This is a genomic window from Variovorax sp. 22077, from assembly GCF_052044195.1.
GTDB classification, from domain to species: Bacteria; Pseudomonadota; Gammaproteobacteria; order Burkholderiales; family Burkholderiaceae_C; genus Variovorax; species Variovorax atrisoli.
Genome location: NZ_JBQEQC010000004.1, coordinates 1 through 110,094, shown reverse-complemented (window position 1 = coordinate 110,094; position 110,094 = coordinate 1). Strand labels below are relative to the sequence as shown.

Below are 110,094 nucleotides of genomic sequence, written 5' to 3'. Positions count from 1 at the left end.
TCGCCGGCCTCATGTCGGACCTCTCGCGCCATGACACCGATCCGGTCTGGCAGCTGGCGGGCATCGGCGCTTCGCCGCACGGTCCGTGGCCCACGCCGGAGCTGCGAGCTCTGTTTCCCAATCCGAGGCAGCGACAGGCGCGCAAGCAAGCGAGCGCCCCGCGAGCCGAAGAACGCAAGAACGCGCCCAAGAGCTGGATCGACCCGGCGCTCGAATGGCTGGCCGTCGCGCTGTCCGCGGGCGCGGCGCTGGGCACCTTTGCGTTCACCCGCTCGATCTGGCCGACCCTGATCGTGTTTCTCTGCGTGGCCGTGGCGCTGGGCTTCGGCGTGGCCAGGCTGCGCGGGCCGAGGTCATGACGAAGGCAAGGGAAACTATCGGGGCCGGCCATGGTCCCAGGCAGCACAAGGAATCCGTCCCACCATGCGCACACTCGCCGCGAGCGCCTTCTTCTGCCTCGTCTCCCTGCTGCATTCCCCGGCCGCATCGGCCCAGTCGCTGAGCTGCGGCGGCACGCTCTCCGGCGTGGGCGACTCCAAGGTCTCGGTGATCCAGAAATGCGGCGAGCCGATGTCCAAGGAATTCGTCTGCGTGCCGCGTCCGCAGGTCGCCTGGGTGCTTTCTCCCTATCCCGGCGGCCCGGCGCAGCAGGTGGTGACGCAGCAGTGCGTGCCGATGGAAGACTGGGTCTACTACCGCGGCCAGGGCAACTTCCTCGGCATCGTGAGGTTCTACAACGGCGCGATCGAGTCGGTGCGCGATGGCGAGAAGATGCGCTAGCGGCCGGGCTGTATCGCTGCAGCATGCCGATCAGGGCGGCAGCACCAGCGGCCCGCAGTTCTCTTCGGTGACGAACACCGACACCAGCCTGGCGTGCTTCACCGGATCGGGGTTCTCCGCGAACAGATGCAGCGTGCCGGGCGGCTCGAAGAAGGTCTCGCCCGTCCTGTAGTCGCCCGGCGGTCCGCCTGCCAGCTGCGAGCGCACCGTGCCTTCGAGGATGATCGCCGTCACCGAGCCCGGGTGCCGGTGTGCCGGCGAATAGGCCATCGGCGGAAAGTCGACGATGGCGGTTGTCACCGATTTGCCCGGCACGTGGGGCAGCGCTTCGCATGAGATCACCTTCACCGAGGTGCGGGGTCGCGCCGCGGCTGCGGAGCCTTCCGGTGCAGGCGCCGACGAGAACATCGGGCGGCTCAACGTGCTGCAGACGTCGTCGATGAGCTGCGCCGTCGATTGCTTGCTCGCATGCGGCAGCAAGGCCCAACCCATCGACGCGAACGCCAGCACGGCAAAGCCGATGCCCATGGCGCGATGCATTGGAAGCGGCACCGCGTTCAAGGCGTTGCTCCCCGTTGCGCATCTGCCTGCCAGCCCAGCATCCGCTTCGCCTTCTCGCTGCTGACTTCGACGCCGTCCTCGGCGATATTGAAGATGCCGCCAGGCGAGCGCTGCAGTGCAAGCAAGGCGGCGCGCGCGGCGTCCTTCACATGCAACGGACTCGATCCCTTGGGCGTCGGCGTCGACGTGTTCGGCCCGTAGAGCTGCCCGTAGCGCAGCACGGTGGCCGTCATGCCCCGCGCGTCCATCACGCTCTGCTCCAGCGCGGCCACGCCATCGACGCTGACGCGGCGCGCGCCTTCGGCCTGCAGGTCGAGCGGCCGGTCTTCGGTGAAGGGCTTCGGCCCCGGCGCATAGGCCCAGGCGATGCTCTGCGCCACCAGCCGCTTCGCGCCCGCCGCCTGCGTCGCGGCCACGAGGTTGCGAGTGCCCTCGGTGCGCACCCGCGCATTGAGCACGGCGGCTTGCGCCATGCGCGCCGGATCGAGGTCCCTGGGCAGGTCGGTGAGCTGGTGGATCACGCCCCAGGGTGCGATGCGCACCAGCGCGTCGTGCAGGGCCGCCGCATCGAACACGTCGACGACGACCGGGTGCACGCCCATCGCCTCCAGCGCGGCGGCACGGTCCGCGCGGCGCGTGGTGCCGTGCACCTCAAAGCCGGCCTCGACCAGCATCGGAACCAGCGCCACGCCCACCGCGCCGGTGGCGCCTGCCAGAAACACCTTCTCGCTCATTGCATTCGTCCTTCCAGGCTGTCATGTTCACGGGAATGAGCTTAGGTCTACGATGCCCCATCCAAAAGAGCCAAGAATCGCAGGAATGACCAGGCCATGACGCCGCAGCCCCAAGCACCGAAGGACGCACCCGGACTCGACCGGGCGAAGAAGACGCCGCTCTTCCGCCAGGTCTACGAACGCTATCGCAGCGCCATCGAGCAAGGTGCGCTGCGCCCCGGCGACCGGGTCGCCTCGGCGCGCAGCCTGGCGGCCGAGCTCGGCGTGGCACGCGGCACCATCGAGGCCGCCTACGGGCAGCTGATCGGCGAAGGCTATTTCTCCTCTCGCGGACAGGCGGGCACGGTGGTATCGCCCTCGTTGCCGCCGCATCGGCCGGCAAGGCGGGAACCGCAGCGCCGCAACGACAGGCCGGTGCCCGACGCGCTCAAGCAGCCGGGCGAGCCGCCCCTCATGCAACTGGGCATCCCGGCGCTCGATGCGTTTCCGCGCAAGCTCTGGTCGCGGCTGGCCGCCCGCCGCGCGCGGGCCATGAGCGGTGCCGAGATGTTCTATGGCGACCCTTGCGGCTACCCGCCGCTGCGCGAGGCGATCGCGGCCTACCTGCGGGTGTCGCGCGGCGTCCCGTGCCATGCCTCGCAGGTGCTGGTGACGGGCGGCTACCGCGCATCGCTCGCGCTCGCCGCACGCACGCTGCTGAAGAGCGGCGATCGCGTCTGGGTGGAGGATCCCGGTTTTCCGCCGACGCAGGAGGTGCTGCGCGCCGCCGGCCATCGCGCGGTGCCGGTGCCGGTGGACGAAGAAGGCCTCGTCGTCGAGCGCGGCCTGCGCAAGGCGCCCCGGGCGCGCATGGCCGTGGTCACGCCCTCGCACCAGGCGCCGCTGGGCGTGTCGATGACGCTCGCGCGGCGGCTTCAGCTGCTCGACTGGGCCTCGAAAGCCGGCGCCTGGATCGTCGAGGACGACTACGACGGCGAATACCGCTATGCCGGCGCGCCGCTGCCCGCGCTCAAGAGCCTGGACAGCCACGACCGCGTGCTGTACGCCGGCAGCTTCTCGAAGGTGCTCTTCCCGGGGCTGGCGCTGGGCTATCTCGTGGTTCCCGAATCGCTGTGCGCGCGCTTCGCGGAAGCGGCATGCGCCTGGTCGAACGGCGGCCCGCAGAGCACGCAGGCGGTGGTGGCCGACTTCATGCGCGAGGGCCACTTCCCGCGTCACCTGAAGAAGATGCGCCTGCTCTACGCGCGCCGCCGCGCGATGCTCGTGGCAGCGCTGCAGAAGACCTTCGGCGACGCGGTGCACATCGACCTGCGCAACGGCGGCATGCACCTGATCGCGCGTTTCGACGGGCGCACCGAAGACGATGCGACGCTGGCCCAGCGCGCGCAACTGGCGGGGCTCAACTGCCAGCCGCTGTCAGCACGGGGCATCTCGCGGCCTGGCTCGCAGGGGCTGCTGATGGGCTTCACCAACATCGCCACCGCCGCCGAGGCCGGACGGCTCGCGGCGAGACTGCGCTCGGCGCTGGACTGAGTGGTCCGGCTCGCCGCGCATTCCGCGGCGGCCGCTGCCCGCAAACCCCCGCTAAGATGCGCGGCGACACAGAAAGAAGCACAAGCACCAACCGAAGGCAGGGAGGCCTCCGCGTGAAGCGCATTCGCTCAGAGAAATTGATCCGCATGAAGCCCGGCGTGGCAGGCGCCGCCGGCTTCAGCACCGTGGAACTGTTCGTCCTGCCGGAAGACGCCGGCCATGTGGTGCACGTGAGCACCAGCCGCGACGGACTGCAGTGGAGGGAAACGGTCTTCACCCCCTCGCCGCTGCCCTTCGAGGCAGCCAGCATTGCCTTCGAGCATGCCGTCGCGTCGCAGATCGCCCAGGGCTACGTCATCGAAGGCTCCGCCGCTCCGGTTGCCACCGCAATCCCGCCCACCTCCGCCATTGCCCACCCCGGGGACGCCGTGCTGCTGGCGGCCATCCGCCCCGACGCATGGCGCCTACTGCCACCGGTGCGCCGCAGCCGCGTGGTGTGGCGCATCGGCGAGCGCCGGCTCGCGGCCGCGGTGCCGCAACTCATCGACCACATCGAGACCGGCGAGCCGATGCTCGACTACTGCATCGCCTGGGCCATCGGCCGCTGCGGCGACGTGGGCGCCTTCGAGGCGATGCGCGAGCTGTCGCAGCGCGGGCGCACGCCGGTGGTCACGCGCGCCGCCCGCTGGGCCGCGCTCGCGCTCTGGCCCGAGGAGCAGCGCGCGGCCGAGGCGGCGCGCATCGTCGACGACTGGCCCGCGCCGCTGCGCCGTGCCTGGGCCGCGATGGGCGAAGCGCCGGTCGCCGTAGCCATGCCGATGCTGCGGCAGCATCTGGCCGACCCTGCGCTCTGGAACGGATTGAAGTACGCGGCCTGGGTCGAGCAGCTCTTCGACCTGTCGCTGCTCGAAGGCCGCCGCGACGACGGGCTTGCGCACGCCGCATTGCTGGAGATCGCGCCGACGCTGCAGCTCGCGGCCGGCAGCTTCCGCGCATGGCGGCGCCTGTACAAGGGCGCGGAGTTCGCGGGCGACTATGCCCTGCTCGGCGTGCTGCACCAGCGCCTGGAAACGCAGCGCGCGGCCTACCGCACCGGGGGGCGCTGGGCGCAGGTCAACGGCCGCTACGTGGAGATCGCCAAGGAAGTCGCGCGGCCCGACAGCCGCCTCGCCTACAGCCAGCGCACGCGCGACTACCTGCGCCGCCGCACCTGGCGCAACCTTCGCAGGCTCGCGCTCGCCGGGGCGGCCGACGAAGCCGACTGGCTGCGGCTCGCCATGGGCGTGCTGCTGGCGGCCGACGACACCGAGGCCGGCACCGCCGGCCAGCAGCGCGAATCGCGCTGGACGCCCGAGCCCCGCAGCTGGCACACCGGCCCCTACAGCCGCTGGCTGGTGCTGATGCAGCTGCTGCATCGCCACGACCCTGAATGGGAGGCGCAGCGCGGCGGCCTGCAATGGCGCCGCAGCACGCCGCCGCCCGCGCAGCGCCTGAACCGCACCGAAGCCTGGCCCGAACGCTGGGACCGCCATCCGCAGGCGCTGCTGCAGCTGATGCAACAGGGCCGGTGCGCGGCGGTACATGCCTTCGCCGCACGCGCGCTGCAGGACAACAAACCCTTCTGCGAAGCGCTCGATGCGCAGACCGTCCGGGGCCTGCTGGGCAGCACCTGGGAAGACACGGCCCGCTTCGCGCTGGGCATCGCGCGCCAGCGCATCGCAGCGGGCGAAGCTCCCCTGCCCTGGCTGCCGGCGCTGCTGGGCTCGCCGCTGGCCGAGGCACGCACGCTCGCGCTCGAATACATCGGGCAGGACCCGGGCCTCTACAGCCAGCAGGTCGACCTGCTGCTGGCGCTGCTGACCTCGCCTCATGCCGAAGTGCGCCGCGCCTCGCGCCTGCTGCTGCAGGCCGCCGCGCCGAACCTCTCGACGCTCGACGCGCTGGCTTCCGAGCTGCTTTCGTGGCTGTCGGCCTGCGACGCCGCGCAGCCCCAGCTCGACGCGATCTGCGAGAACCTGCAGTGGGCGCTGCAGGGCCTGCTGCGCACGGCGGCGGCCAAGGCGCCGCTCGAGCGGCTGCTGGCGCTCTTCGAGCATGCGAGCCCCGACGTCGTGCGCACCGCCGCAGAGTGGCTGCTGCTGCATCCGGCCTCGGTGCAGGGCCTGCCGGTGAGCGTGCTCACGCGGCTGCTGCAGTCCGACGACGAGCGGCTGCGCGGCGCCGGCGTGAGGCTCTTCACCTCGCTGCCCGACGAGTCGCTGGTCACCCAGCCCGAACTGTTTGCCGCCTTCTGCAGCAGCCCGATGCCGGCGGTGCGCGCCGCGGTCGCGCCGCGCCTGGCGCAGCTGCTGCCCGCGCACCCGGCCTTCGCCGCCGCGCTGATGCCGCTGCTGCGCGACGAACTGTTCCGCGCCGAATCCGCGGAGGGCATATTCGATTCGCTGCTGCAGTGGCTGTGCGGCCCGCTGGCCGAGCACACGCGCCGCGGCGAGCCCGCCGTCACCCTTCGCCTGCTCGAAGCGCGCAGCAAGGGCGCGCAGCGTCTTGGCGCCTGGCTGCTGCCGCAGCAGGAACCGCTCGACTTCAGCGTGCTGCAGACCGCAAGCCTCGGCCTGGTCGACACCGCCGCCGCGCGCCAGTGGGCCACCGAGCAGCTGGCCGCCAGACCGGAGCGCACGCTCGCCGAGCTCGGCGACGCGCTTCGCATCTTCGACAGCCGCTGGGACGACGCGCGCGACTGGGCGCGCCGGTGGTTCGGCTCCCAGGGCGAATCCAGCCTCTGGACGCCCGCGCTGCTCGTGCGCCTGTGCGACCACAAGGACGCGGGCGCCCAGCGCCTGGGCCGCGAGCTGCTCACCACGCATTTCGACGTGACCGACGTCACCACCTACATGCTGCAGCTGAGCCAGCATCCCTCGCCGGGCATGCAGCTCTTCGTGACCAACTGGCTGGCCTCGGCCGCGAGCCGCAACGCCGACGTGCTCGCCCGGCTTGAGCCCTACTTCCTCAGCGTGCTCTCGCAGGCCAACCGGGGACGGCTGGCCAAGTCGCGCGTGATGGAGTTCCTGGCCGCACAGGCGGTGCACTCGGAAGACATCGCACGCATCGTCGCGCGCGTGTTCGCGCGGCAGGCCGTCACCGGCGCGATCACCGAGCGCGCGCAATACGTGGCGGGGCTGCGCAGCATCCAGGAAGCCTTCCCCCTGCTGGACAACCCCCTGCAGACTATGACGGTGCGCAGCATCGCGCCGCGCCGCGCGCCGCTGCCGCCTTCTTCCGCAGCCCGGACCGGAGGGCCCGCCGCATGAGATTCCAGTACCGATATTTCGGCCATTCCGGCGTGCAGCACACGGCCGACAGCACCGCGCTGCAATTCGCGCCCGACACGCTGCGCGCGCCGGTGCACTTCGTCGCCGACATCAACCGCCACCTGCCGTTCCGCGAAGGCATGTCGGCGCTGCACGACGTGGTGGTGGGCGACCTGCGCTTCAAGCCGCGCGACAAGAGCGCGTACCTCGAATGGCTGGCCGGGCAGGAAAGCGAGCTGCTCGCGCAGTTCATGGCGCGCAGCGACGAGCTGAAGGCGCAGATGGAGCCCCTCTCCAAGGAACTGGCCGATCTGCGCAAGCGCAAGCAGGCGGTGCTGCAGCCCTTCATGAGTGCGCAGAAGCGCTACTTCGACCACATCTACAAGGTCAACCGCGAGGCGTGGTTCGTGCTCGACCCCGTCATCACGGTGCACCCCGACCGCGTGTTCTTCGAGTGCTTCAGCCAGGACGAGTCGAGCTACGGCATGTTCTCGTGCAGCCACGACGTCTTCGACCGGGTGAGCGACCATGCCTGCGGCACCACCAACGTCGACTACTCCGAGTCGCTGTACGACGAGTTCCAGAAGATCCGTGACTACAAGAAGACGCGGCTGGCCATCGACCCGGGCGGCTTCCAGGTCCGGAGCGACAACGACCCGGCCTTCCACGAACCCAAGATCGACGTGCCCGACAGCTGGGTGCGCGGCTTCCTGCAGGTCAGCAGCGCGATGCTGCTGCCCGCGCACCGGCTGCAGCTGCATCCGATGGACATCCACAACATCTGCCTGGTGCTGCGCCGGCGCAAGGAGCGCGTGGGGCCGCGCTCGCTGCGCTTCGTGCTGCGGCCGGGGCAGCCGGTGCGCATCGTGTTCGAGCCCTGGGGCCACGAGCTGGTGTGCCCGCGCTCGACCCACACCGCCGCCGCCGACATCGACATCCGCGTGTGGGGCCGGCGCCGTCTGCTGCAGCTCGAACGGCTGGTGCCGGTGGCGCAGGGCTTCACCGTGCACCTGCTGGGTACCGGCATGCCGAGCTTCTGGGTCGCACAGATGCCCGACATGGAATTCACCCTCGGTCTTTCGGGCTGGACCGCCAACGACTGGTCGCGCAACGGCCACTTCGAGCTGCTGCAGCCGCGCCAGACGGTCGACCAGGACAGCCTGCTGCGCGTGTTCTCGGCGCTCGGCGAGCGCTGGCGCGCCACCACCGCCGAGCTGGCTGCGGCCACAGGGCTGTCGACGCTCACCGTCGATGCGGCGCTCGGCGGCTACGTGCAGGCAGGCCGCGTGGTTTACGACATCGCGCACGGCGTGTGGCGGCTGCGCGAGCTCAGCCGCGAACCGCTGCCCATGGACAAGCTGCGCTATGCCAGCCCCGAGGAAGAAGCCGCAGCCGAACTGGTGCGCGCGCGTCGCATCGTCAATGTGAAGACGCAGGCGCGCGCCGACGGCGGCGTCTCGATCAGCGGCAAGGCCAAGGGTTCGAACGGCCAGCGCGAGTACTTCACGAGCCTGCAGCTCGACGCCGACCAGCGCGTGGCCTCGGGCGAATGCCAATGCAGCCACTTCGTGCGCCATCGCATGACCCGGGGGCCGTGCGAGCACATGCTCGCGCTGCGCCTCTCGGCCACGCCGTCCATCGCGGCGAACACGACGACGACAACAACAACGACAGACCCGGAAAGGAGCACCGCCCACATCGGCTGATACACTGCTTTTTGCGAACGGAGCGGGAAGGCTCTTGCAATCCGGTCGGCGTATCGCCGCCCTCGCACACAGCACTTCCCAAGCGTCACTGGACGTCTCTTCACTGTGCCGTATGGCCATGGTGACGCGACAACAGTGCGGCTTCCTCGAAGCTCATCGGCGTCACCATGGCCATACGGCGTCGAGTGGAGCCCTCCAGTCCCGAGGCTCTTCGACGAGATTCCCGCTTCGTTCGCAATCTTTCCCTTCTCCAAGCAGTGCATCGGCCGGTGGCGCAGCGCCATGACCATGCAGTCTCCCGCCTCTTCTTCATCTTCCGTGCCCGACTCGGCGCTCACCCGCGAGCAGCTGTACGAGCGCATCCGCAAGAGTTCCAAGCAGGAAGTCGTCCTCGAGGAAATGCAGCGCCTGGGCTTCTGGCCGCGCGACGCGGCGCAGCCGACGGTCGAGGAGCAGCTGATCCGCCGCGAGGGCGAGCTGCAGACCGCGCTCTCGAAGCTCGGCAGCGAACTGCGCGGCATCGAGGACCGCGACCGGGCCCTGAAGATCATGCGCAAGGAGCGCATGGCCCGCGCCCGCGAGCGCCGCGAGGAAACCCGCCAGCGCCTCGTCCAGGGCCGCCATGCGCGCGCCCTGGCCTGGCACGAGCGGCGCAAGCGCGAGCTGCTGTACGTGGGCGACGGCGTCTCCGGTGGCCTGAACGACGCGCACAGCGACAGCCAGGCGCTGGCGCGCAACGCCCTGCCCGCGCTGGACCATGCGGGCGACCTGGCGCAGGCCATGGGCGTCGGCCTGGGTGAGCTGCGCTTCCTGGCATGGCACCGAGAGGTGTCGAGCGTGAGCCACTACCAGCGCTTCACCATGCCCAAGAAGAGCGGCGGCGAGCGCCACATCTCCGCGCCCATGCCGCGACTGAAGCGCGCGCAGTACTGGGTGCTGGACAACATCCTCGCGAAGATGCCGGTGCACGAGGCGGCGCACGGCTTCATGCCGGGCCGCTCGATCCTCACCAACGCGGCGCCGCACGTGGGCCGCGACGTGGTCGTCAACCTCGACCTGAAGGACTTCTTTCCCTCCATCGGCATGCGGCGCGTGCGCGGCGTGTTCCGCCAGCTGGGCTATTCGTCGCAGGTCGCGAGCCTGCTGGCGCTGCTGTGCACCGAGGCGCCGACCGACGAGGTGCAGCTCGACGGCAGCCGCTACTTCGTCGCGCGTGGCGAGCGCGTGCTGCCCCAGGGTGCGCCCACCAGCCCGATGATCACCAACCTGCTGTGCCGACGGCTCGACGCACGGCTGGCCGCGAGCGCGGCGAAGCTGGGTTTCCGCTACACGCGCTATGCCGACGACCTGACCTTCTCCGCCGGCCCCGAGCACAGCCGCGACACGGCCAAGCTGCTGTGGCGCGTGAAGCAGATCGTGGCGAGCGAGGGCCTCACGCTGCACCCCGACAAGCAGCAGGTGATGCGCAGGCACCGCCAGCAGCACGTGACGGGCATCGTGGTCAACGACAAGCTCTCGGTCGACCGCGACACGCTGCGGCGCTTCCGCACGGTGCTGCACCAGGCCGAGCGCCACGGCCCGCAGGGCCTGCAGTGGAACGGCAACAGCGACGTGATCGGCGCGCTGCGCGGCTATGCCAACTTCATCGCGATGGCCGACGCGGCGCGCGCCGAGCCCTACGTGCAGCGCGTGCGCGCACTGGCGGCGAAGCACGAAGGCGGCGCCAAGCCAGCGACTGCGGCATCGCAGCGCAAGCTCGGCGCGGGCGAGTTCCGCAAGCAGTCCGCAGCGGGCAAGGCGCCATGGCCAGCCTGGTGGCAGCCGGCCGAGGCACCCGCGCCGGTGCTGGAGAAGACCGCCGAGCAACTGGCAGAGGAAAAGAAGGCGCAACGCGAGGCGGCGCGGCCCCAGCCAGCCGTGTCCGCGCCTGCAGCGGTGCGCCCTGCCACAGCGGCACCGCGGCCGTCGGGGCAGGCCCCCGCGCAGCCGCCAACGCCAGCGCCGGCGCCCGCCTCCGCCTTCCGGCTCCGCTGGGGCATCAGCGTGCTGATGCAGGCCGTCTACGTCTTCAGCGTCTTCACCACAAGCGCCAGTCCGCTGATCTGGCTGATGACGGGCGCCGTCACCATCAGCAACATCGTGCAGCGCAAGTCGGGCTGGCTGCGCTTCATCGTGGCGGTCTTCATCTCGTCGGCGCTGGCCTCCCTGGTCCACAGCATGAAGAACTGAGGGCATGCTCAGGGCCGGCGGGCCGAACGGACCCGCCGGCTCTCGTGTGCCGCCCGCACCACGTTGCACCACGCAGAATCACGCGGCACTTCACAGCAGGCGACCGGCCCGCTACAGTGGCCGCTTCGACAACCACCCGCGAAAAGGAGGCACGAGATGGAAGACGCCGTAATTCACGCCCCCACCATCGTGCGGTTTGTCGTGCACCCCACCCGCTGATCGATTGCTGACGCACCTCCCGCGCAGCACGTGCCCCTGACGGGCACGCCCGGTTCGGCACCCGCGGCCTTCTCGCCGCCGCGACAAACAGCCCCGATTCAAACGCCGCCGCCGGCACGCATGTGCCGGCGGCGCCCCGTTCCCTTTCGAATCAAGGCACACCATGTCCGAAGCCAACGCCGCGTATTCGCGGCCCGTTGCAACAACCGTATTCTTCGATCCCCAACGCGCTTCCGAGGCTGAGTGGCGTGATGCCCTCGCCTACTGGCGCCAGCGCAGCGCCGAGGACTTTCCCGACGAACCGTTGGCGAGCGACGCCGAGACCCGGCACGGCGTGCTGCAAAGCGCGCCGCTGTACGTCATCCACCGGGTGCTGGCCCTCGACGAGCACGGCAGGCCCGTCGGAAGCCTCAACATGGGCATCCGCCGCGCGGGAACGCCCGACTATGAATCCTTCGCGCCCTTCGTCGATGTCTGGGGCGGCGTGCTGCGCTCGCATCAGCGCCGCGGCGTGGCCAGCACGCTGCTCGGCGCGCTGCTCGCGTTCATGGCAACACAGGGCAAGACCACGGCGACGGTCAAGGCGCACCTGCCCGAGGGCCACGCTTTCCTGCGCGCCATCGGAGCGCAGGAGAGGCACCGCAGCATCGAGAACCGCGCAACCTTCGCCGGCCTCGACTGGCAGGCTCTCTCCCGCTGGGAGGCCGAGGGCTTCGCGCCCGCCCACGGTCTGCGCGCCGAGATCCATGTCGGGCGCGTGCCCGTCGAGCGGCTCGCGGAACTGCTGCCCGCGCTGTCGACATTGCTGAACGACGCGCCCACCAGCGCACTGGAGCGAGCGCCCATGCGCTATGAAATGGCGGAGTACCTCGCGTGGTACGCCGAGATCGACCGCCGCGGCGGCGAACACTATCTCGTGCTGCTGCTCGATGGCGACGAGGTCGTCGCGGTGTGCGACGCCAGCTGGAACCAGCTGTTCCCCGACCGCATGTTCCAGCGGCTCACGGCCGTGGCCCGCCACTGGCGCGGCAAGGGCCTGGCCAAGGGCGTCAAGGCCGCGATGCTGCGGCTGGTGCACTCGCGCCACCCGGAGCTGACGCTGATCTCCACCAGCAACGCGGAGGTCAACGCGCCGATGCTCGCCATCAACCGTCAGCTGGGCTTTGTCGTGCACCGGCAGGAAGGCCTCTATCAGTTCGGCACAGACAGCCTGCGGGCCTACCTCGCCACCCGTTCCATGATCTCCCGGGAGTCTCGCGCATGAAGGCACCGCAAAGACTGCAGGCCCTGATCGACGAAGGCCTGATCGACACCGTGGTGCGCCAGCTCATGAGCGGCAAGGAAGCCATGGTCTACGTCGTGCGCTGCGGCGACGAGACGCGCTGCGCCAAGGTCTACAAGGAGGCCGACAAGCGCAGCTTCCGGCAGGCCGTCGACTACACCGAGAACCGCCGCGTCAAGAACAGCCGCGAGGCGCGCGCCATGGCCAAGGGCACGCGCTTCGGCCGCAAGGTGACCGAGGCCATCTGGCAAAGCGCCGAGGTCGATGCGCTCTACCGGCTTGCCGCCGCCGGCGTGCGCGTGCCGACGCCGCACAACTTCCTGGAGGGCGTGCTGCTGATGGACCTGGTGACCGACGCCAATGGCGACGCCGCGCCCCGCCTGAACGATGTGATGTTCTCGCCGGAAGACGCCATGCGCCACCACGCCAGCCTGCTGCGCGAGGTGATGCGCATGCTGTGCGCGGGCATCGTGCACGGCGACCTCTCGGAGTTCAACGTGCTGCTGGCCGAGGACGGCCCGGTCGTCATCGACCTGCCGCAGGCGGTCGATGCCGCGGGCAACAACCACGCCCGGCGCATGCTGTTGCGCGACGTCGAGAACCTGCGCAATTTCTTCGGCCAGTTCGCGCCCGTGCTGCTGGACACGCACTACGGCGAGGAGATCTGGCACCTCTACGAGCGCGGCCAGCTGCGCCCCGAGACCGAACTCACCGGCAGCTTCGTTCAGGAAACCGGCCCGGTCGACCTGCGCCACGTGATGCGCGAGGTGGACGACGCGCGCGAGGAAGAGGCCGCGCGGCGGCTGCGCCTGCGCACGCCGCGACAATAGGCAGACCAACGCCCGCCCGCCGCCTGCCAGATCGATGACCTCCTCCGTCCTGCCGAACCCCGCCCCGCGCCAACTCCTGTCTTCCACCGTCCGCCGGGTCGCCAAGGCCGCGGCCTTCGTCGCGCTGAGCTTCGGCCCGGCCGCGCATGCCGCCGGCACGGCCATCCGGCTGGAGGACGACCGGGGCACCACGGTCGATCTGCAGGCGCCGGCCAGGCGCATCGTGTCGCTGATGCCTTCGCTGACCGAGACCGTCTGCGCGCTCGACGCCTGCGACCGGCTGGTGGGCATCGACCGCCACGCCAACTGGCCGGCCTCGGTGAAGGGGCTGCCGCAGGTGGGGGGCATCGACGACGCGAACGTGGAGCGCATCGTCGCGCTCAAGCCCGACCTGGTGCTGCTGCGTCCGCGCAGCCGCGCCGCCGAGCCGCTGGAGCGCCTGGGCCTGAAGGTGCTCGCGCTCGACGCCAAGACCCATGCCGACATGCGCCGCGTGATGGAGACCGTGGCCCGTGCCACCGGCCGCCCCGGCGCGGGCGAGGCCTACTGGCGCAAGCTCGACGCCGGGCTGGACGCGGCCCGTGCCCGCGTGCCGGCCGGCTGGCAGGGCAGGCGCGTGTACTTCGAGGTGCATGGGGGCATGGCCGCGGCCAGCGAGAGCTCCTTCATCGGTGAGACGCTGGCCCGCCTCGGGCTCGGCAACGCGGTACCCGGCACGCTCGGCCCCTTCCCCAAGATGAGCCCCGAGTTCGTGGTGCGCGCCAATCCCGACGTGCTGATGGTGTCGGCCCTCGGCGAGGTCTCGGCCATGGCCGCGCGGCCGGGCTGGTCCGCCATGTCGGCGATCCAGCGCGGGCGGGTGTGCAGCTTCGCCTCTGCGCGCTTCGACCTCATGATGCGGCCCGGCCCCCGCCTCGACGAAGCAGCCGACGCGATCGTGAGCTGCCTGGCGTCCCTCGGCGACGCGAAGCCCTGAACAGACACAGACACAGACAAGCAGATCGATGACGCGGTACCCGCCTGTCATCCGCCGGATCGGAATGGCGTTGACACTCCACCGGCCCGACAACGCCAACAGCAACACGCCCCACGGCAGCCACTCTTCTCCCTCATGAAGCACCACAAGCGAACCTCGTCCACGCCCTTCGTCCGCGTAGGCCCCAGCGGCGTGCACGGCCTCGGCGCCTTCGCCACGCGCGACCTGCCGGCCGAATCATTTCTCGGCCTCTACGAGGGCCGCCGCTATACGAAGGCCGAGATCGCCACCAAGGTCTGGGACGACCAGCTCACCTACCTCTTCACGCTGTCGAACGACATGACGATCGACGGCGCCAAGGGCGGCAACGCCACCCGCCACCTGAACCATTCGTGCGAACCCAACTGCGAGGCGGTCGAGGAGTACGACGAAGGCGGCGAGCTGGTGCTGAAGTTCCAGACGCTGGTGGCGGTGGATGCGGGCGACGAGCTGTTCATCGACTATTCACTGACCGCCGACGACGGCTCGCCAGCGTCGAAGTACCCCTGCCATTGCGGGGCGCCGAGCTGCCGGGGCACCATGCTGGCCCCGCCTGAAGACGAAGCCGACGAGCAGGCCGCGCAACCCGCTCAGGCGCTGTCCGCCGGGACGTAGCGCGCATCCCAGCTGTCGGCCAGCCGCCTCGCGCGGTGCAGCGGCAGGCGCGCCGCCTCGAAATCGACCACGCACACCTCGTCGGCCGACTCCGGCCGCTGCGGGCTTTCGCTGCTGCGGCCATCCGTGAGCAGCCACAGCCAGCGCCGGCGCGTGCCGCCGCTCTTCGCGAGCAGCTGGTCGGCGCGCCGCACGCCCAGCGCGAGGGGCGTGCCGCCGCCGGCCGCGATCGGCGCGATCCAGTCGTCGTTCCAGGCACTCGCGCGCCGTGGCGGCAGGCGCAGCTCGACGATCTCGCCCGCGAAGCACAGCAGCGCAACGTGGTCCCGGCGCTGGTAGGCTTCCTGCATCAGCGCCAGCAGCAGTCCCTTGGCGCGGGCCAGGTTGCCGTCGTCGCGCATCGAGGCCGAGCAGTCGAGCAGGAAGCAATGCAGCACGCCGCTGCGCGCTTCCCGCGGGCGATGGCGCAGATGCTCCGCGCGCAGACGGTCGGCGCCGCGCGCGGCGAAGGTGCGCGGCCAGTCGAAGGCCGCGCCCTGCCTGGCGGCACCGTGCCATGCGTCCCTTTGCGGGCCCTGCCTCCGGTCGCCCTGGCGCGATGCGCCAGCGGGCGGTGCGGCGTCCCGGAGGCTCAGGCTTTTTTTGGTGCGGCCTGTTGTTGTTGCTGCCGCAACGAAGGGATCAACGGGCGCAGCGGCTTCACGCGGTCGATGCCGACCGGTTCGGGCGGCATAGCGCCCCAGTCGCCGTCGTCCGCGCTGCCTGCGCTGCTTTCCCCGTCCGCGTCGCCGGCGGCCTTGCTGCCGACATCGGGCGGCGCAGTCCGGGCAGCGGCAGTTTCGGCCTCGGGCTTGCGCCGATGCAGCAGCACGGACTCGGCCACGCGCTGCACGTGCTGGCCGGTGATGGCCGTAGCACCTTCCCATGCCGCAAGGGCGCGGGCCGAACGCAGCATGACCAGGTCGGCGCGCAGCCCGTCGACGGCGGCGGCGATGCACATGGCGCTCACCGCCTCGTGCACCGCGTCGGTGTATGGCAGCGCCGACGCGTCGGCCACGAGCGCACGTGCGCGGACCAGCGACGAAGACAGCTCGGCCTGCGCCTGCGCATGCCGGTCGCGAAAGCCCTGCGGATCGGCATCGAAGGCCAGCCGCGCGCGGACGATGGCCTGCCGCTCGGACGGGTCGTCGATGTTGTGCAGCTGAACGCACAGGCCGAAGCGGTCGAGCAGTTGGGGGCGCAGCGTGCCCTCCTCCGGATTCATCGTGCCCACGAGCACGAAGCGAGCTGCATGGCGATGCGAGATGCCGTCGCGCTCGACCACGTTGACGCCGCTGGCGGCGGCGTCGAGCAGCGAATCGATCAGCGCGTCGGGCAGCAGGTTGATCTCGTCCACGTAGAGCACGCCGCCGTGTGCGCGCGCCAGCAGGCCGGGTGCGAAGCGAAGCTCATGGCCCGCCATCGCGCGGCCGAGGTCGAGCGTGCCGACGAGGCTTTCCAGGCTCGCGCCCAGCGGCAGGGTGACGAAGGGTGCGTCGGGCAGCAGCTCGGCGAGCGCGCGTGCCGCGGTGGTCTTGGCAGTGCCGCGCGGTCCTTCGATCAGCACGCCGCCCAGGCCCGGATCGACGGCGGCCAGCAGCAGGGCCTGCCGAAGGTGCTGCTGCCCGGCTATGGCGGCAAAGGGAAAGGGCGCCGGCATGGCAGCGGCGGCAGTGGTCGTCATCGGAGGCTTCCTTCCATCCGCTGCTCATGGTCGAGCAGCAGGTTCTCGAGCCGGGCGCGGTAGTCGCCGGGCGATTGCCAGAGGCCGCGCTGCATGGCTTCGAGCAGGCGGCCGAGCATGTCCTGCAGCGCGCGCGGGTTGTGCTGGTTCACGAAGTCGCGGGTGGCCTCGTCGAGCACGTAGGCGTCGGCCACCATCGCGTACTGGTGGTCGCCGACCACGCGCGCTGTTGCGTCGAAGCCGAAGAGGTAGTCGACCGTCGCGGCCATCTCGAAGGCGCCCTTGTAGCCGTGGCGCTTCACGCCGTCGATCCACTTCGGGTTGACCACGCGGGAGCGCACGACGCGGCCGATCTCTTCCTTCAGCGTGCGAACGCGCGGCGCCTGGGGGTTGCCGTGGTCGCCGTGGTACATGGCGGGCTGGCGGCCGCTCAGGTGGCGCACGGCGGCGGCCATGCCGCCCTGGAACTGGTAGTAGTCGTTGGAGTCGAGCAGGTCGTGCTCGCGGCTGTCCTGGTTCTGCATGACGACGGTCATCGCGCGCAGCCGGCGCTTCAGCGCGTCGGCCGCCGGCACGCCGTCGCTGCCCTGGCCGTAGGCATGGGCGCTGCCGCCGACGTAGGCCTTCGACAGGTCGTCGTCGCTTTGCCAGTCGCCGCGGTCGAAGAGCGGCTGCAGGCCGCTGCCGTAGCTGCCGGGCGCCGAGCCGAACACGCGCCAGCCGGCCTGCGTGCGTGCGAGCTCGGGCGCCATGCCCCGGGCCTGCAGCGCGGCGGTCTCGCGAAGGATGCGCGCGCGGATCGGGTTGCGCTCCTCGTCCTCGTCTTCCTGCGCCGCCACGGCCTGCACTGCCGCGTCGAACATCTGAACGGCATTCGGGAAGGCGTCGCGGAAGAAGCCCGAGATGCGCAGAGTGACGTCGATGCGTGGACGCCCGAGCCCGACCGTGGGCAGCACCTCGAAATCGACCACCCGCTGGCTGCCCGGCGCCCACTTCGGCCGCACGCCGATCAGCGCGAAGGCCTGCGCCAGATCGTCTCCGCCGGTGCGCATGGTGGCCGTGCCCCAGACCGACAGGCCCAGGGCCGCCGGGTAGTCGCCGTGCTCCTGCATGTGCCGCTCGACCAGCTGCGCGGCCGACTTCAGGCCCAGCATCCAGGCCGTGGGCGTGGGAATGGCGCGGGTGTCGACCGCGTAGAAGTTGCGGCCGGTGGGCAGCACGTCGGGCCGGCCGCGCGAGGGAGAGCCGCTCGGGCCCGGCGGCACGAAGCGGCCCTGCAGGGCGCGCAAGAGCTGGCGCAGCTCCTGCGCACCGCAGGCGTCGAGCGCGGGCGCGAGGCTGCGGTCGATGCGGCTCATCACGGCGGCGGTGCGCGGCAGTTCCGGCGGACATGCGCCCTCTTCCATCAGCTGCTGCGCGAGCAGCTCCAGCCGCTCGCGCGTGTCACCCTGGTGGCGCCATGCTTCGCTGCTCACCGACTGCAGCAGCGCGGGCCGCGCGCCCTGCCAAGGCCGGGCCGCGTCGATGTCGAGCGGATCGAAGGCGTCGTCGGGCAGCAGGTCTTGCGAGAGCGCACCGAGCAGCCCGGCGTTGGCGCCCGCGCCGTCGGCCGCCGGATAGCGCGCCAGCGCCAGCAGCGTGTCGCGCCGCAGCCTCCCGCTCGGCGAAGCGCCGAACACGTGCAGCCCGTCGCGTATCTGCGTTTCCTTCAGCTCGCAGAGGTAGGCGTCGACGCGCGCGAGCACGGCGTCGTCTTCCTCCTGCGCGTCGGGCAAGCCCAGTTCCTCGACCAGATGCTGCGCGCGCACGGCTGCGAGGATCTGCGCGCGCAGCACCTTCGCACGGCGCGCGTCGACCAGCAGCGCGTCGTAGTACTCGTCGACCTGACGCTCCAGGTCCTGCATCGGGCCGTGGTTCTCCGCGCGCGTGAGCGGCGGCATGAGGTGGTCGACGATGACCGCCTGCGTGCGCCGCTTGGCCTGTGCGCCCTCGCCCGGGTCGTTGACGATGAAGGGATACACGTTGGGCATCGGCCCGAGGATCGCGTCGGGCCAGCAGGCCTGCGACAGCGCGATGCTCTTGCCGGGCAGCCATTCGAGGTTGCCGTGCTTGCCCACGTGCACCACCGCGTCGATGGCGAAGGCCTCGCGCAGCCAGAAGTAGAAGGCCAGGTAGCTGTGCGGCGGCACCAGCTCGGCGTCGTGGTAGCTCGCGTAGTCGGCGGCGCCCGGGCTGCCGAGCGCCCGTGCGGGCTGGATGCCGACGAACACACGGCCCAGCCGCAGGCCGGCGATCATGAAACGGCCGTTGCGCAGCATCGGGTCTTGTTCGGGCGGTCCCCATCGCGCGTCGATGGCCGCGGCCATGCCGTCCGGCAGGCGTGACAGGCATGCCCGGTAGTCCGCCAGCGCGAAGCTCTGCCACGCGGGCCGCGAAGCCCACTGCGACGGGTCGTTGGCGATGCCTTCCTGCAGCCTGCGCATCAGCGCGTCGCCATCGGCGGGCATCGCGCCGGGATCGCCCAGCGCATAGCCGTCGGCTGCCATGGCGTGCAGGATCGCCATCACCGAGGCCGGTGTGTCCAGCCCCACGCCGCTGCCGATGCGGCCTTCGCTGCCCGGATAGTTGGCGAGGATCAGCGCGATGCGCTTGCCTTCCGCACGCAGGCTGCGCAGCCTGCACCAGCGTCGAGCCAGCTCGGCCACGAAGGCGACGCGGTCGGGCTCGGGCTGGTAGTTGACCACCTCGGTCTGCGTGAGCTCGCAGCGGTGCGACAGGCCCTTGAAGCTCACGGCGCGCGTGACGATGCGGCCGTCCATCTCGGGCAGGGCGATCTGCATTGCGATGTCGCGCGGGCGCAGGCCCTGGCTGTCGGCCAGCCAGTCTTCCCTGTTGCCGCCGCTCACGATCACCTGCAGCACGGGGGCGTCGCCAGCCAGCTCGACCTCGTCGCTTTGCCCGCCCGGCCCGCCCTGTCCCAGGGCCGCGAAGGCCGTGGTGTTGAGCACCAGCTGCACGTCGTGCTCCGCACACAGCGCGCGCAGCGTGGAAAGGCACAGCGGATCCTTCAGCGAATCGAGCGCGACGGGCAGCGGATTCAGTCCCTGCGCTGTCAAGGCCGCGGCAAGCGCATCGAAGGCCGCCGTGTTGCCCGACAGCAGGTGCGAGCGATAGAACACCAGCGCCACCACCGGCGCGCCCGCGTGCCAGCCGGCTCGCAGGTCATCGATGCCGGCCACGGTATGCGAAGCGGCCGCGCCGCCCGGCACGTGCAGCGCCACCTGCGGCAGGCTGCGCGGCGGCAACGGGGGCTCGCCATGGCCCAGGCCGTGGAAGGCCACCGCGCGCAGGAACTGCATCGCATTGCCCGCCCCGCCGCTGCGCATGTACTGCCAGAGCTGGCGGCTCACCGCGCGCGACAGCGTGCCGCGCGCGAGCAGGTCTTCGTCTTCCTGCAGGTCGCCCGAGAACATCGCGAGCCGCTGGCCCTTGCGCTTCGCCAGCTTCTCGAGCTGCTGCAGCCCGTAGGCCCAGGCCGATTCGGCGCCCAGGTGGTCGACCACCACCACGCGCGCATGCTGCAGCACCTCGTCGACGTAGAGGTCGAGCGAGGCCGGCTGGCGCAGGTACATGAGATTGGCCAGCCTGAGCGACGGATAGCCGGGGTCGGTGGCCGCCAGCGCGGTACGCGCGGCGGCGAGCAGCGCGAGCGTGGTGTCGGCCGAGCTGAGCACCACGATGTCGCCCGGCGTCTGGTCGAGGCGCGTGACGACGCTGTCGTCCTCGACGAAGCGTCCGGGCTGGGTGCTCAGCAGGTGCATGCGCTGGGGGCGTCAGGCCGTGGCGGTGGCGCTAGCCTCTTCGAGCACCTTGCGCAGCGCGCCTTCGTCCAGGTCTTCGCCGATGAACACGAGCCGCGTGCGCTGTGCCTCGCCATCGCGCCAGCGGCGGTCGAAGTGGTGGTCGAAGCGGCGGCCCACGCCCTGCACCAGCAGGCGCATCGGCTTGCCCGGCACGGCGACGAAGCCCTTCACGCGGTAGATGGTGTGCTGCTCGACCAGCCTGCCGAGCGCGGCCAGCAGGCCATCGCGCCCGACGGGCGGCAACTCGATCACGAGCGAATCGAACTCGTCGTGGTCGTGGTCTTCCTCGTGGTCGTGGTGGCTCTCGCGCAGGTGGATGGTGTCCTCGGCCGCGCGGCCCTGGCCCAGCAGCAGCGCGAGCGGCAGCCGGCCTTCGCTGGCGGCGACGATCTTCACCTCGGGCGGCAGTTCCTCGCGCACCAGCGCCTCGACCTTGGCGCGCGCCGCGTCGTCCATCAGGTCGGTCTTGTTGAGAACCACGAGGTCGGCGGCCGAGAGCTGGTCTTCGAACAACTCGTGCAGCGGCGATTCGTGGTCGAGGTTGGGGTCGGCGCGGCGGGCTTCATCGACCGCCTGCGGGTTCTCGGCGAACTGGCCCGAGGCGGCGGCCGGCCCGTCGACCACGGTGACGACCGAATCGACGGTGAAGATGTTGGCGATGTCCGGCCACTGGAAGGCCTGCACCAGCGGCTTGGGCAGCGCGAGGCCCGAGGTCTCGATGAGCACCGCGTCGAGCTCGCCGCGCCGCTCTGCCAGCTGCAGCATCACCGGCAGGAACTCCTCCTGCACCGTGCAGCAGACGCAGCCGTTGGCCAGCTCGTAGAGCGCGCCTTCACGCTCGTTGCCTTCGTCGTCGCAGCCGATGCCGCAGCCGCGCAGGATCTCGCCGTCGATGCCGAGCTCGCCGAACTCGTTGACGATCACCGCGATGCGGCGGCCTTCGGCATTGCCGAGGATGTGGCGCAGCAGCGTGGTCTTGCCGCTGCCGAGGAAGCCCGTGACGATGGTGACGGGGATCTTGGCGTTGCTTGGGGTCATGGGTGGATTCTTTCAGGGGCTCGCGAGCGGGGCGCGCCAGCAAGGCGAAAGTGGCGCCGGATGATTCCGGCGCCACCGATGGAAACGGACAGCCTCCCCGAGGCCGGCCCCGGGGAAGCGACGAAGGGAAGCGCTCAGACGCCGCCGTACAGGCGGCGCTCGACGAAGACGGAACCCTGCAGCCGGCGCCACGCCTTGGCGGCAGCCAGCACGCCCAGGTCGACCAGCGGCTCGACCAGCACGACCGTCATGTAGGCCGCGCCGAAGCTGGCGATCTGGCCCATGTTCTCGATGCCGGTACCGCGTCCGTACAGCGCCCAGAAGCCGACCCACACCACGATGCCGCCCTGGTAGGCCACCGAGAGCTTGAAAGCCTCGCGGTAGCCGATGTCCAGGTAGGCCAGCTTCTCGGGGATGATGCGGCGCGCCAGCGCGGAAGTGGCAAACAGCGGCACCAGCAGCGTGGTGACGTTCATGCCGTATTGCGGGATGTCCTGCGGCTCGAAGAACAGGCCCTGGATCAGCAGGCCGCCCGCCAGGCCGATGGCGGCGGGCGCGAGGCCGAAGACCAGCAGCAGCGTGGTGCCCAGGATCAGGTGCACCTCCGACACGCCCACAGGGTGGTGCGGAAACACCTCGAAGAAGCAGAACACCAGCGCCACGGCGATGGCGGAGCGCAGCACCAGTGCGGCGGGCCCGTCCTTCATGAGCGTCTGGAACGCGACCTTGCCGGTGTAGGCAAGCGCGGCGGCTGCCGTCGCGTAGCTGAGGAATATCTTGGATCCGTCGACTAGACCTGGTTCGATGTGCATCGAGCACCTCCTGAAATGCACCGCGGTGCGAAAGTTGATTGTTGGTGGATGGGCAGGCTCGCGCAAGCCCCGATCATGAACGCCGCAGCGCAGGCTGCGCGCCCGGCTCGGCCGCCGGCTTCGGTTTTCGCCGCAGCCTCCGCCAGCCGATGACGACGCCGCTGGCCGAAGCCACAGCGCCGACGATGGAAAGCAGCCACATCACGAGATCCCAGGCCGGCCGGTACTGGATGAGCCAGGGGAAGTCGAGGCTGTGCGCCGCGTTGAAGAGCCAGCGGCGCAGGCGCGAGCTGGCGTCGCTGCTGCCGGCCACCTGGCCGCTGGAAGGATCGATGTAGATCCAGCTGCGCGCCGGGTCGTCGAACTGCAGGCGCCACACGGGCACGACGCGCTCGCGGTGGTGGCCGTACCAGTGGAAGTCCTCGCGGGTCTGGAGCACCGCTTCGGTGATGTTCGAGCCGGGGCGCAGTCGGGCGGCGGCGCGCAGGATGTCGTCCTTCGCGACGGTGGCCGGTTCGCCGGTGACTGCATCGATCACGCGCACCCGCGCCTTCGCGTCGCGCAGCTGCAGCAGCGGCCTGCCGTCGAACCACAGCGGCGCGGCCTCGCGCGGCGCATCGGCACCCTCGCCTGCCGGCAGCGATGCCGGCGGCCACGGGAACGGCGACCTGCCGGCACCCGTGTAGCTCGCCATCGCCGCCGCATCGCCCGTTCCACGCTGGAACCAGCCATTGGGATTCATCGACAGCCAGCCGCTGACGATCCAGGTCAGCACGAAGAAGCCGCCGACCAGCCCTGCGATGTGGTGCCAGGCCATCCAGCCGCTGTAGGGCGTGACCGTCCCGTTGCGGAAGCGCCGCCGCAGGCGCACCCGGAGGATGCCGATGACGATGCCCGTCACCGCCGAGACGATGCAGGCCGCCGACAGCCACACCACCACGTCGTGCCACAGGGGCGGGTCCGCGCGCAGCGGCGTGAAGTAGATCCAGTGGGGCACCGAGCCCAGCCAGTTCCAGAAGCGTTCGGAGCGCGTGGTGTCGCGCACCACTTCGCCGTTGACCTGCGACACGTAGAGCTCGGTGTCCGCGGCGTCGCCGACTTCGATGCGGTGCAGCGGACGCAGCGGGTTCAGGCCCTGCGGCACGGTCCACTGGTCACGCTCCAGGGTCTCGGCCCAGCGGGCGCCGGCATGGCCGGAGAAATCGCGCGCGATGGCTTCGGCCTGCGCGGCATCGACGGGACCCGGTACGCGGCCGTCGCGGGCCGAGACCGTATGCCGGCCGCCGCGCGCATCGACGATGCGCCAGACGGGGCCGGCGACGGTGCCGCCCTGCATCTCCAGCACCATGCGCCTCGGCGGCTGCGCGTTCGCCTCCTTGGGCAGTGCTTCGAGCGCGGCCGAGGGCGACACCATCCCCCGGTCGAAACGCAGCGGCGAGAGCCCCGCGAGCCGTTCCTCGTCCGTGAGGTTCGGGTACCCCACATACATCATCACCACGCCCGAGACGAACCACATGACGAACAGCAGGCAGCCGCCGATGCCCAGCCACCGGTGCGTCCAGTAGAGCCAGTGCCGGATGCGCGGCCAGGCGCGGCGCCATGCGGAGGTCATGCGTTCCAGACTCCCGGGTCTCTCAGAAGCTGACCAGCGCCGACAGCTCGAAGGAGCGCGGGCGCCCCAGCAGCCACTGGTTGCCGCCGTTCGAGAACGACACCGGATAGCGCCGATCAGCCAGGTTGTAGGCGCGCAGCGCGAGCCTGAGCGAGGGGCTCGCCCGCCAGCTCACGCCCGCATCGGCGACCGTGTACGAGCCGATCTTTCGCGAGTTGGCCGCATCGACCTGGCGCGGGCCCACGTAGCGCAGGCCGACGTCGGCCTCCCACTGCGGCAGGAAGCGCCAGGTGAGCCAGAGTTTGGCGGCCTCCTCGGGTACGCCGGTGGGCGTGTTGCCCGCGCGCGAGACCAGCTTGCCGCCGACCAGTTCGTTGAAGTCGTCGTAGCGCGCGCGCAGCTTGGTGGCATTCGCCTCCAGCCGCAGCGTGGAGCTCAGCGCCAGGTCGAGCGTGGCCTCGATGCCTTCGGAAGACTGCTTGCCGACCTGCTGGGTGACGGTCGGATCGATGGCGTCGCGCGACAGCAGCTTGTTCTTGTCGATGCGGTAGGCGGCCACGGTCCAGGCGCCTCGGTTGTCAGCGAGCTGGCGCTTGTAGCCGACCTCGAACTGCCTGCCCGTGCTGAGGTCGAAGGCCGCCTGCGAAGCCGAAGTGGTCACCAGCGAGCCCAGGGGATCGGCCGCGCGCGCCACCTGCGCATAAAACGACTGCGAGGCGTCCGGTGCGTAGACCACGCCGAGCCGGCCGGTGGCGTACTCGAAGGTCTTGCCGAAGCTGTTGGCGGCGCTCTGCAGGTCGGTGCGTGCGACCTTCGCGTGGTCCCAGCGCAGGCTGCCCACCACCGACCACTGCTCGTCGAAGGCCAGCCTGTCCTCCGCGAAGAAGGCGTAGGTGCTGGTCTTCGTCCTGTAGCGCGGCGTGTAGGCCACGGGCGACGCGTAGTAGCCGGGGCTGAAGACGAAGGGATCGACCACCGATCGGCCGCCGTAGGGCGAGTCGTTGGTGTGAGTGAAGTCGATGCGGTTCACGTCGAAACCCACGAGCACCTGGTTGGCGAGGCCGAACGGCCGGTGCCTGAAGGTGGCGTCGGTCCGATTGCCGATCTGCTCCTGGTCGTGGCCGATCTCCAGGTAGTCGCCGCGCGTCACGCGCCGGGTGGCGGGGCTGTAGGTGTAGGTCTCGCTGTTGCGCCAGTGGCGTTTGCTCTCCAGCCGGTAGAGCTGGTTGCGCACCGTCACGGCGTCGCTGGGCGTCCACAGGGTGTCGAGGCGGGTCCACTTGTCGCGGTACTTGATCTCGGCGTCGTCCACGTCGTAGTTCTGGTGCAGCGTCTGGCTGCTGAGGCGTCCGTCGATCAGCGGCACGCCGTAGTAGCGCTGCGGCGACTGGCGGCCCTCGTCGTGCGAGAGCGTGAACTGCAGCTGCGGCGACACGTCCAGCCGCACCGCGGCGCTCACGGCGAGGCTCTCGGCCTCGCCGCGCTGCATGAAGCCGTCGGTGTTGCGCTGGCTGATGTCGAAGCGGTACGAAAGCCTGTCGTCGATCGCCCCGCCGCTGCCGAAGGCCACCTGCCGCGTGGCGTCGGAGCCCAGCGTGACCAGCGCCTCATTGCGGATCGGGCCGCGCGTGGGCTTCCTGGGCACCACGTTGATCGCGCCGCCGATGGCGCCTTCGCCGTACATCACCGAGGCCGCGCCGCGCAGCACCTCGATGCGGTCGGCCGACCAGGTGTCGAAGGGAAAGGTGACGGTGCCCGCGCCCGCGTAGAGGCGCGTGCCGTCGAAGAGCTGCATCACCGAACCGTGACCGAGGAAGCCGCGCGCCACCAGCGCGGTGCCGCCGTTGCCGGGACCGGGCGAGCCGGTGATGCCGGTGGCGCGGGTGACGGCGTCGACCACCGAGACGTCGCCGCGCGCACGGATGGTGTCGCCCGTCAGCACCTCGACGCTGGCCGGCGTTTCGAGCGGCGTGAGGCCGAGACGGCTGCCGGTCTGCGTGGGCTCGTCGATGGCCATGGGCGTATGGCGCTGGGCATCCACCTGAATCGCCCTGAGCGTCTGGCCGTCGGAGGCCTGCGCGAAGACTGCCGCGCACGGTCCCAGGGCGAGGCCCCAACCCAGCGAAATGCCGGAAAGGCTCGAAAGACCCGAAAAGCGCGGCCGGTATCGCAGCCGCTTCGGCGACGCGCCCCTGCGATCGCGCTTCGGCGATGCATGACTCATGAAATCTCTCCTCCGGCCTGCGTCCCCGCAGGCTCCTGACCGATGAAGGGCGCGGCGGAAGAGGCGAAGGGGCTGCGGCGGCCCGCGGCGGGCGCGGTAGGCGGCTGGCCCGGACACGCACTCCCGCAGCGTCCGAAGGCGGTTGCGAAGGCCGGTATCCGGGCTTGCGGAGCGCCGCGGCGTGATCTGTGAGAGTCACGCCGCGGCGGAAACCCTCGCCTTCCCACGCCGAAGCGCAGTGGCTGCCCGTGCCGATCGATGAGGCACGAGCCCGAGGGGTTCCAGATCCGCTGACCGTTGCGGGGGCAGCGCAGGAATCGCCGCGCCGGCCGATCTCCGTGGAGAACGACGATGCGGGTTCACCTGCTTCCCGTTTAACCCCGCCGCCATGGATGGCATGTCGTGCGGGGCACCTTCGAACCGTGGTGGTCCGGCCGGGCAGTCGATGAGGCTGCCGCCACCGGAACGGCGGGATTATAGGTAGGGGCCTCCCGTGAGCCCCGCGGGCTCAGGGTGCGGGCCTGCCGTCGGGCCCGAAGAGCCGCCGCATCATCGCCACGCCCGCGACCAGCGCATTCGAGTAGGTGGCATAGGGTTCGTGCGCGGCTTCCAGCGGCACGTAGACGTGGGTGGTATCGCCCGGAGCCCCGTCCACCGCCTCCATCAGCACCCAATAGAACTCGCCCGTCTCCAGCTCGTGGACGGTGAGTGCGATGTTCCTGGACGAAGGCATGGAAATGAGGATGACGTTGCTTGCTGGCTGCGCCATGAATTGAACAGGCAAGGCAGGCGCGCGGTTGACAGTGCTTTCGGGGTTCTCCTACAGAGCGCCCTGAGAGGGCGGCCTAGCGTCGGACCGATGATCCACACAAGATTCAGGAGGCAGCATGAAGCACTTCACTCTTGAACCGGGCATGCTCTCGAGCATCGGCGGCGCCTTCTATCCCACCGGCTATTCGATGGTGATGTTCCCCGACGCCAGGGACGCCGAGCGCATCGGCCGCGGCCTGATCGAAAAAGGCATGAGCGGCGACGACATCTATCTGCTGCCGGCTGAGACCGTGCTGCGCGAGATCGTGCCCACGGTGACGACCGCCGACGACCCACTGCCCTCCGCCGGCACCGATGCGGCCACCGTGCGTGCCTATGCCAAGCTCGCGAAGGAAGGCCACGCCGCCCTGCTCGTCAGGACCGAGGACGGCGCCGCGGCCGAGCAGATGATGGAGGTGGTGCGCACCGTGCCCTACTCCATCGCCCAGCGCTATCGCACGCTGGTGATCGAGGACCTCTGAAGCTCCGGGGCCGCAAGCCCGGGCGTTCGGGCTTTCGCCGGTCATGCCGGCACGGCCATCGACACCGCGCGCTGGACCACGTCCCTCGCCATCGCCTGGGCGAGTTCATGCTCGCCGAGGAACACGGTGGCCGAGGTTTCCTGCGTGAGCAGGCGAGCCTCCTGCTCGTTGTGGCTGCGGATGACGGTCTGGATCGCCGGGTTGAGCGTGTGCGCCGTTTCCATCATCTGGCGCACGTTCATCGCGTCCGGCGTGGCGACGACCAGCACGCGCGCACGGGCGATATGTGCCTGGATCAGCACCGCCGGGTCGGCCGCATCGCCCCACACGGCGGGCGTGCCGGCCTCGCGCAGCTTCTCGACCAGCTCGCGGTTCTGCTCCGCCACCACGTAGGGGATGTCGTTGGCGTCGAGCTCGGCCGCGATGCGGCGCCCGACCCGGCCGTAGCCCACCAGCACCACCTGCCGCGATAGGTACTTGGCCTCGGTGGTCATCGGCAGTTCGGCCAGCGGGTCTTCTCGCATCTCCAGACCGCGCGCGAACGAGGAATGCGCATGCAGCCATTTCTGCATCGGCGCGATCAGGCTGAACCAGAGCGGATTGGTGGCGATGGAAATCAGCGCCCCGGCCAGCACCAGGCTCTGTCCTTCCGCCGGCAGCAGGCCGAGCGACACGCCCAGGCCGGCCAGGATGAAAGAGAACTCGCCGATCTGCGCCAGGCTGGCGCTCACCGTGAGCGCCGTGCCCAGCGGGTAGCGGAACACCAGCACCAGTGCGCAGGCCGCCAGCGACTTGCCCAGCACGATCACCAGCACCACGGCGAGCACCTGCAGCGGCCGGTCGAGCAGCACAGAGGGGTCGAACAGCATGCCGACCGACACGAAGAACAGCACCGCGAAGGCGTCGCGCAGCGGCAATGACTCCTGCGCCGCACGATGGGCGAACTGCGACTCGCGCATGACCATGCCCGCGAAGAAGGCACCCAGCGCGAACGACACACCGAAGAGCGCCGCCGACGCATAGGCGATGCTCACGGCCGCCGCCACCACGCACAGCGTGAACAGCTCGCGCGAGCCGGTGCGCGTGACCTGCCAGAGGATCCACGGGAACACCCGGCGCCCCACCACCAGCATCAGCGCCACGAAGCCGCCCACCTGCAGCATCGTGAGGCCCAGCGTCTGCCACAGCGGGTCGGCATTGCCGGTTCCGCCTGCAGCGCCCTGCACGCCCAGCGTGCCCGCCAGCGGCGGCAGGAGCACCAGCACCAGCACCATCGCGAGGTCTTCCACCACGAGCCAGCCGACCGCGATGCGCCCGGTGAACGAATCGAGGATGCCCAGGCTTTCGAGCGCGCGCAGCAGCACGACCGTGCTCGCCACCGACAGCGCCAGCCCGAACACCAGCGCGGCACCGGGGCTCCAGCCCCACCACATCGCCAGCCCCCCGCCCAGCAGCGTCGCCACCGCGATCTGCGCGAGCGCGCCGGGCAGCGCGATCTTGCGCACCGCCAGCAGGTCGTCGAGGGAGAAATGAAGGCCCACGCCGAACATCAGCAGCATCACGCCGATCTCGGCGAGCTGGGCCGCGATGCCCGCGTCGGCCACGAAGCCCGGGGTGAAGGGGCCGATGATCACGCCCGCCAGCAGGTAGCCGACCAAGGCCGGCAATCGCAGCCGCGCCGCCAGGAATCCAAGCATGAGCGCCAGCCCCAGGCCGGCGGCGATCGTGTTGATGAGGGAGACGCTGTGGGGCATCGTTGCATTTTGCAGGAACGATGCCCGGCCTTTTGGTTCGTCAGGCCATCCGCGGTGCCGCCTCAGCCGGCCATCTTGCCGCTGCGCTCGGCATCGAGCGCCTCGGGCTCCTGCGCCTCCACCCAGGTCTCGTTGTTGAGTCCGGCCTGCAGCCGGGCCTCGTCGAGCTCGTTGGTCCACTTGGCGACCACGATGGTGGCGACGCCGTTGCCGATCAGGTTGGTCAGCGCACGGGCCTCGGACATGAATCGGTCGATGCCGAGGATGAGCGCCAGCCCCGCCACAGGCACATGGCCCACGGCCGACAGCGTCGCCGCCAGCACGATGAAACCGCTGCCCGTGACGCCCGCCGCGCCCTTCGAGGTCAGCAGCAGCACCGCCAGCAGCGTGATCTCCTGCGTGAGCGTCATCGGCGTGTTGGTGGCCTGCGCGATGAACACCGCCGCCATCGTCAGGTAGATGGAGGTGCCGTCGAGGTTGAAGGAATAGCCGGTCGGAATGACGAGGCCCACGCAGGTCTTGTTGGCGCCCAGGTTCTCCATCTTCTCCATCATGCGCGGCAGCACCGACTCGCTCGACGAGGTGCCCAGCACGATCAGCAGCTCTTCCTTGATGTACTTGATGAACTTCCAGATGCTGAACCCATGGAAGCGCGCGATGAGCCCGAGCACCACGAAGATGAACAGCAGGCAGGTCAGGTAGAAGGTGCCCATCAGCTTGCCCAGCGAGAACAGGCTGCCCAGCCCGTACTTGCCGATGGTGAAGGCCATCGCGCCGAAGGCGCCGATGGGCGCCAGCTTCATGATGTAGTTGACGATGCCGAAGAGCACGTGCGAGCCCTTCTCGATCACGTCGAACACCAGCGTGCCGCGCCCCCCGAAACGGTGCAGCGCGAAGCCGAACAGCACCGCGATGAGCAGCACCTGCAGGATCTCGCCCTTGGCGAAGGCATCCACGATGGTGTTCGGGATGATGTTCATGATGAAGTCGACCGTGCCGGTCATCTTGCCCGGGCCGGTATAGGCCGCGATGCCCTTGGTGTCGAGCGTGGCCGGGTCGACGTTCATGCCAGCGCCGGGCTTGAGCACGTTCACGAGCACCAGGCCCACGACGAGCGCGATGCTGCTGACGATCTCGAAATACAGCAGCGCGAGGCCGCCGGTCTTGCCGACCTTCTTCATGTCCTCCATGCCGGCGATGCCCACCACCACCGTGCAGAAGATGATTGGCGCGATGATCATCTTGATCAGCTTGATGAAGCCGTCGCCCAGCGGCTTCATCGCCTCGCCCGCGGCCGGATAGAAGTGGCCGAGCAGCACGCCGATGATCACGGCGGTGATCACCTGCACGTAGAGCGAGCGGTACAGCGGGAGCTTTCTGGCGGATGTGCTTGTTGTGCTTTCCATGTTTGCCTCCGGGGGTTGAAAACTGTAGGACGCGCATCCGCGGTTTTCTATCCGTGGAACCCGCATCGTCGAAATGAAAAGACCCGCCGAAGCGGGTCTTGTCGATCAGGTGTAAGTCAGCATGCTTAATGCATGTGCAGGCCGCCGTTGACGGAGAAGTCGGCCCCCGTGCTGTAGCCGCCTTCGTCGGTGGCCAGCCACGAGATGATCGAGGCGATCTCGCTGGGTTCGCCCAGGCGCTTGACCGGGATGGTCGCCACGATCTTGTCGAGCACTTCCTGGCGGATGGCCTTGACCATGTCGGTGCCGATGTAGCCCGGGCTCACGGTGTTGACCGTCACGCCCTTGCTGGCGAGCTCCTGGGCCAGCGCCATGGTGAAGCCGTGCATGCCGGCCTTGGCCGCCGAGTAGTTGGTCTGGCCGGCCTGGCCCTTGGCGCCGTTGACCGAGCTGATGTTGATGATTCGGCCCCAGCCCTTTTCAACCATGTCGCCCACCACCTGCTTGGTGACGTTGAACATGCTGTTGAGGTTGGTCTCGATCACCGCGCTCCAGTCCTCGGGGGTCATCTTGAGGAACATGCGGTCCCGGGTGATGCCGGCATTGTTGACCAGCACGTCGATGGGGCCGTGCGCAGCCTTGGCGGCGGAGAAGGCTTCGACGGTGGATTGCCAGTCGCCGACATTGCCGACCGACGCATGGAACTCGAAGCCTGCGGCTTTCTGTTCGGCCAGCCATTTGGCGTAGTCGCGCGTGGGGCCGCAACCTGCGACCACGGTGAACCCGTCCTTGTACAGACGCTGGCAGATGGCTGTTCCGATGCCACCCATGCCTCCAGTGACATATGCAACTTTCTTGCTCATGAGATTTCCTTTGTGTAATGGCAAAAGCCTGAACGGCCGCCTTCACTCTAGCGAGTTTCAAGCCATGGCCCCTCTCAGGAAAACACTGAGCCAGGCTTGCAACCAGCTGTCACGAAGATTGTCACGAAGCGGCCTCCGTGCTCAGCCTCTATCCTCTCATCCGTGCGTGTCCGCACGAGCCAATCACCCAAGGAGTTCCAAAGTATGAATTTCGGGATCATCGTCTTCCCCGACGTCGAGGAACTCGACTTCGTCGGCCCCTGGGAAATGCTCACCATGTGGAGCAAGCTGGCCGGCGGTCCCGAGCATTGCCTGATCGTGGCCGAGAAGCGCGAGCCGGTGGTCTGCGCCAAGGGCCTGTCCATCAACCCCCACGTCTCCTTCGCCGACTGCCCCCAGCTCGACTGCCTGCTCGTCCCCGGCGGCATGGGCACGCGCCGCGAGGTCGACAACGTCGTCATGACCCGTTTCCTCGCCGACCAGGCGCCCGGATGCACCACGCTGATGTCCGTATGCACCGGCGCCTTCGTGCTGCACGCGGCCGGCCTGCTCTCGGGCAAGACCGCCACCACCCACTGGGGATCGCTCGACCGCCTGCGCGCGCTGAGCGACGTGAAGGTGGTGGAGCAGCGCTTCGTGCAGGACGGCAACGTCTGGACCTCGGCCGGGGTATCGGCCGGTACCGACCTGATGCTGGCCTACATCGCCCACACCGCGGGCGAGGAAGCCGCCGCCAAGGTACAGCTGCAGTCCGAGTACTACCCCGCGGACACCATCTACGGAAGCACCGCCAGCCACGAGCGCGCGCCGGCCTATGTGAAGCGGCCCGGTCCCCGCTTCCAGGCCCGATGAACGCGCCCTCCTTGCCCGAGCCGCTCCCGGTACTCGCTGCACGGGTGGGCGAAGCGCTGCGCGCGCGCGGGCAGACCGTGGCGGTGGTCGAGTCCTCGGCAGGCGGACTGGTGTCTGCCGCCCTGCTCGCCATCGCGGGCGCCTCGGCCTACTTCAAGGGCGGTGCGGTCGTCTATTCGAGGCGCGCGGGCCGCGCGCTGCTGAACCTGACCGCCGAAGACATGGCCGGCCTGCGCGGCGAGACCGAGCCCTACGCCCGGCTCGTCGCGGGCCGGGTGCGCGACACCCACCACTCGACCTGGGGCATCGCCGAAAGCGGAGCGGCCGGCCCCTCGCCCAGCCCTTACGGCGACGTGCCCGGGCGGGTATGCCTGGCGATCGTCGGCCCCGTCACCGTGAGTCGCACCGTCGAGACCGGCAATGCCGACCGCCCCGCGAACATGGACCTGTTCGCGCGGCACCTGCTCGCGCTGTTCGACGAAACACTGCGCGCCCGGTCGGTCGATTGAAGAACCTCAGTCCGCCTGCACGCCCGCCGCGCGGATCACCTTGCCCCACTTGGCCACCTCCGCAGCGAGGTGCGAGCGAAGGCTCTCGGGCGTCTGCTTCTCCACCGGCACGATCTCCGAGCTGAGTTCGGCCAGGCGGTTCTTCACCATGTCGTCCTGCAGCCCGGCGCGCAGGGCTGCGTTGAGCTTCTCGATCACCGCGGGCGGCGTGCCCTTGGGCGCATAGATGCCGTGCCACACGCGCACGTCGAAGCCCTTGAGGCCCTGCTCGTCCAGCGTCGGGATGTTCGGCAGGCTCGACAGCCGCTGCGGCGTGGTCACGCCGAACACCTTCACCCGGTTGCCGTCCTTGATGACGGGCGCGGTCTGCGTGGTCTGGTCGCACAGCAGGTCGACCTGCCCGCCCATCAGGTCGTTGAGCGCCGGCCCCGCCCCCTTGTAGGGCACGGTGGTCAGCTGCACACCGATCTGGTTCATGAACAGCAGCCCGCACAGCTGCGACACCGCGCCCACGCCCGCGTTGGCCAGCGTCACCTTGTCCTTGTTGGCCTTCACGTAGGCCAGCAGCTCCTGGTAGTTGCTGGCCGGGAAGTCCTTGCGCGACAGCAGCGTCATCGGCACGTCGAGCACCTGGCCGACGTACTCGAAGTCCTTGAGCGGGTCGTAGTTGAGCTTCTTGTAGAGCGCGGGCGCGGTGGCCATGCCCATGTGGTGGATCAGGATGGTGTAGCCGTTGGGCGCCGCCTTCGCCACCCGCGCGGGTGCGATGGTGCCGCCCGCGCCCACGGTGTTCTCCACGATGACAGGCTGGCCCAGCGACTTGCCCATGGGAATGGCCAGCATGCGCGCCACCACGTCGGTCGGTCCGCCGGCCGAGTACGGCACGACCATCGTCACCGGCTTGTCGGGCCATGCCGCCTGCGCCGAAGCCGGCGCCTGGAAGGCGAGCAGGCAGGCGCCTGCGGAGGCGGCGATCAGGGTCTTCAGTTTCCAGTTTCTGGTTGCTTTCACTTTCTTGTCTCCTTTGGTTGTTCTCTGGTCCGTTCGTCAGGTGTGTTCGTCAGGTGTGTTCGAGTGCGAGCAGGCGCTCGGCCAGCCGCACCACTGGGGCATCGACCATGCGCCCGTCGAGGCTGACGACGCCGCCGCCGGCCTCGCGGATGGCCGCGACCACGCGGCGGGCCCATGCCAGTTCCTGCGCCGAGGGGCCGAGCGCCGCATGCACCGGCGCGACCTGGTCGGGGTGGATGCACAGCTTGGCGCCGAAGCCGCCGCGCCGCGCGCGCGCGGTGTTCGCTGCCAGCCGGGGGGCGTCGCGCCAGTCGGGGGTCACGCCGTCGATGGGCGCGGCAAGGCCGGCGCGGCGCGAGGCCAGCAGCAGTGCGAGGCGCACGGGCACCAGTTCGGCCTCGTCGGCATCGCAGGCCAGGCCCAGGTCGGCCTGGAAATCGAGGTTGCCGAAGGCCAGGCGCAGCACCTGCGGGCCGGCGGCGAGTTCGTCGACCGCGGCGAGGCCGGCGGCCGATTCGATCAGCGGCACCAGCACGGCCAAGGGGCCTGCCGCCGTCGCCAGCCGCGACAGGTCGACCGCCCGTTCCGCCTTCGGCAGCACGATGCCGGCGATCAGCCCCTGGGCGGCGAGCGCTCCGACCTGCGCGCAGTCGTCGTCATGCCACGGCGTGCCGGCGGCGTTGATGCGCACCAGCAGCCGTCGCCGCTCTTCGGCGGGCAGCGCGGCGAACGCGGCACCCAGTTGCTCGCGCGCTTGAACCTTGCGCTCGGGCGCGACGGCGTCTTCGAGGTCGACGATCACGCCGCCCGCCCCGGTGGCCAGCGCGCGCGCATGGCGCTCGGGCCGGTCGGCGGGCACGAAGAGAAAGGCGCGTGCCAGCGAAAGCGGCGGCGCGCTCACACCGCGCCCGCCTCGCGCAGCGCCGCGATGTCCGCCTCGCTGCGCCCGAGGCTGCGCAGGATGGCGTCGGTGTGCTCGCCTACCGCCGGGATCGGGTCCATGCGGTAGTCGAAGGCGCTCTGGCGCCCTGCCGGCAGCAGGGCCGGTATGTCGCCCGCCGGCGAGCCCACCTGACGCCAGCGCTCGCGCGCCTGCAATTGGGGATGGGCCCACAGGCCGGCCATGTCGTTCATGCGGGCGTTGGCGATCTGCGCGGTGTCGAGCCGCTCAAGCACCTGCGCCGTCGTCAGCGCGCCGAAGGTCTCGAGGATGATGGCGCGCAGCATCTCGCGGTTCTCGTTGCGCCGCGCGTTGCTGTCGAAACGCGGGTCGGTGGCCAGCGCTGTCTGCAGCAGCACCTTCTCGCAGAAGGTGCGCCATTCGCGCTCGTTCTGCAGGCCAAGCATCACGGTGCCGCCGTCACCCGCGGGGAAAGGACCGTAGGGATAGATGGTCGCGTGCGAGGCGGCGCTGCGCGGCGGCGGTGGCGCGCCGTCGTAGGCGTAGTACATCGGGTAGCCCATCCACTCGGCCAGCGCCTCGAGCATCGACACGTCGATGTGCGAGCCCCTGCCCGTCTTTCCGCGCTGGAGCAGCGCCGCCAGGATGCCGGTGTACGCATACATGCCGGCCGCGATGTCGGCGATGGAGTTGCCCGACTTGCAGGGCTCCTCGGGCGTGCCCGTCACCGAGAGAAAGCCGGCCTCGCTCTGGATCAGCAGGTCGTAGGCCTTCTTGTCGCGGTACGGGCCGTCCTCGCCGTAGCCCGAGATGTCGCAGACGATGAGCCTCGGGTGCTTTTCGTGCAGGGCCTGCGCGCCCAGCCCCATGCGCGCGGCGGCGCCGGGTGCGAGGTTCTGCACCAGCACGTCGGCATCGGACAGCAGTTCCTGCAGCACCGCCAGCGCGGCGGGCTGCTTGAGGTCGAGCGTGAGGCTTTCCTTCGAGCGGTTCACCCACACGAAGTGCGAGGCCTCGCCAGCCACGCGGGCGTCGTAGGCGCGCGCGAAGTCGCCCGCTCCGGGGCGCTCCACCTTGATGACGCGCGCACCGAGGTCGGCGAGCTGCCGCGTGCAGAACGGCGCGGCGATGGCGTGCTCGAGCGAGATGACGGTGATGCCGTCCAGGGGTCTTGTCATGTGTTCTTCCCTCCCCGCTCAGGCCAGCACGGCCGTGGCCTGCATGGTGAGCCAGCCGTCGGCGTCCTCGCCCCACAGATCGAACGTCTTTCCATCGGCGCCCGGCTTGCCGTGCACGCGGAACGGCGCGATGTCGAAGGTCGGGCGCACCGCCCGGAACTCGAAGCGCGCGAGCTGCGCGCCCGGCACGTTGCGGCGCAGCAGGTCGACCAGCAGCGTCGCGATCAGCGGGCCGTGCACGATCAGGCCCGGATAGCCCTCGACCTGCGTGACGTAGCGGCGGTCGTAGTGGATGCGGTGGCCGTTGAAGGTGAGTGCCGAGTAGCGGAAGAGCAGCACGTCGTCGGGCACGATGTCGCGGCTGAAGGCGGCGTCCTTCGGGGCGGGCGTGGGTGGCGGGCCGGCCTCGCCCGGCTGGGCGGCGGCGCGGTAGACGATGTCGTGCTCCTCGGTGAGCGCAAGGCCGCGTTCGTTGCGCACCTCGTGGCGCACCAGCACGAACACGAGTTCGCCGGTGCGGCCCGACTTGTGCGTGACCGAGACGATGCGCGAGGTGCGCTCCGCCTTGTCGCCCACCTGCAGCGGATTGCCCGGCTCCCATGCGAGCCGCCCGCCCGCCCACATGCGGCGCGGCAGCGGCACCGGCGGCAGGAAGCCGCCGCGCCTGGCGTGACCGTCCTCGCCGATCTCCGACTGGCGGTGGTGCGGCAGGAAGTAGAGCCAGTGCCACAGCTCGGGCAGGCGGGTGCCGGCCTGCGGCGGCAGGTCGTCGCGGTCGAGCGTGGCGGCGAGCGCGCGCACCGGCGCGGCGGTGATGTCGTCGGCCAGCGTTTCGCTGCGGCCCTGCCAGGCCTGCAGCCTGGCCAGCGCCTCGCTGTCGATGATGGGAGATGGAGTCTGTGTGTCGTTGCTCATGGGTCTCTTCGTCGTTCAGTCGACCGCGGCGCCGGAGGCCTTGACGATCCGCGCCCACTTGGCGAGATCGTCGTGCAGCAGCGCCGCGAACTGTTCGGGGGTGGTCGGCGCGGCGATCTCCACGCCCTGCTGGTCGAGCTTGTCGCGCAGGTCCTTCGAGGCCAGCGCCTTGCGCGTGGCGTCCTGCAGCGTGGCGAGCACGTCGGGCGGCACGCCCGCGGGGGCGAACAGGCCGATCCACAGCGTGCCGTTGTAGCCGGGCACGGCCTCGGCGATAGCGGGCACGTCGGGCAGCACGGGCGAGCGCTTCTCGCCGCTGACGGCCAGCGCGCGCAGCTTGCCGGCCTTGATGTGCGGCAGCGCCGAAGGCAGGCTCGCGAACACGATCGGCAGCTGCCCGCCCAGCACGTCGTTGAGAGCGGGCGCCACGCCCTTGTAGGGCACGTGCTGCATCGAGATGCCGGCCATGCTGTTGAGCATTTCGCCGAGCAGGTGGTTGAGCGTGCCGTTGCCGGCCGAGGCGTACTGGTAGTTCGCGCCCTTCGCCCGCGCGAGCTTCAGGAACTCGGCGAAGTTCTTCGCCGGGAACGAGGGGTTGACCAGCAGCACGTTGGGCACCGAGCCGATGAGCCCCACGGGCTTGAAGTCGCGCTCGGGGTCGAAGCCCGGATTCCTGTAGAGCGCCGGGTTGATCGCCTGGCTGCTGCTGATGGTCATGAGCAGCGTGTAGCCGTCCTTCGGGCCCTTGGCGACGAGCTGCGTGCCGATGTTGCCGCCCGCGCCGGGGCGGTTGTCGACCACCACGCTGGCGTTGTTCATCACCTCGCCGAGCTTCTGGCCGACGAGCCGGCCGACGATGTCGTTGGTGCCGCCAGCGGCCTGGGGCACGACGAGCGTGACGGGGCGGGAGGGGTATGCGTCCGCATTCGCCGGGCCGGACTGGACCAGAGCGGCCGCGGCGGTCAGTGCGACCAGGGCCAATGCGCGCAATCTTGTGCCGGCAGCAGGGCGACGGACTTTCAATCCGCTGGCCACCGGCAGGTTTCGTTGGTGTCGTGTTGTCTCCATGGCCCGAATGGTCGGGCGCCCCACCCTCGCGCGCAATCTGCGATTTCGGAACCCAGCTTTCTGCAATGCCGAAGGCTGGCGGCATGCTGGCGCCTACCATCGCTGCATGCTCTTCGACCTTACCGACCTGCGCCTCTTCGTCGCCACGGCCGAACTCGGCAACCTCACGCGGGCCGCAGAGCGCCAGCACCTGTCGCTCGCGGCGGCAAGCGCGCGCATCAAGGCGCTCGAAACTCAGGCCGGGCTGCAGCTGCTGCAGCGCGAGGCCCGAGGCGTGCGGCTGCTTCCGCCGGGCGAAGCCTTCCTGCACCACGCGCGCCTCGTGCTGCACCAGACGGAGCAACTGCGCGCCGACCTGCTGGAGTACGGCGGAGGGCTGCGCGGCCACCTGCGCGTCTTTGCCAACACCACCGCGGTGACCGACTTCCTGCCCGAGATACTGCCGGGCTTCCTGGCGCACAACCCGCGCATCAACGTCGACCTTCAGGAAAAACCGAATGCTCAGATCCCGCGCGGCGTGCTCGACGGCCGCGCCGACATCGGCATCGTCGCCGGCCGCGTCGACACGCTGGGGCTGGAGGCCATCCACTTCAGCACCGACCGGCTGGTGCTCGCCACCTCGCGCAAGCACCGCTTCGCGAAGCGCAAGAAGATTTCCTTCGCCGAGACGCTGGACGAAGACGCGATCGGCATGCAGCAAGGCAGCACGCTGCAGACCTTTCTCTCGCAGATCACCGACAACCTGGGCAAGCGGCAGAAGTTGCGCATCCAGCTCGGCAGCTTCGACGCCATGTGCCGGATGATCGGCAACGGCGTGGGCATCGGCGTCGTGCCCGAGTCGGCCGCCCGGCGCAACCAGGAAAGCATGCAGCTCGCGCTGATAGACCTCGACGACGCCTGGTGCGTGCGGGAGCGCTACCTGCTCGTGCGCGACCGCGCAGCGCTGCCGATCTACGCACAGGCGCTGGTCGACACGCTATGCCGCCACTACGCCGAACAGCAGGCCTCTTCGCCAACCTGACTGCTGCCAGCACACAAAAACAGCAACTTGCACGCGATTGCTGAACAACTCGCCCCCGTCCCCATTTTCTGTGGGCAACTTTGGGGGTAACTCATGAGGAGCCTTGTAAAACGAATGCAAGTCGTTGTTTTACAAGGGTATTCCTTAGTTTGCTCAATTTTTGGGCGGTGTACAACTCTGGCCGCCAAAACCGCCTCGTCCAGGCCTGAAACAGCCTTTCGACTCCATTTTTCACGGTTTCCGGTGAGCGAAAAACGCCATCGGATCAGCCACTTGCGGCGGGAATGTGGAAAAGCCGGCTTCTTCCCCATTTTCAGTGCACAACTTTGGGGATAACTGATGAGGAGCGTTGTAAAAGCAACGTAAGTTGTTGTTTTACAAAGGGAATAGTTAATCTGCTCAAATTTTGGGCGGTGAACAAGCCGCTCCGCGGGACCCTTCCGCAGGCCTTGCCCGATCAGTAAGGCGGCGCCTTGCGCGCCCGCTGTGCGCGCGCCGCCTCGGTCCACCAGGCCAAGTCGTCGGCGAAGCGGCCGAAGGAGCGCTGCATCGATTCGCCCGCCGGGCCCGTGGGCTTGCCCGCCGCATCCAGCGTCTGCGAAATCGGTCCGACGGCCAGGGTGCTCGACACAACGACCATGCCCATCTCCGACAGGATCGAATGCCACACAGTGCCCGAGCGCACGCCGGAGAAGCGCCCCGCCGAATAGCTCGCGATGGCTGCGGGGCGCCAGAACCACTCCTCCAGGAAGTGGTCGGTGAGGTTCTTCAGGCCGGGCTGCGGGCCCCAGTTGTATTCGCCGGTGACGAAGACGAAGGCGTCGGCCGTGCGGATCTTCCCGGCCAGCGCCTCCATCGCGGCGGGAGCGCTGCCCTTCGGATATTCCTTGTACATGCGGTCGAGCATGGGCAGGTCGACCGCCTTCGCGTCCACCAACTCGGCGTCATCTCCGCGTTCGCGCAGGCCGGCGACGATGAAGTCGGCCAGGCGCACGCCCATGCGGTCGGAGCGGTAGGAGCCGTAGAACACCAGGATCTTGTCGCTCATCGTCGTTGCTCCGGCTGTGTGGATGGTGAGGGGCCGCGTCGTGCTCAGGTCGGCGCCTGCAGCTTGTCCTGCGTGCGGGTGTCGAAGTCGGACGCGTCGTGGCGCTCGTGAAGCTGGCTCGTGGGCTGGCCCCAGGTGCGGTTGACCATGCGGCCGCGCTGCACGGCCGGCCGTTTCGCGATCTCGTCGGCCCAGCGCACCACATTCCTGTATTCGCTCACCTGCAGGAACTCGCCCGCTTCGTAGAGCTGCCCCTTGGCCAGCGCACCGTACCAGGGCCAGACCGCGATGTCGGCAATGGTGTATTCGTCGCCCGCGAGATAGCGGCTTTCGGCCAGGCGGCGGTCGAGCACGTCGAGCTGGCGCTTGGTTTCCATCGCGAAGCGGTCGATGGCGTACTCGATCTTCGTGGGCGCGTAGGCATAGAAATGCCCGAATCCGCCGCCCAGGTAGGGCGCGCTGCCCATCTGCCAGAACAGCCACGACAGGCACTCGGCCCGCTCTGCCCGTTCCGTCGGCAGGAAGGCGTTGCCGAACTTCTCGGCCAGGTACTGCAGGATCGCGCCCGACTCGAACACGCGGATCGGCTTGTCGCCGCTGCGGTCCATCAGCGCGGGAATCTTGGAGTTCGGGTTCACCGCGACGAAGCCGCTGCCGAACTGGTCGCCATCGTTGATGCGGATCAGCCAGGCGTCGTACTCGGCGCCGGCATGGCCCAGCGCCAGCAGTTCCTCGAGCATCACCGTCACCTTCACGCCGTTGGGCGTGGCGAGCGAATAGAGTTGCAGCGGGTGCCTGCCTACCGGCAAGTCCTTTTCATGCGTGGCGCCTGCGATGGGCCGGTTGATGTTCGCGAAGCGGCCGCCGCTCTCTTTGTTCCATGACCAGACGGTGGGCGGCGTGTAGGCTGTCGTGCCATTCATGCGATGAGTTCCTGGAGTTGAACCGACGATGATCATTCTCTACGACTGTGCCACCGCCCCCAGCCCGCGGCGCGCGCGCATCCTGCTTGCCGAGAAGGGCATTGCACACGAAACCGTGCAGGTCGACCTGGTCCGTGGTGAGCAGCTGGGCGAGGCCTACCGCGCGATCAACCCGCAGTGCACCGTGCCTGCCCTGCGCACCGACGACGAAGACGGCCTGCTGCTGACCGACAACGCCGCCATCGCGGCCTGGGTGGAAGCCCGATACCCGCAGCCGCCACTGATGGGCATAACCCCGCGGGAAAAGGCCGAGATCGCGAGCTGGAACTGGCGCATCGAATTCGAAGGCCTGCTCGCCATCGCCGAGACGCTGCGCAACAGCTCACCCGCGATGGCGGACCGCGCGCTGCCCGGCCCGGTCAACTACGCGCAGATTCCCGAGCTCGCGCAGCGCGGGCTCGCCCGGATCCAGCATTTCTTCGACACGCTGAACGAACGCCTGGCCGGCCGCGACTTCATCGCCACCGACCGCTTCAGCATTGCCGACATCACCGCCGTGGTGGCGGTGGACTTCGCCCGCGTGGTGCGCGTCAAGCCCGGGGAGCAGCACCCCGAGCTGCTGCGCTGGCGCGCGGCGATGGCGCAGCGGCCGTCTATGGCGATGGCACGCTGAGCGACGGGCCTTGGCGCCCGTGGACCGGGAGGGTGTGAAAAAACCGCCGCGAACGGCCCGAAGGTCGCACCGAGGACCTGAACCGTAGCCAGCTACGGTAAGTAAGGCCCGCAGGTGCGAGTTCGGGCAGCGCAGCAGCTTTGTTCGCGCCTTCTCAGCGCTCGATGGTGAGCGCAACACCCATGCCGCCGCCGATGCACAGCGAGGCGATGCCCTTCTTGGCGTTGCGGCGCTGCATCTCATGCAGCAGCGTCACCAGGATGCGGCAGCCCGATGCGCCGATGGGGTGGCCGATGGCGATGGCGCCGCCGTTGACGTTCACCTTGTTGATGTCCCAGCCCATTTCCTTGTTCACCGCACAGGCCTGGGCCGCGAAGGCTTCGTTGATCTCGAGCAGGTCGAGGTCGGCGGCCTTCCAACCGGCGCGCTGCAGCGCCTTGGTCGATGCGGGCACGGGGCCCATGCCCATGATGGCGGGGTCGAGGCCGGCAGTGGCGTAGCTGGCGATGCGGCCCAGCGGCTTGAGGCCCAGTGCCGCGGCCTTCTTGGCCGTCATGACCATCACGGCTGCCGCGCCATCGTTCAGGCCCGAGGCGTTGCCTGCCGTCACGCCGCCGGCCTTGTCGAAGGCGGGACGCAGGCCGGCCAGGCCTTCGGCGCTGGTCTTGCGGTTGATGAACTCGTCGGTGTCGAAGACGACGGGGTCGCCCTTCTTCTGCGGAATGCTCACGCCGACGATCTCGTCCTTGAACTTGCCGGCGTCCTGCGCGGCAGCGGCCTTGGTCTGGCTGCCCAGCGCCAGTTCATCCTGCGCGGCGCGGTCGATGCCGTACTTCTTGGCCACGTTCTCGGCGGTGATGCCCATGTGGTACTGGTTGTAGACGTCCCACAGGCCGTCGACGATCATGGTGTCGACCATCTTCCAGTCGCCCATGCGCTGGCCGTTGCGCGAGTTGGGCAGCACGTGCGGTGCGGCGCTCATGTTCTCCTGGCCGCCGGCAATGACGATCTCGCTGTCGCCCGTGGCCACGGCCTGCGCTGCGAGCATCACGGCCTTCAGGCCCGAGCCGCACACGGCGTTGATCGTGAGCGCCGGCGTTTCCTTGGCGCCGCCGCTCTTCAGCCACGCCTGGCGCGCGGGGTTCTGGCCCGCGCCGGCCGCCAGCACCTGGCCCATGATGGCCTCGCCGATCTGGTCGGCCGTGAGGTTGGCGCGCGCAATCACTTCCTTGATGACGGTTGCACCGAGCTCGGTGGCCGGGATGCCGGCGAGCGAGCCGCCGAACTTGCCGACTGCCGTGCGGGCGGCCGAAACGATGACGATGTCTTCCATGAGGTTCTCCGTTGAAGTGATTAAGGAATCTGCGTATCAAAACTGCAGGCGCAACTTGCGCCAAGCCACAGCCCAACCCAGGAACACCGCGGAACCGGCCTTGCCGGGCCGCCGGTGTTGCCCCCTGCAAGAGGGTTGGCGGCCACACGCAGTGGGCAAGCCTGGGGGTGTGCCATGTTTAGGCCTTGGCCTTGACGTAGCGTCCGGGCGCCAGCTCGATGGCCTTGTAGGCCTTGCCGTTGCCGTACGCCTTGGGCGCGGGGATCTGTTTGCCCGCGTGCCCCTTGAGCCATTGTGCCCAGTCGGTCCACCAGCTGCCCGGATGCTCCTGCGCGCCGGCCAGCCATTCGGCCTGGGTCCTGGGAAACTTGCCGTCCTCGCGGATCCAGTGGCTGCGCTTCTTCTTGGCGGGCGGGTTGATCACGCCGGCGATGTGGCCCGATGCGCCCATCACGAAGCGCTTCTTGCCGGGCAGCAGCTGCGTGGAGGCATAGGCGCCGCCGATGGGCACGATGTGGTCCTCGCGCGAGCCGTAGATGTAGGCCGGGATGTCGATGCGGCCAAGGTCGATCTTCTCGCCGCACACGGTGAGCGCATTCGGCTTGGCCAGCTTGTTCTCGTGGTACGTGTTGCGCAGATACCAGGCGTAGAACGGGCCCGGCAGGTTGGTGGCGTCGCTGTTCCAGTACAGCAGGTCGAAGGGCGGCGGGGTCTCGCCCTTGAGGTAGTTGCCGACCACGTAGTTCCACACCAGGTCGTTGGGCCGCAGGAAGCTGAAGGTCGAGGCCAGGTCGCCGCCCGGCAGCAGGCCGCCGTTGCCCAGCTGCATCTCGCGGTACTGCACGAGCTGCTCGTCCACGAAGATGTCGAGGATGCCGGTGTCGCTGAAGTCGAGGAAGGTGGTCAGCAGCGTGACCGAGGCGGCCGGCTTCTCGCCGCGCGCCGCGAGCACGGCCAGCGCGGTGCTCAGGATGGTGCCGCCCACGCAGAAGCCCAGCGCGTTGATCTGCTTGCTTGCGCTGATCTCCTGCACCGTGTGGATGGCCTTGATGGCGGCGTTCTCGATGTAGTCGTCCCAGGTGGCCTTGCCCATCGACTCGTCGGGGTTGCGCCAGCTCACCACGAACACGCGGTGGCCCTGCTCGTTCGCATAGCGGATCAGCGAGTTCTCGGGCTGAAGGTCGAGGATGTAGAACTTGTTGATGCAAGGCGGCACCAGCAGGAAGGGCCGCTCATAAACCTTGGGCGTGAGGGGCTTGTATTCGAGAAGCTGGAAGAACTCGTTCTCGAACACCACGGCGCCCTCGGTGGTGGCCACGTTGCGCCCCACTTCGAAGGCGCTCTCGTCGGTCATGCTGAGGTGGCCCTGCTTGACGTCGTTCAGCAGATTCTGGATGCCCTTGGCGATGCTCTCGCCCTGCGTGTCGATGGCCTTCTTCTGCGCCTCGGCGTTGAAGGCCAGCGAATTGCTGGGCGCCGAGGCGGCCATCCATTGCTCGACGGCGAACCGAAGCCGCGCCTTGGTCTTCTGGTCGGCATCGATGGCCTCGGCCATGCTCAGCATGGTGCGGCCGTTGAGCAGGTAGACGGCCGCCGAGAAGGCGGACAGCGGATTCTTGTTCCAGGCATCGCCCGCGAAGCGCCTGTCGCCTTCGGGCCTGGCGTCGAAGCCCTGGCGCCAGAGTTCGGTGGCCTCGGCGAGGTATTGCTGCTGGATCGACTGGAGCTTCTCGGGGTCGATGGAAAAGCGGGGCATCTGCGGCAGCTCCGGCAATTTCGGCAGCTGCCATAGCGGCGTGCCTCCGATGTCGAAGGCGGAGCCGGCCTGCGCGGTGGACTGCCGGAACGATTCCAGCGCCTGGGTCCATCCTTGCGAAAGAGCCTGCTGAAAGGGCGCGAACGCATCGGCACCCGTTGCTTGTTGCTTCATCTTCTCTCCTGGTCCTCGCCTGAAACGGTACGGATGGCTTGCGTGATTTGAGTATGCTGCATCCCAAGGGCGCTCACAACGCTACCTCCACCACTTACCAACTGAAACTTTCCGTGTTTGTCCATCTGATCGTCATCGGCTGGCTGTATGTCGCCTTGATGATGGCGGTGGCCGAAGCCACCAACACCACCGGCACCGTGCTGGGCGCCATCTTCACATTTCTTTTGTACGGTTTGGCGCCCGTGGCACTGGTGGTTTACCTGATGGGCACGCCCGCACGGCGGCGCGCCATCAGGCAGCGCGAACTCGAGGCACAGGAAGCCGCGCGCCGCGCAGCCGCCGAGGAAGCAAGCCGGCCCACCGGAACTACGGGGTCAGACCTTCCAGACCAGGGCAGCGAAGCGCCCGCTGATGCCGTCGCGCCGGTGCGAAAAGAACCGTGATGGATTGCCGACGGTGCACCACTTGTCACTGCCGTCGTTGCCATGGATCGATTCCACGCCCGCCGCGCGCAGCCGCTGGCGCGCCAGCCCGGGCAGGTCGGCGAGCCATTTGCCGGGAGCAGGCCCAGGCCGGAAACAGGTCGCGGCCTCGGGCGCATGCGCCTCGAAGGCAGCCTTGACCTCGGGGCCCACCTCGAAGGCCTTGGGGCCGATGCACGGCCCCAGCCAGGCAATGACTCCTGGAGCGCCATCGAAAGCCCTCACCGTCTGCTCCAGCACGCCGCCGGCCAGCCCGCGCCAGCCCGCATGCGCCGCCGCCACGCGATGCCCGGCTTCGTCGGTGAAGAGCACCGGCAGGCAATCGGCCACCATGATCGTGCAGGCCAGGCCTGCCGCCGTGGCGGTACAACCGTCTGCAGCCGTGCCGTCGTTCACGATGCCAGGGGCGGCATCGAGTTCGACGACGCCCGTCCCGTGCACCTGCTGGAGAAAGACCGGACGAGCCTCGATGGCCGCGCGCAAACGGTTGCGGTTGTCCGCCACGTGCGAGGGCTCGTCGCCCACGTGGTCGCCGAGGTTCAGGCTCGCGTAGCGCCCCGGCGAGACACCGCCTTCGCGCGTGGTGCACACGGCCCGCACGTTCGGCGGCGCGGGCCATTCGGGCACCAGCCAGCTTGCATCCATCGGCTTCAGGCTTCCGCGTCGGGGGCCTGCGAGGGCTGCGCGCGCTGGAAGGCCTCGTGCTCCATGCAGGCGTCGAAGGCGGCCATGGTGCGCGGCAGGCCGCTGAAGTCGCAGTCGAAGCGGCGGCCGTTGAAGATCTGCGGCACGAGGCAGCAATCGGCCAGCGTCGGCGTGTCGCCCCAGCAGTAGGTGCCGGCGGGGTACTGCGCGAGCTGGCGCTCGAAGGCCAGCAGGCCGTCGCGCACCCAGTGGCGGTACCAGGCGTTCTTGGCTTCCTCGTCGAGCTTGAGGTCCTTCACGAGGTACTTGAGCACGCGCAGGTTGTTCAGCGGATGGATCTCGCAGGCGATCGACTGCGCCAGCGCGCGCACGTGGGCGCGGGCCACCGGGTCGCGCGGCAGCAGCGCGGGCTCGGGATGCGTTTCGTCGAGGTACTCGATGATGGCCATGGACTGCGAGAAGCGCTCGCCGCCGTCTTCGAGCAGCGGCACCAGCCTGTCGGCGGAGATGGCGGCGTAGGGGCCGGTGCGGTGGTCGCCGCGCGCGATGTGCACGGGGATGTATTCGAAATCGAGGCCCTTCAGGTTGAGGGCGATGCGGACGCGGAACGAGGCGGAGGAGCGGAAATAGTTGTGCAGCTTCATGATCCGGCAAGCATAGCGCTCCCTCCGAAGCACAGCGTCAGGAGCGGGCTATAGCCGCCAGCACGCAGCGGAAGTCCAGCAGCGCGGCCTTCGGGGAGGTGGCGGCGACGGCCTCGCGCCACTCGCCGAGGATGCGGCGCGCGGCTTCTTCCTCGCGGGCGGCGATGCCGATGCGCCATGGCCCCAGGGTGCCGGGCTCCTCGCCCTCGCCATGGTTGTGCAGGCCTTCGCCGTAGGGCCGGCCCTCGGAGCAGGCGCGGCAGAGCATCTGCATGCTGGTGGTCCAGTTCTCGGCGCTGGCGTCGGCGGCCTCGAAGCGCTTGACCAGCGCGTCGATGTCTTCCCTGGTCGCCTCCTCGATGGTGACTTCGTACGTCGAATAGTCCGACGGCGCGATCAGCTCCAGGGCGTCGAACACCGGCACCTCGCGCTCGCCCCGCAGGCGGTAGCCGTTGGCCGCGCCGTCGTGCAGCACGAGGTCGCCGTAGCGGTGGCCGCAGTCGGGCGTGGGCACGTTGCGCAGGATGGCGCGCGCCGGATCGATGCGGTCGGCCCACACCACCTCGCTGGCCTCGAGGCCATGCACGCGGATGGGCGTGAGCCCGATGAAGAGATCGACCGGCCCGTCGCCCTCGGGCACCTCGATGCCGTACTGCCGCCAGGCGCTGCGCGCGGTGGCCCAGTCGCCCAGGGCCGTGGCCGCGATGCCGAGATTCCAGACCGCGCCCTCGTTGCGCGGGTCGCACTGCACGGCACGGGCGTTGGCCTGCAGCGAGGCGGCCCAGTCGCCGCGGTACTTGTGGATGAGGCCGATGTTGTACCAGGGCGCCGACCAGTTCGGCAGCACGGCGCCGGCCTGCTCATAGGCCTGCAGCGCTGCGTCCTGGTCGCCCTCCTCGTCGAGCCGGCGGCCTAGTTCGTTGAGCGCGTTGGCCTTGCCGGCCTTGCCGATTCGGATGGGCATGGTGGGAAATGAGGGGAATGGAGAAGGAATCCGCCGCGCGGGCCGTCTATTGTGAGCCCCGCGCCTCTGGCACACTGCCGGTTTCCCGCCTGGCTTCCCCCTGAGAAACTGAGAAAAGGACACGTCTCCATGGCTTCCGAGTTCGTCTTCGCCCCGCCCGCCGCCGTTTCGGTTCCGGTGGCCGGCCAGTCCGCCCGCTTCCCGGTGCACCGCATCTACTGCGTGGGCCGCAACTACGAAGATCACGCCAAGGAAATGGGTTTCACCGGCCGCGAACCGCCCTTCTTCTTCATGAAGCCCGCCGACGCGCTGGTGGTGGTCGACGCCGGCCAGACCGGCACCATGGCCTACCCGTCGCTCACCAAGAACCTGCACCACGAGATCGAACTCGTGGTCGCCATCGGCACCGGCGGCAAGAACATCTCCGCGGCCGACGCGCACAAGCACATCTACGGCTACGCGGTCGGCCTCGACATGACCCGCCGCGACCTGCAGAACGACATGAAGAAGCAGGGCCGCCCCTGGGACATCGGCAAGGGCTTCGAGCAGAGCGCACCCATCGGCCCGATCGTGCCCGTGGCGCAGGCCGGCGACGCAGAGAAGGCCGAGATCTCGCTGCAGGTCAACGGCGCCGACCGCCAGCGCAGCAACGTGAGCAAGCTGATCTGGAACGTGGCCGAGACCATCGAGCACCTCTCGGCAGCCTGGGAGCTGCAGCCCGGCGACCTGATCTACACCGGCACGCCCGAAGGCGTGGCGGCCGTGGTGGCCGGCGACACGCTCGTGGGCGAGGTCGCGGGCCTGCCCAAGCTGACCGTCAAGGTCGTCTGAAGACGGCGGTCGGTTCATGCTCCTGCGCGTCCCCATCAAGCATTGCAAGAACTGCGGCACCGCGGTGGTCTACCGCGTGCCGGACGACGGCGACACCAAGCAGCGCGCCGTCTGCCCGGCCTGCCACACCATCCACTACGAGAACCCGCTGAACGTGGTCGGCACCATCCCCGTGCTGGGCGACAAGGTGCTGCTGTGCAAACGCAACATCGAGCCGCGCTGGGGCAAGTGGACGCTGCCGGCCGGCTTCATGGAGCTCGAAGAGACCACCGCCCAGGGCGCGGCCCGCGAGACCGACGAGGAGGCCGGCGCGAACTTCGAACTCGAGGGCCTGTTCTCGGTGATCAGCGTGGTGCGCGTGGGGCAGGTGCACCTGTTCTACCGCGCGCGCCTGCTCGACGACAAGTTCGACCCGGGCCACGAGACCATCGAGGCGCGGCTCTTCACCGAGGAAGAGATTCCCTGGGACGAGATCGCCTTTCGCACGGTGCGCGAGACGCTCGAACACTACTTCGCGGACCGCCGACGCGGCAGCTTCGACCGCGTGCACGAACTCAGCATCGTTTGACCAAATCCATGAACAAGACTCTGCGCGCCACCCTCCTCTGCAGCGCCAGCCTCGGCTTCGCGCTGGCGGCAACGGCAGCCAGGGCGGACGCCGTGGGCGAGGTGGATACCGCCTTCAAGCTCATCGGGCCCGACCACAAGATCGTGATCGAGGCCTACGACGACCCCAAGGTCAACGGCGTGACCTGCTACGTCTCGCGCGCCAAGACCGGCGGCCTGGCGGGCGCCTTCGGCGTGGCCGAGGACAAGGCCGAGGCCTCCATCGCCTGCCGCCAGGTCGGCCCGGTGAGCATCACCCAGCCGCTGCCCAAGCGCGAGGAGGTCTACAGCGAGCGGCTGTCGGTGCTCTTCAAGCGGCTGCGCGTGGTGCGCATGGTCGACCCCAAGCGCAACACGCTGGTCTACCTGACCTACTCCGACCTGCTGATCGACGGCTCGCCGAAGAACAGCGTGACCGCGGTGCCCATCGACCGGGCGACGCCGATCCCGCTCAAGTAGCAGGCACAGGCAGCAAGCACTGGCAGCAAGCATCGGGGGCGGGTGCGGGGCCGCCGGCGCGACTCCCGCGCAATGCCCACCTCACAGCCGGTTGCTCTTTCGCAGGGCGCCGCCTCGGTGGTTTGCTAGCATCGCCCGCGTGGCGCACCCCCGGGAGCGCCGGTTTGCAGGAACCCTCCGCAACGAACCCGTTCGAACAGAGCCCATGCACCTTCAGACTTTCGTTTTACGTTTCGGCGCCGCGGCGCTGCTGGCCACGGGCCTCGCAGCCTGTACCACCGTCGATCTCAACACCCCCTGGCCGACGACGCCTCCGGCCGCCAAGCCGCTGGTGCCGCAGCGCCCGGCCGCGCTGTTCATCCGACCGGCCAACGGCCCGACCATCGCGCGCTTCGACGGCGACCGCGTCAAGGGCATCGACATCGGCGGCAACCTCGGCGACCCGATCGTCGCCGCCGCCGACGGGCGCGTGGTGTACGTGGGCAGCGAACTGCCCGCCTACGGCAACATGGTCATCGTCAAGCACAACGAGACCTTCCTGACGGCCTACGCACACCTGCAGACCATCTATGTCAAAGAGAACGCCGTGGTCCGCCAGGGCGACAAGATCGCCGAGATGGGCCGCAGCAACGCCGACCGCGTGAAGCTGCGCTTCGAGATCCGCAAGAACGGCAGCCCGGTCGATCCCGAGCCGTATCTCAGCGGCCGGCTGTTGCAGTAACGGCTGACGGCCGCAGGCCCGGCCGCCGCCAACGAAAAAGCCCCCTTTCGGGGGCTTTCGGCTTTCTGGGGCGCACTGAAAACTGCGCCCCGCGCCTGCGTCACTCCAACACGGTGGCCTTGGTGTCGCGCAGCACGATCTCGCGCCAGCTGCTGTCGTAGGTGCTGACGAACATGTCGCGGAAGGACACCGAGCCCTGCGCCGGCAGGTTGAAGCTCTTCGATGCCGTGCCCGTGGCCGAAGGCGCCACGTCGGCCCGGTCTTCCGCGCCGGCCGAGGGACCGGCGATCAGTTTCAGGAAGAACTGCGTCGCGAAGGCGGGGTTCAGGCCCGTGGCGCTGATCGAGAAGTCGCTGCCGCCCGAATAGGAGGCCAGGGCCGGCGTGGTCGCGAAGTCCGGATAGCCGACTGCGGCGGCTTCCGCCAGCGTCAGCGGTCGGCCATGGAAGCGGTGCTTGTAGACGATGTCGAAGCCGTTGAACTTGGCCACCGTCGTGCCGTCGCTCTCGTACGCGGTGAAGGTGTACTCGGGCGTGGCGGGGAGCGCGGCGATCGCGCTGTCGGTCAGGCCCGCGTTCTGACGGCCGTTGCAGTTCGTCGTCAGGTAGTAGTAGTTGAAGTCCGGGCTGCCATCGATCGGCCATGCGCCGCCGCCCGAAGGACGCGAGTGGCGCAGGCCGCCCGGGGGCAGCCCCGGGCCGGTGACCACCACCGACGCGACGTTGTCGCTGTTGCCGGTGCTGATGTCCTGGATCTCGAACTGCAGCGAGCTGCTCACGCAACCGGTCGCCTTCTCCTTGGTGGCATGGACGTGCGGGTTGATGTCCAGCACGCGACCGTCGCCGCGCAGGCGCCACACGCCGTCGGTGCCCTTGACCACCTGCATGCCCTGCGTGTTGCTGAATGCGATGCCGTTCTTGTCCTTGTGCGTGAACTCGACGAAGGCGCGCGGGCTCGTGTTGTTCGCGTCGATGGTGTAGTTGATGCGCTGGATCACCACGTCGGTGAAGCTCGCGCCGATGAGGTTGACGTCGGTCGCCGTCTCGTTCGCGAACTGCGAGGCGGTGAGGTCGGAGAACCTGAAGCCGTAGGTGCCGGTGACGGGGTTGGTGCCGTCGGTCATCAGCGGCAGCAGCTGCGACGGCGAGGGAAGACCGGTGGCGAACTTGCCCACGAAGTCGGAGAACACCTTGCGGATCGCCGCGATGTCGTCGGCCGCGGTGCCCATGCCGGAGCCGCTCATCGGCGTGGCGGCGGGTTCGGCCGCAGCCTTCACCGCCAGGTCGTCGGCGATCTGCTGCTGGGTGACGATGTTGGTGATGGTCGCCACATTGGTGGCCGGATCGACGCTCACGCGCAGCACGTCGAGCGCCTTGTCCAGCGCGCTGGACAGCGGGGTGAAGGCGGTGCGCAGCAGGTCGATGCTGGCGTCCACGCCCATCGCCTGCAGAACCGGCAGCAGCTTGGCCTTCAGCGCGTCGCTCTCGGCCTTGAGCTCGTCCGCGGAGAGCGAGGCGAACTCGCCGCCGTCGAAGTACTGCGACGCCAGCCGGCCGGCGATGTTGGACACCACCAGGTCGGTCAGCGGCGTGATGTTGATGTTGCCGTTGACGTCGGCCGCGGTGGCGGCCGAATGGATCACCGTGCGCTCGCCGGCCACCGTGCCCTCGGCGCGGAAGACGAAGGGCGCGGTCATGCCGCTCACGTCGACGGTGTACTTGCCGTCGACCAGCGGCACGGTCTTGCTGGCGCCCTTGGCGTCCTTGACGGTGACGGTACCCACCAGCGGCAGGCCGGCAGCCGCCGTGCCCGAAAACGTAACAGACGCCGCCGGCGGGTTGCTGGCCGGCGGGTTGCTGGCCGGCGGATTGCTCGCGGGCGGGCTGCTGGGCGGGTTGCTCGAGGCGGGAAAGCCGGCAAAACCTCCGCCACCGCCGCCCCCACCCCCGCCGCAGGCGCCGAGCGAGACCAGGAACGCCACCGCGAATGCGCAGCGCGTCATCTGGAAGAAGGACCGGCCGGGGGCCGCGGGGGTCGCGAAGTTTGTGTTCATGATGGTCTTGGCGGTAAAGGAGCAAACAAAAGAATCAACTCGTAACACGAGCGTTGCGATTCTTCTGGAGGCCCCCGCCTCCGACCATCCTCTGTTTTGAGGATGCGGACCGCCCGGCCCTAGAGCAGGCTCTCGGGCACCAGCGGAGCCAGCAGCTCCAGCTTCCAGCGCGACCAGAAGTCCGTCTCGGGCTCCTGGTGCAGGATGGTGTCGGCCGCGTCGCCCGAGGCCGGGCTCACCCACTCGATGGCGCCTTTCGGCCCCAGCTGCAGCTGGTAGGCGCCGTCCAGCCGCATGAAGCCGATCAGGCTGGTGAGCTGCTGGGCGATCTGCGGGCTGAAGATGAAGATGCCGACCTCGGTGTTGTGCAGCATCGAGCGCGGGTCGAAGTTCATCGAGCCGATGAAGACGATCTTGCGGTCGACCACCGCCGACTTGCCGTGCAGCCGGCCGCTGGCCGAGCCGTACATGCCGAATCGCTTGGTCTGCTCCACCCGCTTGGGGCTCAGCTCGTACAGCTCCACGCCCAGGCGCAGCATCTCGGCGCGATAGCGGCGGTAGCCGATGTGCACCAGCGACTCGTCGGTGGCGGCCAGCGAATTGGTGACGATGGTGTAGCTCACGCCGTTGCCGCGCACCAGGCGGATGGTCTCCATGCCGCCGCGCCCCGGGATCAGGTAGGGCGTGGTCTGCATGATCTCGTTCTCGGCGCCGCGCAGGTAGCGCCGCACGTTGTAGAGCACGCTGTCCTTCGACTCGTCGGCCGGCAGGCCCCGCGCCTCGTCGGTCTGGCCCAGCGCCTTGGCGGGCGGATCGGCATACGCCTCGGCGCGCGCCCAGACCAGCTTCAGCTCGCCGGCTGCAAGGTCCTTGGCCAGCGAGTTGTTGCCCAGCAGGTCGGTGGAGCCGGGTTCCTCGGGGTGCAGCTCTTCAGGACCGGTGGTGAGGCGGTCGAAGCGCTCGCGCAGCTGCCGGGGCGTCTCGCCGCCCGGCGGCACCAGCGACTCGATGGGATAGACGTACGGGCTGTTCCAGTACATGTCGAACAGCGAGGACAGCTTCGGCACCACCGCGCCGGCCACCAGCGTGTCGATGTCGATGAAGTTCGAGCCCCCGTCGCGCAGGAAGTACTCGTTGGCCATGTTGCGCCCGCCCATCACGCCGATGGTGTTGTCCACCACGTAGAGCTTGTTGTGCATGCGGCGGTGCACGCGGTCGAAGTCCAGGATCGACCATGCCCAGCGCGTGCCGAAGCGGTCGCGCCCGGCGGGAAAGGGATTGAAGAGCCGGACCTCCACGTTGGGGTGAGAGGCGAAGCTGGTGAACAGCGGATCGGCGCCGGCCGTGTAGAGGTCGTCCACCAGCAGGCGCACGCGCACGCCCCGGTCGGCCGCGTCGCGCAGGGCGCGCAGCAGGTAGCGGCCGGTCTCGTCGTTCTGCACGAGGTAGTACTGCACGTCGATGGAGCGCTGCGCCCGGCGCGCGAGCTCGATGCGCGCATGCAGCGAGAACTGCGGCATGGGCAGCAGGCGGAACCCGCTGAGCGGCTCGCCCGGCGGCGCCGCGGCCTTCACGAGGCGGCCGAGCGGCGTGTCGGCGCCGTCGGCGATGGCCGTGGAGGGCTTGCGCTGCACCTGCGACGGCAGGCCGGCACAGCCCGCCATGAACAGCGCCGCGATGCCCAGCAGCAGCCAGGCCAGCCATCGGACATGCGGTTGGTCGGCAGTCCGGCGGTGGGATTTCGGCATGGATGGCGGCGCGTGGGTTGGAGCGGGAATCTTGGTTCGGGCCAGTGCCCGGAAAAGCTCGCGGTTTCTACCACGAGCCCGCTCCATGTGCTGCACCGCAGCGGCAGATTCAAGACCCGGGGAAGGCCCGCTCAGGAGCCGCGCGCAGGCCCCCACTGCCTGACGAAATGATCGGCCCGCAGCGTGGCCCTCTCGACCGCAGCGTCCCACGACAACTGCTGGGTGATGACCAGCGCACAACGCGGGATGCCGCTGAAGCTCAGTTCGGCGATGCCGGCGTAGGTGCCGCTGGGGGTGCGCATGAGCTCGAGCCAGCCGGTCCAGCCGTCCGGAACGCTGAGAGCCAGTCGAGCGCCGTCCATGATGGGATCACCATAGCCCATTTATTTACGCACTTCCATGAATTTAAACCCTAGGTACTACCTTGGGACGGAGGGGTGAGGAGGCTAATGGCTGCGCGCGCCGGGCGCATCACGCGAACATGGGAGGCATCGGCGCACCGGTCGGCCCACAAACCGGCCGCCCCACCGACACAGGGGCGAACAAGCCGAGGCTGCTGCCCGGCTTTTGGGCAAAGATCGGGAAGCATGAAAGCGAAGAAGACAAGCGCCAACTCCGGCGCCAACCTGGCCCTTTTCGAGGATCCGCCCCGGCCGGCGCGCGAGGCGCTAGGCACCGGCGCGTTCGTGCTGCCCGGCTTCGCCCTGCCCTTCGTGGACGAACTTCTGCCAGCGATCCGTTCGGTGGCGGAGGCGGCGCCCTTCCGGCACCTCGTCACGCCGGGCGGCTTCACCATGTCGGTCGCGCTCACCAATTGCGGCGCACTGGGCTGGACCAGCGACCGGCGCGGCTATCGCTACAGCGCGACCGATCCCGACAGCGGCAAGCCCTGGCCCGCCATGCCCGAACCCCTGGCGCGGCTGGCACGCGAGGCCGCATCGGCAGCCGGCTTCGACGGCTTCTCGCCCGACGCCTGCCTCGTCAACCGCTACGCCCCCGGCGCGCGGCTTTCGCTGCACCAGGACAAGGACGAGCGCGACTACGGCGCGCCCATCGTCTCGGTGTCGCTGGGCATGCCGGCGGTGTTCCTGTTCGGCGGCCATGTGCGCACCGACAAGGCGGCGCGCGTGCCGCTCGCGCACGGTGACGTGGTGGTCTGGGGCGGCGAGGACCGGCTGCGCTTCCACGGCGTGCTGCCGCTGAAGGACGAGCCTCACCCGCTGCTGGGTGCAGTGCGCATCAACCTCACCTTCCGCAAGGCGGGCTGAGCGGCGGCGCTGATGCGGGCTGGCGCGAAGGACTGCTCAGGCCTGCCCCTGCGCCCCCTGCGTCCTGTCGTGCACCCATCGCATGGCCTGCTGCTCGGCGTGGCGCAGGGCCTCGGCCTCGGTGCCGTAGGAGGCGTTGTCGGTATCGGCAGGCAGTTCGATGTCGTCCTCTCCGGGGGACGCAGCGCGGCAGACCACGACGGGCCTGTAGGTCTGGTCATCGAGCCGCTCGGCGCGGCACAGGAACAGCCGACCGCGATAGCTGAAGGTGACGAGGCGGTCCTCGAAGGCTGAGGGGGTTGCTTGTTGCATGGAATGGGTCCTTTCTTTCTCTTGAGATGCTGGTCAACGTCGTTCCAGGCCTACAGACAGAGCCGGCGTGCAGCACCATGGTGGCGCCATGACACATCCCATCGAACTCACCATCGAGGAGCCGCTGCCGGGCGCCTACATCTGGCAGCTGCTCGAAACCGACGACCAGGGCACGCATCCCCGCGTCCTGCGCAGGGCCTACGAGCCTGCCGAGAGCTACGAGCTCGCGCTCTCCTCAGGCCAGCGGGCCCTGCAAAGCGAGATCCGGCACCGGGCACCGCACGCGCACGGAACGGGCGCGTCGTGATGACGGGCACTCCGGCCTGTGCGGCGTGCGCCCTCTTTCGTTTTGCCTGTGATCAGGCCTGATACCAATGTGACGGGGCGGCCAGGGCCGCGGCTAAGGCTCGGGCCGCCTCGCCTTGTCGGAGAGTGGCCCATGCCCGGCGCGGCTGCCAGCGCGAGCCGTCCGGTACCGGGTGATCCCGTGGACGGCTATCTCGGCTCGGTCAGGCGTGGAGCCCGAAGTCCGTGATGGTGAGCGTGATGGCCTGGTCCGGGGTGGCCCGGTAGCGCGCCACGGCTGCCGGTTCGATGGCGTGGAAGTGGTCCCGGCACGCGCCGAGCAGGTGTTCGCCGATTTCGCGGACGCCGAATTCGTCGTGCAGGGTTTCCTCGGAAATCTGTGCAAGTACGCGCGGGCCCTCGGGCCCCTCGGGATAGAAGGCAAAGCGCACGCTCGCCGTGTCGAAGCAATAGATGCCTTCGAAATTCTTCATCTCAGTCGTCTCCTGTGCCTGCGGCGGTTTCCAGCGGTTTCATTTGTGTCGACGGCGATTGAGCGCGTGCCGTCCCACCTGAAAGCGGAGAAAGCAGCGCATGAGCGCGCAGGAAGCGTCCTACAGAGATCGAGGCGAGCGCTTTCACCCTGAATCGACCATGGCTTCGTTTTCCGCGCGCCGATGCGGCGAAGATCGGGCTCTCTCGACTTGCGCTTCGCTGCATGCCTTTTTCTCTCCCGGCCGCAAGGCCAGATCCGACGACCGCAATCCCCACCGGCCCTGCGCGCCCTGCCCGGTCTCGCCTGCATGGCGTCGCGGCCGCGCTGGCCGTCGGCGCCCTCGCCCTCCAGCTCGGCGCATGCGGCGGGCCCAGCCAGGCTCAGCGGCAGGCCGAAGTGACCTCTGCGCCGCCCACCGACTGCACCGCCTGGGTCGGCACCGACCGCAACGCGATGATGGGCGGCTACCTGCTGCCGAAGAATCCGAAGGACGCCAGAGGCCCGAAGGTCTGCGTGCCGGTGCTGATGACGGCCAACCATCCGCCGGCCGGCTATGCGGGCGGCAACTACTACATCAGCGAGTTCACCGACGACAAGCTCAAGGCACGCTGGCGCGCCTGCAAGGAAGATCCGGCCTGCTTCAAGCGCATCGACGCCCAGATGCAGCGCTGGCTGCCACCCAACAAGGAGCGCGCCACGCGCTCGACAGGGGTTGTCGATCCGTCCGGGCGCATCGACCCCGACGGCAACGTCGACCTCAGGCAGATCCGCCGCCCCGCCTTCTTCGCCAGGGCGCCCTACCGCGAGGGCATCGCCGAGGCCGACGCGCGCACCTACGTGGTGGAGTTCACCGCGCCGCGCGACACCTTCGAGCGCATCGACCTGAAGATGACGGGCGACATCAAGCTGCGCGGCTGGTACATCGAGGGTGCGGGCATCGACGACGGCAAGGGAAAGAAGACGCGCGCGCTGGTCGTCATGGCCCCGGGCGGCGGCGGGCAGCTCACGGCAATCCAGCATCCCGACGAGGTGGCGTACCGCATCGACCAGAAGACCGGCAAGACCATGCCGGTGAGCTTCCCCAACGCGACCACCGAGACCATGGGCCAGCGCTGGTGGCGCGAGAACCTGTATGCCCTGAACCAGGCCGGGTTCGACGTGCTGGCCTACGACCGGCGCGGCGAGGGGCTGTCGGGCGGCTTCAGCGACACCAACACGCTGGAGCAAGGCGAGGACGTGTTCCGCGCCCTCACGGCGCTGGAGACCGGGCGCGGCCTGCGCATCCTCACGCCCAAGGGCGAACTGCTGCAGGGCGAGGCCACGCGGGGCCGTCTGCTGGCGGGCATGCCTGCCAGCGAGATCCCGCTGGTGCTCGGCGGCTATTCGCGCGGTTCAATGTCCACCGCCTGGGCGATGACGAAGAACTACGTCGCCCAGTGCAGCTTCGACATGCCCCAGCCCAGCTGCACCCCACCCAAGGGGCTGCGCAACATCCGCGGCGCGCTGCTGCTGTCGTCGTTTGCGAGCGGCGCGGGCTACGTGGGCGATTCGCCCGACCTGGCCGACCGCAACCTGTTCCTGGGCGGCATGGCGGCGGAGCACCACATCGTGTTCTATCCCAACTCGTCCACGCTCGCGGGCATGGACCGCTGGCCCGCAGCCTTCTTCGGCAAGGGCCTGTGGGACCGCGCGGAAACGCTGGAAGGCACGGTGGCGGCCTACAACCGCATCCGCGGCCTGAAGGAGATCGTGCTCGCGCGCGGCCCGCATTCCATCGAGACATGGCCCGAATCGGACCGCGCCTACCTGCGCGAGCGCATGGTGGTGTTCGCCAAGGGGCTGATCGTCGGCGGGCGCACCATCCCGGGCGCGCGGCCGTGGAAGGACTTCAAGTCGCTGGTAGCGACCACGCCCGACTCGTGGGAGCCGTCGTCGCAGCCGAAGGCGCCGTGATCGCCCTGCGCGATCAATAGCGGCGCGGGTCGTACGGCCGGCGGTCGTAGCGGTCGGGGATGCCGTCGCGGTCGCTGTCGCGGTTGCGCTCGTAGCGGTCGGGAATGCCGTTGTGGTCGCGGTCCCTGTCGTGGCGGTGGCGATCGTGGCCGCAGCCGGCCGCGAGCGCGGCGATGGCGACCAGAAGAATGAGGTGCTTCAAGCTGGTGTCCCCGTGGGCATGGGTGTTGTTGCCGGGAAGCCGAGTGTGGGCAGGCCCGCTGAAGAATCGCTGAGCCTTCGCTGAAGGCTTCGTGAACGCCCGGCGCCGGGTTGAAAACCAGGCGCGCACCGCCATTTCCTTCAGGTTCCGCCGACTGAAAGAAGAGGTACTCCATGGGCGCGCGCGACGAATTCATCCTCGACTCCTACTCGGCCGCCGTCACCCAGGTGGCCCACACCGCGAGCCCCGCGGTCGCCCACATCAAGGTCCGCAAGGCCGCGCAGCGCGGCAACGGTCCTGCAGCCCAGGGCAGCGGCTCGGGCTTCCTGTTCACCCCCGACGGCTTCACGATCACCAACGCCCACGTGGTCGAGGGCGCCGGCGAGCTGCGCGCCGCCTTCGCCGACGGCACCGAGAGCGTGGCGCGGCTGGTCGGGACCGACGCCTCCACCGACATCGCCGTGCTGCGCATCGAGTCGCACCCCAGCGCCTTCCTGCCGCTGGGCAGCTCGGCCGCGCTGCAGCCGGGCCAGCTGGCGGTGGCGGTCGGCAATCCGCTGGGCTTCGACTTCACCGTGACCGCGGGCATCGTGAGTGCGCTGGGCCGCAGCCTGCCCTCGCGCGGCGGCCGGATGATCGAGGACGTGATCCAGACCGACGTGGCGCTCAACCCCGGCAATTCGGGCGGCCCGCTGCTGGACAGCGCCGCGCAGGTCATCGGCGTGAACACGGCGGTGATCCCCTCGGCCCAGGGCCTGAGCTTCGCGGTGGCCATCGACACCGCCCGCTGGGTGGCCGGCGAGCTGATGCGCCACGGCGCCGTGCGGCGCGGCAAGCTCGGCGTGCAGTGCGCGGCGGTGGCCCTGCCGCGGCGCTGGGTGCGCGAGAACGAATGGCCGGTGGCCACCGGCGTGCGGGTGGTCGAAGTGGTGGCCGGCTCGGCCGCCGCGCGCGACGGGCTGCGCAGCGGCGACATCCTCGTCGGCTGCGACGGCGTGCCGCTGGCACAGCTGTCCGACCTGCTCAAGCGGCTGGCGGGCGAAGGCTACGGCAAGCCGCTGCTGCTGAAGCTGCTTCGGCCGGTGGCGGGCACGCTCACGCCCTTCTACCTGACGGTGACGCCCGGAGGCTGAGCCCCCCCGGGCCGGCGGAACGACAATAGGCCCCTGCACCGAAGCACCCCCGTCAGGAGAAAAACCTTGTCCACCGTCACCATCACCCCCCAAGTCGCCACCAGCAACGAGGCCCCCTTCGTCCTCTTCGGCGGCGTCAACGTCCTCGAGTCGAAGGACCTCGCCCTGCGCAGTGCCGAGGAATACGTGCGCGTCACGCAGAAGCTGGGCATTCCCTACGTGTTCAAGGGCAGCTTCGACAAGGCCAACCGCTCCTCCATCCACTCGTACCGCGGCCCGGGCCTCGACGAGGGCCTGAAGATCCTGCAGGCCGTGAAGGACAGCTTCGGCGTGCCGGTGCTGACCGACGTGCACGAGATCGCCCAGGCGGCGCCCGTGGCCGAGGTGGTCGACGTGCTCCAGCTGCCCGCCTTCCTGGCGCGGCAGACCGACCTGGTGGTGGCGCTGGCGAAGACCGGCCGGGTCATCAACATCAAGAAGCCCCAGTTCCTGAGCCCCTCGCAGATGCTCAACATCGTCGAAAAGTTCAAGGAGGCCGGCAACGACAAGCTGATCCTGTGCGACCGCGGCACCTGCTTCGGTTACGACAACCTCGTGGTCGACATGCTGGGCTTCGGCGTGATGAAGAAGGTGTCGCAGAACCTGCCCATCATCTTCGACGTGACCCACGCGCTGCAGCAGCGCGAGGCCGGCGCCGCCGCATCGGGCGGCCGCCGCGAGCAGGTGGCCGACCTGGCGCGCGCCGGCATGGCGGTCGGCCTGGCCGGCCTCTTCCTCGAAGCCCACCCCGACCCGGCCCAGGCCAAGTGCGACGGCCCGAGCGCCCTGCCGCTGGACAAGCTGGAACCCTTCCTCACGCAGATCAAGGCCCTGGACGATCTGGTCAAGTCGTTCCCGCCGCTGAAGATCTGAGCCGGGAGCCGGCGGGAACTCCCAGGAGTTTTCTAAAGTTTTCAATTGAACGGCCGATAACCAGCGATGAAGGGCGACCCGACGGTCGCCCTTCGTCCTCTCATTCCTGGTTTCCGGAGTTCGACCATGTTCCTGAGCAACGTCTCAATCGGCAAGCGCCTGGCCATCGTGCTGGGCATCATCCTGGCGCTCTTCGTCGCCACCAGCGCCGCGGCGGTGTGGAAGCTGCACCAGCTCAGCCGCGAGATAGACGCCATGATCGAGGACAACCTGAAGGTCGAGCGCGCCGGCTCCGACTGGCTGCGCCACACCACCGCAGGCGTGCAGCGGGCCGCGGCCATCGCCAAGAGCAGCGATCCCAGCCTGATCGACTACTTCGCGCCGGCCACCGCGGCCTCGATCAAGAACACCAACGAGCTGCAGAAGTTCGTCGAGGAGAAGCTGGTCCAGCCCGACGAGCGCGCACTGCTCGAAAAGGTCGCCAGCCTGCGCAAGGCCTACCTGGCCGCGCGCGAGGAAGTGAGCAAGCTCAAGCTCGCGGGCGACCTCGAAGGCGCCACCCGCGTCTTCGATGCGCAGTTCCAGCCCACCTCCGTCAGCTACATCGCCGGCGTGCAGCAGGTGGTGGACATGCAGCGCGAACACCTCGACGCGGCCGCCGTGCGCGCCAACGACCTGCGCGCGCAGACCGGCAACCTGCTGATCGTGTGCTCCGCCGTGAGCCTGGTACTCGGCACCCTGCTGGCCTGGATGCTGGCTCGCAGCATCACGCAGCCGCTGCGCCGAGCAGAAACCATCGCGCAGGCCATCGCCGAGATGGACCTGACGGGCAAGCCCCAGTCCAGCTACGCGGGCGACGAGACCGGCCACCTGCTTCGCGCCCTCGACCAGATGCGCGGCGCCCTGCAGGGCTCGCTCGCGCAGGTGCACGGCGTGGTGGCCAGCGTGTCGACCGCCAGTTCGCAGATCGCCGTGGGCAACCAGGACCTGTCCTCCCGCACCGAAGAGCAGGCCAGCTCGCTGGAACAGACGGCCGCTTCGCTGGAGGAGCTGACCTCGACCGTGAAGCAGAACGCCGACAACGCGCGCCAGGCCAACCAGCTGGCCACCTCCGCATCGGAAGTGGCGGCGCGCGGCGGCAGCGTGGTGTTCCAGGTGGTGGAGACAATGGGCTCGATCAATGCCTCTTCGCGCAAGGTGGTGGACATCATCGGCGTGATCGACGGCATCGCTTTCCAGACCAACATCCTCGCGCTCAACGCGGCCGTCGAGGCGGCGCGCGCGGGCGACCAGGGGCGCGGCTTCGCCGTGGTGGCTTCGGAAGTCCGCAGCCTCGCGCAGCGCTCGGCCGCCGCAGCCAAGGAGATCAAGGCGCTGATCGGCGACTCGGTCGAGAAGGTCGAGGAAGGCAGCCGCCAGGTGGCCGACGCGGGCCGCACCATGGAAGAGATCGTGGGCAGCGTGAAGCGCGTGACGGACATCATGGGCGAGATCAGCGCCGCGAGCCAGGAGCAGACCTCGGGCATCGAGCAGATCAACCAGGCCGTCACGCAGATGGACCAGACCACGCAGCAGAACGCGGCGCTGGTCGAGCAGGCCTCGGCGGCAGCCCAGTCGCTGCAGGAACAGGCGGGCAGCCTGTCGCTGATCGTCGGCAAGTTCAGGCTGGAACAGCGGCATGGTGACGCCCATGCTGCCGAGCCGATGCGCATCGGCGCCGGCCGCCAGCAGCTGATCGCGGCCCACTGAAAGGAAAGAAAGCGAAACAGGCGCAAAGACCGGCAAGCGCGGCGCGGCGGAGAAAGAGGCGAAACTAGGCGCTGCCTTTCTCCCGGAGCACCATTTGTCATCCAAAGCCGCCCGCATCGCCCTTTCCGCTTCGGCCGCAGCCATCGGCAGCATCGCCGCGTACTGGGCGCTGCTTGCCGCGCGCCAGGGCGACATCCTCTTCAACGCCCGCAAGCTGCCGGTCGTTCCGCTCTCCGACGACTTCTCGACCTACTCCCACACCGTACCCGGCGGCATGGTGCGCGGCTATGTCTACCACCCGCAGGGCGAGGAAGCGCTGCAGGATCTCTTCATCTACTTCGCGGGCCGCGGCGAAGACGTACGCGCCACCGCGCAGACGCTGCACTGGCTGCCCGAGGGCTTCGGCTTCGCGGCCGTCAACTACCGCGGCGTGGCCGACTCGCAGGGGCACCCTTCGGAGATCGCCTCGGTGCAGGACGCCTGCCAGTTCGCCAGGCACCTGCGCAAGGCTTTCCCGCAGGCCCGCCTGCACGTGGTCGGCCGCAGCCTGGGCACCGGCGTGGCCATCCAGCTCGTCGCACGGCAGGAGTTCACCAGCCTGCAGCTGGTGACGCCCTACGACTCGATGCTGGAAGTGGCGAAGAAGCGCTTTCCGCTCGTGCCGCTGTCGCTGCTGCTGCGGCACCAGTTCAACTCGCTCGAGCACTGCAAGGAGGTCGCGGCCAAGACCCACGTGCTGCTGGCCGAGAGCGACGACGTGGTGCTGCCCGAGCGCTCGCAGAAGCTCATCGCGGCGTGGCCCACGCCGGTCAGCGTGACGACCGTTGCGAAATCGGACCACCACAACATCATGGGCCTCGAGGAGACCTGGCTGCACCTCGTCGACTTCGCGCTGACCTCGGTGCTTCCGGAGCTGAAGGAGGCGTAGCCGGCTCCGGCGCTGCTACCGGTAGTAGCCCGCCATGAAGTCGATGAAGGCGCGCACCGCCGGCTGCACATGCCGCGTGCGCGGATACAGCGCCGCGTAGGTGCGCCGCCCGAGCGTGACCTCGGGCAGCACGCGGACCAGGGCACCCGACTGCAGGTCGGAGCGCACCGTGTGCCATGTCAGCGCGGCAATGCCGAGCCCGCATTTCGCGGCCGAATACAGCGCGGTGATCGTGTCGCAGGCAAGGCGCGCTTCCGGCCTGAACGTCTGCTGCCGACCATCGGGCATGTGCAGCGTCCAGTGCGCGGGGCTCTCCGGACCGCTGTGGAGCAGGCATTCGTGCTCCGACAGCGCCTGAGGCGTCATGGGCAGGCCGTGGTCCGCCAGGTAGCGTGGCGCCGCGACGAGGACCATGTCCGAAACCGCCAGCGTCCTGGCCATCATCGAGGCATCCTCGAGCTCCGCGCTGATGCGCAGGGCGACGTCGATGCCTTCGGCAACCAGCTTCGTGAATCGATCGGTGCAGACCACCTCCAGCCTGATACCGGCATGGCGAGCCTGGAAGGCCGGGAGCCACTCGGGCAGGTCGAGCGTCGCGATCGCCAGCGGCATGCTCACCTTCAGCGTGCCCGAGGGCGCCTTGCCGTCGGCCGCGACCTCCGCCTGGGCGGCGTCGAGCCTTGAAAGGATGTCGGTGCAGGCGGCGTAGTAGCGGCTGCCCGCCTCCGTCAGCGTGATGCCGCGCGTATCGCGCCGCACCAGCTGTGCGCCCAGCGATTTCTCGAGCGCCTGCAGCTGGCGCGAGAGGCTGGAGTGCGTCGTGTCCAGCGACTGCGCGGCCGCCGACAGGCTCTTCGCCTGCGCGATGCGTTGAAAGGCCCGCATCGCTTTCACCTGGTCCATGCGCCGCCTCCCACGGGTGCTTCAGAGGCTGTGCATTTTCCGTCAGGCGACCGGCAGGGCCAGGATCTGCGCGGTGGTCAGCACGTCGCCGAAGGTGTCCTCGATCTCCGCCAGCGCCGCGCGGTGCAGGCTGTCGTGCGACACGACGTCGCCGTTCTCGCGGCGGACCGCGCGGGTGGCCGTGGCATCGGAAGACACCACCACGTCGAAGCCCTGCGGCCCGGCGTCGCGCGCCGCCCCGGCCACGCAGGCATGGGTCATGAGGCCGGCGATCACGAGCGTCTGCACACCGGCCGAACGCAGCTGCTGCGCGATGTCGGTGCTCGCGAAGACGCTGACGGTCGTCTTCTGCACGACCTTGTCGCGCGGGCGGGGCTGCATGTCGGGATGGAACCTGACGGTACTGCCGTCCCTGGCGAAGGTGGCGGCTCCTTCGGGTGCAATGTGCTGGACCTGGAAGACCGGCATTGCGTGCCGATCGGCCCAAGCCAGCAGCCGCCTCGTCTGGGCCGCCGCACTCGCGCCGTCGGCAATCGGCATCCGGCCGGTGAAGTATTCGTTCTGGAAGTCGATCACCAGCAACGCCGTAGCGCTGCGACGCAGCTGTTGCACCGGCTTTGCGCCCGACATGGCGCGGATGGAGGGTGTGGGCAATCCCGTCGCTGCTGCTGCGGCCGAGGAGGTGCCGACAATGCCGGCCGCGTACGGTGCGACGAGCGCGCCCATGAGTCCGCGGCGGGAGAGTCCTGATGAGAAAGACATGCTTGCTGTTCCTGTAGATCCATCGAAAGTGATGGAGGAAAGTCTAGGAACGGCCCTCCTTCGCGCCTAGGCTCGCGCGGCGACAAGTGTTGTGCGGGCTGCGCACGGCGCCCCTCGACTTTCAGGGCGGCGCTGGCCCTGCAGGCCGCCATCAAGATAATCCGCCTCCATGGACTCCCTCATCGCCGCCTCCGCCCGCGCCCTTGCCGCCGGCGATGCACTCGGCGCCCTCAAGCGGGTCGCCCTGCGCGACGACCCGCCGGCGCTGGCGCTGCGCGGCATCGCGATGGCGCAGCTCGGCGAGCATCCGCGGGCGCGCGAGCTGCTGCGGCGTGCCGCGCGGGGCTTCGGTGCGCATGAGGAGCTCTCGCGCGCGCGCTGCATCGTCGCCGAGGCCGAAGTCGCGCTGGCGATGCGCGATCTCGGCGGATCGACGCGCTCGCTGACGCATGCCGCCGCCGCGCTGGAGGCCCACGACGACCACGCCAACGCGGTGCAGGCCCGGCTGATCGCGGCGCGCCGGATGCTGCTGCTGGGCCGGCTCGAAGACGCGGAAGAGGCCCTCGCGCATCTCGACACGCGCGGCCTGCCGCCGACGCTGGCGGCCGTGGCCGAACTGGCTGCGGCCGAGCTGTCGCTTCGCTCCCTGCGCGTTGTGCCGGCGAAGTCAGCACTGGGCCGTGCGCACGAAGCCGCGGTTCGCGCGCGCGTGCCCGCCCTGCTCGCCGAAGTTACGGAGGCGAAAGCCGCCTTCGACCGCCCCGCCGCCCGGCGGATCGGCTCGGACGGCGAACAGCCGCTGCGCCTGGACGAGGTCGCTGCCCTCCTCGCCTCCGACACGCTGGTGGTCGATGCCTGCCGCCGCGGCCTTGGCGCCGGCGATGCCTGGCGGCCGCTGGCACGGCGGCCGGTGCTGTTCTCGCTGGCACGCTCGCTGGCCGAGGCATGGCCGAGCGATGTCGATCGCGAAGCGCTGATCGAAAGCGCCTTCCGCACCCGCCACCCCGACGAGACGCACCGCGCGCGGCTGCGCGTGGAGATCGGCCGGCTGCGCGCGCTCGTCTCCGCGATGGCGGGCATCGAGGCCACGCCGCGCGGGTTCGTGCTCAGGCCGCACGGCGGACGCGGCGTGGCCGTGCTGGCGCCGCCCATCGATGGCGAGCAGGCCTCGCTGGTGGCGCTGCTGTCCGATGGCGCCGCATGGTCCACCTCGGCGCTCGCGCTCGCACTGGGGGCCAGCCAGCGCACGGTGCAGCGCGCGCTGGTCGAACTGGAGGCGCAGGGCCGCGTGCGTTCCATCGGCAAGGCGCGGTCGCAGAAGTGGCTCGCGCCGCCGCTGGCCGGATTCACGACGATCTTGTTACTCCCCGCCGCGCTGCCCATTGAATAGAGTTGCTTCCAGGCGCCTGTTTCGGGGCGCTTCATACAAGGAGCCGACGATGAGCAGCAAGACAGGCAAGAGCAATCCCACGGTACGCGCCGCCGAGATCGTGCGCGAATACGGCCCGTTCGGCGGTGCCGGCCAGGTCCACGGCGTGACGCACGACGGCCGCCGCGTCTGGGCCGCCACCGGCGCGAAGCTGGTGGCCTTCGACCCTTCCAGCGGCGAAACCAGCCAGACGCTCGACGTCGCCTGCGACGCCGGCACCGCCTTCGACGGCAAGTACCTCTACCAGATCGCCGAATCGCGCATCGACAAGATCGACCCGGCCACCGGCAAGGTGCTGGCATCGATTCCCGCGCCGGGCAACGGCTACGACTCGGGCCTGACCTGGGCCGAAGGCAGCCTGTGGGTGGGCCAGTACCGCGACCGCAAGATCCACCAGGTCGACCCCGAGACCGGCGCCGTGGTGCGCACCATCGAGTCGAACCGCTTCGTCACCGGCGTGACCTGGGTCGAAGGCGAGCTCTGGCACGGCACCTGGGAAGCGGAAGAAAGCGACATCCGCCGCATCGACCCGCAGACCGGCGCCGTGCTGGAGCGGCTCGAAATGCCGCGCGGCGCGGGCGTGAGCGGGCTGGAGTCCGACGGCGCCGATCTCTTCTACGCAGGCGGCGGCGCGAGCGGCAAGGTCCGCGCGGTGCGCCGGCCCCATTCCAGCCAACGGCAGTAAGCAGCGATCCAGGAGGCCAGCATGAACACCACGACCATCGAGAGACCCGAAACGACGAACCACCGCGTCGTCTCCAGCGAGCAGTGGCTCGCCGAGCGCAAGGCATTCCTGGCGCGCGAGAAGGAGCTCACGCACCTGCGCGACCAGATCGCACGCGAGCGCCGCTCGCTGCCATGGGAGCGCGTGCAGAAGAACTACGTCTTCGACACGCCCGAGGACAGACGCACGCTGGCCGAACTCTTCAAGGGACGCAGCCAGCTGCTGGTGCAGCACTTCATGCTCGGGCCCGACTGGGAGCAAGGCTGCCAGAGCTGCTCCTTCATGGCCGACCACACCGACGGCATGAACGTGCACCTCGCGCACCGCGACATCACGCTGGTGGCCGTCTCGCGAGCGCCGCTCGCACGCATCATGCAGTTCCGCGAGCGCATGGGCTGGCGCTTCGACTGGGTGTCGTCGAACGGCAGCGACTTCAACCTCGACTTCCACGTCAGCTTCACGCCCGAGGAACTGGCCACCGGCGAGGTCTACTACAACTACGGCAAGCTGCCCTTCCCGCACGACGAGGCGCCCGGCATCAGCGCGTTCTACAGGAACGAAGCCGGCGAGGTGTTCCACACCTATTCGACCTACGGCCGCGGCGTGGAAGTGATGATGGGTGCCTACAACCTGATGGACCTCATGCCCAAGGGCCGCGACGAGCGCGAGGCGCCCTACAAGATGGAATGGGTGCGCCACCACGACCGCTACGAGCAGCAGGCTGAAGCCCCCGCCATCGGCGCGTGCTGCTGCGACAAGCGCGCCTGAGACGCGACCGGCGACAGCTTCGAGGCGTGAAGGCGACGCATCATGGCAAGCCTCTGGCCATGGCTCGCGGTCGCGGGGGTCGGCGCGCTGCATGGCCTGAACCCGGCCACCGGATGGGCCTTCGCGGCCGCTCTGGGAGTCGGTTCGCGCGGTCGGTCGCGGGTGCTGCGGGCGCTGGTGCCGATCGCCGTCGGACATGCTGCGTCCGTCGCGCTGGTGGCTGCCGCGGTCCTGTTCGCTCCATCGATGGATCGCATCGTCCTGCAGTGGGCAGCAGGGGCGATGCTCGTCGCCGTTGTCGCGCATCACCTGTGTCGCGGCCGGAAGGCCGGCCATGCCGGGCTCGCACTCTGGTCCTTCATGATGTCCACCGCCCACGGCGCCGGACTGATGCTGGTGCCGGCGCTGATCCCGCTGTGCATGAGCGAAGCGCCGGCGGCCCGGGAGATCACCGCGTCAGGCTCGCTGGCGCTGGCCTTCGCGGCTGTGGCGGTGCACATGGTGGCGATGCTGGCGGTCACCGGTGCGGCAGCAGTCGGGGCGAGCCGCGGCTTCGACGTCGCGGCCGGGCTGCTCAGGCGACGGCCGCGTACGCGGATGCCAGGAGACACGGCGAGCGCCGACGCTAGCGCTTGCGGGAACCGCCGCCCTCGCCCTTTGCAGCAGTGACCAGCGCCGCGCTCTCCACGAAGCCTTGGATCAGCCTCAGCCGCGGCGATGACCGCATCCACAGGATCCCGAAGCGCCGCGTCTCCGAAGGCAGCGGCAATGGGATCTTCACGATGCGCTGCCCGTCGAGCAGCGGCGAGGCGATGTCGGGCACGACCGACACGCCCAGGCCCCGGTCGACCATCATCGCGATCGCCAGCAGCGAGCTGAGCTCGAAGCGCTCCTGCGGCACGATGCCGGCGGCCCGCAGGTAGCGGTCGGCCTGCTTGCCGCCGCCGAGGTTGCGGTCGTAGCGGATCAGCGGCGAAGTGCGCAGCAGCTCGTGCGGATCGCGCCGCGCGAGGCGGCTGGGTGCGAGCAGCACCAGCGGCTCCTCGCGCAGCAGCGCCCAGTCGAAGGTCTTGGCGAGGGCGAACGGCGGATACAGGCACACGGCCGCGTCGAGTTCGCCCTGCTGCATCGCCTTGTAGAGCGCGGCGGTGGTGCCCGACTGCAGGAACACCTTGGCGCCCGGATGCGTCTTCACGAAGCGCGCGAGGATGTCCGGCAGCAGGCTGTGCATGGCCGTGTTGATGGTGCCGACGACCAGCTCGCCGCCCGCCGCCTCGCTGCCCACCAGCGCCTTGATGTCGCTCACCTCGCGCAGCAGCGTGCGCGCCCGCTGCACCAGCCGGTGCCCGGCCTCGGTGGGCTGCACCGTGCGCCCGGCGCGCGCGAGCAGCGGCGCGTTGAGCTCGCGCTCCAGCGCGCGGATCTGCTGCGCCACCGCGCCGGGCGTCAGGTCGAGCCGGCGCGCGGCCTCGGACATCGAGCCCGACTCCACCACCAGAAGAAAGCTTTGCAGGTAGGCCGTTTCCATGAAGATAGATTTTCTACGATGTGATCGCAGCAAACAGCTGTTTTTCTCTTCTCATGAACTGCCGACACTGCCCTCATGAGAAGCAAACTCTTCGTTCCCGGCACCCGCCCCGAGCTGTTCGCCAAGGCGCTCGCCGGCGAGGCGGACGCCATCAGCCTCGACCTCGAAGACGCCGTGTCCGAGCCGCGCAAGGACGAGGCGCGCGAGACCGTGCGCAGGTTCCTCGAAGCCGGCGAGGCCGCCTCGTCGCGCAAGACGCTGATCGTGCGCGTCAACGCCATGGACACGCCGCACTTCGAAAAAGACATCGCGGCGGTCGCGCGCACCGGTGTGCACCTGATCAACCTGCCCAAGCCGCAGAGCCCCGCGCACGTGCGCACGGCGGCCGACGCCATCGAGCGCGCGGAGCGGGCCAACGGCGTGCAGGCGCCCATCGGCCTGCTGCTGAACATCGAGACGCCCGCCGCCCTGCGCATGGCCGCCGAGCTCGCAGTGGCGCATCCCCGCGTGGCAGGCCTGCAGCTGGGGCTGGGCGACCTGTTCGAGCCGCTGGGCATCGCCCGCCGCGAGCCTTCGGCGATCCGCCATGCGATGTTCGCGGTGCGCATCGCGGCCGGCGAGGCGGGCCTGTATGCCTACGACAGCGCCTTCGCCGACATCCGCGACGCCGAGGGCTTCAAAGCCGAGGCCAAGCTGGCGCGCGACCTCGGCTTCCTCGGCAAGACCTGCATCCACCCGAGCCAGATCGCCATCGCCAACGAGGTGTTCCGCCCGACCGACGAGGAGATCGCCCATGCCCGCAAGGTGGTCGAGGCGGCGCGCGAGGCCGATGCCAGGGGCGTCGGCGCCTATGTGGTCGACGGAAAGATGATCGACATCCCCTTCGTGATCCGCGCGCGCGCCATCGTCGAGAGCGCACGCAGCCTGGGGCTGCTTCCGAGTTGAGCCTGGGGCTGCTTCCAGGCTGAGCCAGGGCCTGCTTCCAGGCCGACCTGCCTTCCATCAATAAAAGAAACCGGAGACAAGAAAATGCATTTCCCATCCTTCCTTCGCCCGCGAGCGCTCGCCGTCGTCGCGATTGCCGCATTCGCCGGCGCCGCGTTCGCCCAGGGCGGCTATCCCAACAAGACCATCACCATCGTCGTGCCCTACCCGGCCGGCGGCTCGAACGACACCTTCGCGCGGCAGGTGGCGAAGGAGCTGGGCGACCAGCTCAAGCAGCCGGTCATCATCGACAACCGCCCCGGTGCGAGCGGCAACACGGGCACGGGCCAGGTGGCCAAGGCAGCGCCCGACGGCTACACGCTGGTGGCGGTGTCCTCGAGCATGACGACCAACGCGGCGGTGCAGTCGAAGCTGCCCTTCGACCCGGTCAAGGGCCTGGCGCCGGTGGCGATGTTCGCCAAGGGGCCGTTCATCGTCGCGGTCAACAACGAGTTCCCGGCCAGGACGCCGGCCGAGCTGATCGCCGCCATCAAGGCGAAGCCGGGCCAGTACAACTACGCCTCTTCCGGCTCGGGCAGCGTCAACCAGTTCGGCACCGAGCTGCTCAAGGCCAAGGTGGGCGACCTGCAGATAGCGCACATCCCGTACAAGGGCATGGGCCCGGCGGTGACCGACCTTGTCGGCAACCAGACGCAGCTGCTGATCTCCAGCGGCCCCTCGCTGCTGCCGATGGTGCGCGCCGGCAAGCTGCGCGCGGTCGGCATCACCAGCCTGAAGCCGAGCCCCATCGCACCCGACCTCACGCCGATCTCCACCGCCGTGCCCGGCTACGAGTTCGAGCTCTGGTGGGGCCTGCTGGCGCCTGCGGGCACGCCGCCGGACGTGGTCGCCAAGCTGAACGGCGCCGTCAACCAGATCCTGGCCAAGCCCGAGATCAGCGCCAGCTTCCTGCGCGAAGGCGCCATCGCCACGCCGCTCACGCCCGCGCAGTTCGGCGCCGTCATTGCCGATGACGTCGAGCGCTGGAAGAAGCTGGCCAAGCAACAGAACATCACCGCCGACTGAACGTCATCGCCGATACAGGCAAGAAAGAGAAAGAGCCCATGAGCATCACCGCCCCCGACGACACGCGCCTGCCCGAACGCCGGGGCCCCGCCGGCCCGCTCAGCGGCCTGCGCGTGCTCGACCTGAGCGCCTACATCGCGGGCCCGTACGGCTGCTCGCTGCTGGCCGACCAGGGTGCGGAGGTCATCAAGATCGAGCCGCCCGCCGGCGACAACCTGCGCAAGTACCCCTCGACGCTGGAAGCCGAGAGCCGCGCCTTCATCGGCGTGAACCGCAGCAAGCTGGGCGCTGTGCTCGACCTCAAGAACCCCGAGGACCTGGCTGCGCTGATGGAGCTGGTGCGCGGCGCCGACGTGCTGGTGCACAACTTCAGGCCCAGCGTGCCGCCGCGGCTGGGCATCGCCTACGAGCAGCTGAAGGCGGTGAACCCGCGGCTCATCTACTGCGCGGTCACCGGCTACGGCGAGACCGGTCCGCTGCGCGAGAAGGCCGGCTACGACCAGGTGCTGCAGACCATGACCGGCATGTGCGCGCTGCAGGGCAAGCGCGGCGAGCCGCCCGAGATCATCTACGGCTCGGTGGTCGACTACTACGCCGCGGCGCTGGTGGCCGCGGGCGTCGCCTCGGCGCTGTACGAGCGCGAGAAGAGCGGCGAGGGCCAGTTCGTGGGCGTGTCGCTGCTGCGCTCGGCGCTCACGATGCAGTCGGCGCGCATGGTGTGGGCCGAGGGCGAGCCGAAGGACGTGGGGCGCGACATGCGCTCCGGCGGCATAACCGGCATCCACCCCACGCGCGAGGGGCACATCTACATCTCGGCCAACACGCCGCACTTCTGGCAGGCGCTGTGCGCCAAGGTCGGACTGGCCGAGCTGGCAGCCGACGAGCGCTACGACTCGGTGCGCAAGCGCGCGCAGCACGCGGCCGAGATCGTGCCGAAGCTGCGCGCCGCGCTGGCCGGGCGCACCGCGCTCGAGTGGGAAGAGATCTTCGGCGAGGAAGTGCCCTGCTCCGCCGCGCGCACCGTGGAAGACATGTTCGACAACGAGCAGGTGCTGGCCGAGGACATGGTCGCGAACATCACGCACCCCACGCTGGGCTCGTATCGCGGCTTCACCCGCCCGGTGCGCTTCGGCCGCACGCCCGGGCCCGAGCCCTTCGCGGCGCCGACGCTGGGGCAGCACACGGCCGCCGTGCTGGCCAAGCGACGCGCAGGCGACTGAGCCATGGCCGACGAGATCGCAGTGCCTCACAGCGCCGGCACGCGCAAGCCGCTCACCGCGGCGCCCGAAGGCGCATGCGACGCGCACATCCACGTGTACGACCGCCGTTTTCCGATGCACGGCTCGCCCGACGCGATGCTCGACGACGCCACCGCCGGCGACTACCGCCTGCTGCAGCAGCGCACCGGCACGCAGCGCACGGTGGTCGTGCAGCCTCGTGTGCACGGCACCGACAACAGCGTGACGCTCGATGCCATCCAGGCGCTGGGTGCAGATCGCACGCGCGGCGTGGCGGTGGTGCGTCCCGAGGTGAGCGATGCCGAGCTGGGGCAGCTGCACGAGGGCGGAATCCGGGGCATCCGCTTCACGCTGTACACATCGGCGAACGCGGCAACGGACTTCTCGATGGTCGAGCCGCTGGCCCGTCGCGTTCACGAACTCGGCTGGCATGTGCAATTGCACTGGAGCGCCGACCAGATCGCCGCGCACTCGGCGCTGCTCGATCGCCTGCCCTGCACGGTGGTGTTCGACCATCTGGCGCGGCTGCCGCAGCCCGACGGGCCATCGCACTCCGCGTACCGCGTGGTGAGCCGGCTGCTCGACAAAGGCCGCACCTGGATCAAGCTTTCGGGCGCGTATCTCGACTCCGCGGTCGGCGCCGAAGGCGGCTACGCAGACACCGTCGACGTCGCCCGGGCCTGGGCGACGCAGGCCCCCGAGCGGGTCGTATGGGGCAGCGACTGGCCGCACCCCACCGAACGCACGGCCAAGCCCGACGACGCGCAGCTCTTCGACCTGCTGGGCCGATGGGTGCCCGACGAGGCCGCGCGCCGCCGCGTACTGGTCGACAACCCCGCGCAGCTCTACGACTTTCAATGACCCACAAGACCCGAGACATCGAGATGAAGAAGCGACTCCTCCTGAAATCCATCGCCACGCTCACCGCCTGCGCCGTTCCCCTGCTGGGCTGGGCCGCCTGGCCCGACAAGCCGATCCGCATGGTGGTGCCCTACGCAGCAGGCGGCGGCGCCGACAACACGGCGCGCATCGTCGCGCAGCAGATGAGTGCCGCGCTGGGCCAGCAGATCGTGATCGACAACAAGCCGGGCGCCGGCGGCGTGATCGGTGCCGACAACGTCGCCAAGGCAGCGGCCGACGGCTACACCGTGCTCTACGACGCCTCGGCGTTCTCGGTGAATCCATCGCTGCGCAAGCTGCCGTTCGATGCGGCGAAAGACTTCATCCCGGTGTCGCTGGTGGCCACGGCGCCCCAGATCCTCGTGGTGCCCGCGACCGCCCCTTACAAGACCGTGCCGGAGTTCATCGACTACGCACGCAAGAACCCGGGCAGGCTGAGCTTCGCGTCGGCGGGCGGCGGAACCGGCTCGCACCTGGCGGGCGAGGCGCTGAACGAGCAGGCGAAGATCAACCTCATGCACGTGCCCTACAAGGGCGGCGCACCGGCGCTGACCGACGTGATGGGCGAGCAGGTGTCGGCCTACTTCGGCAACGTGGCCTCGACGCTGAGCTATGTGAAGAGCGGCAAGCTGCGCGCGCTGGGCGTGAGCTCCAGCAAGCGCGTGCCGGGGCTGCCCGATGTGCCGACGCTCGCCGAGTCGGGCCTGCCGGGCTACAACGTGGTCGAGTGGAACGGCGTGTTCCTGCCCAAGGGCACGCCGGCCGATATCGTGCAGAAGCTGGGCAAGGCGGTGCAGGCCGCGGTCAACGATCCTGCCGTTCGGCAGAAGCTGCTGCAACTGGGCCTGGAGCCGGCCGGAACCACGCCGGAGGCTTTCGCGAAGTTCGTGCAGCAAGAGACTTCGCGGGTGAGCGCGCTGGTGCGCTCGCGCAACATCCGGGTCGATTGACCCTCGCATCTGGCGAGGTGTGAAACGTAGTGTGCGGCCTGCACCCGGCAGATACAGAGGCATACGCAATCCGCTCCACGCACGGGCGGCCCGGCGAAGAATCGGCTTCGTTCATAGACGAACGTCCGTCACTCTTCCGAAGGAACCGCCATGCGCTTTCGCTCTTCCGCCCTCTACTTCGCAGTCGCCATCGCCGCCTCGGCGGCCGCGCTCACGCTGACCTTCGCCGCGCCCTCGCCGTTCGGCGGTGACATCCCTGCTTCGGAAGCCGTCGCGGCGCCCGAATTCCAGAACATCGACACCTGGCTCAACTCGCAGCCGCTCAAGCTGAGCGAACTGCGCGGCAAGGTGGTGCTGGTCGACTTCTGGACCTACACCTGCATCAACTGCCTGAACCACCTTCCCTACGTGAAGGACTGGAACCAGAAGTACAAGGACAAGGGCCTGGTGGTGGTCGGCGTGCACACGCCGGAGTTCGCGTTCGAGAAGTCGACGAAGAACGTGAAGGACGCCATCGAGCGTCTGCAGATCAAGCACGCCGTGGCGCAGGACAACGGCTACGGCACCTGGAAGGCATTCCGGAACCAGTACTGGCCCGCCGTGTACCTGATCGACAAGCAGGGGAAGATCGTCTACTCGCACTTCGGCGAGGGCAGCTACGGCACGACCGAGAAGAAGATCCAGGCGCTGCTGGCCGAGCCTTCGCCTTCGGGTACCTGAAGCGGTTGTCGCCCAGGGCGCGATCACGCCGACGGGGTACCTTGCTCCGCGAATGTCCCCCGGCCTTCGGCCTCCTCCTTTATTTCGCTGCGCAAGGCACTCCATCGTCGTGATCACTCAGAGCACCGGTTCATCAGCCCTCACAGGCGCTGCGTCCACGTGCACAGGGTGTCGGGTGCTCCCCGCAGCGAAACAAAGGAGGAGGGCCGCAGGCCCGGGGGACATTCGCGGAGGGGAGTACCCGGCGGCCTGTGCGCGCACCCCGGACACGAACACCCACGAACCGCAGGAAGCAAAACAAATGAAGAAACTCTGGCTCGCCCTGCTCTTCTTCGCAGGCGGCGTCGCACATGAAGTACGCAACCCCGTGAGCTGCCAGTGCATCTCGTCCAGGCGCGAAGACGGCCAGCGCCTGCGCTCGCCCGAACCGTAGAAGCGAGGCTGCTACAGCGCTACTTCGCCGGATGATCGCGGCGGTAGAGCTCCCATTCCTCGATCTGCCGACCATCCGGAAGCTGGCAGATGCCGTACTGCCCCTTGTCGTTCGACCGCATGAGCGTCTTGCCCCCGAGGCTGTTGCAGTAGACCGAAGCCGGATTCGCCATGCCGACCGGCGGCGGCGCGGGCCGGGGCGGCTCAGGCTGGGCACACGCAGTAACCAGTAGAAGCGAGAGAAGCGCGCCCGCCGGGAAGAACAGTGGCTTGATCATTCCGCGAGTGTAGGCCCGCGGCCCCAGACTCAATCCAGCGCCTCGACGGCCGACGAGAAGACGTAGCCCTCGCTGCGCACCGTCTTGATGTAGCGCGGCTCGCGCGCATCGTCGCGCAGGCGCTGGCGCAGGCGGCTCACCAGCAGGTCGATGGAGCGCTCGAAGAGCTCGGCCTCGCGGCCCTGGGTGAGGCTCAGCAGCTGGTCGCGGCTCAGCACCTTCTGGGGATGGTCGAGGAACACCATCAGCAGCCGGTACTCCGCGCCGCTGAGAGCCACCATCACGCCGCTGTCGTCGATCAGGTTGCGCGCGGTGGTGTCGACCTGCCAGTCGCCGAAGGCCAGCTTCGAGGCCGACTCCGTGGAGCGCATGTTCGGCGGCAGCATGCGCGTGCGGCGCAGCACCGAGCGGATGCGCGCCAGCAGCTCGCGTGCGGAGAAGGGCTTGGCCAGGTAGTCGTCGGCGCCCATCTCCAGGCCCAGGATGCGGTCCGCCTCCTCGCTGCGCGCGGTGAGCATGAGGATGGGCGTCGCCTTGTATTTTCCCGTGCGCAGGTCGCGGCACAGCGTGAGACCGTCTTCGCCGGGCAGCATCAGGTCGAGGATGATGAGATCGAAGGGCCCCGACTCCTCCAGCGCCGCGCGCATGTGCCGCCCCGTGGGCACCGTCACCACGCGCAGGCCGTTCTTGACCAGGTAGGTGGAGAGCAGTTCGCGGATCTCCCGGTCGTCGTCGACGATGAGGATGTGGTCGGAGCTCTTGGCAATGTTCATGGCTGTGCTGTGATTCGCCTCTGGCGCGAGGGGTAGGCGCAATGTAGCCCGGGCGGGGGCCGGATCGGGCCGTTTTGTATTTCCGTGTATCTCGCGGACACGGCGGCCACACTATGTTGCCTGGCGCGCGCCGGGACGGCAGGCCGGGGTGAACGGGTAATGTTGTATGTCGGCCCGCGCTGCCCAACACACTGGAATACAAAGCGGGCCGCTCCAGGGCGCAGGCGGGTCTATAAACCTGCCCATGCCTACATCCGCCGACAGCCTTCCCGCCGACATCGCCCCGTACTCCCCCGCGCCCACGGGCCTGCGCCGTCTGCTTCCGCGCTCGCTGTTCTCGCGGGTGACGCTGATCATCGTCGTCGGGCTGGCCATCGCGCAGCTGCTGACCTTCATCGCCATCGGCTACGAGCGCGGCATCGCGATGCGCGAGCTGATGATGATCGGCATCGAACGCGACATCGCCAGCTCGGTCGCCATCCTCGACCGGCTGCCCGCCGCCGAGCGCGAAGACTGGCTCGCGCGGCTGGAACGGCGCAACTACCATTTCGTGCTGGGCGGCAGCGCCGAAGGCATACCGCCCGACACGCCGCTGTCGCAGCAGTTCGCCAAGGCCATCACCGACGCGATGCGCCCCTTCGATATCGTCAAGGTCGGCCAGGTGAGCAATCCGCCGCAGGGCCTGCAGATCCAGGTGCGGCTGTCCGACGGCTCTTCGGTGGTGGTGCATGCGCGGCGGGTGGACATGCCGGTCTCGAGCTGGGTGATGTGGCTGCTGTGGGTGCAGCTGCTGGTGCTGGCAGTGTGCGCCTGGTATGCGGTGCGGCTGGTCACGCGGCCGCTGGCGCAGCTGGCCGACGCGGCCGACGACCTCGGCCCCGATCTGAAGGGCCGGCAGCTGGCCGAGGAAGGCCCGACCGAGGTGCAGCACGCGGCGCGCGCCTTCAACGCGATGCAGAAGCGCATCGCCGGCTACATGGCCGAGCGGGTGGAGATCCTCGCGGCCATCTCGCACGACCTGCAGACCCCCATCACCCGCATGCGGCTGCGCACCGATCTGATGGACGACGGCCATGACCGCGACAAGTTCCGCCAGGACCTCGACGCGATGCACACGCTCGTGCGCGAGGGCGTGACTTACGCGCGCACACTGCATGGCGCCACCGAGCCGCCTCGCCGCATCGACGCCGACGCGCTGTTCGAGAGCATGGTGGCCGACTACGAGGACGCGGGCCAGCAGGTGCTGCTCGAAGGCCGCGTCGGCGAGCCCATGGTGACGCGGCCGAACGCGCTGAGGCGCATCCTGACCAACCTGATCGACAACGCGCTGAAGTTCGGCACCGAAGTGCGGCTGCAGGTGCAGGTGCAGGCCGACGCCGGCCACCGGCTGACCCTGGCGGTGGTCGACAACGGCCCCGGCATTCCGCCAGACCAGCTGGAGAACGTGCTCAAACCCTTCTACCGCGTCGAGGGCTCGCGCAACCGCAACACCGGCGGCACCGGCCTCGGCCTGGCCATCGCGCAGCAACTGGCCACAGCGATGGGCGCGGAGCTCACGCTGCGAAACCGTGACGGAGGCGGGCTCGAAGCCCGGCTGACCATGAACACCCGCGACGCGCCGCACGAGGACTGAGCCGCCGCGCGGCCAGCGCCATCCACACCAGCACCGACAGGGATGCGGCTCGCCGGGCGAGACCGCGAGGGCTCCGCTCGCCCTGCATTCCGCTGCCTTGGCTTGCCTTCGCTTTCATTCACCCACAACATCACACCGACCGGACCCGACAATGCTCCTCCTCATCGTTGCCTACCTGGGTGGCGTCCTCACCATCCTGAGCCCGTGCATCCTGCCCGTGCTCCCCTTCGTGTTCGCACGCGCCGACCGGCCTTTCCGCTCGCACGGCCTGCCGATGCTGCTGGGCATGGCCCTGGCGTTCTCAGCCGTCGCCACGCTGGCGGCGGTGGGCGGCGGCTGGGTCGTGACGCTCAACGAGTACGGGCGCGGCGCGGCGATCGCGCTGCTGGCGCTGTTCGGCGTGACGCTGCTCTTTCCTTCGGTGGCCGACCGCCTGACCCGCCCTCTGGTGGCGCTCGGGCTGCGGCTGTCCGGTCCGGCGGCGGACGCGAAGGCGTCGTCGGTGCTCTCGCCGCTGCTGCTGGGCATCGGCACCGGATTCCTCTGGGCGCCCTGCGCAGGCCCGATCCTCGGGCTGATCCTGACGGGTGCCGCGCTCAACGGTGCGAGCGTGGGCACTTCGCTGCTGCTGCTGGCCTATGCGGCGGGTGCGTGCACGTCGCTCGCGGCTGCGCTGCTCTTCGGCGGGCGGGTGTTCTCGGCGATGAAGGGCTCGCTGCACGCGGGTGAATGGATGCGGCGCGTGGCCGGTGTGGCGGTGCTCGCGGGGGTGGGTGCGATCGCGTCGGGGCTGGACACGGGGCTGCTCGCCCAGCTCTCGATCGGCACGACCTCGGCGCTGGAGAAGGCGCTGGTGGAGAAGATCGACATGCCGATGCCATCGCAGCAGCCTTCGTCCGCGCCGCAGGCCTCCGTCGACCCCGGCGGCCTGATGCTCGCGTCGACGCAGCCCGAGCCGAAGAAGCCTGCGCTGGCGCTGCCCGACGAAGGCAGGCTCCCCTCGCTCGCGGGCGCCACCGAATGGATCAACTCGCCCCCGCTCACGCCCGAGAGCCTGCGCGGCAAGGTGGTGCTGGTCGACTTCTGGACCTACTCCTGCATCAACTGCCTGCGCACCCTGCCCTACGTTCGCGCCTGGGCCGAGAAGTACAAGGACGCGGGCCTCGTGGTGGTGGGCGTGCACACGCCGGAGTTCGCGTTCGAGAAGCAGTCGGCCAACGTGCGCCGGGCGACGAAGGATCTGGATATCGGTTTCCCGGTGGCCGTCGACAGCGACTACGCGATCTGGCGCGCTTTCGGCAACCAGTACTGGCCGGCCTTCTATCTCGTCGATGCGCAGGGGCGCATCAGGCATCACCAGTTCGGCGAGGGGCAGTACGCGAAGTCGGAGCAGGCCATCCAGCAACTGCTGGCGGAGGCCGGACGGCCCGTCGCATCGGCGGGGATGGTCTCGCCCGAGGGCAAGGGCACGCAGGCTGCGGCAGCCGCGGAGCCTGCCCTCTCGGGCGAGACCTACCTAGGCTACGAGCAGGCGCGCAACTTCGCATCGCCCGGCGGCATCTCGAACGACCGCGCGCGGGTCTACGCCGGTGTTTCATCGCTGCGCGCCAACCAATGGACGCTGGCAGGGGAATGGAAGGTGGAAGGCGAGCGCGCAGTGCTGGTGCAGCCCAACGGGCGCATTGCCTATCGCTTCCATGCACGCGACCTGCATCTGGTGCTAGGGCCCGCGGCCGATGGGAAGCCGGTGCGCTTCAGGGTGCGGATCGACGGCGCGCCGCCGCTCGGCGACCATGGCACCGATACCGATGCGCAGGGCAACGGCGTCATCGACGGGCAGCGCCTCTATCAGCTGGTGCGCCAGACGGCGAACGAGAAGGATCGCCTCTTCGAGATCGAATTCCTGGACGCGGGCGCGCAGGCCTACGCGTTCACCTTCGGTTGACCGGCGGTCGCCTACAGATGCTGGGCGACAAGCACCACGGCGCCAGCGACGGAGATCGCGCCGCCGACGAGTTTTCTGAATGCTTTCATGGCGTGCTCCTTGTTCGGGTATCGACACCTGATGGTGCCGCAGAAGGAGCACTTCGTGGGTTGGCAATCCTCATCCGCGGGATAGCCAACTCCAACCCTCGCGCGGCGACGAGTCGGATCAGCCCAACCTTGCCAGGCTTGCCGAAGCCACGTCGAGCGGACCGAGCCTCTCTCGCGCGAACTGGCTGGCCCGCAGCCGCACGCGCTGCAGCGCCGCTTCCAGCGTGGGCTGCTGCATGAAGACCAGTACGCCGTACTTGAGACCGCGCAGGTTCAGTTCGGCAACGCCCGCATAGCGGCCGCTGGTGGTGCGCTTGATATCGATGCGGCTGGACCAGCCATCGGGCAGGTCGACGAGGAGTTGCAGTTGCTGTGCGGCATTCATGTTGGGCGCGAAGGATAGGCGCGAAGGCACAGCAAACAAAGGAACTAATTCCGGGGTATCTGCATTTCTTCGGAATCGATGTGCGAGAGCCCCGAAATCGAGAACTCGTCCTCGATGTCTCCCAGATTGGCCGCGATCATCGATTCGCCCGCCTCCCTCCGGCGGGCTCCTCCCTCCGACCCCATGCGAGAACGGGGTCCTTCAGCTCACCCTCGGGTGAGCTTTTTTTTGAGTGCTGAACCGAAGGCACGGCAAGCACCGCGGCCCAAAGAAAAACGGCTTACGCCTTTTGAGCGTAAGCCGTTGTTCCATCTACTGACTTTGGTCGGTGTGAAAGGATTCGAACCTTCGACCCCTTGCACCCCATGCAAGTGCGCTACCAGGCTGCGCCACACACCGAAGCTCTCGATTATAGCCTTGGAAATTCAGCGTCCGACGGTCAGCAGCTCACGAATTTCAAATAGTTCGCGCCGAAGGTGCAGAAGCTGCGACAGATCGGCCGTCTGCACGACCGCAGACGCGGATGAATCCTCGACGATGGCGGCGTCGAATTCCTCTTGGTCGATCTCGATGGCCTCCACGCCTTCGAGCGGCACTTCGCCCGCCTTGCGGCGGTCGCGCTCGCCCTGCACGAGTTCCTGCAGCTTGTTGCGCGCGCCGCTGATCGTGAAGCCCTGGTCGTAGAGCAAGTCACGGATGCGGCGGATCATGAGCACCTCGTGGTGCTGGTAGTAGCGGCGGTTGCCGCGCCGCTTCATCGGGCGCAGCTGCGTGAACTCCTGCTCCCAATAACGCAGCACGTGCGGCTTGACGCCACACAGCTCGCCGACCTCACCGATGGTGAAGTAGCGTTTGACGGGGATCGGAGGGAGCGTTTTCTCCATTGAAATCAAGACTGTGCGCGGGAAACCTCAGAGATTACTCCACGCAGCCGCGCAGCACCAAGCACTTATTCGGAGCCGAGGCTCCATTCGACTTCGGAGGTACTGCCCTGGTCGATGCTTCCGTGGATCTGTTCCTTGAGCTTGGCGCTCGCATGGAAGGTCGCGACGCGCCGCTCGCCGATCGGAATCGCCTCGCCGGTGCGCGGATTGCGCCCCGGCCGGGGCGCCTTCACGCGGATCTGGAAGTTGCCGAAGCCCGAGATCTTCACGTCCGTGCCTTCGATGAGGCTGTTGGCCACGAGCTCGAAGAAGGCCTCGACCATGTCCTTGGACTCACGCTTGTTCAGGCCGATCTGCTCGAAGAGCAGGTCGGCGAGATGCGCCTTGGTGAGCGCAGGCGTTTCGAGAGCCTCGAGCGTGAATTCGGCAGCGTTCATTCTCATCATCCCCTCAAGCGGCCGCCGAGTTTGGCGCCCAGTTGTTCGACGATCGCGCGGACGGCCGGCTCGACCTGCTCGTCCGTCAGGGTGGCGCTGTCGCTCTGGAAGCTCAGGCGCACTGCCATGCTCTTCTCGCCCTGCGCCAGCGCACCCGGCGCAGCCACCGCACCCTCGCGCAGCGGCTGCGGACGATAGATGTCGAACAGCGTCGCGTCGCGCAGCAGGCCCTTGGCCGCCGCAGTGGAGCGGATGGTCTGCATCAGTGCGTCGTGCGTGACGGCCTCGGCCACCACGACCGCGATGTCGCGCTCGACAGCCTGATGCTTGGGCACCGGCTGCGCCACCGGCACGAGGCGCGCAGTGACGGCGTCGAGATCGAGTTCGAACAGCACGGGCGCCTGCGAGAAGTCCCACTTCTGGCGCCAGCGCGGGTGCAGCTCGCCGACGAAGCCGATGGCCTTGCCGTCGACCAGCACCCGCGCCGAGCGGCCCGGGTGCAGCGCCGGATGCTCGGCCGCCTCGAAGACGGGCTGCAGCGGCGCGAGCAGTGCCTCGACATCGCCCTTCACGTCGTAGAAATCGATGCGTTGCGGCTTGCCGTCCCAGCGCGCCTCGTCGGCATCGCCCCAGGCGAGGCCCGCCACGCGCATCGGCTGGTTCACGCCGCGCACGGTGCTGTCGGTCGTGACGACGCTGTCGTCGCGCATGAACACGCGGCCGAGCTCGAACACGCGAACGCGCGGCGCCTTGCGGTCGAGGTTGAACTTGAGCACCTGCAGCAGCGACCCCATCAGCGAGGAGCGCATCACGCTCATCTGGCTGGCGATGGGATTCAGCAGCTTCACCGGGTTGGCGTTGCCAGCCAGGTCCTGCTCCCAGTGCGCCTCGACGAAGCTGAAGTTGATCGTTTCCTGGTAGCCCAGCGCGGCGATGCTGCGGCGAACCGCGAAGCGGCTGCGTTGCGCCTCGGGACGCACGCGCGCGGTGATGGGCGCGAGCGGCGCGGTGGTCGGCAGGTTGTTGAAGCCGATCAGGCGCGCGACTTCCTCGATCAGGTCTTCCTCGATCAGCAGGTCGAAGCGGTGCGGCGGCGGGGTCACGGTCAGCGTGCCATCGCCCTCGGTGATCGCGAAACCGAGGCGGCTCAGCGCTTCGGCGCACTGGGCCTGCGTCAGCGGCATGCCGATCACGCGCGATGCACGCGCCACGCGCAGCGTGACGGGCACGGCCTCGGGCACGCTCAGCGTCTGGTCGTCCATACGGCCGGCCTGGCCACCGCAGATCTCGGTGATCAGCTGAGTGATGCGCTCGATGATCTGGACGGTGCGGCTCGGATCGACGCCGCGCTCGTAGCGGTGGCCGGCGTCGGTCGAGAAGTTGAATCGGCGCGAACGGCCCTGCACGGCTTCGGGCCACCAGAAGGCAGCTTCAACGTAGATGTTGCGCGTGTCGTCGGACACAGAGGTGGCGTCGCCGCCCATGATGCCGGCGAGCGACTCGACCTCGCGATCGTCGGCGATCACGCCGACCTTGTCGTCGACGGTGATCGTGTTGCCATTGAGAAGCTTCAGCTGCTCGCCCGGCTTGCCCCAGCGCACCGTGAGGCCGCCATGGATCTTGTCGAGGTCGAAGATGTGGCTGGGCTGGCCGTACTCGAACATCACGTAGTTCGAGATGTCGACCAGCGGCGTCACGCTGCGCTGGCCGCAGCGCGCTAGGCGCTCGACCATCCAGGCGGGCGTCGCGACCTTGGTGTTCACGCCGCGCATGATGCGGCCCGAGAAGCGGCCGCAGAGCTCGGGCGCCTCGACCTTCACCGGCAGCACATCGGCGAACGAGGTGGCGACCGGCGCGATGTCGGGCGTCTTGAGCGGCGCGCCCGTGAGCGCGGACAGTTCGCGCGCCACGCCGTAGACGCTGAGGCCGTGCGCCAGGTTGGGCGTGAGCTTCAGCGTGAGCAGCATGTCGTCGAGCTTGAGCACCTCGCGCACGTCGGCGCCGATGGGCGCATCGGCGTCGAGCTCGAGCAGGCCGCCGTGGTCTTCGCTCAGCTGCAGTTCGCGCGCCGAGCACAGCATGCCCTGGCTTTCCACGCCACGCAGCTTGCCGAGCTTGATGAGGAAGGGCTTGCCGTCCTCACCCGGGGGCAGTTCGGCGCCGACCAGCGCGCACGGCACCTTGATGCCGACGCGCGCATTCGGCGCGCCGCAAACGATGTTCAGCAAAGCGCCCTGCCCCGCATCGACCTGGCACACGCGCAGGCGATCGGCATTCGGGTGCTGCACCGCTTCCTTGATTTCGCCGACCACGATGCGCGTGAAAGGCGGCGCCACCGGTCGGCGCTCTTCCACCTCGAAACCGCCCATGGTGAGCGTTTCGGCCAGTGCGGCGCTGTCGATGGGCGGGTTGCAGAACTCGCGCAGCCAGGATTCCGGGAATTGCATCTCTTCGATCTCGATCTGGTTTTTTCTGTGATTGGGTGCTTACTGGAACTGCGAGAGAAAACGCAGGTCGCCGTCGAAGAAGAGGCGCAGGTCGTTCACGCCGTAGCGCAGCATCGTGAGCCGGTCGGGGCCCATGCCGAAGGCGAAGCCGATGTAGCGCTCGGGGTCGAGGCCCATGTTGCGCACCACGTTCGGGTGCACCTGGCCCGAACCCGACACCTCGAGCCAGCGGCCGGCCAGCGGGCCGCTCGCGAACTGGATGTCGATCTCGGCGCTCGGCTCGGTGAACGGGAAGAAGCTCGGGCGGAAGCGCAGCACGAGGTCGTCGCGCTCGAAGAAGGTGCGGCAGAAGTCGGTGAAGACGACCTTCAGGTCCTTGAAGCTCACGTTCTCGCCGAGCCACAGGCCTTCGCACTGGTGGAACATCGGCGAATGGGTGGCGTCGCTGTCGACGCGGTAGGTGCGGCCGGGGGCGATCACGCGGATCTCGGGCGCCTTCAAGGTGCCTGTGGTGTCGGCAGCGGCAGCAGCGAACTCGGCTGCGTACTTCTTGATGTGCTGATGCGCATAGCGCACCTGCATCGGGCTGGTGTGCGGGCGCAGGTTGTAGGGGATGCCGTCGTCGCCATTCAGGTCGACGTAGAAGGTGTCCTGCATCGAGCGCGCAGGATGGTTCGGCGGGTTGTTGAGCGAGGTGAAGCTGTGCCAGTCGCTCTCGATCTCGGGGCCGTCGGCCACGTCGAAGCCCATGCTGGAGAAGATCTCCTCGATGCGCTCCAGGGTGCGGCTCACGGGGTGCAGTCCGCCCGAAATACGACGGCGGCCGGGCAGGGTCACGTCCAGGGACTCGGCACGCAGTTGCAGCGAAAGCTCCTCGTCGGCCAGTTGCTGGCGACGGTCGGTCAGCGCGGCTTCGATGGCTTGCTTGGCGACGTTGATGGCGGCGCCGCGGGACTTCTTCTCTTCGACACTCAGCGCGGCCATGCCCTTCATCAGCTCGGTGATGCGGCCCGACTTGCCGAGGAACTGGGCCTTGGCGTTTTCGAGCTCGGCGGGTGTCTTCGCTTCGGCGAAGGCGGCACGTGCGGTGTCGACCAGGGAGTCCAACTCGTTCATAGCAACAAAAATCTTCGAGGGGAAATAAAAAAGAGCTGGAGCCTTTTCAAGCGCCAGCCCTTGAGCCGTGGGCGCAGGAAGCCGCCCTGGAGCGGCACTCCTGCTGTGCAGAATCAAGCAGCCAGCTTGGCCTTGACCTGCTCCACGATGCCGGCAAAAGCGGCCTTGTCGTGCACGGCGATGTCCGCAAGCATCTTGCGGTCGATCTCGATACCGGCCTTGCGGATGCCGTTGGCGAACTGGCTGTAGGTCAGGCCCAGTTCACGCGAGGCGGCGTTGATACGCGCGATCCACAGCTGACGGAACACGCGCTTCTTGGTACGGCGGTCACGGTAGGCGTATTGGCCTGCCTTCATCACCGCCTGTTTGGCGACGCGGAAGACATTGCCGCGGCGACCGCGGAAACCCTTGGCGAGTGCGAGAACTTTCTTGTGGCGGGCGCGAGCCGTTACACCACGTTTGACGCGAGGCATGTGTGTACTCCTTGTTCGTCTGAGTTAGATGCCACGGCCGGGCAGCATGGCGGCGACAGAAACCATGTTGGTTTCATGCACTGCGACTGCACCACGCAGGTGACGCTTGTTCTTGGTGGTCTTCTTGGTCAGGATGTGACGCTTGAAGGCTTGACCGCGCTTGACGGTGCCACCGGGACGAACGCGGAAACGCTTTTTCGCGCTGCTCTTGGTCTTCATTTTGGGCATGTGAATGCTCCTTTAGTTTGTGCTCGTGAGGCGCCATGGATGCTCCACGGACTTGTTGGCCCCGAGACACTTCTTCATCCCGCCCCTGCCTGCATTTCTTTCGAAATGCGGGCAAAGGCGAAATCCCTTCAAAACCTCTCTGCTTCGACTCCAGCCCCGGCCAGTCAGGCCGCTGCGGGAGTCGCCGCCGGAGCGGCACCGGCGTCGGTCGCCGGCTTCTGTCCACCGCCGCCGGGCTTCTTGCGGCCCGGCGCGATCATCATGATCATCTGCCGGCCTTCCAGCTTCGGGAACTGCTCGACGATGATCGAGTCGCCCAACTCGTCGCGGATGCGCTGCAGAAGGGCCAGACCGAGCTCCTGGTGCGTGATCTCGCGGCCGCGGAAGCGCAGCGTGATCTTGCACTTGTCGCCCTCATCAAGGAAGCGCCGGATGTTGCGCATCTTGATGTTGTAGTCGCCATCGTCGGTACCGGGCCGGAACTTGATTTCCTTGACCTCGATGACCTTCTGCTTCGACTTCGCCTCGGCCGCCTTCTTCTGCTCGTGGTACTTGAACTTGCCGTATTCGATCAGGCGGCACACGGGCGGATTGGCCGCGGCGACGACCTCCACCAGGTCCACGTCCTGCTCACCGGCAAGGCGTAGAGCCTCTGCAAGACTCACGACACCCAATTGCTCGTTATCCGGGCCGATCAGGCGGACTTCCGGGGCCATGATTTCCCGGTTCAGGCGGTGTTGGCGTTCCTCGCGGTGGCGGCGGTCGCGGAATGCAGTAGCGATGGTCAGGATCCTTCAAAATTTGCTACAAAATCTGTAGCGGAAGCCGCTCAGCTCTCGCGGACAAGCGGCACGATTTGGCAGGGAAACATATGGGGTTTTCCGAAGACAAATCAACGCTTGTCGGCAACATCCTGAACGAGCCGTTGAACGAACGATTCGAGGGACATTGCACCGAGGTCTTGATTGCCCCGGGCGCGCACTGCGACGGCACCTGCTTCCTTTTCCTTGTCGCCTACGACAACGATGTAAGGGAGCTTTTGCAACGAATGCTTCCGTATTTTATACGTAATCTTTTCGTTGTGCAGGTCGAGCTGGACCCTAAGCCCTTGATTTTGCAGCGTTTTCGCAACTTGCGAGGCGTAATCGGCCTGCCCTTCGCTGATATTCAGCACCGCCACCTGCACCGGAGCGAGCCACGCGGGCATCGCGCCGGAGTGGTGTTCGATCAGCATGCCGATGAAGCGCTCAAGGCTGCCGACGATCGCGCGGTGCAGCATCACGGGGTGCGCGCGGCCGCTGGATTCCGTCACGTACTCGCCGCCAAGGCGCTCGGCAGTGTTGAAGTCGACCTGCATCGTGCCGCACTGCCACTGGCGGCCGATCGCGTCGCGCAGCGTGTACTCGATCTTCGGGCCGTAGAAGGCACCGTCGCCGGGTGCGATGACGAAGTCGACGCCCGAACGGCGCAGCGATTCCATCACAGCGTGCTCGGCCTTGTCCCACAGCTCGTCGGAGCCGACGCGGTTCTCGGGACGCGTCGCGACCTTGTAGAGGATGTCCGTGAAGCCGAAGTCTGCGTAGACCTTCTGCAGCTGCGCCGTATAGGCGATGCATTCGTCAAGGATCTGGTCTTCCGTGCAGAAGATGTGGCCGTCGTCCTGCGTGAAGCCGCGCACGCGCATGATGCCGTGCAGCGCGCCGCTGGGCTCGTTGCGATGGCACTGGCCGAATTCGCCGTAGCGCAGCGGCAGGTCGCGGTAGCTGCGCAGGTCGCTCTTGAAGATGAGCACGTGGCCAGGGCAGTTCATCGGCTTGAGCGCGTAGTCGCGCTTTTCCGATTCCGTCGTGAACATGTTCTCGCGGTAGTTCTGCCAGTGGCCCGTCTTCTCCCAAAGGCTCTTGTCGAGGATTTGCGGGCCCTTCACTTCCCAATAGCCCGTGTCGCGGTAGATGCCGCGCATGTACTGCTCGACCGCCTGCCAGATCGCCCAGCCCTTCGGGTGCCAGAACACCACGCCCGGCGCCACCTCGTCGATGTGGAACAGGTCGAGTTCCTTGCCCAGCCGGCGGTGATCGCGCTTCTCGGCTTCCTCGATGCGCTGGATGTACTGGTCGAGCTGCTTCTTGTCGGCCCAGGCCGTGCCGTAGATGCGCTGCAGCTGCTCGTTCTTGGCATCGCCGCGCCAGTAGGCGCCGGCCAGCTTCGTGAGCTTGAAGACCTTCAGGAAGCGCGTGTTCGGCACGTGCGGGCCGCGGCACATGTCGACGTATTCCTGGTGGTAGTAAAGGCCCATGGCCTGCTCGTCGGGCATGTCTTCGACCAGGCGCAGCTTGTAGTCCTCGCCGCGCGACTTGAAGACCTCGATGACCTCGGCGCGCGGCGTCATCTTCTTGATCACGTCGTAGTCCTGCGCGATCAGCTCGCGCATGCGCGCCTCGATGGCGGCCATGTCCTCGGGCGTGAACGGGCGTTCGTAGGCGATGTCGTAGTAGAAGCCCTCGTCGATCACGGGCCCGATCACCATCTTGGCCGTCGGGTAGAGCTGCTTCACCGCGTGACCGACCAGGTGCGCCGTCGAGTGGCGGATGATTTCCAGGCCCTCTTCGTCCTTGGGCGTGATGATCTGCAGCTTCGCGTCATGGTCGATGACGTCGCATGCATCGACGAGCCTGCCGTCGACCTTGCCGGCCACAGTCATCTTGGCCAGGCCGGGACCGATGGACTGGGCGACTTCGGCCACCGAAACCGGGCCGGGGAACTCGCGGCGCGAGTTGTCGGGGAGCGTGATCTGGATCATTTTGGGAAACCTCGGGGAGAAAAACAAAAAAGCGCGGTGGATGACCGCGCTTTGCTTGGTTGTGTAGCTGGCGAAAACCAGCGAGCGCGGGCTACCGGCCTTTTCCTTCGGTGAAGAAAAAGCCGCTGAATCCTTGCGAGGTAGTTCGCGGTGTCATAACCAAGATGCCTTTCTCGCTCTTGTTGAGTGCAGAGACGGCGATTCTAGCCTTTGCCCGCTTCAGGATGCAGGCGCGGCGTTCTTGAGGCCCAGCACGTCGATAGGCTCGATCGACGGCGGCCCGGCAAACAGTTCGGCCGCTTTCGCCATCAGCGCCTGGGCGATCGGACCGGCCAGGTGAGCCTGGCGTGCTGCATCGCTCTCGAATGCATCGAATATGCCGAAGGTACTCGGCGACAGGCGCAGCGCAAACCAGATCGGTGTGGTTTTCTCGTCGCGCGCCATCGCAAGACCGGCCTCAAGGAACTTCTCGACATCGCTTTCCTTTCCCGGCTTGGCTTCGAGCCGGGCGAACAGTGCGTACTTGATCATGGGTCATCTCCTGCGTTGAACGGCGCGCGAGATTGCGCGGCGTCGGCACCGACTCTAGGCGGCCCTCACCTTTAGAGCTATTGGCATTTTTGACATCTTTGATATCGTTATTGCCATGAAGCTCGAAGTACTCACCCTCGACGGCGTATTCGACACCGGCCTGTCCACGGTGCTCGACGTGTTCACCACTGCCAACGAGCTCGCGGCCATGCTGCAGCCTGACGCAGCCCCGTTCGAGGTCACCGTGACAGGCGTGCGCAAACGCGTGCGGACCTCGCAAGGTCTTTCCGTGCCAGTGGCTCGCGCACTCGGTACCGGCACTGCAGACTGGCTGATCGTTCCCGCGCTGGGCTGCAAGATGCCCGAGACGCTGGAGCCCGCCCTGCAGCGTGCCGACGTACGCGACGCCTGCATCGCGTTGCGGGAACGCTCGGACAGGAACGCCGGTGTGGCCGCCGCCTGCATCGGCACCTTCGTGCTCGCCGAATCGGGCGTGCTCGATCACCACAACGCGACCACGACCTGGTGGCTCGCCACCCTGTTTCGCCAGCGCTATCCCAGCGTGCAGCTCGAGGACTCGCGCATGCTGGTCAATTCCGGCCACCTGATCACGGCCGGCGCGGCGTTGAGCCATGTCGATCTGGCGCTGTGGATCGTGCGCCAGGCAAGCCCCGAACTCGCCACGCTGGTCGCGCGCTACCTGATCGTCGATCCGCGGCCGTCGCAATCGGCCTACGTGATCTCCGACCACCTCTCCCATTCAGACCCGCTGGTGGAGCGCTTCGAACACTGGGCACGCGGCCGGCTGGCCCATGGCTTCTCGCTCGACGAGGCCGCGCAGGCCGCGGGAACCAGCAAGCGCACGCTGGCCCGGCGCATGCAGCAGGTCTTGGGCAAGAGCCCGCTCTCCTACGTGCAGGATCTGCGCGTGGAGCGCGCGGTGCACCTGCTCAAGACCAGCGACAGGAGCCTCGAGCAGATCGCCGGCATGGTGGGCTACGCCGATGGCGTCACGCTGCGTACCCTGCTGCGCCAGCGACTGGGGCGCGGCGTGCGCGAGGTACGCCTCGAGATCTAACGGGCGCAAAAAAGCCCGGCGCGCGGCCGGGCTGAAGGTGACAGCGAATACCTGCCTGTCAGAGATCGATCCGGCGAGGATCGATCGACCGATCAGTGGAACTGTTCTTCCTCGGTCGAGCCCGACAGCGCCTTCACGCTCGACGAACCGCCCTGGATCACGGTGGTCACGTCGTCGAAGTAACCCGCACCCACTTCCTGCTGGTGCGACACGAAGGTGTAGCCCTTGTCGCGTGCGGCGAACTCGGGTTCCTGGACCATGTTCACGTAGTGCTTCATGCCTTCGCCGCGAGCGTATGCATGGGCGAACTGGAAGGTGTTGAACCAGTTGACGTGGATGCCGGCCAGCGTGATGAACTGGTACTTGTAGCCCAGCGCCGACAGGTCTTCCTGGAACGAGGCGATCTGCTTGTCGTCGAGGTTCTTCTTCCAGTTGAAGGAAGGCGAGCAGTTGTACGACAGCAGCTTGCCCGGGCAGGCGGCGTGCACGGCCTGCGCGAATTCGCGGGCGAAGCCGATGTCCGGCACGCCGGTCTCGCACCACACCAGGTCGGCGTAGGGGGCGTAGGCCACGCCGCGGCTTATGGCCTGCTCCAGGCCGTTCTTGACGCGGAAGAAGCCTTCCTGCGTGCGCTCGCCGGTCAGGAACGGCTTGTCGTTGGCGTCGTGGTCGGAGGTGATCAGGTTCGCGGCTTCGGCGTCGGTGCGGGCCAGCACGATGGTCGGCACACCGAGCACGTCGGCGGCGAAGCGTGCGGCAATCAGCTTCTCGCAGGCTTCCTGCGTCGGCACGAGCACCTTGCCGCCCATGTGGCCGCACTTCTTCACGGCGGCCAGCTGGTCTTCGAAGTGCACGCCGGCGGCACCGGCGGTGATCATGTTCTTCATCAGTTCGAAGGCGTTGAGCACGCCGCCGAAGCCGGCTTCCGCGTCGGCCACGATGGGCAGGAAGTAGTCGATGAACTCCTTGTCGCCCGGGTTGATGCCGCGGCCCCACTGGATCTCATCGGCACGGCGGAAGGTGTTGTTGATGCGACGGACCATCGTCGGCACCGAGTCGTAGGCGTACAGCGACTGGTCGGGATACATCGTCTCGGAGGTGTTGCCGTCGGCGGCAACCTGCCAGCCCGACAGGTACACGGCCTCGAGGCCGGCCTTGGCCTGCTGCATCGCCTGGCCGGCGGAGATCGCGCCGAAGGCGTTCACGTAGCCCTTCTTGGCGCCGCCGTTGATCTTGTCCCAGAGCTTCTCCGCGCCGCGCTTGGCCAGCGTGTGCTCGATGGGGAACGAACCGCGCAGGCGCACGACGTCGGCCGCGCTGTAGCCGCGCTTGACGCCCTTCCAGCGGGGGTCGGTGGCCCATTCTTTCTCGAGTGCGGCGATCTGCTGTTCGCGGCTCAGTTGTTCTGTGAGGGTCTGGGGCATGGTCACTCCGTGAGGTTGATTGAAAGGTTGGCGCTGCGGCCGTGGAGTTACTGTAACTCCGCCCCAGACTCTTATGTCTTATAGAAGACATATTTTTGCGCCAATAAAATCAACTAGTTAGCGCGATATTTCTCAATGCAGAATCATTTTTCCCATATCGAGAAAAAATATTGCGGCGCAGCAGCCAGCCATTCCGCAATGCGCAATCAATCTTTCGGTTGTGAAAACGAGGCAGCGCAGCGCGCTGCATGGGCGATCCAGTCGCCGCTTTCGATCACATCGAGCCCGGCGATGCGCGTCGGGTGGATCTCGTAGACCAGGCATTCGAACCACTGCCCGTTCACCTCCACGCGCACCTGCCGCTTGATGTACTCGCCGGAGTCGTCGTCTGCCACCTCCTCCAGCACGTCGAGCGCCGTTTCCACCGCGGGCTCGATGGCGTAGACCTCGCCCTTCACCCGCTGCACACCGCCGAGCACGACGCCCGGATAGGCGCCGAGATCGAACAGCGTGCCGGCGATGCTCGCCTCGCCGATGAACCTCGGCTCGGGCCGATAGCGCGCGATGTCGTTGCGTCCGCCGCGGCGCAGCGTGCCGTAGACAAAAACGTGGGGCATCATCGAAAGCGCATCCTTCCTTCACAACAACACGTCGTCCAGTCTATTGAACTCCGCTGCACCCGCATCAGGCCGCCTCGTGGCCTATGGCTGCCTGGCCCTGAGCATGTCGCTCGTCGGCGGCTACGTCGCCCTCTCCAAGCCCCTCGTCGCCGCCTTTCCGGTGCTGCTGCTCGCCTGGCTGCGCTTCGGCATCGCGGCGCTGGCCATGCCGCACTGGCTCAGGCGCTCGCCCGACGAACCACCGATGACCACGCGCACGCGCTGGCTGGTGTTCCTCGAGTCCTTCCTCGGCAACTTCCTGTTCTCGATCTGCATGCTCTTCGGCGTGAGCCTGACGAGCGCGGTGTCGGCGGGCGTGATCATGGCGTCGATCCCGGCGTGCGTCGCGGTCGCGAGCTGGCTCTTCCTGCGCGAGCGGATCACCGTACGCATCGGCCTGGCCATCGCCTGCGCGGCGGTCGGCATCGGGCTGCTGGCGCTGTCGCCGGCGGCATCGCATGCACCGGCCTCCAGCGCCGACTCATCGGCGTCGACGTCGATGCCCTGGCTCGGCAACCTGCTCGTCTTCTGCGCGGTGCTCTGCGAGACGGCCTACGCGGTGATCGGCAAGTCGCTCACCGGGCGCCTCGGGCCCAAGCGCATCGCGTCGCTCATCAACCTCTGGGGATTCATGCTGTCGATGCCCTTCGGCATCTGGCTCGCGCTGCAGTTCGACTTCGCTGCGGTGCGCTTCGGCACCTGGGCGCTGCTCGTGGCCTACGCGCTGGCCGCGAGCATCTGGACGGTGTGGCTCTGGATGACCGGACTTCGCAACGTACCAGCCGCGCAAGCGGGTGTTTTCACCGTGCTGCTGCCCGTGAGCGCCGCCCTCGTGGGCGTGCTCGTGCTGGGCGAAAGCCTCTCTTCCCCACAGCTGGTTGCGTTCGTCGTCGCGCTCATCGGCGTGGTGCTCGCAACGTGGCCCGGGCGCCGGACGTGAAAAACGGGGCTTCTCCCCTCTGAAAAAACAACAGCTCCCAATGAAAAAAGCGCTTTTTCCCTTGGAAACGCGTTTTTTCTCCTTTAGCATCCGCAATGCCACTGGAGACGCAAGTTTTTCATTGGTGAGTGTTCAACCAAAAAAGGAAATCAACCATGGCAACTGCAAAGAAGGCTCCGGCCAAGAAAGCTCCGGCAAAGAAGGCCGCTCCTGCAAAGAAGGCTGCGGCTCCGGCGAAGAAGGCCGCTCCGGCCAAGAAGGCGGCTCCTGCGAAGAAGGCCGCACCGGCGAAGAAGGCGGCTCCCGCCAAGAAGGCCCCCGCGAAGAAGGCCGCTCCCGCCAAGAAGCGCACGCCCAACGCTGCGTTCATGAAGGCACTGACCCCCAGCCCGGCACTGGCCGCCGTGGTCGGCTCCACGCCGCTGCCGCGCACCGCTGTCGTGAGCAAGCTGTGGGACTACATCAAGAAGAACAACCTTCAGGACAAGGCCAACAAGCGCAACATCAACGCCGACGCCAAGCTGAAGGAAATCTTCGGCAAGCCGCAAGTGTCGATGTTCGAACTGGCAGCGCTGATCGGCAAGCACGTCAAGTAAGCCCTCGGGGGCCTCGCGCTCCTGAATCAGAAAGCCCGCTTCACGCGGGCTTTTTTTTCGCCTGCAGCATTGCCCCGCCGTCCTCGAAGAAACGCGCCGGCGTCGAGCCGAAGTGCTTTCGGAAAGCCTCGATGAAGGCACTGACGGAGCTGTAGCCCACCGTCAGCGCGACCGCGGTGACGCTCTCCTGCAGGCTCAGCAGTTCCAGCGCCTTGAGCAGCCGCGCCTGCTGGCGCCACAGCGCGAAGCTCAGTCCCGTCTCGGCAGCGAATCGGCGCGTGAGCGTCCTTCGGGCCATGCCGATGCGATCGGCCCATCGGTCGATGCCGTCCGGCAGCGCCGGGTCGTCGGCCAACGCGGCAGCCATGGCTGCCAGCCGGCCGTCCTGCGGCATCGGCAGATGGAGGGACGGCCTGTCGCCCGCCGCGAGTTCGTCGATCAGCACACCCACCAGACGCCCTCGGCGGGGCTCCAGCAGGGGATCGGATGCGTCCATGCCCGTCAGCCGATTCACCAGCGCACGCACCAGCGGCGTCGCCGCGAACACGTGCGGCACACCCGGCAGCGCCTGTGCCGTCGTTGCATCGATGTGCAGGCTCCAGCCCGCGGTGGCGCCGAAGGTCTGCGCCGCATGGGCGCAGCGCGGCGCGATCCAGCCGATCCACCCCGGCGGCTGCACCCAGCGCCCCGACGGCGTCTCGATGACCTGCAGCCCCTCCCGCAAGGCGAACAGCTGCCCGGTGTCGTGCGAGTGGTAGCCGGTGACGCGCGGCGCCTCGTAGGCGGTGATCCACAGCGTCGCGGGCGTCCGTTCAGCCATGGGTGGCCCGCCGGCGGTATCGATTGGCCCCGCTCCGCAAGCCCGAAGGAGCGGCGCTGCCTAGCATCGAAACCCTCTCAACTCCAACCAAGGAACAGCCTCCATGAAAGCCCAGGACGTACTCCCCGACGGCGAAGACTTCACCACCATCAACGGCCGCGCACTGCGCAAGGGATCGGTCGCCGCCTTCCTTGCCAACGCGCGCATCCTCGAAGACGCCGGCACGTCCCCGGCCGACAGGCAGGCCGCAGAGGACGACTTCGCCTCGCTGATCCCCACCCTCGACGCGCTCGGCCTGTTCGACGTGTTCGAGCTGCGCTCGCCGTTCCTGCGCGCGGAGGTGGCCCGCCATCGCGCCGCGATCAGCCCTTCGCCTGTTTCGCCGAGCGCGTGATCGACGACAGCGTACCGCGCGTGGTGATGACTTCGGGGTCGAGCGGAATCTCGATCAGCGTGCCGGTGTCGGCCTCCAGCGCGCGCAGCAGCGCCGCCTCGAACTGCGCCGTCTCCGTCACCCGATCGGCCGCGTAGCCATAGGCGCGCGCAAGATCGCAGAAGTCGGGGTTGCGCAGCGCCGTGCCGCTGGTGCGTTCGGGATACTCACGCTCCTGGTGCATGCGGATCGTGCCGAACATGCCGTTGTTGAGCAGCACGACGATGCTCTTGCCGCCGTGCTGCGAAGCCGTCGCCAGCTCCTGCCCGGTCATCAGGAAATCGCCGTCCCCCGCGATGGTGAAGGCCACGCGCCCCGTCGCCAGGTTGGCCGCGATGCCAGCCGGCACGCCGTAGCCCATCGCCCCGCTGGTCGGCGCCAGCTGCGTCTTCGCGCCCTTGGCCAGGCCGTGGTAGCGGAAGTAGCGGTGCACCCAGCTCGCGAAGTTGCCCGCGCCGTTGGTGATTGCCGCGTCCGCGGGCAGATGCTTCTGCAGCAGCGCGACCACTTGCGCCATGTCGACCGAACCCCGCGGCGTCTCGGCGGGCATGCCCGTCAAAGCCTGGGGCACGAGGTTGGCTTCGTAGTCGGCATGGGCCTGAAGCGTCCATTCTTCCCACGGCAGCGTCGGCGGTGCGCTCAGCACCTCGAGGCTGCGCGCAGCGGCGCTCATGCCGGCGTTGATCGCCAGGTCGGCCTGGTAGACGCGGTTGAGCTCCTCGGCGCTCGCATGGATGTGCACCAGTGTCTGCTTCGCCTTGGGTGCCTCGAGCAGCGTGTAGCCGCTGGTGGTCATCTCGCCAAGGCGCGGGCCGATGGCCAGGATCAGGTCGGCGTCCTTCACGCGCTGGGCGAGCTTCGGGTTGATGGCGATGCCGACATCTCCCGCGTACTGCGGATGGTGATTGTCGAAGGTGTCCTGGAAGCGGAACGCATTCGCCACCGGCAGGCGCCAGTTCTCGGCGAAGCGCTGCAGCGCCTGCGCGGCCTGCGCCGTCCAGCCGCCGCCGCCGGCGATCACCAGCGGGCGCTGCGACTTCAGCAGCAGCTCGCGCAGGGTGCGCAGCGCGCCCGGATCGCTCCAGGGCTCCACCGCCTCCACGCGCGCCAGCGGACGCGCGGTGGTCTCGCTGCGCAGCATGTCTTCCGGAAGCACCAGCACCACCGGTCCCGGACGGCCGTTCATCGCGGTGGCGAAGGCACGTGCGATGTACTCGGGAATGCGGTTCGCGTCGTCGATGCGCTCCACGCGCTTGGCGAAGCCCTTGGTGCTCGGGCCGAAGAAGCTGCCGTAGTCGACTTCCTGGAAGGCCTCGCGGTCGCGGAAGTCGCTGCCGACGTCACCCACGAAAAGCACCATCGGCGTGGAGTCCTGGAAGGCGTTGTGCACGCCGATCGACGCATTGGTCGCGCCCGGCCCGCGGGTGACGAAGCACACTCCCGGCCGCCCGGTGAGCTTGCCGTGCGCCTCGGCCATGAAGGCGGCGCCGCCCTCCTGCCGGTTGACGACGAAGCGCGTGCGGTCGCGGTAGGCGTGGAAGCCGTCGAGCACTGCCAGGAAGCTCTCGCCAGGCACGCCGAATGCGATCTCCATGCCTTGCTCTACGAGGCATTCCACGATCAGGTGGCCTGCGGGTTGTGATGTACTCATGGGAAGTAGGAACCTCAGCTGCAAATGTCTTCGGCAATTATGTGCGCCCGCTCCGGACGCCTTGCGTTAATTCCCCAAATGGTTAAATTCGCGCCATGAAGGCCCCCAAGGACCCAACGCCCGACATCGCGATCGAAGCGATCGAACCACGCTCGCGCGATGCGGACAGGTCGCAGCTCGCCATCCTCGCCTCGGCGCGCGACGAGTTCTCCGCGCGCGGCCTCGCAGGCGCGCGCATGGACAGCATCGCCGAGCGCGCGGGCCTCAACAAGCGCCTCATCTACTACTACTTCGGCAGCAAGGACGACCTGTTCCTTGCCGTGCTGGAGCGCGTCTATGCGGACATCCGCGAAGCGGAACAGCGCCTGCACCTCGAAGAGATCGACCCCGTGGAGGCCATCCGCCAGCTGGTGTCGTTCACCTGGAACTACTACCTCGAGCACCCCGAGTTCATCACGCTGCTCAACAGCGAGAACCTGCACTGCGCGGCCCACCTGAAGCGCTCCGACCGCATCCAGGAGATGAACTCGCCGCTGGTGCAGTTGCTCGACACCGTATTGGAACGCGGCCGGCGCGACGACCTGTTCCGCGCGGGCGTGGACCCGGTGCAGCTCTACATCTCCATCGCCTCGCTCTGCTACTTCTACCTCTCGAACAACCACACGCTATCGGCCATCTTCGGCCGCGACCTGCGTGCGCCGAAGGCGATGGCGCAACGCCTCTCGCACATGACCGACCTGGTCCTTGGCTACGTACTGAAATAGCCCCCAGGCTTCGCGCACGTCGTGCGCTACGCCAACCCCCTTCCGGGGGCAACACCAGCAGCCCGGCAAAGCCGGTTCCGCGGTAAGGCTGGGCTCGCCCCCCAGGCTCGCGCACTTCGTGTCGCTTCGCCACCCCCTACCGGGGGCAACACCGGTGGCCCGGCAAAGCCGGTTCCACGGTGTTCCCGACCTTGGCCCGTGCCGGTTCCGACGACCGTGCACTGCGCAGTCGCACCTGAAAACCACTGAACCTGCTCCTGCGGGTATTCACTAGGGAGCACCCGTTGACGCTGCCGCGCGGCCGTTCCTAAAATCAATAATTCACTCAATGGTGAATTGATCGATTTCAAGAATGCGGCCCGACCGCGCGGAGACATCCATGAAGTTCATTGCCAGCAGTGCGGCGCGTACAGCGGCCCTCGCCTCCCTGACCTGCATCGCGGCGCTGCTGCCGGGGCTGGCGGCGGCGCAGAACGGTTATCCGAACAAGCCGATCCGGGTGATCGTGCCGTTCGCGGCGGGCAGCACCACGGACATCATTGCCCGCGCCATCACCGACAAGATGAGCGCCAGCATGGGCCAGACGCTGGTGATCGACAACCGCGGCGGCGCGAGCGGCACCATCGGCCAGCACGCGGTGGCCACGGCCGCACCGGACGGCTACACGGTGATGATCCATTCGTCGTCGCACACGGTGAGCCCTTCCACCTTCGCCAAGCTGCCGTTCGACACGGTGCACGACTTCGCCGGCATCACGCCGATCTCGTCGCTGCCCAACGCGCTGGTGATCTCGCCGAGCAAGAACATCAAGACGCTGCCGCAGCTGCTGGCCGCCGCGCGCGGCAAGCCGGGCAGCATGAACTTCGCCTCGGCCGGCCAGGGTAGCGCCACGCACCTGAATGCCGAGAAGTTCAAGATGGCCGCGAAGATCGATGCCACCAACATCCCCTTCAAGGGATCGGGCGAGGCCGTGACCGAAGTGCTCTCGGGCCGCGTCGACTACTACTTCTCGCCCATCGCGCCGGTCATCGGGCAGATCAAGGAAGGCCAGCTGCTCGCGCTCGCCGTGGGCTCGCCCAAGCGCGCGGCCGCGCTGCCCGACGTGCCCACCACCAGCGAAGCCGGCGTGCCCGGCTCGGAGTTCAACTTCTGGATCGGAATGATGGCGCCGGCCAAGACGCCGCGCGACATCGTCGAGCGCCTGCACGCCGAAGTGGCGAAGGCGCTGGCCACGCCCGAGGTGAAGGAGCGCTTCGCCAAGCTCGGTGCCGACGCCTGGACTCTGAAGCCCGAGCAGTTCGACGCCTACATCAAGGAAGAGATCGCGAGCAACGCGCAGCTCGTGAAGGCGGCCGGCCTCTCGGTCCAACAGTAAGCCACGCAAGCCATCCCGCACGCTCCTCCTGAAAGCCCCGGCTCCCGCCATGTTCCGCAAGCTCCTGCTCTCCCCGGCCCTGCGCCCCTTCCTCCTGATCCTGTTGCTGCTGGTGCTGTGGGACCTGGCGATCCGCCTGTTCAGGATTCCGGCCTACCTCATTCCCCCGCCGTGGGAGGTCGTGAAGCAACTCGTCGCCGAATGGCCGCGCCTGCTCGCGGAGAGCTGGAAGACCACGCTCGCCACGCTCGGCGGCTTCGGGCTGACGATCCTCATCGGCATTCCGATCGCGATGGTCATCGCCTACTCGCGCGTCGTCGAGTCGTACGTGTATCCGCTGCTGGTGTTCTCGCAGAGCATTCCCAAGGTGGCGATCGCGCCGCTGTTCGTGGTGTGGTTCGGCTTCGGCATCTTCCCGAAGGTGATCAGCGCCTTCCTGCTGGGCTTCTTCCCGGTGGTGGTGTCCACGGTGATGGGCTTCAAGTCGGTCGAGCCCGACATGCTCGATCTCTCGCGCTCGATGGGCGCGAGCCGGCTGCAGACCTTCTTCAAGATCAGCCTGCCGCAGGCCCTGCCGCAGATCTTCAGCGGGCTGAAGGTGTCGGTCACGCTGGCGGTGGTGGGCGCCGTGGTCGGCGAGTTCGTCGGCTCCAACTCGGGCATCGGCTATGTGCTGCAGGTGGCCAACGGCAACTTCGACCTGCCGCTGATGTTCGCGGCGCTGGTGGTGCTTTCGAGCATCGGCGTGATCCTCTTCGTCGCCGTCGACCTGGTCGAGCGCGTGATGATCCCCTGGCACGCCTCGCAGCGCCACACTCATTGAGATGACCCCCAGTCTTCGCGCACTTCGTGTCGCTTCGCCAACCCCCTTCCAGGGGCGATACCAGCGGCCCGGCAAAGCCGGTTCCGCGGGGGCTTGGGCTCACCCCCAGTCTTCGCGCACTTCGTGTCGCTTCGCCAACCCCCTTCCGGGGGCGATACCAGCGGCCCGGCAAAGCCGGTTCCGCGGTATCCCTGGCAAGACATGCCCGCTTCTCGCAGCCGGGGTAGACATGGCGCCGCGAAAGTCCAAGTTCCCTTGCCATACCTGACAACTCCCGGAGACAACACCATGAAGAAACTGCTCCCCACGCTGCTCGCCGCGGCCGCGCTCGCCACCTTCGCCGTCGCACCCGCGCACGCCCAGGGCGACAAGCCCAAGGACAAGGTCACGCTGATGCTCAACTGGTACCTGTACAGCGAGCACGCGCCCTTCTTCCTCGGCAAGGAAAAGGGCTTCTACGCCGAGGAAGGCATCGACCTCGACATCCAGGAAGGCCGCGGCTCCGCCGTCACCGCGCAGGCGGTGGCCGCCAAGTCGGCGACCTTCGGCTACATCGACGTGACCACCATGATCAAGGCCGCCGCCAAGGGTGCGCCGCTGAAGTCGACCGGCGTGCTGTTCCAGGTGAGTCCGATGTCGGTGATGGGCTTCACCGAGAAGAACATCAAGACGCCGAAGGACATCGTCGGCAAGACGGTGGCGGTGACGCCGGGCGACTCGATGTCGCAGATGTGGCCGCTCTTCCTGAAGATGAACGACATCAAGGCCGACCAGATCAAGACCGTCTCGGGCGACGCGCAGACCAAGCTCAATGCCGTGATCAACGGCCAGGCCGACCTGTTGCTGGGCTACGTGATGGACCAGGCCATCAAGCTGCAGGACGCCACGGGCAAGCCGGTGACGCCGATCCGCTTCGCCGACTCGGGCGTGAACCAGATCAGCTCCGGGATCATCGCCAACAAGAACCTGCTGACCGAGAACCCCGACCTGGTGAAGCGCTTCATGCGCGCCTCCACCAAGGCCGCCGAAGCCGCCGAGAAGAGCCCCGAGGCCGCGGTCGACGCGATGCTCAAGGCCAACCCCAAGGCCGGCGTGCGCGACACGCTCATCGTGGGCATGAAGCAGAGCGTGGCCCTGTACCACACGAAGGAAACCGCCAACCAGCGCCCCTTCCGCGTGCAGATGAAGAACGTGAACGATTCGCTCGACCTGCTGGTGCAGTACGGCGGCATGGATGCTTCCACGCGCGGCAAGCCCGAGGACTACGTCACTCTCGACTTCCTGCCGTAAACAGACTCGCCCCCAGGCTCCGCGCACTTCGTGTCGCTTCTCCCACCTCCTACCGGGGGCAACACCTGCGGCCCGGCAAAGCCGGTTCCGCGGTGTTCCCGGAAAAAACACAAGCGCTGCGTCTCCTCATTCGCCTCGTCCTTTAACTACGCTCCATGTCTCCAGTGAACCTGATCGAAGCGCGCGGCGTCTCGAAGATCTACCCAAGCAACGACGGCCCCGTCGAGTCGCTCAAGCCGCTCGACTTCGCCATCAAGGAAGGCGAGTTCGTCTCCGTCGTCGGCCCTTCGGGCTGCGGCAAGAGCACGCTGCTCAAGATGGTGGCGGGCCTGCTGCCCATCAGCGGCGGCAGCCTCACGCTGGCGGGCCACCCGATCAAGGGCCCGCAGAAGGACGTGGGCATCGTGTTCCAGAGCGCGGTGCTGCTGCCCTGGCGCAGCGTGGAAGACAACATCCTGCTGCAGGCCGAGATGCGCCACCTTCCGTCGGAGGCATCGCGCGCCCGTGCCCGCGAGCTGATGGAGATGGCGGGCCTGAAGGGCTTCGAGAAGAAGTACCCCTGGCAGCTGTCGGGCGGCATGCAGCAGCGCGCATCGATCTGCCGCGCCCTGCTGCACGACCCGTCGGTGCTGCTGATGGACGAGCCCTTCGGCGCACTCGACGCGATGACGCGCGAGAAGATGAACCTGGAGCTGCAGCGCATCTGGATGACGTCGAAGAAGACGGTGCTGCTCATCACCCACAGCATTCCCGAAGCGATCTTCCTGTCGGACCGGGTGATGGTGATGAGCGAACGCCCCGGCTCCATCGCGGCCGTCTACGACATCGACCTGCCGCGCCCGCGCACGCTGGACGTGATGGCCTCGGCCGAGTTCGGCGCCTACACGAAGCTGGTGCGCGCGCATTTCTACTCGCAGGGCATCCTGGACCACTGAAGAGCAGATGCAGGCCATGGACGCGATCCGCTTTCACGTCGAGGAGATCCGCTTCGCCGAGCGCAACGTGGCGCTGCGGCTGCCGTTCCGCTTCGGCGCCGCCACCGTCACGGCCTGCCCGCAGGTCTACGTGAAGGCGCGCATCCGCTTCGCCGACGGCCGCACGGCCGAGGGCTGCGCTGCGGAGATGATGATTCCGAAGTGGTTCGACAAGAACCCGGCGCTCACCAACGAGCAGAACTTCGAACAGCTGCGCTTCGCCCTGCGCGATGCGCGCGAGGCCTACACCGCCGAGCCCGATGCGCAGACCGCGTGGACGCATTTCGCCTCCAACTACGCAGCGCTGCAGTCGCGCGCCAGGGCCAAGGGGCTGCAGCCGCTGGTGGCCAGCTACGGGCCCGCGCTGATCGACCGCGCCCTGCTCGATGCGCTGTGCCTGCACAGCGGCACGAGCTTCGCGGCGGCGATGAGCGCCAACCTGTGCGGCATCGACATCGCCGGCAGCGGCCTGGTCGACGACCTCGCGGGTTTCGACATGCCGGCCTTCCTGGCGAAGCAGTCACCGCGAAACAGCATCGCCGCACGCCACACGGTCGGGCTGGCGGACGCCATCGATGAGTACGACGCCTCGCCAGATGCACCCACCGACGGCCTGCCCACGACGCTGCAGGCCGCAGTACGGCGCTACGGCCACACCCACTTCAAGCTCAAGCTGTGCGGCAACACCGCGCAGGACATCGACCGGCTCCAGCGCATCGCCCGCGTGATCGACGGCCAGGCGCAACTGGTCACGCTCGACGGCAACGAGCAATACGCGGACGCCGACGACTTCGCCACCTTTCTCGACCGCATGCTCTCCACGCCAACGCTGTGGAAGCTCGCGCAGAAGACGGTCTTCGTCGAACAGCCGATCCGGCGCGACGCGGCGCTGCAGCGCGACGTGTCGGCATTGGGCAAGCGCATTCCGCTGCTCATCGACGAATCGGACGCCACGCTCGACGCCTTCGTGCAGGCCCGCGCACTGGGCTACACCGGCGTGTCGAGCAAGAGCTGCAAGGGCTTCTACAAATCGGTGATCAATGCCGCGCGCTGCGCGCAATGGAACGCTGAGCTGGAGAAGCCGCGCTACTTTCTCTCGGGCGAGGACCTGACCATGCAGGCCGGCATCGGCGTGCAGCAGGACCTGGCGCTCGTCGCCTGGCTCGGCCTCTCGCACGTGGAGCGCAACGGCCACCACTACGTCAATGGTCTCGCGGCGGCGCCCGAGGCCGAACAGCTGGCGCTGCTGCGCGCCCACCCGGTTCTCTACGAAACCAGCGACGGCGCAGTGCGCCTCGCCATCCGCGAAGGGCAGCTCGACCTGTCCTCGCTCAACGCCGCGCCCGGCTTCGCCACCGGCAAGCCAGGCGCAGGCATCTCGTGGGACGCGATGCGTTCCGTCTACTGAAGCGCGCGTCCAGCCCGCACCAATCTCTCGCACCCAAGGAAGAAAACGATGGCCACCCAACGTCTAGGAATCATCATGCACGGCGTCACCGGGCGCATGGGCATGAACCAGCACCTGATCCGCTCGATCTGCGCCATCCGCGCCCAGGGCGGCGTCACGCTGTCGAACGGCGACAAGGTCATGCCCGACCCGATCCTCATCGGCCGCAACGCCGAGAAGATGGAAGCGCTGGCCAAGGCGCACAACATCCCGCGCTGGGGCACCGACCTCGACAAGGCGCTGGAGAACAAGGACGACACCATCTTCTTCGACGCCGGCACCACGCAGATGCGCCCCGCCCTGCTGGCCAAGGCCATCCGCGCCGGCAAGCATGTGTATTGCGAGAAGCCCATCGCCACCAACCTCAACGAGGCCGTCGAGATCGCCCGCCTGGCAGAGGAAGCCACGAAGACCAAGGGCCTGAAGCACGGCGCCGTGCAGGACAAGCTCTTCCTGCCCGGCCTGCGCAAGCTCGACATGCTGCGCCGCGCCGGCTTCTTCGGCCGCATGCTGAGCGTGCGCCTGGAGTTCGGCTACTGGGTGTTCGAAGGCGACCTGCAGCCCATCCAGCGCCCGAGCTGGAACTACCGCAAGGAAGACGGCGGCGGGATGATCCTGGACATGATGTGCCACTGGCGCTACGTGCTGGACAACCTGTTCGGCGAGGTGAAGTCGGTGAGCTGCCTGGGGACCACCCACATCCCCAGGCGCTGGGACGAGGCCGGCAAGCCCTACGAGGCCACCGCCGACGACGCGGCGTATGCCACCTGCGAACTCACCGGCCACAACGGCGAGCCGGTCATCGCGCAGATCAACATGAGCTGGGTCACGCGCGTTCGCCGCGACGACCTCGTGACCTTCCACGTAGACGGCACCGACGGCTCGGCGGTGGCGGGCCTGTCGAGCTGCCGCGCCCAGTCGCGCGTGGCCACGCCGCGCCCGGTGTGGAACCCCGACGAGAAGCAGACCATGAACTTCTTCGACCAGTGGCAGGAGATTCCGGACTCGCAGGTCTACGACAACGGCTTCAAGATCCAGTGGGAACACTTCATCCGCCACGTGGTGGAAGACGCCCCCTACAAGTGGACGCTGCCCGAAGGCGCCAAGGGCGTGCAGCTGGTCGAGGCCGCGCTCGAGTCGTGGAAAGACCGCCGCTGGGTCGACGTGCCCGCGCTGAAGGTCTGACGAGGTTCGCGGCATGGCTCTCTCGCTGAACCTTCCTACCGCGGGCGGCACGCTCGCGCCCTACGCGCTGCGCGGCACTGCACCGGTGAAGCCCGATGCGGGCGTCAAGTTCAACCGCATCGCCTACTCGGCCGCCCACGTGGTGGCCGACCCGATGGCCGCCATCGACCCATGGCTGCAGTGCGCGGTCGACTGGGACACCACCATCGCCTACCGCCGCCACCTGTTCTCGCTGGGCCTGGGCGTGGCCGAGGCCATGGACACCGCGCAGCGCGGCATGGGCCTGGACTGGCCGACTTCGCTGGAGCTGATCCGCCGCTCGCTCGATGCCGCGAAGGACGTGCCCGGCGCGCTGGTCGCCTCGGGCTGCGGCACCGACCACCTGGACATCGACAGCGTGAAGAGCGTCGACGACGTGATCCGCGGCTACGAGGAACAGATGGCCGCCATCGAGGCGCTGGGCGGCAAGCTGATCGTGATGGCCAGCCGCGCGCTGGCCCGGGTGGCGAAGAGCCCCGCCGACTACGAGCGCGTGTACGACCGCATCCTGAGCCAGGCGAAGCAGCCGGTGGTGCTGCACTGGCTGGGCGACATGTTCGACCCGGCGCTCGCAGGCTACTGGGGCACGAAGGACGTCGATGCCGCGATGGACACGGCGCTGGGCATCATCGCCGCGCATCCCGACAAGGTGGATGGCATCAAGATCTCCCTGCTCGACAAGGACAAGGAGATCGCGATGCGCCGCCGCCTTCCGCCGGGCGTGCGCATGTACACCGGCGATGACTTCAACTACGCCGAGCTGATCGCGGGCGACGGCGTCGGCAGCGAACCCACGCACGGCAAGAGCGATGCGCTGCTGGGCATCTTCGATGCGATCGCGCCGGCGGCCAGCGCAGCCCTGGGTGCACTGGCGCAAGGCAACGAAAAGAAGTTCCACGACATCCTCGGCCCCACCGTGCCGCTGTCGCGTCACATCTTTGCCGCGCCCACGCGCTTCTACAAGACCGGCGTGGTGTTCATGGCCTGGCTCAACGGCCACCAGAAGCACTTCACGATGGTCGGAGGCCAGCAGAGCACGCGCTCGCTGCAGCACTTCGCCGAACTGTTCAGGCTGGCCGATGCAGCCAACCTGCTGGAGCAGCCCGAGCTGGCGGTGCGGCGCATGAAGACCCTGCTGGCCCTGCACGGCGTGGAAGGCTGAAGACGAGCATGCGCGATTTCTCGCAGAACCACGACTGGCTCTCGATCAACACCGCCACGGTGCGCAAGCAATCGGGCGCCGAGGTGCCGCTGGACCGCATCATCGACCAGTGCGCCGAACGCGGCATCCGCGCGATCAGCCCCTGGCGCGACCAGGTGGCGGCTGTCGGCCTCGACAAGATTGCGAAGCAGCTGAAGACGCACGGCATCTGTCTCTCTGGCTACTGCCGCGGCGGCTTCTTCCCCGCGCCCGACGCGGCCGGCCTGAAGGCCGCGCTCGACGACAACCGCCGCGCCATCGACGAGGCCAAGACGCTCGACGCCCCCTGCCTCGTGCTGGTCGTCGGCGCCCTGCCCGGCGCGCTCGACGGCAAGGCCGCCTACAAGGACATCGGTCGCGCGCGCAGCGAAGTGCGCGACGGCATCGCCGCATCGCTCGAATACGCCCGCGAGGTCGGCATGCCTCTCGCCATCGAGCCCCTGCACCCGATGCAGGCGGCCGACCGTGCATGCATCAACACGCTCGAACACGCGCTCGACCTGTGCGACGAGCTCGATGCGGGCAGGAGCGGCATGCTCGGCGTGGCTCTCGACATCTACCACGTGTGGTGGGACCCGAAGCTGCAGCAGCAGATCGCCCGCGCCGGCCGCGAGCGCCTGCTGGCGTATCACGTCTGCGACTGGCTCACGCCTACGCGCGATCTGCTGAGTGACCGCGGGATGATGGGCGATGGCGTGGTCGAGCTGAAGAAGATCCGCGGGTGGGTCGAGGATGCAGGCTTCGCTGGTTTCAGCGAAGTGGAGATTTTTTCGAACCTCGACTGGTGGCAGCGGCCTGGCGCGGAGACGCTGGATATCTGCATCGAGCGGCACAAGCAGGCTGTCTAAAACTGCTCTGTCCTCGCGTTGTTCGGGGCGAGTGCACAGGCCACGGGGTACTCGCCTCTGCGAATGTCCCCCGGGCTTCGCGCTCGTCCTTTACTTCGCCGCGGGTATCGCTGCGCGACGCTTCGATCTCGCGCGCGTCAACTACCCATGCGACTGACCGCTCATGCCCGTGTTTGCTGATACCCAGGCTTTGCGCCAGTCACTGCGAATGGCCGAGCTGAGCGACTATGCCCGGCGCATCGTGGCTTCGGCGCATCTTTGACCCTGCCACCAAGTGCAGCAGTTGCAGCAGTTTTCTTGCTGCACCAGGGCTACTACTTCACTCATGTTCTGGCAGATGGCACCTTCGATAGCTCAGCAATCCAGCGGATCGAGCGGATCGAGCCGTTAGTCGCACCGTATTCAGGCCATCGACCGAAAACCTCCAATCACCGCATGGTCAGGTCCAGACCGATCCAATTGCAAAACTCAAAGGTGAGGAAGAGCACGAGGAACGCAGAAGCGATGAACGCCGAGCCCACCTTGATGGATGTCAGGACCACTGCAGCTGTCTTTTGATTCTTGTACTTCTGTCCCCGTTCGTAATGCCACTTGACGGCCAAATACATGCCCACGCTGAGCACGAGAACCTTGAAAATAACAAAGGAGATAGGGATTGAATTCATGATTGAAAAGACATCAGGTGACAGACCGAGAAATGCCCGAGTGCGGCGAGCAGCTCAATAGACCGATGAAGAAACGGAAAGATTAATTAATTGGTTGATTAATCAATCCAACGAAACGTAGCGGTCAGCTGAATGGGCGTCTGCAAGACGCGTCGAAAGGCGGAGCAGTCCGCCTGCACACAGAAGCACTCTCATCGTGCTGTCGAGTGTTCATCTTCCAGGCTGATACGTACAGAACCAGATCGGCTGAAAATCTCCGTATCAGATGCAAGGAGATCGGTAGTCGCGTCGGGTAGGCACACGTCTGATACGACAATCTCGGGAGCGGTCCAGAACGCCCGTATCAGAAAGAGATGCCCATGAACCGCTACGAGAAGCTTGCCGACAACATCGCCCAGCGTATTCGCGCGGGCAGCCTGAAGGCGAACGATCGCCTTCCCTCCGTGCGCGAACTGAAGTCGCAAATGGGCATCAGCGCGTCCACCGTGTTCTCTGCCTACTACCTGCTGGAGGCGCAGGGGCTTGTCGAAGCGCGGCAGCGGTCGGGATACTTCGTTCGAGCGGTGGCGGAAATGCCGACCAATGAACTCGCCGCCACCGAGCCTGTCCTCCGGTCCATGCCGGTCGACGTCTCGTCGCTTGTCTTTCAGGTCCTTGCGCAGGCTCGGGAGCGCGACATGGTCCCGCTGGGCTCGGCCTTTCCGTCGCCAGAGCTGTTTCCCTTCGAACAACTTGCCGCCGGCCTGACGCGAGCGCTCAAGCGGATGGATCCCTGGCAGACCGTCGAAGATCTGTCACCAGGAAACGCCCAATTACGCCATCAGATCTCCCTGCGTTACGGCAGCGTCGGAATGGATGTTCCTGCGTCTGAACTGGTCATCACCAGCGGGGCGATGGAGGCCCTCAATCTTGCGCTCGAATCGGTGACGCAGCCGGGCGACGTCGTGGCGATCGAAACGCCAACCTTCTATGGTGCGTTGCAGGCACTGGAGCGGCGCGGTCTTCGCGCGGTCGAGGTCGAGACCCACCCGCGTACGGGCGTAGATCTCAGCTCTCTTGCTCGCGTGATCGACCAGCATCCGGTGAAGGCCTGCTGGTTCATGCCGACCTTCCAGAATCCAATGGGCTGCACCATGAGCGACGCAGCCAAGGAGCAACTGGTCAGCATGCTCGCCACCCGCGCCATACCGCTGATCGAAGACGACGTGTATGGCGAACTCGCGCATGGGGCTCGGAGACCGCCACCAGCCAAGGCCTGGGACCGGGATGGCTGGGTGCTGCACTGCAGTTCCTTCTCGAAATCCCTGGCACCTGGATATCGCATCGGTTGGGTAGCGGGCGGTCGCTTTGCAGCCACTTTGGGTCGGAACAAGTTGATGAGCTCGCTGGCGACGGCACTCCCCTCGCAACTGGCGTTGCAGGAGTACCTCCAACACAGGAGTTTTGATCGTCACCTGCGCGCCCTGCGGCATTCGCTCAGCCGCCAGCAGGCTGCATGCTTGCGACTCATCGAACGATACTTTCCGGCTGGAACGCGGGTCACGCGCCCCGAGGGTGGCTATTTCCTGTGGCTCGCGCTGCCAGAGGGCGTCGACTCGCTCGCACTGCACCAGGACGCCCTTCAGCTCGGCATAGGCGTAGCACCGGGCCATCTGTTTTCAGCCGACCGCCGATACACCCGGCACCTGCGCATCAACTACGGGCATCTCGGCGACCCGCGCTTGGAAGGGGCTATAAGAAATCTTGGAGAACTCGCCAACGCGCAGCTGAAATCTGCAACCGGAAAATCGGGGCCGATCTTCGAGGAACGGTCGTCGAGACCCTAGTTGGCGTCAATGCAGGTCGAGGTGCGCTGCCTTCGACTGACTCTCAACTTCACGCGCGCCGCTTCTGCCCAGTCGTCGGCGCTTCGCCGCAAGATGGCACGAAGGCCTGAAGCGGTAGCCCCGACTTCCTGGCGACATGATCGGGGGCGTCGTGGACGACTGCGGCTTGCACGTTGCCGAGTGGCCAGTCGAGATTCGCGCGCCGCGCAGGAGTGAGGCAGACGACCGTCAGGCACTACCTGCGCGAAGGCCTGCTGTCGCCGCGCACAGGGCCGGCCGGCGGGTCTCGGCCTTGCCTGGAGTTCACCGAATCCGACCTGCGCCTGCTCTCGGCCATTCGGGCGGGCCAGGCGCTGAGCCTCTCACTCCAGGAAGCCTTCACGCAGGCCGCGAAATCCGCGGCCCGCAGACCGACCGCTAACCGCCGGTCTCAGGCGCCCCACGCCGCGCCTTCTCGCTCATCTGGAACAGATCTCCAGCCTTGCGCGCCATCTCGGCCGCAAGCCAAAGCAGATTGTTGA

General features: G+C 68.2%; 106 protein-coding genes, 1 tRNA gene and 1 riboswitch (1 of these 108 only partly in view). Of the genes, 55 read left to right on the top strand and 52 right to left on the bottom strand.

The window, feature by feature from the left end; all coding sequences use genetic code 11:
• On the top strand, positions 1-359 hold the 3' portion of the coding sequence (locus tag ACTJLF_RS06985; RefSeq protein WP_354407971.1) for a hypothetical protein. 496 nt of this gene lie to the left of the window's left edge; the window shows 359 of its 855 coding nt (coding positions 497-855); the start codon falls outside the window, past its left edge; its stop codon occupies positions 357-359.
• A 64-nt stretch (positions 360-423) separates the two neighbouring features.
• Positions 424-780, top strand: coding sequence for a DUF2845 domain-containing protein (locus ACTJLF_RS06980; RefSeq protein WP_126184389.1), 357 nt, complete (start codon positions 424-426; stop codon positions 778-780).
• A 30-nt stretch (positions 781-810) separates the two neighbouring features.
• On the opposite strand, the gene ACTJLF_RS06975 is transcribed toward ACTJLF_RS06980, so the two are convergent.
• Both ACTJLF_RS06975 and ACTJLF_RS06970 read right to left on the bottom strand, forming a co-directional pair.
• Entirely contained in the window at positions 811-1,308 is a 498-nt protein-coding gene (locus tag ACTJLF_RS06975) for a cupin domain-containing protein (protein ID WP_244164279.1), read from the bottom strand.
• Positions 1,309-1,337: 29 nt separating this feature from the next.
• On the bottom strand, positions 1,338-2,075 hold the full coding sequence (locus tag ACTJLF_RS06970; RefSeq protein ID WP_440882737.1) for an NAD-dependent epimerase/dehydratase family protein: 738 nt from the start codon (positions 2,073-2,075) through the stop codon (positions 1,338-1,340).
• Positions 2,076-2,171: 96 nt separating this feature from the next.
• Between ACTJLF_RS06970 and pdxR the strand changes: the two genes are divergently transcribed.
• The 8 genes from pdxR (at position 2,172) to ACTJLF_RS06930 (ending at position 14,812) form a co-directional block, all read left to right on the top strand.
• Positions 2,172-3,608 carry a MocR-like pyridoxine biosynthesis transcription factor PdxR gene (gene pdxR / locus ACTJLF_RS06965; protein WP_354407965.1) on the top strand — a complete coding sequence of 479 codons (1,437 nt, stop codon included), beginning with the start codon at positions 2,172-2,174 and terminating at the stop codon, positions 3,606-3,608.
• A 113-nt stretch (positions 3,609-3,721) separates the two neighbouring features.
• Complete coding sequence (locus tag ACTJLF_RS06960) at positions 3,722-6,916, top strand: hypothetical protein (protein WP_440882736.1); 3,195 nt, start codon at positions 3,722-3,724, stop codon at positions 6,914-6,916.
• Positions 6,913-8,622, top strand: a complete 1,710-nt coding sequence (locus tag ACTJLF_RS06955) for an SWIM zinc finger family protein (protein WP_440882735.1) — start codon at positions 6,913-6,915, stop codon at positions 8,620-8,622. The genes ACTJLF_RS06960 and ACTJLF_RS06955 overlap by 4 nt, the downstream gene beginning before the upstream one ends.
• 282 nt (positions 8,623-8,904) lie before the next feature.
• On the top strand, positions 8,905-10,851 hold the full coding sequence (locus ACTJLF_RS06950; protein ID WP_440882734.1) for a reverse transcriptase domain-containing protein: 1,947 nt from the start codon (positions 8,905-8,907) through the stop codon (positions 10,849-10,851).
• Between the two features lie 382 nt (positions 10,852-11,233).
• Positions 11,234-12,334 carry a GNAT family N-acetyltransferase gene (locus ACTJLF_RS06945; RefSeq protein ID WP_440882733.1) on the top strand — a complete coding sequence of 367 codons (1,101 nt, stop codon included), beginning with the start codon at positions 11,234-11,236 and terminating at the stop codon, positions 12,332-12,334.
• The gene (locus ACTJLF_RS06940; RefSeq protein WP_440882732.1) at positions 12,331-13,182 is read left to right on the top strand and encodes a PA4780 family RIO1-like protein kinase; all 852 of its coding nucleotides are present in this window, start codon (positions 12,331-12,333) and stop codon (positions 13,180-13,182) included. Before ACTJLF_RS06945 ends, ACTJLF_RS06940 begins: the two co-directional genes overlap by 4 nt.
• A gap of 34 nt (positions 13,183-13,216) precedes the next feature.
• Entirely contained in the window at positions 13,217-14,158 is a 942-nt protein-coding gene (locus ACTJLF_RS06935) for an ABC transporter substrate-binding protein (protein ID WP_354407951.1), read from the top strand.
• A 135-nt stretch (positions 14,159-14,293) separates the two neighbouring features.
• Entirely contained in the window at positions 14,294-14,812 is a 519-nt protein-coding gene (locus ACTJLF_RS06930; protein WP_019653241.1) for an SET domain-containing protein, read from the top strand.
• Here ACTJLF_RS06930 and ACTJLF_RS06925 read toward each other — a convergent pair.
• The 8 genes from ACTJLF_RS06925 to ACTJLF_RS06890 all read right to left on the bottom strand — a co-directional run bounded on the left by ACTJLF_RS06925 (position 14,788) and on the right by ACTJLF_RS06890 (position 26,853).
• Positions 14,788-15,249 (bottom strand): VWA domain-containing protein, encoded by a 462-nt coding sequence (locus ACTJLF_RS06925; RefSeq protein ID WP_311733658.1) that lies wholly within the window; start codon positions 15,247-15,249, stop codon positions 14,788-14,790. The genes ACTJLF_RS06930 and ACTJLF_RS06925 overlap by 25 nt on opposite strands.
• 194 nt (positions 15,250-15,443) lie before the next feature.
• Positions 15,444-16,535 (bottom strand): ATP-binding protein, encoded by a 1,092-nt coding sequence (locus tag ACTJLF_RS06920; protein ID WP_354407947.1) that lies wholly within the window; start codon positions 16,533-16,535, stop codon positions 15,444-15,446.
• Complete coding sequence (gene cobN, locus ACTJLF_RS06915; protein ID WP_354407944.1) at positions 16,532-20,356, bottom strand: cobaltochelatase subunit CobN; 3,825 nt, start codon at positions 20,354-20,356, stop codon at positions 16,532-16,534. The genes ACTJLF_RS06920 and cobN overlap by 4 nt, the downstream gene beginning before the upstream one ends.
• A gap of 12 nt (positions 20,357-20,368) precedes the next feature.
• Positions 20,369-21,436 (bottom strand): cobalamin biosynthesis protein CobW, encoded by a 1,068-nt coding sequence (gene cobW / locus ACTJLF_RS06910; RefSeq protein WP_354407942.1) that lies wholly within the window; start codon positions 21,434-21,436, stop codon positions 20,369-20,371.
• 134 nt (positions 21,437-21,570) lie between these two features.
• Complete coding sequence (locus ACTJLF_RS06905; protein WP_354407940.1) at positions 21,571-22,248, bottom strand: energy-coupling factor ABC transporter permease; 678 nt, start codon at positions 22,246-22,248, stop codon at positions 21,571-21,573.
• 73 nt (positions 22,249-22,321) lie between these two features.
• Positions 22,322-23,860, bottom strand: coding sequence for a PepSY domain-containing protein (locus tag ACTJLF_RS06900; RefSeq protein WP_440882731.1), 1,539 nt, complete (start codon positions 23,858-23,860; stop codon positions 22,322-22,324).
• Between the two features lie 22 nt (positions 23,861-23,882).
• Positions 23,883-26,084: a TonB-dependent receptor gene (locus tag ACTJLF_RS06895; RefSeq protein WP_440882730.1), complete on the bottom strand. Its 2,202-nt coding sequence runs from the start codon at positions 26,082-26,084 to the stop codon at positions 23,883-23,885.
• Between the two features lie 132 nt (positions 26,085-26,216).
• Positions 26,217-26,515: riboswitch (cobalamin riboswitch) on the bottom strand.
• Between the two features lie 77 nt (positions 26,516-26,592).
• The gene (locus tag ACTJLF_RS06890; protein ID WP_440882729.1) at positions 26,593-26,853 is read right to left on the bottom strand and encodes a hypothetical protein; all 261 of its coding nucleotides are present in this window, start codon (positions 26,851-26,853) and stop codon (positions 26,593-26,595) included.
• A gap of 118 nt (positions 26,854-26,971) precedes the next feature.
• Between ACTJLF_RS06890 and ACTJLF_RS06885 the strand changes: the two genes are divergently transcribed.
• Entirely contained in the window at positions 26,972-27,376 is a 405-nt protein-coding gene (locus tag ACTJLF_RS06885; protein ID WP_440882728.1) for a hypothetical protein, read from the top strand.
• A gap of 41 nt (positions 27,377-27,417) precedes the next feature.
• Here ACTJLF_RS06885 and ybaL read toward each other — a convergent pair whose 3' ends face one another.
• From ybaL to phbB, 3 genes are all read right to left on the bottom strand, one after another.
• Positions 27,418-29,130, bottom strand: a complete 1,713-nt coding sequence (ybaL, locus tag ACTJLF_RS06880) for a YbaL family putative K(+) efflux transporter (RefSeq protein ID WP_026346245.1) — start codon at positions 29,128-29,130, stop codon at positions 27,418-27,420.
• 62 nt (positions 29,131-29,192) lie between these two features.
• The gene (locus tag ACTJLF_RS06875) at positions 29,193-30,536 is read right to left on the bottom strand and encodes a dicarboxylate/amino acid:cation symporter (protein ID WP_019653252.1); all 1,344 of its coding nucleotides are present in this window, start codon (positions 30,534-30,536) and stop codon (positions 29,193-29,195) included.
• A 125-nt stretch (positions 30,537-30,661) separates the two neighbouring features.
• Entirely contained in the window at positions 30,662-31,399 is a 738-nt protein-coding gene (gene phbB, locus ACTJLF_RS06870; RefSeq protein ID WP_019653253.1) for an acetoacetyl-CoA reductase, read from the bottom strand.
• 204 nt (positions 31,400-31,603) lie between these two features.
• Here phbB and ACTJLF_RS06865 point away from each other — a divergent pair, with 204 nt between their 5' ends.
• Entirely contained in the window at positions 31,604-32,251 is a 648-nt protein-coding gene (locus ACTJLF_RS06865) for a DJ-1/PfpI family protein (RefSeq protein WP_354322691.1), read from the top strand.
• Between the two features lie 11 nt (positions 32,252-32,262).
• Positions 32,263-32,760, top strand: coding sequence for a CinA family protein (locus tag ACTJLF_RS06860; RefSeq protein ID WP_354322689.1), 498 nt, complete (start codon positions 32,263-32,265; stop codon positions 32,758-32,760).
• A gap of 6 nt (positions 32,761-32,766) precedes the next feature.
• Here ACTJLF_RS06860 and ACTJLF_RS06855 read toward each other — a convergent pair whose 3' ends face one another.
• The 5 genes from ACTJLF_RS06855 to ACTJLF_RS06835 are packed head-to-tail and all read right to left on the bottom strand — an operon-like array spanning position 32,767 to position 37,755.
• Positions 32,767-33,771 carry a tripartite tricarboxylate transporter substrate binding protein BugD gene (locus tag ACTJLF_RS06855; protein WP_354407927.1) on the bottom strand — a complete coding sequence of 335 codons (1,005 nt, stop codon included), beginning with the start codon at positions 33,769-33,771 and terminating at the stop codon, positions 32,767-32,769.
• Positions 33,772-33,820: 49 nt separating this feature from the next.
• Positions 33,821-34,672, bottom strand: coding sequence for an HpcH/HpaI aldolase/citrate lyase family protein (locus tag ACTJLF_RS06850; RefSeq protein ID WP_440882727.1), 852 nt, complete (start codon positions 34,670-34,672; stop codon positions 33,821-33,823).
• Positions 34,669-35,850, bottom strand: a complete 1,182-nt coding sequence (locus ACTJLF_RS06845) for a CaiB/BaiF CoA transferase family protein (RefSeq protein WP_132799541.1) — start codon at positions 35,848-35,850, stop codon at positions 34,669-34,671. Before ACTJLF_RS06845 ends, ACTJLF_RS06850 begins: the two co-directional genes overlap by 4 nt.
• 18 nt (positions 35,851-35,868) lie before the next feature.
• A complete protein-coding gene (locus ACTJLF_RS06840; RefSeq protein WP_440882726.1) occupies positions 35,869-36,765 on the bottom strand; it encodes an FAS1-like dehydratase domain-containing protein in 897 nt (298 codons plus the stop codon).
• Between the two features lie 15 nt (positions 36,766-36,780).
• On the bottom strand, positions 36,781-37,755 hold the full coding sequence (locus tag ACTJLF_RS06835) for a tripartite tricarboxylate transporter substrate binding protein (RefSeq protein WP_019653260.1): 975 nt from the start codon (positions 37,753-37,755) through the stop codon (positions 36,781-36,783).
• Between the two features lie 184 nt (positions 37,756-37,939).
• Here ACTJLF_RS06835 and ACTJLF_RS06830 point away from each other — a divergent pair, with 184 nt between their 5' ends.
• Positions 37,940-38,854 carry a LysR family transcriptional regulator gene (locus ACTJLF_RS06830; RefSeq protein ID WP_126184409.1) on the top strand — a complete coding sequence of 305 codons (915 nt, stop codon included), beginning with the start codon at positions 37,940-37,942 and terminating at the stop codon, positions 38,852-38,854.
• A 457-nt stretch (positions 38,855-39,311) separates the two neighbouring features.
• Here the strand turns inward: ACTJLF_RS06830 and ACTJLF_RS06825 are convergent, their stop codons facing one another.
• Together ACTJLF_RS06825 and yghU are read right to left on the bottom strand one after the other, a co-directional pair.
• Positions 39,312-39,902 carry an NADPH-dependent FMN reductase gene (locus tag ACTJLF_RS06825; protein WP_440882725.1) on the bottom strand — a complete coding sequence of 197 codons (591 nt, stop codon included), beginning with the start codon at positions 39,900-39,902 and terminating at the stop codon, positions 39,312-39,314.
• Positions 39,903-39,946: 44 nt separating this feature from the next.
• Positions 39,947-40,825, bottom strand: a complete 879-nt coding sequence (gene yghU / locus ACTJLF_RS06820) for a glutathione-dependent disulfide-bond oxidoreductase (protein ID WP_354407915.1) — start codon at positions 40,823-40,825, stop codon at positions 39,947-39,949.
• Positions 40,826-40,853: 28 nt separating this feature from the next.
• Between yghU and ACTJLF_RS06815 the strand changes: the two genes are divergently transcribed.
• On the top strand, positions 40,854-41,498 hold the full coding sequence (locus tag ACTJLF_RS06815) for a glutathione S-transferase family protein (RefSeq protein WP_126184411.1): 645 nt from the start codon (positions 40,854-40,856) through the stop codon (positions 41,496-41,498).
• 154 nt (positions 41,499-41,652) lie between these two features.
• On the opposite strand, the gene ACTJLF_RS06810 is transcribed toward ACTJLF_RS06815, so the two are convergent.
• Together ACTJLF_RS06810 and phaC are read right to left on the bottom strand one after the other, a co-directional pair.
• On the bottom strand, positions 41,653-42,831 hold the full coding sequence (locus ACTJLF_RS06810; protein ID WP_019653265.1) for an acetyl-CoA C-acetyltransferase: 1,179 nt from the start codon (positions 42,829-42,831) through the stop codon (positions 41,653-41,655).
• 178 nt (positions 42,832-43,009) lie between these two features.
• The gene (gene phaC, locus ACTJLF_RS06805; protein ID WP_440882724.1) at positions 43,010-44,761 is read right to left on the bottom strand and encodes a class I poly(R)-hydroxyalkanoic acid synthase; all 1,752 of its coding nucleotides are present in this window, start codon (positions 44,759-44,761) and stop codon (positions 43,010-43,012) included.
• 53 nt (positions 44,762-44,814) lie between these two features.
• Here phaC and ACTJLF_RS06800 point away from each other — a divergent pair, with 53 nt between their 5' ends.
• Entirely contained in the window at positions 44,815-45,204 is a 390-nt protein-coding gene (locus tag ACTJLF_RS06800; RefSeq protein WP_354407907.1) for a hypothetical protein, read from the top strand.
• On the opposite strand, the gene pgeF is transcribed toward ACTJLF_RS06800, so the two are convergent.
• From pgeF to ACTJLF_RS06785, 3 genes are read right to left on the bottom strand one after another with little or no spacing between them, the layout of a single operon-like run.
• Positions 45,136-45,888 carry a peptidoglycan editing factor PgeF gene (pgeF, locus tag ACTJLF_RS06795; protein ID WP_440882723.1) on the bottom strand — a complete coding sequence of 251 codons (753 nt, stop codon included), beginning with the start codon at positions 45,886-45,888 and terminating at the stop codon, positions 45,136-45,138. The genes ACTJLF_RS06800 and pgeF overlap by 69 nt on opposite strands.
• A 5-nt stretch (positions 45,889-45,893) precedes the next feature.
• The gene (gene maiA / locus ACTJLF_RS06790; protein ID WP_126184415.1) at positions 45,894-46,532 is read right to left on the bottom strand and encodes a maleylacetoacetate isomerase; all 639 of its coding nucleotides are present in this window, start codon (positions 46,530-46,532) and stop codon (positions 45,894-45,896) included.
• A gap of 37 nt (positions 46,533-46,569) precedes the next feature.
• Entirely contained in the window at positions 46,570-47,496 is a 927-nt protein-coding gene (locus ACTJLF_RS06785) for a tetratricopeptide repeat protein (protein WP_354407903.1), read from the bottom strand.
• Positions 47,497-47,625: 129 nt separating this feature from the next.
• Here ACTJLF_RS06785 and ACTJLF_RS06780 point away from each other — a divergent pair, with 129 nt between their 5' ends.
• The 4 genes from ACTJLF_RS06780 (at position 47,626) to ACTJLF_RS06765 (ending at position 50,113) form a co-directional block, all read left to right on the top strand.
• Positions 47,626-48,327 (top strand): fumarylacetoacetate hydrolase family protein, encoded by a 702-nt coding sequence (locus ACTJLF_RS06780; RefSeq protein WP_354407900.1) that lies wholly within the window; start codon positions 47,626-47,628, stop codon positions 48,325-48,327.
• A gap of 16 nt (positions 48,328-48,343) precedes the next feature.
• Positions 48,344-48,895 carry an NUDIX hydrolase gene (locus ACTJLF_RS06775; protein WP_019653272.1) on the top strand — a complete coding sequence of 184 codons (552 nt, stop codon included), beginning with the start codon at positions 48,344-48,346 and terminating at the stop codon, positions 48,893-48,895.
• Between the two features lie 8 nt (positions 48,896-48,903).
• A complete protein-coding gene (locus tag ACTJLF_RS06770) occupies positions 48,904-49,392 on the top strand; it encodes a CreA family protein (RefSeq protein WP_019653273.1) in 489 nt (162 codons plus the stop codon).
• Between the two features lie 205 nt (positions 49,393-49,597).
• Entirely contained in the window at positions 49,598-50,113 is a 516-nt protein-coding gene (locus ACTJLF_RS06765) for a murein hydrolase activator EnvC family protein (RefSeq protein ID WP_354407894.1), read from the top strand.
• A 100-nt stretch (positions 50,114-50,213) separates the two neighbouring features.
• On the opposite strand, the gene ACTJLF_RS06760 is transcribed toward ACTJLF_RS06765, so the two are convergent.
• The 3 genes from ACTJLF_RS06760 to ACTJLF_RS06750 all read right to left on the bottom strand — a co-directional run bounded on the left by ACTJLF_RS06760 (position 50,214) and on the right by ACTJLF_RS06750 (position 54,276).
• A complete protein-coding gene (locus ACTJLF_RS06760; RefSeq protein ID WP_440882722.1) occupies positions 50,214-52,166 on the bottom strand; it encodes a hypothetical protein in 1,953 nt (650 codons plus the stop codon).
• 119 nt (positions 52,167-52,285) lie between these two features.
• On the bottom strand, positions 52,286-53,914 hold the full coding sequence (locus ACTJLF_RS06755; RefSeq protein WP_019653276.1) for a phospholipase D family protein: 1,629 nt from the start codon (positions 53,912-53,914) through the stop codon (positions 52,286-52,288).
• Between the two features lie 131 nt (positions 53,915-54,045).
• On the bottom strand, positions 54,046-54,276 hold the full coding sequence (locus ACTJLF_RS06750) for a hypothetical protein (protein ID WP_126184419.1): 231 nt from the start codon (positions 54,274-54,276) through the stop codon (positions 54,046-54,048).
• 225 nt (positions 54,277-54,501) lie between these two features.
• Between ACTJLF_RS06750 and alkB the strand changes: the two genes are divergently transcribed.
• Positions 54,502-55,182 carry a DNA oxidative demethylase AlkB gene (alkB, locus tag ACTJLF_RS06745; RefSeq protein WP_354407889.1) on the top strand — a complete coding sequence of 227 codons (681 nt, stop codon included), beginning with the start codon at positions 54,502-54,504 and terminating at the stop codon, positions 55,180-55,182.
• A 36-nt stretch (positions 55,183-55,218) separates the two neighbouring features.
• Here the strand turns inward: alkB and ACTJLF_RS06740 are convergent, their stop codons facing one another.
• Complete coding sequence (locus ACTJLF_RS06740; RefSeq protein ID WP_019653279.1) at positions 55,219-55,494, bottom strand: hypothetical protein; 276 nt, start codon at positions 55,492-55,494, stop codon at positions 55,219-55,221.
• An 88-nt stretch (positions 55,495-55,582) separates the two neighbouring features.
• On the opposite strand from ACTJLF_RS06740, the gene ACTJLF_RS06735 reads away from it, so the two are divergent.
• Positions 55,583-55,801, top strand: coding sequence for a hypothetical protein (locus ACTJLF_RS06735; protein ID WP_354407886.1), 219 nt, complete (start codon positions 55,583-55,585; stop codon positions 55,799-55,801).
• A gap of 202 nt (positions 55,802-56,003) precedes the next feature.
• On the opposite strand, the gene ACTJLF_RS06730 is transcribed toward ACTJLF_RS06735, so the two are convergent.
• Positions 56,004-56,273, bottom strand: a complete 270-nt coding sequence (locus ACTJLF_RS06730; RefSeq protein ID WP_019653281.1) for a hypothetical protein — start codon at positions 56,271-56,273, stop codon at positions 56,004-56,006.
• Between the two features lie 224 nt (positions 56,274-56,497).
• Between ACTJLF_RS06730 and ACTJLF_RS06725 the strand changes: the two genes are divergently transcribed.
• On the top strand, positions 56,498-58,228 hold the full coding sequence (locus ACTJLF_RS06725; RefSeq protein WP_416489271.1) for a hypothetical protein: 1,731 nt from the start codon (positions 56,498-56,500) through the stop codon (positions 58,226-58,228).
• A gap of 13 nt (positions 58,229-58,241) precedes the next feature.
• Here ACTJLF_RS06725 and ACTJLF_RS06720 read toward each other — a convergent pair whose 3' ends face one another.
• A complete protein-coding gene (locus ACTJLF_RS06720; protein WP_354407881.1) occupies positions 58,242-58,430 on the bottom strand; it encodes a hypothetical protein in 189 nt (62 codons plus the stop codon).
• 173 nt (positions 58,431-58,603) lie between these two features.
• Here ACTJLF_RS06720 and ACTJLF_RS06715 point away from each other — a divergent pair, with 173 nt between their 5' ends.
• The 4 genes from ACTJLF_RS06715 to ACTJLF_RS06700 all read left to right on the top strand — a co-directional run bounded on the left by ACTJLF_RS06715 (position 58,604) and on the right by ACTJLF_RS06700 (position 63,152).
• Positions 58,604-59,563: a S1C family serine protease gene (locus ACTJLF_RS06715; RefSeq protein WP_019653284.1), complete on the top strand. Its 960-nt coding sequence runs from the start codon at positions 58,604-58,606 to the stop codon at positions 59,561-59,563.
• A 66-nt stretch (positions 59,564-59,629) separates the two neighbouring features.
• Positions 59,630-60,475, top strand: a complete 846-nt coding sequence (gene kdsA / locus ACTJLF_RS06710) for a 3-deoxy-8-phosphooctulonate synthase (protein WP_019653285.1) — start codon at positions 59,630-59,632, stop codon at positions 60,473-60,475.
• A gap of 126 nt (positions 60,476-60,601) precedes the next feature.
• Positions 60,602-62,224, top strand: coding sequence for a methyl-accepting chemotaxis protein (locus ACTJLF_RS06705; protein WP_126184423.1), 1,623 nt, complete (start codon positions 60,602-60,604; stop codon positions 62,222-62,224).
• A gap of 94 nt (positions 62,225-62,318) precedes the next feature.
• Positions 62,319-63,152, top strand: coding sequence for an alpha/beta hydrolase (locus tag ACTJLF_RS06700; protein WP_019653287.1), 834 nt, complete (start codon positions 62,319-62,321; stop codon positions 63,150-63,152).
• Positions 63,153-63,167: 15 nt separating this feature from the next.
• On the opposite strand, the gene ACTJLF_RS06695 is transcribed toward ACTJLF_RS06700, so the two are convergent.
• Together ACTJLF_RS06695 and ACTJLF_RS06690 are read right to left on the bottom strand one after the other, a co-directional pair.
• The gene (locus ACTJLF_RS06695) at positions 63,168-64,055 is read right to left on the bottom strand and encodes a LysR family transcriptional regulator (RefSeq protein WP_440882721.1); all 888 of its coding nucleotides are present in this window, start codon (positions 64,053-64,055) and stop codon (positions 63,168-63,170) included.
• Positions 64,056-64,097: 42 nt separating this feature from the next.
• Positions 64,098-64,781 carry an isochorismatase family protein gene (locus ACTJLF_RS06690; protein WP_440882838.1) on the bottom strand — a complete coding sequence of 228 codons (684 nt, stop codon included), beginning with the start codon at positions 64,779-64,781 and terminating at the stop codon, positions 64,098-64,100.
• A gap of 205 nt (positions 64,782-64,986) precedes the next feature.
• Between ACTJLF_RS06690 and ACTJLF_RS06685 the strand changes: the two genes are divergently transcribed.
• From ACTJLF_RS06685 to ACTJLF_RS06670, 4 genes are read left to right on the top strand one after another with little or no spacing between them, the layout of a single operon-like run.
• Positions 64,987-66,207, top strand: coding sequence for a helix-turn-helix domain-containing protein (locus ACTJLF_RS06685; protein WP_440882720.1), 1,221 nt, complete (start codon positions 64,987-64,989; stop codon positions 66,205-66,207).
• A 49-nt stretch (positions 66,208-66,256) separates the two neighbouring features.
• Positions 66,257-66,931, top strand: coding sequence for a Vgb family protein (locus tag ACTJLF_RS06680; protein ID WP_019653291.1), 675 nt, complete (start codon positions 66,257-66,259; stop codon positions 66,929-66,931).
• 21 nt (positions 66,932-66,952) lie between these two features.
• Complete coding sequence (locus ACTJLF_RS06675) at positions 66,953-67,738, top strand: DUF899 domain-containing protein (protein ID WP_440882719.1); 786 nt, start codon at positions 66,953-66,955, stop codon at positions 67,736-67,738.
• Positions 67,739-67,780: 42 nt separating this feature from the next.
• Positions 67,781-68,407: a hypothetical protein gene (locus tag ACTJLF_RS06670; protein WP_440882718.1), complete on the top strand. Its 627-nt coding sequence runs from the start codon at positions 67,781-67,783 to the stop codon at positions 68,405-68,407.
• Here ACTJLF_RS06670 and ACTJLF_RS06665 read toward each other — a convergent pair.
• Positions 68,364-69,266, bottom strand: coding sequence for a LysR family transcriptional regulator (locus tag ACTJLF_RS06665; protein ID WP_440882717.1), 903 nt, complete (start codon positions 69,264-69,266; stop codon positions 68,364-68,366). The genes ACTJLF_RS06670 and ACTJLF_RS06665 overlap by 44 nt on opposite strands.
• 75 nt (positions 69,267-69,341) lie before the next feature.
• On the opposite strand from ACTJLF_RS06665, the gene ACTJLF_RS06660 reads away from it, so the two are divergent.
• From ACTJLF_RS06660 to ACTJLF_RS06630, 7 genes are all read left to right on the top strand, one after another.
• The gene (locus ACTJLF_RS06660; protein WP_440882716.1) at positions 69,342-70,211 is read left to right on the top strand and encodes an HpcH/HpaI aldolase/citrate lyase family protein; all 870 of its coding nucleotides are present in this window, start codon (positions 69,342-69,344) and stop codon (positions 70,209-70,211) included.
• Between the two features lie 84 nt (positions 70,212-70,295).
• A complete protein-coding gene (locus ACTJLF_RS06655; RefSeq protein ID WP_019653296.1) occupies positions 70,296-71,276 on the top strand; it encodes a tripartite tricarboxylate transporter substrate binding protein in 981 nt (326 codons plus the stop codon).
• Positions 71,277-71,314: 38 nt separating this feature from the next.
• Positions 71,315-72,496, top strand: coding sequence for a CoA transferase (locus ACTJLF_RS06650; protein WP_132750653.1), 1,182 nt, complete (start codon positions 71,315-71,317; stop codon positions 72,494-72,496).
• 3 nt (positions 72,497-72,499) lie between these two features.
• A complete protein-coding gene (locus ACTJLF_RS06645; RefSeq protein WP_440882715.1) occupies positions 72,500-73,375 on the top strand; it encodes an amidohydrolase family protein in 876 nt (291 codons plus the stop codon).
• Positions 73,372-74,364, top strand: a complete 993-nt coding sequence (locus ACTJLF_RS06640) for a Bug family tripartite tricarboxylate transporter substrate binding protein (RefSeq protein WP_440882714.1) — start codon at positions 73,372-73,374, stop codon at positions 74,362-74,364. Before ACTJLF_RS06645 ends, ACTJLF_RS06640 begins: the two co-directional genes overlap by 4 nt.
• Before the next feature lie 150 nt (positions 74,365-74,514).
• Complete coding sequence (locus ACTJLF_RS06635; RefSeq protein ID WP_126184433.1) at positions 74,515-75,084, top strand: thioredoxin family protein; 570 nt, start codon at positions 74,515-74,517, stop codon at positions 75,082-75,084.
• A 301-nt stretch (positions 75,085-75,385) separates the two neighbouring features.
• Positions 75,386-75,517, top strand: a complete 132-nt coding sequence (locus tag ACTJLF_RS06630; protein ID WP_020722977.1) for a hypothetical protein — start codon at positions 75,386-75,388, stop codon at positions 75,515-75,517.
• A gap of 19 nt (positions 75,518-75,536) precedes the next feature.
• Here the strand turns inward: ACTJLF_RS06630 and ACTJLF_RS06625 are convergent, their stop codons facing one another.
• Together ACTJLF_RS06625 and ACTJLF_RS06620 are read right to left on the bottom strand one after the other, a co-directional pair.
• Positions 75,537-75,794 carry a putative hemolysin gene (locus ACTJLF_RS06625; RefSeq protein ID WP_126184434.1) on the bottom strand — a complete coding sequence of 86 codons (258 nt, stop codon included), beginning with the start codon at positions 75,792-75,794 and terminating at the stop codon, positions 75,537-75,539.
• A gap of 29 nt (positions 75,795-75,823) precedes the next feature.
• Complete coding sequence (locus ACTJLF_RS06620) at positions 75,824-76,567, bottom strand: response regulator (protein ID WP_019653303.1); 744 nt, start codon at positions 76,565-76,567, stop codon at positions 75,824-75,826.
• Positions 76,568-76,811: 244 nt separating this feature from the next.
• On the opposite strand from ACTJLF_RS06620, the gene ACTJLF_RS06615 reads away from it, so the two are divergent.
• Both ACTJLF_RS06615 and ACTJLF_RS06610 read left to right on the top strand, forming a co-directional pair.
• Positions 76,812-78,200, top strand: a complete 1,389-nt coding sequence (locus tag ACTJLF_RS06615) for an ATP-binding protein (RefSeq protein WP_440882713.1) — start codon at positions 76,812-76,814, stop codon at positions 78,198-78,200.
• Positions 78,201-78,351: 151 nt separating this feature from the next.
• A complete protein-coding gene (locus ACTJLF_RS06610; protein ID WP_440882712.1) occupies positions 78,352-80,145 on the top strand; it encodes a cytochrome c biogenesis protein DipZ in 1,794 nt (597 codons plus the stop codon).
• A gap of 207 nt (positions 80,146-80,352) precedes the next feature.
• Here the strand turns inward: ACTJLF_RS06610 and ACTJLF_RS06605 are convergent, their stop codons facing one another.
• The 11 genes from ACTJLF_RS06605 to ACTJLF_RS06555 form a co-directional block, all read right to left on the bottom strand.
• On the bottom strand, positions 80,353-80,619 hold the full coding sequence (locus ACTJLF_RS06605; protein ID WP_019653306.1) for a hypothetical protein: 267 nt from the start codon (positions 80,617-80,619) through the stop codon (positions 80,353-80,355).
• A gap of 322 nt (positions 80,620-80,941) precedes the next feature.
• A tRNA-Pro gene (locus tag ACTJLF_RS06600) sits at positions 80,942-81,018 on the bottom strand.
• Positions 81,019-81,044: 26 nt separating this feature from the next.
• Positions 81,045-81,503 (bottom strand): MerR family transcriptional regulator, encoded by a 459-nt coding sequence (locus ACTJLF_RS06595; RefSeq protein ID WP_019653308.1) that lies wholly within the window; start codon positions 81,501-81,503, stop codon positions 81,045-81,047.
• Between the two features lie 65 nt (positions 81,504-81,568).
• Positions 81,569-81,940: an integration host factor subunit alpha gene (locus tag ACTJLF_RS06590; protein WP_019653309.1), complete on the bottom strand. Its 372-nt coding sequence runs from the start codon at positions 81,938-81,940 to the stop codon at positions 81,569-81,571.
• A gap of 5 nt (positions 81,941-81,945) precedes the next feature.
• Positions 81,946-84,387, bottom strand: a complete 2,442-nt coding sequence (pheT, locus tag ACTJLF_RS06585; protein WP_354407842.1) for a phenylalanine--tRNA ligase subunit beta — start codon at positions 84,385-84,387, stop codon at positions 81,946-81,948.
• A 39-nt stretch (positions 84,388-84,426) separates the two neighbouring features.
• Positions 84,427-85,503 (bottom strand): phenylalanine--tRNA ligase subunit alpha, encoded by a 1,077-nt coding sequence (gene pheS / locus ACTJLF_RS06580; RefSeq protein ID WP_126184440.1) that lies wholly within the window; start codon positions 85,501-85,503, stop codon positions 84,427-84,429.
• Positions 85,504-85,616: 113 nt separating this feature from the next.
• Positions 85,617-85,976 carry a 50S ribosomal protein L20 gene (rplT, locus tag ACTJLF_RS06575; RefSeq protein WP_007832499.1) on the bottom strand — a complete coding sequence of 120 codons (360 nt, stop codon included), beginning with the start codon at positions 85,974-85,976 and terminating at the stop codon, positions 85,617-85,619.
• A gap of 24 nt (positions 85,977-86,000) precedes the next feature.
• Positions 86,001-86,204: a 50S ribosomal protein L35 gene (rpmI, locus tag ACTJLF_RS06570; protein ID WP_007832497.1), complete on the bottom strand. Its 204-nt coding sequence runs from the start codon at positions 86,202-86,204 to the stop codon at positions 86,001-86,003.
• Positions 86,205-86,368: 164 nt separating this feature from the next.
• Positions 86,369-86,995: a translation initiation factor IF-3 gene (infC, locus tag ACTJLF_RS06565; protein ID WP_080647805.1), complete on the bottom strand. Its 627-nt coding sequence runs from the start codon at positions 86,993-86,995 to the stop codon at positions 86,369-86,371.
• 101 nt (positions 86,996-87,096) lie between these two features.
• A complete protein-coding gene (thrS, locus tag ACTJLF_RS06560; RefSeq protein ID WP_440882711.1) occupies positions 87,097-89,004 on the bottom strand; it encodes a threonine--tRNA ligase in 1,908 nt (635 codons plus the stop codon).
• A 219-nt stretch (positions 89,005-89,223) separates the two neighbouring features.
• Positions 89,224-89,535 carry a putative quinol monooxygenase gene (locus tag ACTJLF_RS06555; RefSeq protein WP_019653314.1) on the bottom strand — a complete coding sequence of 104 codons (312 nt, stop codon included), beginning with the start codon at positions 89,533-89,535 and terminating at the stop codon, positions 89,224-89,226.
• Positions 89,536-89,650: 115 nt separating this feature from the next.
• On the opposite strand from ACTJLF_RS06555, the gene ACTJLF_RS06550 reads away from it, so the two are divergent.
• Complete coding sequence (locus tag ACTJLF_RS06550) at positions 89,651-90,613, top strand: helix-turn-helix domain-containing protein (protein WP_132799505.1); 963 nt, start codon at positions 89,651-89,653, stop codon at positions 90,611-90,613.
• Positions 90,614-90,705: 92 nt separating this feature from the next.
• Here the strand turns inward: ACTJLF_RS06550 and aceA are convergent, their stop codons facing one another.
• A complete protein-coding gene (aceA, locus tag ACTJLF_RS06545) occupies positions 90,706-92,037 on the bottom strand; it encodes an isocitrate lyase (protein ID WP_019653316.1) in 1,332 nt (443 codons plus the stop codon).
• A 206-nt stretch (positions 92,038-92,243) separates the two neighbouring features.
• Positions 92,244-92,657, bottom strand: a complete 414-nt coding sequence (locus tag ACTJLF_RS06540; protein WP_132799503.1) for a gamma-glutamylcyclotransferase family protein — start codon at positions 92,655-92,657, stop codon at positions 92,244-92,246.
• A 43-nt stretch (positions 92,658-92,700) separates the two neighbouring features.
• On the opposite strand from ACTJLF_RS06540, the gene ACTJLF_RS06535 reads away from it, so the two are divergent.
• Both ACTJLF_RS06535 and ACTJLF_RS06530 read left to right on the top strand, forming a co-directional pair.
• Positions 92,701-93,636: a DMT family transporter gene (locus tag ACTJLF_RS06535; RefSeq protein WP_132799501.1), complete on the top strand. Its 936-nt coding sequence runs from the start codon at positions 92,701-92,703 to the stop codon at positions 93,634-93,636.
• A gap of 155 nt (positions 93,637-93,791) precedes the next feature.
• Positions 93,792-94,232, top strand: coding sequence for an SWIB/MDM2 domain-containing protein (locus ACTJLF_RS06530; RefSeq protein ID WP_019653319.1), 441 nt, complete (start codon positions 93,792-93,794; stop codon positions 94,230-94,232).
• A gap of 40 nt (positions 94,233-94,272) precedes the next feature.
• On the opposite strand, the gene ACTJLF_RS06525 is transcribed toward ACTJLF_RS06530, so the two are convergent.
• Positions 94,273-95,052 carry an AraC family transcriptional regulator gene (locus ACTJLF_RS06525; protein WP_132799499.1) on the bottom strand — a complete coding sequence of 260 codons (780 nt, stop codon included), beginning with the start codon at positions 95,050-95,052 and terminating at the stop codon, positions 94,273-94,275.
• Positions 95,053-95,155: 103 nt separating this feature from the next.
• Between ACTJLF_RS06525 and ACTJLF_RS06520 the strand changes: the two genes are divergently transcribed.
• Positions 95,156-95,446, top strand: a complete 291-nt coding sequence (locus tag ACTJLF_RS06520) for a hypothetical protein (RefSeq protein WP_132799497.1) — start codon at positions 95,156-95,158, stop codon at positions 95,444-95,446.
• On the opposite strand, the gene ACTJLF_RS06515 is transcribed toward ACTJLF_RS06520, so the two are convergent.
• Positions 95,415-97,136: a thiamine pyrophosphate-binding protein gene (locus ACTJLF_RS06515; protein ID WP_132799495.1), complete on the bottom strand. Its 1,722-nt coding sequence runs from the start codon at positions 97,134-97,136 to the stop codon at positions 95,415-95,417. The genes ACTJLF_RS06520 and ACTJLF_RS06515 overlap by 32 nt on opposite strands.
• A 95-nt stretch (positions 97,137-97,231) precedes the next feature.
• On the opposite strand from ACTJLF_RS06515, the gene ACTJLF_RS06510 reads away from it, so the two are divergent.
• The 9 genes from ACTJLF_RS06510 to ACTJLF_RS06470 all read left to right on the top strand — a co-directional run bounded on the left by ACTJLF_RS06510 (position 97,232) and on the right by ACTJLF_RS06470 (position 107,082).
• Positions 97,232-97,900: a TetR/AcrR family transcriptional regulator gene (locus ACTJLF_RS06510; RefSeq protein ID WP_019653323.1), complete on the top strand. Its 669-nt coding sequence runs from the start codon at positions 97,232-97,234 to the stop codon at positions 97,898-97,900.
• Between the two features lie 379 nt (positions 97,901-98,279).
• Entirely contained in the window at positions 98,280-99,275 is a 996-nt protein-coding gene (locus ACTJLF_RS06505) for a tripartite tricarboxylate transporter substrate binding protein (RefSeq protein WP_132799493.1), read from the top strand.
• A 49-nt stretch (positions 99,276-99,324) separates the two neighbouring features.
• Complete coding sequence (locus ACTJLF_RS06500; protein WP_132799491.1) at positions 99,325-100,098, top strand: ABC transporter permease; 774 nt, start codon at positions 99,325-99,327, stop codon at positions 100,096-100,098.
• Between the two features lie 288 nt (positions 100,099-100,386).
• Positions 100,387-101,388: an ABC transporter substrate-binding protein gene (locus ACTJLF_RS06495; protein ID WP_019653326.1), complete on the top strand. Its 1,002-nt coding sequence runs from the start codon at positions 100,387-100,389 to the stop codon at positions 101,386-101,388.
• 155 nt (positions 101,389-101,543) lie between these two features.
• On the top strand, positions 101,544-102,323 hold the full coding sequence (locus ACTJLF_RS06490; RefSeq protein WP_132799489.1) for an ABC transporter ATP-binding protein: 780 nt from the start codon (positions 101,544-101,546) through the stop codon (positions 102,321-102,323).
• A gap of 16 nt (positions 102,324-102,339) precedes the next feature.
• Complete coding sequence (locus ACTJLF_RS06485; RefSeq protein WP_132799487.1) at positions 102,340-103,770, top strand: enolase C-terminal domain-like protein; 1,431 nt, start codon at positions 102,340-102,342, stop codon at positions 103,768-103,770.
• Positions 103,771-103,818: 48 nt separating this feature from the next.
• Positions 103,819-104,994: a Gfo/Idh/MocA family protein gene (locus ACTJLF_RS06480; RefSeq protein ID WP_019653329.1), complete on the top strand. Its 1,176-nt coding sequence runs from the start codon at positions 103,819-103,821 to the stop codon at positions 104,992-104,994.
• Positions 104,995-105,007: 13 nt separating this feature from the next.
• Positions 105,008-106,195: a dihydrodipicolinate synthase family protein gene (locus tag ACTJLF_RS06475; protein WP_126184451.1), complete on the top strand. Its 1,188-nt coding sequence runs from the start codon at positions 105,008-105,010 to the stop codon at positions 106,193-106,195.
• Between the two features lie 8 nt (positions 106,196-106,203).
• Entirely contained in the window at positions 106,204-107,082 is an 879-nt protein-coding gene (locus ACTJLF_RS06470; RefSeq protein ID WP_440882710.1) for a sugar phosphate isomerase/epimerase family protein, read from the top strand.
• 428 nt (positions 107,083-107,510) lie between these two features.
• On the opposite strand, the gene ACTJLF_RS06465 is transcribed toward ACTJLF_RS06470, so the two are convergent.
• The gene (locus tag ACTJLF_RS06465; RefSeq protein WP_019653333.1) at positions 107,511-107,747 is read right to left on the bottom strand and encodes a hypothetical protein; all 237 of its coding nucleotides are present in this window, start codon (positions 107,745-107,747) and stop codon (positions 107,511-107,513) included.
• Between the two features lie 359 nt (positions 107,748-108,106).
• Here ACTJLF_RS06465 and ACTJLF_RS06460 point away from each other — a divergent pair, with 359 nt between their 5' ends.
• Both ACTJLF_RS06460 and ACTJLF_RS06455 read left to right on the top strand, forming a co-directional pair.
• Positions 108,107-109,573 carry a PLP-dependent aminotransferase family protein gene (locus tag ACTJLF_RS06460; protein WP_440882709.1) on the top strand — a complete coding sequence of 489 codons (1,467 nt, stop codon included), beginning with the start codon at positions 108,107-108,109 and terminating at the stop codon, positions 109,571-109,573.
• Positions 109,574-109,746: 173 nt separating this feature from the next.
• Positions 109,747-110,094, top strand: a complete 348-nt coding sequence (locus ACTJLF_RS06455) for a helix-turn-helix domain-containing protein (protein WP_440882708.1) — start codon at positions 109,747-109,749, stop codon at positions 110,092-110,094.

Coding starts and splice junctions, on each gene's coding strand:
- ACTJLF_RS06730 (WP_019653281.1), bottom strand. CDS start 56,273: ATGAAGAATTTCGAAGGCATCTATTGCTTCGACACGGCGAGCGTGCGC.
- ACTJLF_RS06515 (WP_132799495.1), bottom strand. CDS start 97,136: ATGAGTACATCACAACCCGCAGGCCACCTGATCGTGGAATGCCTCGTA.
- ACTJLF_RS06930 (WP_019653241.1), top strand. CDS start 14,294: ATGAAGCACCACAAGCGAACCTCGTCCACGCCCTTCGTCCGCGTAGGC.
- ACTJLF_RS06525 (WP_132799499.1), bottom strand. CDS start 95,052: ATGGCTGAACGGACGCCCGCGACGCTGTGGATCACCGCCTACGAGGCG.
- ACTJLF_RS06905 (WP_354407940.1), bottom strand. CDS start 22,248: ATGCACATCGAACCAGGTCTAGTCGACGGATCCAAGATATTCCTCAGC.
- ACTJLF_RS06645 (WP_440882715.1), top strand. CDS start 72,500: ATGGCCGACGAGATCGCAGTGCCTCACAGCGCCGGCACGCGCAAGCCG.
- ACTJLF_RS06775 (WP_019653272.1), top strand. CDS start 48,344: ATGCTCCTGCGCGTCCCCATCAAGCATTGCAAGAACTGCGGCACCGCG.
- ACTJLF_RS06465 (WP_019653333.1), bottom strand. CDS start 107,747: ATGAATTCAATCCCTATCTCCTTTGTTATTTTCAAGGTTCTCGTGCTC.
- pdxR (WP_354407965.1), top strand. CDS start 2,172: ATGACGCCGCAGCCCCAAGCACCGAAGGACGCACCCGGACTCGACCGG.
- ACTJLF_RS06920 (WP_354407947.1), bottom strand. CDS start 16,535: ATGACGACCACTGCCGCCGCTGCCATGCCGGCGCCCTTTCCCTTTGCC.
- ACTJLF_RS06665 (WP_440882717.1), bottom strand. CDS start 69,266: ATGGAAACGGCCTACCTGCAAAGCTTTCTTCTGGTGGTGGAGTCGGGC.
- ACTJLF_RS06495 (WP_019653326.1), top strand. CDS start 100,387: ATGAAGAAACTGCTCCCCACGCTGCTCGCCGCGGCCGCGCTCGCCACC.
- ACTJLF_RS06660 (WP_440882716.1), top strand. CDS start 69,342: ATGAGAAGCAAACTCTTCGTTCCCGGCACCCGCCCCGAGCTGTTCGCC.
- ACTJLF_RS06780 (WP_354407900.1), top strand. CDS start 47,626: ATGGCTTCCGAGTTCGTCTTCGCCCCGCCCGCCGCCGTTTCGGTTCCG.
- ACTJLF_RS06945 (WP_440882733.1), top strand. CDS start 11,234: ATGTCCGAAGCCAACGCCGCGTATTCGCGGCCCGTTGCAACAACCGTA.
- ACTJLF_RS06885 (WP_440882728.1), top strand. CDS start 26,972: ATGAAGCACTTCACTCTTGAACCGGGCATGCTCTCGAGCATCGGCGGC.
- ACTJLF_RS06845 (WP_132799541.1), bottom strand. CDS start 35,850: ATGACAAGACCCCTGGACGGCATCACCGTCATCTCGCTCGAGCACGCC.
- ACTJLF_RS06490 (WP_132799489.1), top strand. CDS start 101,544: ATGTCTCCAGTGAACCTGATCGAAGCGCGCGGCGTCTCGAAGATCTAC.
- ACTJLF_RS06470 (WP_440882710.1), top strand. CDS start 106,204: ATGCGCGATTTCTCGCAGAACCACGACTGGCTCTCGATCAACACCGCC.
- ACTJLF_RS06520 (WP_132799497.1), top strand. CDS start 95,156: ATGAAAGCCCAGGACGTACTCCCCGACGGCGAAGACTTCACCACCATC.
- ACTJLF_RS06940 (WP_440882732.1), top strand. CDS start 12,331: ATGAAGGCACCGCAAAGACTGCAGGCCCTGATCGACGAAGGCCTGATC.
- rplT (WP_007832499.1), bottom strand. CDS start 85,976: ATGCCTCGCGTCAAACGTGGTGTAACGGCTCGCGCCCGCCACAAGAAA.
- yghU (WP_354407915.1), bottom strand. CDS start 40,825: ATGAATGGCACGACAGCCTACACGCCGCCCACCGTCTGGTCATGGAAC.
- ACTJLF_RS06530 (WP_019653319.1), top strand. CDS start 93,792: ATGGCAACTGCAAAGAAGGCTCCGGCCAAGAAAGCTCCGGCAAAGAAG.
- ACTJLF_RS06485 (WP_132799487.1), top strand. CDS start 102,340: ATGGACGCGATCCGCTTTCACGTCGAGGAGATCCGCTTCGCCGAGCGC.
- ACTJLF_RS06675 (WP_440882719.1), top strand. CDS start 66,953: ATGAACACCACGACCATCGAGAGACCCGAAACGACGAACCACCGCGTC.
- pheS (WP_126184440.1), bottom strand. CDS start 85,503: ATGAACGAGTTGGACTCCCTGGTCGACACCGCACGTGCCGCCTTCGCC.
- maiA (WP_126184415.1), bottom strand. CDS start 46,532: ATGAAGCTGCACAACTATTTCCGCTCCTCCGCCTCGTTCCGCGTCCGC.
- ACTJLF_RS06605 (WP_019653306.1), bottom strand. CDS start 80,619: ATGAATGCCGCACAGCAACTGCAACTCCTCGTCGACCTGCCCGATGGC.
- ACTJLF_RS06640 (WP_440882714.1), top strand. CDS start 73,372: ATGACCCACAAGACCCGAGACATCGAGATGAAGAAGCGACTCCTCCTG.
- cobW (WP_354407942.1), bottom strand. CDS start 21,436: ATGACCCCAAGCAACGCCAAGATCCCCGTCACCATCGTCACGGGCTTC.
- pgeF (WP_440882723.1), bottom strand. CDS start 45,888: ATGGATGCAAGCTGGCTGGTGCCCGAATGGCCCGCGCCGCCGAACGTG.
- ACTJLF_RS06555 (WP_019653314.1), bottom strand. CDS start 89,535: ATGATCAAGTACGCACTGTTCGCCCGGCTCGAAGCCAAGCCGGGAAAG.
- ACTJLF_RS06735 (WP_354407886.1), top strand. CDS start 55,583: ATGACACATCCCATCGAACTCACCATCGAGGAGCCGCTGCCGGGCGCC.
- ACTJLF_RS06615 (WP_440882713.1), top strand. CDS start 76,812: ATGCCTACATCCGCCGACAGCCTTCCCGCCGACATCGCCCCGTACTCC.
- ACTJLF_RS06955 (WP_440882735.1), top strand. CDS start 6,913: ATGAGATTCCAGTACCGATATTTCGGCCATTCCGGCGTGCAGCACACG.
- ACTJLF_RS06505 (WP_132799493.1), top strand. CDS start 98,280: ATGAAGTTCATTGCCAGCAGTGCGGCGCGTACAGCGGCCCTCGCCTCC.
- ACTJLF_RS06630 (WP_020722977.1), top strand. CDS start 75,386: ATGAAGAAACTCTGGCTCGCCCTGCTCTTCTTCGCAGGCGGCGTCGCA.
- cobN (WP_354407944.1), bottom strand. CDS start 20,356: ATGCACCTGCTGAGCACCCAGCCCGGACGCTTCGTCGAGGACGACAGC.
- ACTJLF_RS06500 (WP_132799491.1), top strand. CDS start 99,325: ATGTTCCGCAAGCTCCTGCTCTCCCCGGCCCTGCGCCCCTTCCTCCTG.
- ACTJLF_RS06875 (WP_019653252.1), bottom strand. CDS start 30,536: ATGGAAAGCACAACAAGCACATCCGCCAGAAAGCTCCCGCTGTACCGC.
- ACTJLF_RS06705 (WP_126184423.1), top strand. CDS start 60,602: ATGTTCCTGAGCAACGTCTCAATCGGCAAGCGCCTGGCCATCGTGCTG.
- ACTJLF_RS06865 (WP_354322691.1), top strand. CDS start 31,604: ATGAATTTCGGGATCATCGTCTTCCCCGACGTCGAGGAACTCGACTTC.
- ACTJLF_RS06590 (WP_019653309.1), bottom strand. CDS start 81,940: ATGAACGCTGCCGAATTCACGCTCGAGGCTCTCGAAACGCCTGCGCTC.
- ACTJLF_RS06655 (WP_019653296.1), top strand. CDS start 70,296: ATGCATTTCCCATCCTTCCTTCGCCCGCGAGCGCTCGCCGTCGTCGCG.
- ACTJLF_RS06975 (WP_244164279.1), bottom strand. CDS start 1,308: ATGGGCATCGGCTTTGCCGTGCTGGCGTTCGCGTCGATGGGTTGGGCC.
- ACTJLF_RS06815 (WP_126184411.1), top strand. CDS start 40,854: ATGATCATTCTCTACGACTGTGCCACCGCCCCCAGCCCGCGGCGCGCG.
- rpmI (WP_007832497.1), bottom strand. CDS start 86,204: ATGCCCAAAATGAAGACCAAGAGCAGCGCGAAAAAGCGTTTCCGCGTT.
- ACTJLF_RS06725 (WP_416489271.1), top strand. CDS start 56,498: ATGCCTTTTTCTCTCCCGGCCGCAAGGCCAGATCCGACGACCGCAATC.
- ACTJLF_RS06830 (WP_126184409.1), top strand. CDS start 37,940: ATGCTCTTCGACCTTACCGACCTGCGCCTCTTCGTCGCCACGGCCGAA.
- ACTJLF_RS06715 (WP_019653284.1), top strand. CDS start 58,604: ATGGGCGCGCGCGACGAATTCATCCTCGACTCCTACTCGGCCGCCGTC.
- ACTJLF_RS06980 (WP_126184389.1), top strand. CDS start 424: ATGCGCACACTCGCCGCGAGCGCCTTCTTCTGCCTCGTCTCCCTGCTG.
- ACTJLF_RS06765 (WP_354407894.1), top strand. CDS start 49,598: ATGCACCTTCAGACTTTCGTTTTACGTTTCGGCGCCGCGGCGCTGCTG.
- phaC (WP_440882724.1), bottom strand. CDS start 44,761: ATGAAGCAACAAGCAACGGGTGCCGATGCGTTCGCGCCCTTTCAGCAG.
- ACTJLF_RS06610 (WP_440882712.1), top strand. CDS start 78,352: ATGCTCCTCCTCATCGTTGCCTACCTGGGTGGCGTCCTCACCATCCTG.
- ACTJLF_RS06800 (WP_354407907.1), top strand. CDS start 44,815: ATGCTGCATCCCAAGGGCGCTCACAACGCTACCTCCACCACTTACCAA.
- ACTJLF_RS06625 (WP_126184434.1), bottom strand. CDS start 75,794: ATGATCAAGCCACTGTTCTTCCCGGCGGGCGCGCTTCTCTCGCTTCTA.
- ACTJLF_RS06635 (WP_126184433.1), top strand. CDS start 74,515: ATGCGCTTTCGCTCTTCCGCCCTCTACTTCGCAGTCGCCATCGCCGCC.
- ACTJLF_RS06650 (WP_132750653.1), top strand. CDS start 71,315: ATGAGCATCACCGCCCCCGACGACACGCGCCTGCCCGAACGCCGGGGC.
- ACTJLF_RS06480 (WP_019653329.1), top strand. CDS start 103,819: ATGGCCACCCAACGTCTAGGAATCATCATGCACGGCGTCACCGGGCGC.
- thrS (WP_440882711.1), bottom strand. CDS start 89,004: ATGATCCAGATCACGCTCCCCGACAACTCGCGCCGCGAGTTCCCCGGC.
- ACTJLF_RS06670 (WP_440882718.1), top strand. CDS start 67,781: ATGGCAAGCCTCTGGCCATGGCTCGCGGTCGCGGGGGTCGGCGCGCTG.
- ACTJLF_RS06460 (WP_440882709.1), top strand. CDS start 108,107: ATGAACCGCTACGAGAAGCTTGCCGACAACATCGCCCAGCGTATTCGC.
- ACTJLF_RS06785 (WP_354407903.1), bottom strand. CDS start 47,496: ATGCCCATCCGAATCGGCAAGGCCGGCAAGGCCAACGCGCTCAACGAA.
- ACTJLF_RS06970 (WP_440882737.1), bottom strand. CDS start 2,075: ATGAGCGAGAAGGTGTTTCTGGCAGGCGCCACCGGCGCGGTGGGCGTG.
- ACTJLF_RS06755 (WP_019653276.1), bottom strand. CDS start 53,914: ATGCCGAAATCCCACCGCCGGACTGCCGACCAACCGCATGTCCGATGG.
- ACTJLF_RS06825 (WP_440882725.1), bottom strand. CDS start 39,902: ATGAGCGACAAGATCCTGGTGTTCTACGGCTCCTACCGCTCCGACCGC.
- ACTJLF_RS06695 (WP_440882721.1), bottom strand. CDS start 64,055: ATGGACCAGGTGAAAGCGATGCGGGCCTTTCAACGCATCGCGCAGGCG.
- ACTJLF_RS06900 (WP_440882731.1), bottom strand. CDS start 23,860: ATGACCTCCGCATGGCGCCGCGCCTGGCCGCGCATCCGGCACTGGCTC.
- ACTJLF_RS06540 (WP_132799503.1), bottom strand. CDS start 92,657: ATGATGCCCCACGTTTTTGTCTACGGCACGCTGCGCCGCGGCGGACGC.
- ACTJLF_RS06690 (WP_440882838.1), bottom strand. CDS start 64,781: ATGGGCGCGCTCGTCGCACCGTACGCGGCCGGCATTGTCGGCACCTCC.
- ACTJLF_RS06620 (WP_019653303.1), bottom strand. CDS start 76,567: ATGAACATTGCCAAGAGCTCCGACCACATCCTCATCGTCGACGACGAC.
- ACTJLF_RS06740 (WP_019653279.1), bottom strand. CDS start 55,494: ATGCAACAAGCAACCCCCTCAGCCTTCGAGGACCGCCTCGTCACCTTC.
- ACTJLF_RS06810 (WP_019653265.1), bottom strand. CDS start 42,831: ATGGAAGACATCGTCATCGTTTCGGCCGCCCGCACGGCAGTCGGCAAG.
- ACTJLF_RS06510 (WP_019653323.1), top strand. CDS start 97,232: ATGAAGGCCCCCAAGGACCCAACGCCCGACATCGCGATCGAAGCGATC.
- ybaL (WP_026346245.1), bottom strand. CDS start 29,130: ATGCCCCACAGCGTCTCCCTCATCAACACGATCGCCGCCGGCCTGGGG.
- phbB (WP_019653253.1), bottom strand. CDS start 31,399: ATGAGCAAGAAAGTTGCATATGTCACTGGAGGCATGGGTGGCATCGGA.
- ACTJLF_RS06750 (WP_126184419.1), bottom strand. CDS start 54,276: ATGGACGGCGCTCGACTGGCTCTCAGCGTTCCGGACGGCTGGACCGGC.
- ACTJLF_RS06950 (WP_440882734.1), top strand. CDS start 8,905: ATGACCATGCAGTCTCCCGCCTCTTCTTCATCTTCCGTGCCCGACTCG.
- ACTJLF_RS06760 (WP_440882722.1), bottom strand. CDS start 52,166: ATGAACACAAACTTCGCGACCCCCGCGGCCCCCGGCCGGTCCTTCTTC.
- ACTJLF_RS06840 (WP_440882726.1), bottom strand. CDS start 36,765: ATGAGCAACGACACACAGACTCCATCTCCCATCATCGACAGCGAGGCG.
- ACTJLF_RS06475 (WP_126184451.1), top strand. CDS start 105,008: ATGGCTCTCTCGCTGAACCTTCCTACCGCGGGCGGCACGCTCGCGCCC.
- pheT (WP_354407842.1), bottom strand. CDS start 84,387: ATGCAATTCCCGGAATCCTGGCTGCGCGAGTTCTGCAACCCGCCCATC.
- ACTJLF_RS06890 (WP_440882729.1), bottom strand. CDS start 26,853: ATGGCGCAGCCAGCAAGCAACGTCATCCTCATTTCCATGCCTTCGTCC.
- aceA (WP_019653316.1), bottom strand. CDS start 92,037: ATGCCCCAGACCCTCACAGAACAACTGAGCCGCGAACAGCAGATCGCC.
- ACTJLF_RS06935 (WP_354407951.1), top strand. CDS start 13,217: ATGACCTCCTCCGTCCTGCCGAACCCCGCCCCGCGCCAACTCCTGTCT.
- ACTJLF_RS06895 (WP_440882730.1), bottom strand. CDS start 26,084: ATGAGTCATGCATCGCCGAAGCGCGATCGCAGGGGCGCGTCGCCGAAG.
- ACTJLF_RS06595 (WP_019653308.1), bottom strand. CDS start 81,503: ATGGAGAAAACGCTCCCTCCGATCCCCGTCAAACGCTACTTCACCATC.
- ACTJLF_RS06680 (WP_019653291.1), top strand. CDS start 66,257: ATGAGCAGCAAGACAGGCAAGAGCAATCCCACGGTACGCGCCGCCGAG.
- ACTJLF_RS06685 (WP_440882720.1), top strand. CDS start 64,987: ATGGACTCCCTCATCGCCGCCTCCGCCCGCGCCCTTGCCGCCGGCGAT.
- ACTJLF_RS06770 (WP_019653273.1), top strand. CDS start 48,904: ATGAACAAGACTCTGCGCGCCACCCTCCTCTGCAGCGCCAGCCTCGGC.
- alkB (WP_354407889.1), top strand. CDS start 54,502: ATGAAAGCGAAGAAGACAAGCGCCAACTCCGGCGCCAACCTGGCCCTT.
- ACTJLF_RS06550 (WP_132799505.1), top strand. CDS start 89,651: ATGAAGCTCGAAGTACTCACCCTCGACGGCGTATTCGACACCGGCCTG.